The organism is Sphaerisporangium rhizosphaerae (assembly GCF_042665155.1).
Lineage (GTDB): Bacteria > Actinomycetota > Actinomycetes > Streptosporangiales > Streptosporangiaceae > Sphaerisporangium > Sphaerisporangium rhizosphaerae.
Genome location: NZ_JBHTCG010000030.1, coordinates 1 through 114105, shown reverse-complemented (window position 1 = coordinate 114105; position 114105 = coordinate 1). Strand labels below are relative to the sequence as shown.

Sequence of the window (114105 nt, the reverse complement as noted above, 5' to 3'; positions counted from 1 at the left end):
GTGGTCGACATGTGGCCGCCGACACCCTCGATTACCGTCATGACCATCCCCCGAAGAAGTGAGCCCTCGCCCACAGATGACTTGCTTCCCAGCAAGATCACTTCCCACACCTAGAGGGATACCCCCGGCCGGTCGCGGTGGCGGTGGCATCGTCGGACACGTGGACCAAGTAGGTCGGCTTGGTCATGTTCCTCATGCTCCTTGGGTCAGTGCGGTGATGGCGGTCACGTCGTCGGCGGACAGTTCGATCCGGGCCGCGGCCAGGTTCTGGTCGAGGTGGGCCGGGGTGGTCGTGCCGGGGATCGGCAGGGTGACCGGCGAACGGTGCAGGTGCCAGGCCAGCGCGATCTGCTTGGGGGTGGCGTCGTGCCGGCGGGCGATCGACTCCAGTACCGCGCGCACGTGCTCCGGGTCGTCTCCCTGGTCGAACCGCATCGGGTGCCAGGGCGAGAAGACCGCGCCGCTCTGCTCGGCGGCGCGCAGCAGGTCCTCGCCGAGCCGGGCGCTGACGTTGTAGCGCGCCGTGATCGCGGCGATGGGGGTGATGGCCTGGGCGGCGTGGAACTGCTCCAGCGTCACGTTGGACAGTCCGATGTGGTGGATCACCCCCTCGTCGCGCAGGGCGGCGAGGGTGGCGATCTGGTCCTCGAACGGGGCGTCGGTGGCCGTGCCGCTGTGCAGGTAGTACAGGTCGATCCGCTCGACCCCGAGCCGGCGGGCGCTGAGGTGCGCGGCCTGGCGCAGGTAGGCCGGGTTGCCGACGGCGCCGAGCGTCGAGTAGTCGAAGCCGCCGCGCACGAACCCGCCCTTGGTGGCGATGACCAGGTTCTCGGGATAGGGGTGGAGCGCTTCGCGGATGAGAAGCTCGTTCGTGTGCGGGCCGTACACGTCCGCGGTGTCGATGAAGGTCACCCCGGCGTCGACGGCGTGGCGCAGCAGCGCGATGCCGCCCTCGCGGTCGGGGTACTCGCCCCACACCTGCTTCCCGGTCAGCTGCATCGCGCCGTAGCCGACGCGCCCGACTCGCAGGTCGCCGCCGATGGTGATCGTGTTCGCGGGCATGGAGTTCCTCGCTGCTCTAAGATTACTGATAGGTCAACTATCAAATTAACGGAAGCTGATTATCACTTCAAGAGGAGCCTCAACGTGGACCTGGCGGAGCTGCTCGAGCGGCGCCGGCCACGGCGCGCGGACGCACGCCGCAACTTCGACGCGCTGCTGGCCGCCGCCTCGGCGGCGTACACACAGGACGGTCCGGACGTCCCGATGGAGGAGATCGCCCGGCGGGCCAGCGTCGGCGTCGCGACGCTCTACCGGAACTTCCCCACCCGGGTCGACCTCATGGAGTGCGTCTACCTCAGGCTGGTCGACGAGCTGGTGCGCTTCGGCGAGTCGATCGACGAACCCGACCCGTGGGCCGCGCTGGTCGTCTGGCTGCGCCGGTTCGTCGAAGACCTGGCCACCAAGCAGGTGCTCAGCACCGTCCTCCCGCTGGAGTCGGTGGTGTACCTGTCGAGCAGGAAGGCGCTCTACGCCTTCGCCGAGCCGCTGTTCCAGCGCGCCCAGCGCGCGGGCAGCGTGCGCGCGGACGTCGACGCGGACGACGTGCTGCGCGTCGTCTTCGCCGTCACCGCGGGGGTGTACCGCGACGACGCCCAACGCGGTCGCGCCGTCGAGATGATCCTCGACGGCATCCGCTCCGCCCCGGCCGGTGAGGTGGGGAGGCGGCGGTAGCATCGGTGCCCATGTCGCAGGTGCCAAATGTGCTGGTCGTGCAGCACGGTGAGAACGGCGGCCCCGGCCGCTTCGGTGAGTGGCTGGCGGAGGCCGGCGTCGCGGTGCAGGTCGTCACCGCGTTCGACGGCTCCGCCGTCCCCGGGCGGCTCGCCCACGACGGGCTGATCGTCCTCGGCGGCGGCTACATGCCCGACGACGACGAGAAGGCGCCCTGGCTGCCCGCCACCCGCTCCCTGGTCGAGCAGGCCCTGCGCGGGTCGGTGCCGATGTTCGGCGTCTGCCTCGGCGGCCAGATGCTCGCCGCGGTGGCCGGGGGCAAGGTCCAGGCCGACGCGGGGGCGCCCGAGCACGGCAGCACCGCCGTCACCATCAGGCCCGAGGCCGCGGACGACCCGCTGTTCCACGGCCTGCCCGATGTCGTGCCCGCGATCGAGCACCACGTCGACGCGATCACCGGCCTGCCGCCGGGCGCCGTATGGCTGGCCGAGACCGCCAGATGCCCCTACCAGGCGTTCCGGGTGGGCCCGCGCGCCTGGGGCGTGCAGTTCCACCCCGAGGTCACCCCCCGGCGCATCCGCCAGTGGAACGGCGAGGAGCTGCGAGACCAAGGGTTCGACCGGGAGGAGCTGTACGCGGCGGCCGTCGCCGACGAGCCGGCCTCCGCCGCGGCCTGGCACGCGGTGGCGCGGCGCTTCGCCTCCATCGTGCGCGACCGGCATCGGGGTACCGCCCGGCCCCGGGCGTCCGCCGTCGCGCCTCGGGGAGAAGATCACGGGTAAATGCTTTGCGGCGGTGGGAGGGCCCGGATACGTTCTGCGAACCGCGCATAATCACTCATGGGCCGACCTGAACCCCTCTCGTACGCCCTTCCCACGACGGAGACCCCGTGTCGATTCGCATCACCCCGCTGGCCGACCCCGAACGCGGCCCCTCCGGCCGCCGCCTGGTCTGGCTCGCCTCCGATGACGCCCAGAACCCGGTGGGTTCGGCCTTCCTGCGGCTGTTCGCCCGGCCGGAGGTGCGGCACCTCACCGAGCTGGAGATCAACGTCCACCCCGCCGAGCGGCGGGCCGGCGTCGGCCGCCTGCTGCTGGAGGCGGCCGTCGGCGCGGCCCGGGAGAACCTGCGCCGCCGGGTCAGCGCCGACGTCCCCGAGGGTGCGCCCGGCGAGGGCTTCCTGGCCGCGCACGGCTTCCGCCCCGTCCTGACGCTCACGTTCGCGCGGCTGCCGCTGGAGCGGGCCGACCCGGCGGCCCTGGCCGCGGCGGTCGAGAAGCCGCACCCCGGATACCGTCTGGTGTCCTGGGACGGCGCCGTCCCCGGCGAGCTGCTGGACACCTTCACCGCCTCGCGCCGGGCGATGGCCGACATGCCGATGGGTGAGGCCGACTTCGGGGTGGACGTCTGGGACGCCGACCGGGTGCTGTCCGCGGCGCGGGCCATCGAGGAGCGGGGCGAACTGCTGCACACCGTCGCCGCCGTGCGGGAGTCCGACGGCTCCGTCGTCGGGTTCACCGAGCTGGTGGTCCCCGGGGACGGCAAGGGGGACGCCCAGCACTACGGCACCGGGGTGCTGCCCGAGCACCGGGGCCGCGGGCTGGCCCGCTGGATGAAGACCGAGGCGATCCGCGCCGCGCGCGAGCGCCACCCCGGCCTCGCCGGCCTGCTCACCGACACCGCCGACGGCAACGCCCCCATGAGGGCCGTCAACGACGCCCTCGGGTACGCGCCCACCCACCGCACCGTCAAATACCAGCTCGACCTCTGACCGGCCGGGCCGGAGGTCTCATCTCAGCGTGGAGGAGACGACCCGCGGACGGCCCGCGCCGAGGAAGAAGATGCCCGGGAAGCCCTTGGTCTCGAAGCCGGCGCTGCGGTTGCGGCGGAAGATCGACCGCTCGATGCGCAGCGTCCCGGTCCGGTCGTTGCTGACGAAGAAGACGGCCCCGCCGCCCTCCCGCGCGGTGTTGTCGCTGACGATCGAGCCCGCGACGCGCACGGTGAACCGGTTGCCGTCGGCGTAGATCGCACCGCCGCTGCCGCCGCCCGGGGTGCCGCCCCGCGCCGGGTTGGCGCCCCGCCCGATCGCCTGGTTGTGGGTGAACACGCTGTTCAGCACCTCCCACGACACTCCGATGCCGCTCAGCGCCCCGCCGTTGGAGCACACCCCGCCCTGCCCGGCGGCCCCGCCGAAGGTGCTGTTCACGATGTACACCGGCAGGTCGCGCCACTGGTCCAGCGTCCGGATCGCGGCGCCGCCGACGTCCGGCCCGGTGGGATCGCAGCGGTTGCGCACGAAGGTGGAGTTCACGGCCTTGAACCGGCCGCCCCGCACGAACACGGCGCCTCCGCCGCCGCCCTCGGCCCGCTCCCCGGTGGCGTTCCCGTCGGCGAACCGGATGTTCTGCACGGTGAGCTGCGGCCACTGCTGGTCGTCGCAGTGCGGCGTCGTCCACACCTGCGCCTTGTCGCAGGTGTTCATGTACAGGATCCGCCGCGCTCCGCCACCGCTCAGTGTCACCTTTCCGCCGCCGTCCAGCACCACGCGCCTGCTGGTGTTGCGCACCTTCGCCGTGGCCCGCATCACGATCGTGACGGCCTTCGGCCCGCAGGCGAACCGGATCAGCCCTCCCTTGGCCACCGCCGCCACCACCGCGGCCGACGTGCAACTCGCGGGCGTCCCGTTCCCCACCACCCGGTCGGGACGCGAGGTGTCGATCGCCCTCCCGTCCGCGGGCACCACGGCCCGGCCCGCGGGGTTGCCCGGCCCGGCGGCCCCCTGGGCGCTTCCCGGGACGGCCAGAACCGCTCCGGCCATGACGACGCTGACAGCAATGTGGCTGACATGGCTCATTCGCACGCCCGCGATGCTACTTGCGGCACTTCGCCACATCACTCCCTTTCGCGTATTTCTTCACCAGGCGCTCTGCCTGTCCGACCGTCCCGGACCTCTGATGGGAGATCGCTCATCTCGGCCATGGCCCGCCGTCGTTCGCCATGGGGCGCCTCGGCATCGGCGCGGAGGGGAAGCGCAGGTCATCGGGCCCGGGACGGTCGGTACGCTGCGGAGGTGACCCTGATCGGACGCCGCGGCGAGCCCGGTGAGGCGTACCGGCGCTGGCTGGAGGTGGCGCTGCCGGGCGCCGCCGTCACCGTCCTGCCGGGGCGGCGGCCACTTCCCGCACCTGGCCCGGCCGGCCGAGCTGGCCGCGATCCTGGCGCGACCGGCCGGGTCCCTCGTACATCCGCCCGCCTGACCCGGTCGCGCGCACCTGGGCCGCTGGCGCGACCGCCGGGTGCCTGGTGCGTCCGCCCGCCTGACCCGGTCGTGCGCCCCGGGCGGGGTCAGCGCCAGGTGTCGTCGCGGGTGGCGGTGCCGCTCGCCGGGGTGGTGAAGGAGCGGTTCGGATCGCTCTCCCAGGTGACCGAGCCGTCGGGGTTCTTCTTGATGTACTTGTACTGGACGGCCGTGCCCGCCGGCAGGGCCACCGTGGCGCGCCAGACCGGGTAGGACGCCGACGACAGCGCCACCGCGTTCGCGGGGTTCCACGCGCCCAGCTCGGCGAGGTCGCCCACCACGAAGACGTTCTGCCCCCAGGCGGTGGTCACGTTCGCGTTGAACGACGTCGCGACGGTCGCCGGCGGCGTGGTGGTGGCCCCGGTCCGGATGGTGACCGCGCTCTTGGCGGGGACGGTGACGACGGCCGTGCCGCCGGAGCCGACGGTCACCGAGCCGCCGCCGGTCAGGTTGGCGTAGGCGCCGGCGGGCAGGCCGGTGGCGAAGGCGCCCGAGTAGGACGAGGAACCGTTGTTGATCGCGACCCAGCCCTTGGCGCCGCGGCTGAAGGCGATCACGTTGGCGGACGGGGCGCTCCAGTTGGCCACCGAGGTGCCCCGGACGGCGTTGCGGAAGGCGACCATGCCGTTGACGGCGCCGTCGCGGTGCAGGCACGTCCACCCGCTGGAGCAGTTCGCCGCGGTCACGTAGCCGTTGCCGTCCGAGGGCGGGGAGGCGTCGTTGTCGCCGAAGGTGAACCCGTCGTAGATCTGCGGCGCGCCGTGCGTCCAGGCGAGCTGGAAGATGGTGGCCAGGGTGTAGGCGGCGCCGCTCTTGTAGGTGAGGGTGGAGCCGTTGCGCTCGGTGTCGTGGTTGGCGACGAAGGTGACGGCCTTGTCGCCGGGCTGCATGCCGCCCCACGTAGCGCCGAAGGTCTGCAGTTCGGAGATGTTCCCCTCGAACTTCTGCTTGAGGTAGCGCCCGTACTGGAAGTCCAGCACGTCGCCGAGGCCGGTGTACTGGCCGGGCTGGACGGCCTCGCCGGCGCCGTAGATGACCTCCTGGACGATGTACGGCGAGCCGGTGACCTGCCCGTAGATGGCGGCCAGGTCGGTGGGGCTCATGTGCTTGACCGCGTCCACGCGGAAGCCGTCCACGCCGAGGCCGGCCAGGTCGTTGAGGTAGGCGGCGATGCGGGAGCGCACGTAGCCGGCGCCGGTGTCCAGGTCGGCCAGGCCGGACAGCTCGCACTGCTGCACGTTGCGCGCGCTGCCGGCGTAGTCGCCGTCGTGGATGGTGCCGTCGGAGTTGCCGCAGGCGCCCGGGTAGTAGTGGAAGTCGGCCGAGGAGTAGGTGCCCGGATAGTTGTACTTGGAGAAGGTCCTCCCGCCGTAGGAGGCCGAGCCCTGGCCGGTCATGTGGTTGATGACGGCGTCGGCGTAGACCTTGACCCCGGCCGCGTGGCAGGCCTGCACCATCGCCGAGAACTGGGCGCGGCTGCCGAGCCTGCCGGTCAGGTCGTAGGCGGCCGGCTGGTACAGCTCCCACCACGAGTGGGCGCCCGCCCGCTTGAGGGAGTCCTGCGGCGGCGACACCTGCACCGCTCCGTACCCGGCGGGGCCGAGCACGTTGGTGCACTCGGCGGAGACCGAGGGCCAGTTCCAGGCGAACAGGTTGGCGGTGACGTCCTTGGCGCCGGAGGGGGCCGCCTGCGCGGGGCCGCCGGTCAGCGGGACGACGGCCGAGGCCGTCAGCAGGGTCAGGACGGCGGACAGGGCGAGGGAACCGAGCCCGGCGCGGCGGGGGCGAGGAGCGCGGACGGAGCGGGCGGGGGCGGGGGGATCGCACGATCTCACGTGGGGCCTCCAGGGTGGGAGGGTTCACGACCGGACGAAGACCGCGACCGTGCGGGCCGGGACGGTCAGGGTGCCGGTCGAGGGGTCGAAGGCCGACCGCCTGACGACGGGGTCGTCCGAGGCGGCCTGGACGGGGTGCAGGGCGACCCGCGCGCCCTTCAGCGCGGGCACGGTCTGCGCCTGGGTGTCCGGCGTCGCGTTGAACACCACCGTGACCGACTTCCAGCGCGGGTCGGCGCCGGAGGAGTCCAGGTGCATGGTGACCACGCCCGGCGTCTCGCCGGCGCCGCTCACCGGGAAGGACAGCCGCCGCTGCACCTCGGCGAGCGAGCCGAGCGAGAACGCGGGGGAGGAGGAGCGGATCTTCAGCAGCTCGCCGAACCGCGCCCGCGCCGCGTCGATCGCCGCGCAGCCGGGCCGCAGCGCCGGGTCGGCCAGCAGCGGCCGGGCGTAGGGCCACTTGGACTCGTTGTCGGCCTTCGGCGGCAGGCCGGCGCCGAAGCCGTTGCCCGCCGAGCAGTCCCACAGCAGCCGGTTGAACCAGTCGCCGGAGTCGTAGGAGTTGCGGTCGAGCGACTTGGAGCGCAGCCGCTCGCTGCCGGCGTGCACGAAGGCCGTGCCCTGCGACAGCACCGCCGAGGCGAGCGCCACCGCCTGCATGCGCACCCGGTCGTCCATCGAGGTCGACTGCGGGAGCTTGTAGGCGAGCGCGTCGAACAGCGTCTCGTTGTCGTGGGCGTCGACGTAGCTCACCGCCTCGCCGGGCGCGGCGGTGTACCCGGCGGGCGAGCCGTTGTAGTCGACCTGGGCGCCGGTGACCTGCGCCCCGGTGGAGGCGGTGAACCGGTAGTCGCGCAGGTTGCCCGACAGCCCGACCTTGATCAGGTCCTGGTAGTGCAGGAGGCGGGCCCGCTGCTGCCCGGTGTCGCCGTTGGCCGGCGACCCGTTCGGCGCCCCGGCCAGCCCGGAGCCGAAGCCCTGGACGCGCGGGTCGGCGTCGAACGGCCCGCCGCCGCGCACGGCGTCGCGCAGCCGGTCGTTGAACGTGCCGACGCCCGTGCCGGCCATGTTCGCCTGGGTGGCCTGGACGAACCGCGCGTCGTTGGCGACCTCCCCGAAGTTCCATCCCTCGCCGTACAGGATGACCGACCTGCCGTCCACGCCGTCGCGGGCGAGCGTCAGCCTGTCCAGCGCCGCCCGCACGGCCAGGATGTTCGCCTTCGGATGGTGGCCCATCAGGTCGAACCGGAAGCCGTCGACCTTGTACTGCCTGGCCCAGGTGACGACGGAGTCGACGACCAGCTTGTCCATCATGGCGTGCTCGGGCGCGGTGTTCGCGCAGCAGGTGGAGGTGGCCACCGTGCCGTCCGGGAGCAGCCGGTGGTAGTAGCCGGGCACGACGCGGTCCAGCACCGACCTCGGGTCCTGGCCGGCGGCGAAAGTGTGGTTGTAGACGACGTCCATGACGACCCGCAACCCGGCCCCGTTCAGCCCGGCGACCATGGAACGGAACTCCTCGACGCGGCGCGGCCCGTCCGGGTCGGTCGAGTAGGAGCCTTCGGGCACCGTGTAGTGGACCGGGTCGTATCCCCAGTTGAAGGAGTCGGTGGCGGCGGTCTTCGCCACGCACTCCTGCTGCCCCTCGGAGTCGGCGGGCATCGCGGCCAGGTCGCATTCGGGCTCGGTGCGGTCGGCCCGGCGTTCGGGGACGCTGCCGATGTCGAACGCGGGCAGCAGGTGCACGTGCGTGAGCCCGTCCGCGGCGAGCGCGCGCAACTCCTTCATGCCCGCCGAGTCGCGGGCGAACGCGGCGAAGGTCCCCCTCTCCGGCGCCGGGACGGTGGCGTCGGAGGCGGAGAAGTCGCGCACGTGCAGCTCGTAGATGGACGCCCTCTCCTGGGGCACGGCCTTCGGCTTGCGCAGCGTCGTCCAGCCGCCGGGCCGCAGCGCGCGGTCGGACAGGTCCACGAGCTGGCTGCGCGCCGAGTCGGCCGCGAGCGACACGCTGTAGGGGTCGGTCACCTCGTTGGTGACCACCGTGCCGGCCGCCGGGGCGTACACGGTCACCAGGAAGGTGTAGTAGAGCCCCTTCCAGGTGGGCAGGCCGCGCACCGACCAGACCCCGGTGGCGTCGTCGCGGCGCATCGGGTGGACGGTGCGCCCGCCGCCGGACGGGCCCTGGTAGAGCGCCAGCTCGACCTTGCGCGCGGTGGGCGCCCACACCGACACCGACGGCGAGGCCGAGGCCGCGTTCAGCTGGGACGCCGACGACGCCGAGGACGCCGAGGACGCCGAGGACGCCGAGGACGCCGAGGACGCCGAGGACGCCGAGGAGGCCGAGGAGGCCGAGGACGGCCACACCGGCCCGAGCTGGGCGGACGCCGCCGCGGCGTACAGGTCGTCCAGCACGCCGGGGATCTGCACGCCGGTCGCCGTGCGCAGCACCCCGGCCGCGTCGCGTTCGACGGCGACGACCTGTCCGCGCAGTGCCTGCCCGACCAGGTGGGCGTCGCGGGGGTCGACCTTCAGCGCCGCGTAGGAGGCCAGGTGCGGCCACTTCGCCTTCTGCGCGTCGGTGAGTGCGTCCCCGCCGGACAGGCGGATCAGCCGCAGGTCGCCGGTCAGGTCGCCCTTGTCGTAGGCGATGTCGCCCTCGGCGGAGAACGCCAGCGAGTAGTGCGAGGCGGTGGACGGCGTGAGGTTCCAGGCGATGGTGTCGCGGTCGATCCAGTGCGCCGCGGCCTTGGACAGGTCGGCGTCCGCGCCCCGGGCCGGCGGCTGCGGCAGCAGGTGGCCCTCGACGGCGGCCAGCCGCCACACCTCGTGGCCGGTGGCGCTCAGGTCGAGCGACTGGTCGGACGGCAGGTCCTTGTCGTCGCCCTTGTGGATGATGTAGCTCAGGCTCGTCGCCCCCTCGGCCAGCGGCACGCGGTAGTACACGCCGAAGTCGTCCTCGCCCGCCGGCGGGAGCGGGGCCGCCCACTCCGTCGGCTGGGCGGCCCCGTTCCACACGTGGAGTCCCCAGCCGTCGTAGTTCCCGTCCGCGCGCCGGTAATGCAGGATCGCCACGTTCTCCGCGGCGGCGCGCGTCGGGTGGAGGGTGGCCTCGCCGGAGTTCACGTACGCCTCGGGCCGCGCCGCCGGGACGAACGACTGGTCGGGGCCGGGGTCCTTGGCGTCGCCGTTGTGCACGATGAAGTTCAGCGGGACCGACGGGTCCTTCAGCGGGACCTTCCAGTACGCGCCGTAGGAGTCGGCGCCGTCCGGCGCGCGGGGGCTCGCCCAGTCGGTGCCCACCCCGTCGGCGACCGCGTCGCCCCACAGGTGCAGCCCCCAGCCGTCGTACCGTCCGTCGGGGCGGTGGTAGTGCACGGTCGCGTACCCCTGGGCGGCGGCACGGGAGGAGGAGACCTCTGGTCTGCCCTCGGTCAGCCACACCTCGCCCGTCTTGCGCGGGTCGACGGCACGGTCGCCGCCGTCCTTCTCATCGCCCTTGTGGGTGATGAGGCCGACGCTCGCCGCGCCGGGCTTCAGCCTGATCCAGGCGAAGCGGCCGAAGGAGTCCTCGCCGGTCAGCGCCAGCGGCGTCCCCCACTCGGTGGGCTGTTCCACATCGCCCCACACGTGCAGTCCCCAGCCGTCGTAGTCCGCGCGCCGGTAGTGGACGACGAGCCAGTCGCGGGTGAGCGTCCCGGGCTCCTCCGGGGTGGGCGGCGCCGCCACGGTGGCGGTCGCGGAGGCGGCGGCGAACCGGCCGGCCGAGTCCTTCACCACCGCCTTGTAGGCGACCTTCGTGCCCGCGGCCAGCCCGGTGAGGTCGTGGAACACCCGGAACGTGCGGCCCGCGCCGGACACGGTGGGGGCGTCGTCGGTGCCGAGCACCTTCCAGGGGCCCGCGCCGGCCCGGGCGGCGAAGGTCACCTGGTCGAACCCGTCGCCCGGCACGGTCGCCGTCACCGGGACGCGCCCGTCGGCCGCCGTGCCGCCGATCTCGGAGCCCGGCAGCGTGATCGACACGGCGGGCCCGGTGGCCGGGGCGGCGAGCCTGCCGGAGGCGCGGTAGACCACCGCGGAAAGGGCGGGGACGGTGACCCGGAGCGCGCGGTCGGCGCCGGTGGCCGCCGTCGCGGGGCCCTCGCCGTACACGCGGGTGAAGCCCATGCCCGCCGAGTAGGTCGGCACGGCGGCCGAGGCGGGCGTCTCGGCGTTGTTCACCGCGACGACGTACTCGACCTGCTCCTTGGCGCCGATGCGGCTGAAGGCGTACAGGCCGCCGGTGGCAAGGCGCTCGACCTGCGCGCCGTCGGCCAGCGCGGGGTGGGCGTCCCGCAGCTTCGCCAGCGCCGCGATCCCCTGGTACAGCGGATGGGTGGGGACGAAGTTGTCCTGCGCGTGCGTCGCGGTCGTGCCGATCAGGTCGTCGGTCAGGTAGCTCGGCGTCCTCGAGGCGAACATGGACTGCCGTGCGTCCTTGTCGCCGCCCTTGCCGGTGAAGCCCTGCTCGTCGCCGTAGTACACCACCGGCTGGCCCCGCGTCAGGTACATCAGCTCGTGGGCGAGCAGGTCGCGCCGCAGCAGTTCGCCGTCGGTCGTGCCCGGGGCATCCTGGGCGACGAACCGGCCGATGCGTCCCATGTCGTGGTTGCCGAGGAAGGTCGGCAGCGAGGCGGCGTCGCGGTCGGCGGCCGTGTGGTAGTCGTCGCCCGCGTAGAGGCGGGCCAGCCGGGAGGCGTCCGCCGTGCCGCCACTGTAGGACCGCGTGGCCTCCTGGAACGGGAAGTCCAGCGTCGCGTCCATGCCGCCCTGCGTCGAGTAACGGCTGGTCACCGCCGGGTCGCCGGAGTACACCTCGCCGAACATGAAGAAGCGGTCCTGGCCGCGCTTCGCGGCGTACTCGTGCAGGGCGGGGGAGAACCGCTGCCAGAACTCCATGTTGACGTGCTTGGCAGTGTCGATGCGGAAACCGTCGATGCCGGTCTCGCGGACCCACGTCCGGTAGATGTCGGTCATGCCCTTGACGACCTCGGGACGCTCGGTCCACAGGTCGTCCAGGCCGGAGAAGTCGCCGTACTCGTCGGTCTCGCCGCCGCTGAACGTCGAGTCGCCCCGGTTGTGGTACATCGTCGGGTCGTTCAGCCAGGCCGGGGTCTTCACGCCCTTGGCCGCGACCGGCGTGTAGGGGAAGGAGCCGGCGTCGACCTTGGGGAAGGCGGTCCCGCCCGCGTAGTCGCGGTCGTCGAAGGGCCGGCCGGAGGTGTCGACGTAGGGATAGGCGGCCTTGAAGCGGTAGGCAGAGGTCTTCTCCTTGTGGTCGACGACATCGGCCGTGTGGTTGGTGATGATGTCGAAGAACACCTTCATGCCGCGTTCGTGGGCCTCGCGGACGAGCCGCTTCATCTGGGCGTTGGTGCCCAGGTGCGGGTCGATCGAGGTGAAGTCGGTGATCCAGTAGCCGTGGTACCCGGCCGAGGCGTCGGCGCCCGTGCCCTGCACGGGGCGGTTCTTGAACGCCGGGGTCAGCCAGATCGCGGTGCTGCCCAGGCCCTTGATGTAGTCGAGCTTGCCGAGCAGCCCGGCCAGGTCACCGCCCTGGTAGAAGCCCTTGTCGGCCGGGTCGAACCCGGTGGCGAGCCGGTCGCCGGTCAGACCGCCCCTGTCGTTGCCCGGGTCGCCGTTGGCGAACCGGTCGGTCATCACGAAGTAGAACCGCTCGCGCGTCAGCCGGGTGCGCGGCGCGTCGCGCGCGAGGTCCTTGTCCGAGGGCTCCGCCGTCCGGCTGAGCGGCGACACCAGCGCCTTCTGGGCGGCCGGAACGCCGGGCGAACCCGCTGACGCCACGGAGGCCGCGGAGGCCGGGGGGACGGCGGCCAGGGGTGCCGTGCAGAGGAGCGCTGTGAGGACCGCGGCCACCGGTAAGCGGGCCGGCCCGCGGACGGGCGACCTTCTCGCGGGCCGTGGGGGGAGTGGCCGGACCACAAGGGCCTCCGCGTGTCGTATTTCAGGGTTGTTGCCCGGAAGTTACTCAGTCGCTCAGATCTATGCAATGCCTTTCAGAAATTTCCTGAAAATTGCTAACTCGCCGGGCATGAGTGGCCTCGGCGATGACAGGGGGTGTCCCGAGGTGGCGCTCCCAGGCCGTCCTGGTCAGGCGGCGGGCGGGACGCGGACCGGGATCTCGCCGCCCAGCCGGGCGCCGGAGGCCAGCTCGAGATCGTCGCCGCTCCAGAAACGTCCTGGGTCGTACCAGTTGAGGCGGCGACCAGCCGGGAGCAGACCCATGTCCTGGTACGTCGCCGCGACCACCTCCGCGCAGTAGGCGGTCTCCAGCGCCGCCTCCCGGACGCGACGGACGGCCGGCAGCCGCCCGCGCAGCCAGCGGCCCGCCAGCCGCGCGGTCGAAGGGAACGGCGTGCCGTCCAGGCGCGCGATGGTGCGCAGCAGGGCGTCCTCCATGTCCCGCGTGACCGGGCGGTCGAGCTGGCGCAGCCACGCGCGCTGCCCGTACCTCGTCGCCCACACCGTGACGGCGTCGCGCAGGTCGTGGAGCTGGACGCCGCGCTGGTTCGTGCCCGACCACAGGTCGGGCAGCGACCGCCCGAGCTCGGCGTGCCACATCAGCGGCGGCAGATCTTCGATGACCACGGACATGCCGACGTGGTTCACCGGGCTGTTGGTCGTCACCTGGATGGCCCGGTCAGGCGCCGACCGGCCGCGGAACAGCCAGACGTCGCCGGTGCGGGTCAGGTCGAGCGCCTCGTCGAGGCCGATGCTCACGCCGGACATTCCACTCCTCTTCCCAGTAGCCTGAGGACATGCGTTGGTGGAAGATACTGGGCCTGGCCGCCTTCGCGGGCGTCGCCGCCTCCGGAGCCGTCATCGTCCGCGCCGAGCGCCGCCGCCGCGCCTACACCCCCGAAGAGATCCGCGACCGCCTCCGCACCCGCCTCGCCGAGGCGTCCGCCGCCGAGTCCGGCCGCACCTCCTGACCGGCTCCCGGCGGGCGACCGCGTCCGCCGGGAGCCGTGGGCAGGTTGTCCGGGGATGGGGCTCGGGTTACCGTGCTTGAGGTCCGTAATCCGAATCGCGCTCAGGAGGCGAGCCGGTGAGTGCGGCCGACGAGCGGCGCGAGGATTCCCCGGACTCGCCGGCCGCCGGGGTGACCAACGAGGTGAGCGGCATCGTCTCCGGCCCCGTGGTGCAGGCGGGCGCGATCCACGGCGATGTGCGCATCACCGTGGAGACGCGGGAGCGCCCGCCGCCTCCCGCCCAGCTGGCACCGCCGCCGGCCGTGTTCGACGGCAGGGACGACGAACTGGCCCGTCTCGACCGGTACCTCGCCGAACGGTTCCCCGCCGAGGCGTCCGGCCAGGCGAGGACGCGTCCAGCGGGGGCGGCGGCGCCGAACGTCCTGGTGATCCACGGAGTGGGCGGGGTGGGCAAGAGCGCGCTGGCGCTGGCGTGGTCGCAGCGGGTGCGCGACCGGTTCGCGGACGGTCAGCTCTACGCGGAGCTGCGCGGACCCGTCCCGGGGGCGGCCGCGCACCCTGGTGAGGTCCTCGAACGGTTCCTGCGCGCGCTCGACGTCGCCGCGCCGCATCTTCCGCCCGCCCTGGACGAACGCGTCGCCCTTTACCGGTCGGTCACCGCGGGACGGCGACTGCTGGTCATGCTGGACGACGCGCTTTCCGCGGCTCAGGTGCGCGCGATCCTCCCCGCCTCGGCGGAGAGCCTGGTCGTGGTGACCACCCGGCACCGGCTGTCCGGGCTCGTGGTCGAAGGCGCGCGGTTCGTCGAGCTCAGCCCGCTCAGCGAACAGGAGGCCCTCGGCCTGCTCACCCGGATGCTCGGCCCGGAGCGCACCGGAGCCGAGCCCGTCGCCGCCCTCGACCTGGTCACTTTGTGCGGCCGGCTGCCGATCGCCGTCTGCGCCTGCGCCGCCCGGCTCGCTCTGCGCCCACTGTGGACCATCGAGCGGGTCGTGCGCGAACTCGCCGACGCCCGCCATCGGCTCTCCGCGCTCGGCGCCGACCGCGACCTGTCACCCCAGGCCGCCTTCGACGTCTCCTATGAGGCGCTGGAGTCCGACCAGGCGCGGCTGTACCGCATGCTCGGCCTGCATCCCGGCCCCGCCTTCGGGACGGGCGCCGCCGCGGCGGCCGGGGATATCGACGAGGGCCGGGCGTTCCGGATCCTCGACGAACTGGCCGGGGCGGGCCTCGTCGAACCGCAGGAACAGGACCGTTTCCGGTTTCACGATCTGGTGCACGTGCACGCCCACGACAAGGCGCTGGGCGTCGAACCGGCCCAGGAGTGCCGGGCCGCCTTCGTCCGGGTGGCCACCTGGTACCTGGAAAGCGCTGTCGCGGCGGATCTGGTCGTCGTACCCGGTCGCTGGCACCTTGGACCGGTGTACGAGACCGCCGGCGCCGCGGCGCCGGCGTTCGAGGGGCCGGCACGCGCGCTGGACTGGCTGGAGAACGAACTGCCCAACCTGCGCGCCGTGCTCGCGCGGGCACGCGGCGAGGGTCTGAACGAGATCGCCTGGCAGCTCACCGAGGCGATGTGGGGGCTGTTCCTCAGCAGGAAGCACTACGACGCGTGGGTGGACACGCACGAGGTGGGCTTGGCCGCCGCACGGGCCTGCGCCGACCCGCTCGCCGAATCACGGATGCTGCTGGCCACGGCCACGGCTCACCTCAACCTGCAGAACTTCCCGCGCGCCGCTGAGCACTGCCTGCGCGCCGTGGAGCTGGAACGCTCCGCCGGCCATCCGATCGGGGAGGCGTCGGCGCTGAGCAGCCTCGGTGTCGCCTACCTCGGCATGCGTCTCCCCGACCGGGCGATGGAGCGCTTCAGGAGGGCCCTGGCCATCCACGAGGAGCTCGGCCGCCCGCGAGGGGTGGCGCTGATGACCCGCCGGATTGGCGAGGCGTATCGCGACCTCGGGCGGCATGACGACGCGGTCGCGTACCTGGAGCGGGCGCACGAGTCGTTCCGGCGGCTCGCCGACCCCTACAACCAGGCCCGCACGCTGACCGGCCTGGGCCAGACACACCTGCTCGCCGGACGGCCCCGGGAGGCGGTGCGTCCGCTCACCGAGGCCCTCGCCATCGCCGGGGAGATCGGCGCACGGTTCGAGCAGGCGAACATCCGTCTGCCGCTGGCCGAGGCGCTGGCCGGCGTCGGGGACCGTCCCGGCGCGCTCGGCCACCTCGCACGGGCCGTCGAGATCTTCACAGAACTCGGCGCACCTCAAGGCGAACAGGCTCGCCGTCGCTTGGATTCGCTGGCCGCGGAGCCCCCTCGGTGACCGTGACCGGGACGGCGCGCAGATCGGCCAGACGCCCTCCGTGCACCGTCCAGGCGTGGGCGGCCGATGCGACGGCCCAGGGTGAGGGGTGGCGGAAGGCGACGATCTGACCGTCGCGGGTGCCGACGAGACACCTGCCCTGACCGGCGTCGTGCGCGGCGACGAGACATCCCGGGTGATCGGCCAGCACGGTCCGCAGCGCCGTGGCAGCCGTCGCCAGCAGCGCGGCGGGCGTCCTGCCGGTCGGCCTGTCAGGCGTCAGGATGATCACATCGGCGAAGGGAAGCCATCGCGGTTCATCGGTCGTGGCGCTGTGGTGCTCGTCCATCCGGATCGCCGGGGGCCGGTCGCGACCGTTCCGCTCGATGATGCGCACGTGGACGAGGTTCACCGGACCGGCGGCCCGGGTGGCAGGGGGCCGGGCAGCGGCCGGGCGGCCACGGGCGGGCCCGATGGTTCGGGCAGGCGCATCAACCGGTACATCGTCCGGCGCAAGACGCCGGCCGCACCGCCTGGCACGGAGGTCAGGGCGGCCCGCAGTTCCGGCGCGCGGGTGAGCGGCCATCCGGCCCTGGCCGCCTCCAGTTGCGGGACGAGCGGTTCGTCCACGCGCAGCCGGGGCGCGACCCCGGCCAGGCGGGCGAACTGGGAGCCCGGGAGCACGTCACCAGAGTCGTGCGGCGTGAGCAGGACCGGCACGCCGAGCGCCGCGCCGTAGCAGGCGGGGGACCCCCTGTCGGCCAGCATCACGTCCGCCGCGACCAGCGCGGCGCGCCAGCCCTCCTCGGGCGGCAGCAGCACGACCCCCCTGCGCTCGCAGTCGGCGAACCAGGCGGTCACCTGCCGCGCTCCGTGGGTGGTCCACACGGCCGGGTGGAGGACGAGCGCCACGCGGTACTCGCCGGGCGGCAGTTCCCTGGAAAGGCGGGCGGGGAGGCCGGGGTACCTCGAGAGCAGCGATCCCGCTCCGTAGTGGGAGGACACCACCAGAACCTTCTGGCCGGGCCCCGCGCCGAGCGCGTTGCGGTAAGCGGTGCGAAGATGCCGGCTCGCGAGCATGCGGTCGAAGCAGGGGTCCCCGGCCACGACGGCGGCGGGCAGCGCCTCCGGGCACTGACCCGCCAGCAGGGCGCGCTGGTCCTCGTGGCCGAGCATGATCGCCGACGGCACCACCCGCCCGTGCATGGTGAGAGCCTGGAAGCCGAGCCCCGTGATCGCCCGGGACGCGAGCGGTCCGTGGCCGTCGCGGCGGGTGACGTAGGAGTTCGGCCCGGCGCCGTGGAAGAGCGTCATGACAGGGGAGCGCAGGCGGTCCAGCATGCCCTGACCGGCCGCGACGGCGAGGTCGAAGCGGGTCTCGAGAGCTTGGGCGAAAGGCATCTCCAGCGCGCCGGTCGTCCGCAGGAAATCGTGCGCCCCGGCGGCGAAGCGCGAGGACGGCGGCACGGTGTAGACGACCTGGATCCGGTGGTCCTCCTCGATCAACGGGGCCACGTCCCTCAGACGGGTGGCCGCGGCGAGGTGGTGCACCACCATGACCACCGTCCGTTCGACACCGTGTACGTCCGCCTTCGTCGCGCCCAGAGAGAAGAGACCCCTGAGCGGTGGCCCGTATGTCATGTCCGTCTCCCGCATGTGTCCGCCGGCTCGGGATGAGCCCGGCGTGGCGAGCATGCGGGAGGGGGGTGGACGTCCACCTTGCACCGGACTGGATGATTCCCTTGCCGAGGGAGGACGCAGTCGCTTGACGCGTGCGCGTCCCGCGGCCGGCGTGGGTCACGCGGCTCGCCTAGATGGTGTCGGGCATGCGAGCGCACGCCTTCGCCCCCTAGATCATGAATATGTTCTTTCCGGCGTTATACGTGGTCATGCCGATGCCGCTCGTCGCGGGCTTCGCCGTGATGTTGTGAGTCGTCCCTGTCGCGGAAGAGGCGTGGGCGACGCCGGCCGAGTACCCGAAGTGCATTGTCGCGGCGAGGAAGATACCGACTGCCAGTTTGGTCAAAGTTTCAGCACTCCTTACAAGTGGTTTTTTTGATGCCTCGTAATGCTTGTCAGGGTACGTCCTGAACTGCCACGAGGATCTTACCCGCGTGTCTGACCTTTCGCGGCAAATCTAGATCACGACCCCGTATCGGGCCGGTCTGGACATCTGGCCCTGTAGGGCCGATATCAGCACCTATCGCGCATGGCCTTACTCGGTGGTACAAGTCTTTCAGGGGAATGCCAGAAGACGTGAGATCCATTCACCATTGCTGGCCGGATATATGGGGGTATGTGGGGAAAAGGGGTGGCAGTGGATATACGGATGCTCGGGCCCGGGGTGGGGATCACACTCCGGGCCCGGGGGAAAGAGCATTCGCTCGGTCCGCCGAAGGAGCAGCTCGTGCTGGCGAACCTGCTGCTCGTACCCGGCCGGTCCCTGGCCATGGACGTCATCGCCGACCATGTGTGGGGTGAGCGGCCACCGGCCAAGGCGAGGGAGAACCTCGCCAGCTACGTCTCTCGCACCCGCCGCCGCCTGCGTGACGCGGTGGGCGAACGGATCCGCATCGAGGCCCGCGGCTCCACCTACACCCTGGAGATCGATCCCGAGACGATCGATCTGTACCGCTTCCGCGCCCTATACCGCCAAGCGGTCGCGGTCGCCGGCAGCGGAGACGCCGGGCACGCGGTCCGCCTGTTCAAACAGGCAGAAGTGCTGTGGCAGGGAGAGGCGCTGGCGGGGTTGCCGGGCGCGTGGGCCATGAGCATGAGAGAGGTCCTGACCCGGGAGGGGGCCTCCGCCCGCCGAGAACGCCTCGATCTGGAACTGCGGCTGGGACGCCACACGGAGGTGGTCGGCGAACTGCGCCACCTGCTGGTCGCCCAGCCAGCGGACGAGACCCTCGCCGCCCAGCTCATGACCGCCCTTTACCGTGGTGACCGGCGCGCCGAGGCTCTGGAGACCTACCGGCGCGTCCGTCGCCACCTCGTCGACACCCTCGCCACCGAGCCAGGGCCGCGCCTGTCCGAACTCCACCAGCGGATCCTGCGCGGTGATGCCGAGCTCGCCGTGACCCCGATCTACCGCCGCGGAGAGGCCGTCCCCCAGCCGGACACGCTGCCGTCGGACATGCCGCACTTCACCGGGCGTCAGCGGGAGATCGAGGCCGTGCGCGCCATGCGCGCGCGATCGGGCGGCCTGGTGGTCGCCATCCAGGGAATGCCGGGGGCCGGCAAGTCCGCGCTTGCGGTGCATCTCGCGCACGAGCTGGCCCCCCGGTACCCGGACGCGAGCCTGCGGCTCGACCTTCGGGCCCACGACCCGGTCCAGCCGCCCTTGGACACCCCGGCGGCGCTGTTCACGTTGCTCCGCATGCTCGGCATCCCGGCCTCCCGCATTCCTCGCTCTTCGGCGGAGCGCTCCGCCATGTGGCAGGCCGAGCTGGCCTACCGTCGGGCGGTGGTGATCCTCGACGACGCGTCCGGACCGGATCAGGTGCGCCCCCTCCTCGGCGGGTCACCGGCATCCCTGGTGCTGATCACGAGCCGCGCCGGCTTCGACGGAACGGATGGAGTGAGGTGCGTTCCTCTTGGCGTGCTGTCATCGGAGGAGGCCACCGAACTGGCCACGCGGCTCTGCGGCGGCCACGTCGAGCGGGCGGCCGTCCGCGAGGTGGTCCGGCTGTCCGGAGGACTGCCGCTGGCGATCACCCTGCGCGCGGGACGCGTGGGCGCAGGGAGCTCCGGCGTCGCGGTCGGCCGCGCGGAGAACGGTGGCCCACCGGAAAGCGGTGGCCCGTCCCTGTACAGCCCGCCTCTGTCCGGCTCGTCTCTGTCCGGGCCATCCCTGCGCGGGCCGGACCGGCGACCGGCGACCTGGCACGTCGCCGCCGAGGTTCACGAAGAGCTCGGCCAAGCCTTTGAACTGTCCTACCGGAACCTCGCCGAGGACCAGAAGCAGGCCTTCCGGCGTCTCGCCCTGTCCCCGTGCCGCGACATCACCGACGAGATGGCGGGCGCGCTCTGCGGCACCACGGCCGCCGGCGCGGGGCCGCTGATCGAGGCCCTCGCCCGGCATCACCTGCTCCAGCAGACGGCGCCCGGCCGTCACCGCTTCCATGACGTGGTCCGGTCCTACGCCCACCACCTCGCCCGGCGAGAAGACCCGGAGAGCGACCGCCGGCGCTCGATCGCCCGCCTTCTCCAGCACTACCAGGAGGCGGCCGAGAGCGCGGTCCGTGCCCTGCGCCTGTCCGACGGCGGAGCCGACGGTGAGGTCCGGGACGGTGGCACGCGGGCGGACGTGGCCGGCGTCCGGCGATGGCTCGCCGACGAGTGGAGCACCGTCCTCCAACTCGCCCAGTACGCCGCCGCGCACGAATGGAAGGCGCTCTGCGCGCGACTGACGCGGGTCATGGCCGATTACCTCGACACCGAGGGGCACTGGGAGGACGCGGCCGCCGGGCACCTCACGGCCCTGCACGCCTGCCGGGAACTGGGCGACCTCAGAGGCATCGCCCAAGCGGCACGCGACCTCGGATTCGTCCGCTTCAGGACAGGACGGCACGAAGACGCCCTCCAGCATACCCAGGAGGCGCTCAGTCTGTACCGCTCCCTTGACGACCGGCGGGCCGAGGCCCGATGCCTGGACCAGATCGGCGTCGTCCACTGGGCCTCGGCCCATTACCGGGAGGCGCTGGCCCACTGCGAGGAGGCGCGGGCCATCTACCGGTCGGTGCGAGACATGAAGGGAGAGGCCGACGCCCTCGGGCACAGCGGCATCGTGTACTGGCATCTCGGCCGCTACCGGGACTCGCTGGACCTGCTCGCCCGTGCCCTGGCGGCCTACCGTTGCATCGGAGATCTGCGCGGTGAGGCCAAGACGCTGAACAACATGGGCGATGTGCACAAGCACCGGGGTTACCACCGGGACGCGGTGCGTCTGTACGAAGAGTCGTCGGACATCTTCGAAAAGATCGCCGGGCGGCAGAATCACGCCATATTGCACAGCAACCGCGGTGACGTGCATCAATACAAGGGCCGGCACGTCGCCGCGCTGGAATGTTATCGATCGGCCATGGCCACATTTCAGGAGACCGGCGACCGGAGAAACCAGGCCGACATTCTCAACGGCATCGGGACCACGTACCTGCTCATGGGCTGCGCGGAGGAATCCCTCGTCCACTTCGAGAAGGCGAAGGGGCTGGCCGAGGAGATCGCCGACTCCTACCAGGCGGTGCGCGCGCTGGTGGGCATCGGCGACGTCCACGGTTCCGCCCGGCGTCATGTGTCGGCCCTGGACACCTACCGCCAGGCCATCGTGATCGCCAGGACGATCGGCGACCTCTACCAGGAGGCGCAGATCCACAAGCGCATGGCCGACGCCTTCTGCTACCTCGACGGGCCGGGAGCCGCGCGGATCAACTGGCGTCAGGCGTACTCCCTGCTGAAGGAACTCGGCCTGCCGGAGGCCGAGGACGTCGGCATCCGCCTTCAGGCGCTGGGTGGCGTCGCCTTGTGAGCGCGGCCCTCGCGCTGCTCTGCCGTCACCTCGCCGGGAACGGCGGGCGGGGGCGCCGGGGCGCCGATGGTGACGGGGCCGGTGAAGGTGTCGGCTTGCAGGACGGGGCCGTGCACCGTGCCGCTGACGCTGTTGCGCACCCGGCCCGCGCCGGAGTCCGGCTTCGGGGGCGGTGACGTCCCTTCCTGGGCAGGGGCCTCCGCGGGGGCGCGCCGGGCGAGGACGACTCCGTAGGCCGACAGGGCGAGCCCGGCGACCCCGGTGAACGCGCCGAGCACGCTGGCGTACTTGTCGGCGTCGTCCAGACCGGCCATGGGAAGCGCCACCCCGAGCGCCACCATGACCAGACCGGTCGCGATCACTGCCAGGCGGGTGAATATCCGAGCCCGCGAACGCCTCATCCGGTGATTCTCACCTCTCGGATAGGCCCGCGTATAGGGGCGGGAGAAACGACCTGAACCCGAGGGTACGGGGACGGCCGCGGGGTGAAGTATTTCGCCTCTGACGCAATGGACCGAAAAAGTCGATCTGTGCATTCGGGGCGGACTGATTTACGATTGCGGGGCATCTGGAGCCGAGGCGACGTGGGGCTGGCCATGGATGTGCCCGCCGGGGCATACGGGAGCAACGTACCGGTCGAGATGACCACTTTCGTGGGGCGGCGCCGTGAGGTGGCCGCGATCGCGCGCATGCTGGGGGAGTCGCGGCTGGTCACGCTCACAGGCGTGGGCGGGGTCGGCAAGACGCGGCTGGCGACGCGGGTCGCGCGCGAGGTGGCGGGCCGCTTCCCCGGCGGCGCGTGGTTCGTGGAGCTGTCCTCGCTGCGGGCCCCCGAGATGGTCGGCGACGCCATCCGCGCGGCGCTGCGCGTGGGCGCCCGGCCCGGCGACACGGCGGTCGCCGTTCTCGGCGAGTTCCTGGCGGGGCGGCGCACGCTGCTCGTCCTGGACACCTGCGAGCACCTGACGGACGCCTGCGCCGCGACCGTGCGCGCGATTCTGGCCGCCGCGCCCGGAGTCCGGGTCCTTGCCACCAGCCGGCGCGTGCTCGGCGTCCTCGGCGAGGCCCGTTTCGAGGTCGAACCGCTGCCGGTGGAGGGCGAGCCCCCCGGCCCGGGCGAGGACGGCGAAGACACGGCGCCGTCCGGCCCGACCGGGGCCGGCGGCGTGCGGGACGGCGGGTCCGGTCAGGACGGGGACGCGGGGCGGGGCGGCGGTTCGTCCGATGGCGCGGACGCCGTGGCCACGGACGCGGACGGCGAGGGCGACCCGAGTGGGGCCGCGGCGTCGTCCGGGAACGGGTCGAGCGGGGGCGCGGCGTCGTCCGGGGGCGGGCAGAGGGGGGCGGTGGCGTTGTTCACCGACCGGGCCGCCTCGCTGGTGCCCGGGTTCGCGGCCACCCCGGAGGTGGCGCGGCTGTGCCGGCGGCTGGACGGCATCCCGCTGGCGATCGAGCTGGCCGCCGTGCGGCTGCGGTCACTGTCGTTCGAGCAGGTCGCGGCCGGTGCGGGCGACCGTTTCGCCCTGCTGTCGGACACCCGCCGTCCCGGCCCGACGCGTCACCGGACGCTGCGCACGGCGATCGGCTGGAGCCACGAACTGTGCGAGCCGCTGGAGCGCCTGCTGTGGGCCCGGCTGTCGGTGTTCCCGGCCGACTTCGACCTCGCGGCCGCGCAGGAGGTGTGCGCGGACGCCGAGGACGAGGTCGGCGCCGGCCTGGGCCGCGAGCACGTCGAGGACGTGCTGCTCGCCCTGGTGGACGCGTCGGTGGTGTCGCGCGTCGACGCCGGCGCGGCCGTCCGCTTCCGCATGCTCGACACCATCCGCGAGTACGGCGCCGTGTGGCTGCGCGAGCTGGGGCAGACGGCCGGGGTCCGGCGCCGCCACCGCGACCACTACCTCGACCTGGCCCGGCGGTTCGACGCCGAGTGGTTCGGCGCCGAGCAGGTGTCCTGGTACACCCGGATGCGCCGCGAGCTGCCCAACCTGCGGGAGGCGCTCGGCTTCTGCCTGGCCGAGCCCGCCGAGCACACCGCCGGCCTCGACCTCGCGGGACGGCTGACCTACCTGTGGCTGGCCTGCGGCTTGGTCGAGGAGGGCCGTGGCCACCTGCGGCGGGCGCTGGAGCTGGTCCAGCCCTCGGGGCGGGCGCTGTCGCGCGCGCTGTGGGCGTGCGCGTGGCTCGCCGACCTGCAGGGCGACCTGGACGAGGCCAATGACCTGGCCACCGAGTGCATGGCGCAGGCGTTCTCCCACGACGACCTGGCCGCGGCGGGCTGGGGCATCCTCTGCTGCGCCAACACCGGCCTGCGCTGGGGGTACGTCACAGAGGCACTGTCGATGTACGAGCGGGCGCGTGGGACCCACGAGCAGGGCGGCGACCGCGGGGCCGGCCTGGCGATGGCGCTCACCGGGCAGGCGTACGCGCTCATGCGGCTCGGCAGGCTGGACCGGGCCCTCGGCTGCCTGCGCCTGCAGGCGTCCTTGTGCGATTCCCGGGGCGACATCTGGGTGCGCTCGTCGGGGGAGTGGGTCCGCGGTCTCATCGAGGCCGAACGCGGTGACTACGCGGCGGCCGACCGGTACGCGCGCGCGTCGCTGCGCCACAAATGGCTGGTCCACGACAGTCACGGCATGGCGATGGTGCTGGCGAGCCTGGCCCGCACGGCCGCCGGCCTCGGCGACATGGACCGCGCGGCGCGGCTGCTCGGCAGCGGCGAACTGGTCGAGCGCAGCTACGGGCTGCGGCTGTGCCTGCCGCGCGCCGACGGCCTGCGTGAGCAGGCGGAGTCGCGGGCCAGGGCCGTTCTCGGCGACCGCGGCTTCGACACGGCGTTCGCCCATGGCCGCGAGCTGGACCTGGACAGCGCCCTGGCCTACGCGCTCGCCGACGCCTCCACCGGCACCCGCACCTGACCGCGTCCGGAACCGTTTCTTGATCGTGATCGAGGTGACCGCCTCGGGAAGGGCGCTCGCGCCGCGGCTCGCTCCCGATCTTCGGGCAGGCGGTCACGCGGCTGCTGGACGGGTTCTCCGAAAAGAAGTCGCGGCAGCTTACGGGCGTGCTTCGCCGCATGCTGGACAACCTTGAGGAGGGCCGCGAAAATCCGGTTAAGTAGGGCTTCGCGAATGTGTTGACATTAATGCCACAAATGACATTATTCAGCCATGCGTGACGAAGCCGAGCGGCTGCTGCTGATCCAGGATGACTTCGAGCGCTTCCGCGCCGCCACCCGGATGCTGGTGGACCTGGACGATCTGATCCTGGAGATCTCGCGCATCCGCAACGAGAGCGCCTCCCGGATGCAGATCATCTCGGTCACCCCGCCCGCCCGATCCGATGACGCCCTGCCGGACGACGCGCGCGCGGTGCTCGAATGCATCCGCAGGACCGGCGCCCAGCGGTTCCGGCGGCGCGACATCTTCCGCCGCCTCGCCCGCCGGTTCAAGCGCGTCGCGGCCATGGTGCCCGCGCTGGACCTGCTGGAGGCGGCCGGCTACATCCGCAAGATCGAGCCCACCGTCACCGCCGGCCAGCCCGGCCGGCGCCGCTCCCCCGAGTACGAGGTGCGCCTCTAGGACGACCGCGAAGGCGCACCGGTCGCCCGCCGTACGACGGCGCCGGATCCACCGTCCACCATCCCGCCGCCTCGGCGCCGGGGGAAAAATCCATCCACGCGGGAAGAGTGACGCATCCGCCCGGAGAAGGTGGGCCCCTCCGGTCGACGGCGTGCCTCGCGGAGGGTCTTTTCTGGCGGGGAGTGCGATGCTCCTGGCTGGAGAAGGTGGGTTTTCCGCTCGAGGGCGACTGTGGAGGTGTACCGGTCGCCCGCCGTACGGCGGCGCCGGATCCACCGTCCACCATCCCGCCGCCCCGGCGCCGAAGGAAAGTCCACCCAAGCGGGAAGAGCGACGCACCCGGCCGGCCGAAGTGGGCTCTTCCGGCTGACGGCGTGCCCTGCGGGGGGAGGTCTTTCCCGGCGGGGCGTGTGACGGACCCGGCCGGAGAAGGTGGGGCTCCTCCGGTCGACGGCGTGCCCTGCGGGGGAGGGTTTTCCTGGCGGGGGTGTGACGCTCGTGGCTGGGGAAGGTGGGTTTTTCCAGGCTGACGGCGTGCCGTCCGGGGGAAGGTCCACCCAGGGCTGAAGGGCGATGCGCTCGGGCTGGGGGGTGTCCTTCGGGTTCTGTCTGGACACGGGGTGCGCCCTGCGGCTTGGCGTGCGTCGCTGGAGGCCGGGTGGGGCTGGTCAGGTTGGGGGAGGGGGGATGGGGGAGGCCGAGTCGGGAGGCGGCAGGTCGTCGGCCTGCTGAAGCACGCCCGCGACCGTGGACGCGTCGTCCCCCTGACCTGCCCCGCTCACGCTCGTGAGGACGTCGTCCGCCTGACCTGGGCCGATGGCGTCCATGGGGACCGCGCCGCCGAGGTGCGGGCCGGTGGCGCCCGCCAGGCCGAGGGGATCAAGAGGCTCCATCGCTCCGGCCCCAGAGGGGGAGACGCGGAGCATGGCGTCGTCAACGCTCTCGTAGGTGTCGAACGCCGCGCGCAGCCCGGTGATGGTCAGCACCCGGAGCAGAGTGCCCTGGACACCGCTGAGCATGAAGCCCTGCCCGGCCGCCTGGCTGTGGTGCAGGGCGGCGATGAGCTCGCTCAACCCCACCGAGTCACAGAACGTGACCGCGGCGACATCGAGGATGACGGCCGTCACTCCAGGCATGCTCCAGGCACGGCCGAGTTCGTCGCGCAGGATGACCGCGGAACGGTAGTCGAGCTCACCTTGCGCCTCGACGACGATCGCGCTGTTGCCAACCCTGGAGAACACGACCAATCCTGCTTGCGGATCGGCACCAAACTGCATGATCACTCCCTCGGCCTGCAGGTTTCAGGGCAGGCGTGGATACCTTCCTACCAGGTTCGGACGACCGCCACCGCCACGCGACCGCACGGATGTGGACGCCCAGAGGCCCGGTTCGGCCTACACGTGGGGTGGAGCAGGGGCTGCGCGTCCTCGATCCGCGAGGCCGAAGACGGGAAAAAGAGCGCCGCCGATTCCGCCCGCCCCCGCCCGCCCCCCGCCCGCACGCCCGCGCGGCCCCCCGCGCCGCGCGAGGGCGCTGTCGTCCCAGTGGTGGTCACCGGTGTCCGGGGATCGCCGGGACCGCCGTGCCGGGGTCATGCACGGCCAGGGACGGCCGTGCTGGGGGCGTCTGCGGCAGGGATGGCCGTGCTGGGATCATGTGCGGGCGGGGACGGCCGTGCCGGGGTCATGGGTGGGCAGGGACGATCATGGTGATTCCGGCCGGGCCGGTGGCCATGGTGGCCATGGTGGCCAGGGCCTCGGGGGTCTCCTCCAGGGTGATCGTGCGGGTGACGAGCGCGTCGGGGCTGAGCCGGCCGTCGGCGATCATCGCCAGCATGGGCGGGTAGGCGTGCGCGGCCATGCCGTGGCTGCCGAGGATCGACAACTCAAGCCCGATCACGCGGTCCATCGGGACGGCCGGGTGCCCGGCGGCCCGCGGGAGCAGGCCGACCTGGACGTGCCGTCCCCGGCGCCGCAGGCTCTCCACGGCCGCGGCGAGGGTCGCGGAGCTGCCCAGGGCGTCGATCGTCAGGTGCGCGCCGCCACCGGTGATCTCGCGTACCTGGGCGGACCCGTCCTGCCCCTCGGCGGGCGTGGGCGGGACGAGGACGGTGTGCGCGGCGCCGAAGCGGGTGGCCAGTTCCAGGGCGGCGGGAGAGACGTCGACGGCGACCACGCGGGCCCCGGCCGCGGCGGCGATCATCACGGCCGACAGCCCGACGCCCCCGCAGCCGTACACCGCCACCGACTCGCCCGGCGCGGCCCGCCCCTGCGCGACGACGGCGCGGAAGGCGGTGGCGAAGCGGCAGCCGAGGCTCGCGGCGGTCGGATAGGACATGGAGTCGGGCAGGCGGACGAGGTTGACGTCGGCGTCGCCGATGGCGACGTAGCCGGCGAAGGACCCCCAGTGGGTGAACCCGGGCTGCGTCTGGTTCTCGCAGACCTGGTGGTCTCCGGCCGCGCAGGCGGTGCAGCGCCCGCACGCGCAGACGAACGGGGTGGTGACCCGGTCGCCGGGACGCCACGCTCGTACGTCGTGGCCGACCGCCTCGACCACCCCGGCCAACTCGTGCCCCGGCACATGCGGAAATTTCTGGATATCGGGGTCGTGGCCCATCCATCCGTGCCAGTCGCTCCGGCACAGTCCGGTCGCCTCGACCCGGATCACCGCCCCCGCGGGCCCCGGCGCCGGATCGGCCACCTCCCGCACCTCGGGCCGCTCGCCGAACCCGTCATACTGCACCGCGCGCACCGGCCGGCCTCCTTCGCTCACCGCCCGGGCGACTCCGAAATCCGGTCGGGACACCCCACGGCCGACATCCCGGGCATGACCGATTCTGCCCTGCCGGCCCGGCCGGGACCTTCTGCCAGTCGGGTGGATCTTCCGCGTATATCCGAGGAAATGCCGCCTAAGCCCGCGATAGTGTCGGCCCGGCCGTCGTGGGCGTCGCCACGGGCCGGTGGACAGACCGCGCGGAGGCCGCCTGTGGACGTGGGGATCACGATCGTCATCGCCGTCACCGTGCTGGTGATGATCGGCGCGTTCGCCGTGGCGGCGCGGCGGCTGCTGAACCTGCGGTTCGGAGTGGTCCGCGGCCTGCTCGCCGGCGCGCTGGCGTTCCTGCTGGCCGGCCCGATCATGCAGGCGCTGGCGGGGTCGGTCTCCCCGCAGGACTCCAGCCTCACCCCGCTGTGGTTCCTGATTCTGGCCGTGGCGTGCGCGCTGCTCGCGGCGATGGTCTTCCTCGCGGTGGCCGAGGCTCTCGTGCCCGCGGGGTCGCTGCCCGGTCCGGTCGAGCTGGCGCGGTCGCTGCGCGGCAGGGCCGCCAGATCGCGCCGGTACTTCGCCATCGTCCGTATCCTGGCCCGCCACGGGCTCGGTCCGTACCTGCGCGGACGCCGCCCCGACGACGGGGCCGGAGGGCGGGCGCGGGTGGCGCGGTCCCTGCGCCTGGCTCTGGACGAGGCCGGCGTCACGTTCGTCAAGCTCGGCCAGATCATGTCCACCCGCCCCGACCTGCTGCCCGCCGAGTTCATCGACGAGCTGGCGCTGCTGCGCGACCGGGCGGCGCCCGCGCCGTGGGAGCAGGTCGAGCGCGTGCTGGCCGAGGAGCTGCCCGGCCCGGTGGAGGAGGTGTTCGCCGAGTTCGAACGGCGGCCCCTCGCCTCGGCGTCCATCGCCCAGGTGTACGCGGCGCGGCTGCGCTCGGGTGACAGGGTGGTGGTGAAGGTGCGGCGCCCCGGCATCACCGAGGTGGTCGAACGCGACCTGGACATCGTCGCGCGGCTGGCCCTCACCCTTTCCGCGCGCACGCGGTGGGGGCGCGCGATCGGCGTCCGCGACCTCGCGCGGGGGTTCGCCGAAGCGCTGCGCGAGGAGCTGGACTTCCGCGTGGAGGCCGCCAACATGGCCGCCGTCGCCGCGACCTCCCGCGACGCGGAGGTGCACGTCCCGGCCCCGCACCTGCCGCTGTCCGGCCGGCGGGTCCTGGTGATGGAGCGCCTGGACGGCACGCCGCTCGACACCGCCGCCCCGGCGTCGCGGCCCGGCGACGCCGCTGACGCTGACGCCTGGGGGACGGCGGGCGCGGAGGCCGCAGGTGGCGCGGGGCACGACGGTGCGGCCACCGGCACGGCGCCGGACGCGGGCGCGCTGGCGCGCACGCTGCTCGGGACCCTGCTGCGGCAGATCATGGTGGACGGGGTCTTCCACGCCGATCCGCACCCCGGCAACATCCTGCTGCTCGCCGACGGGCGCCTCGGCCTGCTGGACTTCGGCTCGGTGGGGCGGCTGGACGGCTCGCTGCGCGCCTCGCTCCAGCGACTGCTGCTGGCGATGGACCGCGGCGACCCGCTCGGGGTGGCCGACGCGCTGCTGGAGGTCGTGCCGCGGCCCGACGAGATCGACGAGGCCCGGCTGGAGCGCGAGCTCGGCCGGTTCATGGCCCGCCACATGAACGGCGCGGGCGCCACGGCCGGCGCCCGGATGTTCACCGACCTGTTCGGCATCGTCTCCGGGCACGGCCTGTCCGTCCCGCCCGAGGTGGCGGCGGTGTTCCGTACCCTCGCCACCGTCGAGGGGACGCTCACCGCGCTCGCGCCCGGCTTCGACCTGGTGGCCGAGGCGCGCGCGTTCGGCGCCCGCCACTTCGCCGAGTCGCGCGACCCGGCGACCATCCGCCGGGCCGTCACCGACGAGGCCACCGCCCTGCTGCCCATGCTGCGCCGCCTGCCGCGCCGCCTCGAGCGCATCGCCGGCGCGGCGGAGAACGGCCGCCTGTCGGTGAACGTGCGGCTCTTCGCCGACGAACGCGACCGCACGCACGTCACGGGCATGCTGCACCAGGTGCTGCTGACCGTGCTGGCCGCCACCGCCGGGATCATGGCGGTGCTCCTGCTCGGCGTCGACGGCGGGCCCAAGGTGACCGCCCAGGTGGGCCTCTACCAGTTGTTCGCCTACAACCTGCTGGTGGTCGCCTCGATCCTGGCGCTGCGCGTGCTGGTCGTCATCTTCCGCCGCGACCTGTGACCGGCGCCGGGGGATGCGCCCGGGCAAGCACATGATCAAGTCCGGCTTACCCGGACCGCCTCGGGGCAGGGAGCCCGGTGGAGGGTCCGGCGAGGCCGGCCCCTGAGGTCTCCGGCGGCCGACGGACAGGGGAGCCATGACGACGAGCGGGCCGGCCCGCGCGGCCGGCGGCAGGCGGCGCCTCACCCTGCCGGGCGTGGTGCTGGGCGTGGGCCTGGGCGGCTTCGTCGACGGCATCCTGCTGCACCAGGTCCTCCAGTGGCACCACATGCTCAGCAGCACCGACACCGACAACATCGGGATCCGGTACTACTCGCCGCAGACCGTCCCCGGACTGCGGATGAACACGCTGTGGGACGGACTGTTCCACGTGTTCACCTGGGTCGCCGTGCTCGCGGGCCTCGGGTTGCTGTACTCGCGGGTCACCCGCTCGCGCGGCAGGGTGTGGAGGTCGCGCGAGCTGTGGGGCTGGGGACTGGTCGGGTGGGGACTGTTCAACCTGGTCGAGGGCATCGTCGACCACCACGTCCTCGGCATCCACCACGTGCGCGCCGGCCCGTACCAGACCTGGTGGGACCTGTGGTTCCTCGCCCTCGGCGCCGTCCTGATGGCTGGGGGGTGGCTTCTCGCCCGCGGCGCGACCACGGTGGACCTGTGCCGGGAACCGGCCGGCCAGGGGGAGAGGGCATGAGCCTCGTCCGGCTCCGGATCCGCCGTGGGCCGGCGGGCCCGGACGCGGGGGCGTGAGGGTGTCCCCGCACGACATGCACGGTCACGGCGCCGGGGCGCACGGGGGTGTGGTGGCGCTGCTGCCGGTGATGGTGGCCGTCCTGGCGGCCGGGTGCTACGCCCTGGCCGCCGCGCGGCGGCGCCGGGAGGCCCGGGGCTGGAGCCATCGCCGGACGGCCGCCTTCCTCGCCGGGACCGTCCTGCAGGCCGTCGCGTTTCTGCCGCCGGTGGCCACGCTCGCCGCGCACGACCTGCGCGGTCACATGATCCAGCACCTTCTCGCCGGCATGCTGGCGCCGCTCGGGCTGGTCCTCGGCGCCCCGGTGACGCTCGTCCTGCGCTCGGCGGGGCCCCGCGGCCGGCGGGCGGTGGCCGCCGTGCTGAGGAGCCGGTACCTGCACGCGGTGGCCGGCCCGTGGACGGCGGCGGCGATCAACCTGGGCGGCCTGGCCACCCTGTACGCCACCCCGCTGTACCGGGCGGCGAGCGGCAGCCCCGCGCTGCACGTGCTGGTGCACGCGCACGTGGTGGCGGCCGGCTGCCTGTTCGCCTGGGTGATCGCCGGGCCGGACCCGGCTCCGCGCCGTCCGCCGGTGCCGCGAAGGCTGGTCGTCCTCGGCGTTGCGATCGCCGCGCACGCCGCGCTCTCGCAGCTCATGTACGCCGGGCTGCTGCCCGGTCTGGACGCGCCCGCCGCCGAGCGGCAGGGCGCGGCCGAGATCATGTACTACGGCGGCGACATCGCCGAACTGCTGCTCGCCCTGGCGATGCTGACCACCTGGCGCCCATCCCGCCGCTCCCGCGCGGCTCCCGCCTACGCCCCGGCCGCCCACTGAGGCCACCGGTCAGGCCAGGGCCTCCGCCCCGGCCTCGTCATCCTCGGTCAGCGGGTCGGGCAGCCGCCAGCCGGCCGTCAGCTGGGGCAGCAGCACGTGGGTGCAGAACAGCGCGTACAGCCACAGGAACACCGTCGGAGCCGGCAGGCGGAGGAAATGGTCGGCGTCGCCGTCCATCTGGAGGGCCAGGAACACGGTCATCCCGAGCAGGCAGGCCGTGACGCGATGGGCGGCCGCGTGGGCGAGCCGCCGTTCGGTGAGCTGGCGTTCGTCCAGCTTGCGCCCCGCCACGCCGATCGCGCCCCCGGAGGCCACGTACAGGACGCAGAACACCCACCCGCCGATCACCAGGCACAGGGCCGCGAGGGCGAAGGTCGTCCACATCGCCGGGTCGCCCGGCCCGAGGAACCAGCAGACGACCGCGCTGACGTACAGCAGCCCGAGCGCGGCGGCGCCGAGCAGGACGGTGAGCCGCCGGTTCCTGCGGGTGCCGTACCAGACGAGCGGCACGCCGCGCCGGGCGGCCTCGAAGCGCTCTTGTTCGGTTCGCTTCATCACTTCACCACCTCACTGCCCAGCCGGGGGAACGGCGTGAGCGAGAAGACGATCTCCACCGGTACGTCGAAGTACTCCGCGATGCGCAGCGCCAGGTGAAGGCTGGGGCTGTACTCGCCCCGCTCCAGGTAGCCGATGGTCTGGTAGTGGACACCGAGCGCGGCGGCCAGATCTTTGCGCGAGACGCCGCGCTCCGCGCGCAGCATGGAGATGCGGTTGTAGACGTCTTCACCGGACATCGCGGCGCTCTCCTCGCGCTGCGGCCTTCCGGGGCGGCGCCTGGAGCCCGCGTGGACGACCCGTTTCGCGTGGGTCCACGACTGCAGTACTCATGGCATGGAATGTAGTACATCTACTACATCTCGTCTAGACAGTGTGATCGATCGTCGAGGATCTACGTGATCTATGCACGGCGTCACGGGTGTTCTGGTGGGTTGGCCGGGCATGCAGGGAGACATGGCGACTACCGCGCTCCTTGTGATCGACATGCTCAGCCCCTACGCGCACGAGGACGTCGAACTGCTGGAGGCGAGCGCCGAGCGGGTGGTGCCGCCGCTGGCCGGGCTGGTGCGGCGGGCCCATGGGCGCGAGGACGTCGAACTGGTCTACGTCAACGACAACCACGGGGACTTCACCGCCTCCCGGGAGGAGATCGAGGACCGCGCCCGCAAGGGCAGGCGGCCCGACCTGGTCGAGCCGCTGCTGCCCCCGCACGACTGCGCGTTCCTCCCCAAGGTGCGGCACAGCGCCTTCTTCGGCACGTCCCTTGAGTACCTGCTGCACCACCAGGGGGTGGAGAAGGTCATCCTGACCGGGCAGGTCACCGAGCAGTGCATCCTGTACACCGCGCTGGACGCCTACGTGCGCCACTACGCGATCGAGATCCCCCGCGACTGCGTCGCCGACATCCACGGCGATCTCGCCGACGCGGCCGTGCGGATGATGGAGCGCAACATGCGGGCCGAGATCACCGGCGCCGGCGCCTGCCTGGGCGGGTGAGCGCCCTCGCCGGAGCGCGTCGTCGGGGAACCCGCCCGCCCGCCGGAAGCCGTTCGACCCGCGGATCTTCGCACGGCGGACATTTGACCCGGCAAGGGGCTTAGTTTGCCGTGACGCGGATAGGGGTGGACGACCGACCGCCAACGGAGGGAGCCGTCGTCATGACGGACGTGTCGAGCAAGGGTCCCCAGCCGGGTGACGAGCGCCCGGTGCTGACCAACCGGCAAGGCCACCCGGTCTACGACAACCAGAACCAGCGGACGGTGGGCGCGCGCGGACCGGCCACGCTGGAGAACTACCAGTTCCTGGAGAAGATCAGCCACTTCGACCGGGAACGCATCCCCGAGCGCGTCGTCCACGCGCGCGGCATCACGACCTACGGCTACTTCGAGGCCACCGGCTACCTGGGAGAGGAGCCCATCAGCCGGTACACCCGCGCCGTCCCGTTCAGCGAGCCGGGCAAGCGCACGGACGTCGCCGTGCGGTTCTCCACCGTGATCGGCGGCAGGGACTCCTCGGAGTCGGCCCGCGACCCGCGCGGCTTCGCGGTGAAGTTCTACACAGAAGACGGCAACTGGGATCTGGTGGGCAACAACCTGGCCGTCTTCTTCATCAGAGACGCGATCAAGTTCCCCGACGTGATCCACGCCCTCAAACCGGACCCGGTGACGTTCCGGCAGGAGCCCAGGCGCATCTTCGACTTCATGTCGCAGACGCCCGAAAGCATGCACATGCTGGTCAACCTGTTCAGCCCGCGCGGCATCCCCGCCGACTACCGGCACATGCAGGGATTCGGCGTGAACACCTACAAGTGGGTGAACGCGCGCGGCGAGACCCATCTGGTCAAGTACCACTGGATGCCCAAGCAGGGCGTCAGGAGCATGACGGCGGCGGACGCGGCGGTCGTCCAGAGCCGCGACCTCGGTCACGCCACCAAGGACCTGCAGGACGCCATCGACCGCGGCGACCACCCCGAGTGGGAGCTGCTGGTGCAGATCATGAGCGACGACGAGCACCCTGAACTGGACTTCGACCCGCTGGACGACACCAAGGTGTGGCCGGAGGACCGGTTCCCCGCGCTGCCGGTCGGGCGGATGGTGCTCAACAGCAACGTCGCCAACTTCTTCGCCGAGAACGAGCAGATCTCCTTCGGCACCGGAGTGCTGGTCGACGGGCTGGACTTCTCCGACGACAAGATGCTGATCGGCCGGACCTTCTCCTACAGCGACACCCAGCGGTACAGGGTGGGGCCGAACTACCTGCAGCTCCCGGTGAACCAGGCGAAGAACGCCCAGGTGCGCACCAACCAGCGCGACGGCCTCATGACCTACCACGTCGACGGCCAGGGCGAGAACCCGCACGTCAACTACGAGCCCTCGATCACCGGCGGGCTCCGTGAGGCGGAGTACCCCTCGCACGACGAGCAGGGCCCGGTCATCAGCGGACGGGTGACCCGCAAGCGCATCCCGCGGACCAACGACTACACGCAGGCGGGGCAGCGCTACCTGCTCCTGGAGCAGTGGGAGCGCGATGACCTGGTGCTGAACCTCACCACCATGCTGTCCCAGTGCGACCGGGCCGTCCAGGAGCGGATGGTCTGGCACCTGCTCCTGGTCGAGGACGACCTCGGCCTGCGGGTCGGCTCCGGCCTCGGCATCGGGCCCGAGGACGTCGCGCACCTGGAGCCGCTGGTGAGCCAGGACCTCACCGACGAGGACCACGAGCGGCTGTCCAACCTGGGCAAGAACGGCCCCCGGGACGTCACCGGCCTGAAGATGACCCACTGCGTCCCCGACGAGCGGTTCATCCCCTAGCCGGCGCCCCGGCGGGGACTCAGCGGACGGGCAGGTGGCGGGCCAGGAAGTCCATGGCCAGCCGCCAGCTCGCCTCCGCCGCCTCGGGGTGGTGGAACATCGGCGCCTCGAAGTTGTGGAAGGCGTGGCCCGCGTCCTCCTGCACGTGCACCTCCAGGTGGTCGCGCCCCGCCGCCGCCCGCTCGACCTCGGCCACCTTGTCCCGTGGGATGTAGGGGTCCTTGCCGCCGTAGTGGAACTGGACGGGGGCCTCGATGCGGTCGATCAGGTGCAGGGTGTCGTGGACCGAGGATCCGTAGAACGACACGACGGCCGCGGGACGGGTGCGCGCCGCCAGCGTGTACGCCAGCGACCCGCCGAGACAGAAACCGAGGAGCCCGGCGCCGCCGGCGACCTCCGGCAGGCCGGACAGCACGCCGAGCGCCGCCTCGGCGTCGTCCACGCCGGTCTGGAAGTCGAACCGGCCGACGAGCTGGAGCGAGCCGGCCAGCCCCTCCTGGTCGTGCTCGGCTTCCCAGTTGCGCTGCAGCCGCCAGAACAGGTCGGGCGCGCCCACCACGTATCCGCGCCCGGCCAGGTCCTCGGCGACCTTGCGGATGTAGGAGCCGACGCCGAAGATCTCCTGGATCAGCAGCAGGCCGGGCCCGCGGCCCGCCTCCGGCACCCAGACGTCCATGTCGAACCGGCCGTCGGCGACGGTGACGGTCTCGCGGCGCTCGCGCATGCTTCCTCCCGGCACTGGTGGAGATCTCCTCCCCGACCTTAGTGACCCCGGCCCTGGGGCGTCCGGCCTGTGCGGGTTTGCCGCGCGGGCGCCTGGGCAGCCGCCGGAGCACAGGCAGGGCGGGAAGAAGGCGCGCACGACGCGCCGGTGTGGAGATGGTGCGGGAGATGACCTACCACGACATCCAGCGTCGGGACCTCCAGCGGTCCGGGGACGCGGAGACGGCGCCCGAGGGCCCCCTGCAACTGTCGGGACGTTCGTGGTGGGAGGTGCTCAAGCGCACCGTCAAGGAGTTCCAGCAGGACAAGGTCACCGACTGGGCCGCCGCGCTCACCTACTACGCCGTGCTGTCGCTGTTCCCCGCGCTGCTGGCCGCGGTGTCGCTGCTCGGGCTGTTCGGCAGGCCCGCGATCCAGCCGCTGGTCGACAACCTCGGAGCCGTCGCCCCCGGGCCCGCCCGCGACATCCTCGGCCAGGTGCTCAACGCGCTCCAGGGCAGCCCGCGCGCCGCCGGCGTGACCACCGCCATCGGCATCGCGGTCGCGCTGTGGTCGGCCTCGGGGTACGTCGGGGCGTTCATGCGGGCGGCGAACGTGATGTACGAGATGCCGGAGGGGCGGCCCATCTGGAAGACGCTGCCGCTGCGGGTGGGCATCACCGCGGTCCTCGTCGTCCTCATGGCCGCCGGCGCCGTGGCGGTGGTGTTCACCGGCGGGCTCGCCGACCAGGCCGGCAAGGTGCTCGGCGTCGGCGACACCGGGCTCGCCGTGTGGGGCATCGCCAAGTGGCCGGTGCTGGTCGTGGCGGTGATGGGCGTCCTGGCCCTGCTGTACTGGGTGGCGCCCAACGTCGAGCAGCCCGGTTTCCGCTGGGTGACGCCCGGCAGCGTGCTGGCCGTGGTCCTGTGGATCCTCGCCTCGCTGGTCTTCGGGTTCTACGTGGCGAACTTCTCCTCCTACAGCAAGACCTACGCGGCGCTGGCCGGGGTCATCGTCTTCCTGGTCTGGCTGTGGATCACCAACATCGCCGTGCTGCTGGGGGTGGAGTTCGACGCCGAGCTGGCCCGGGGACGCGCCATCGCCTCCGGCCACCCCGCCGACCGGGAGCCGTACGTGGAGCCCCGCGACACCAGGAAGATGGACGCCGAGGAGCAGGCCGGAATGCCGGGGGAGATCGGCGCCGAGCCCCGGGAGGCCCGGCCCGGGAGCGAGGCCGAGAGCCAGGGCCCGCGGCAGGGCGAACGCCGGCCGGAGGACGGCCGGCCCGAAGCGGACGGCGGGACGGCCGGAGATGGCGGGACGGAGGGGAACGGCCGGGCCCCGCGCGGCGGACGGTAGCGTTCGGGTATGACCGCCCTCTCCCGGCAGTGGCGGGTCCGGCGCGAGTACACCCTTCTCAAGGGAGCCGCCGCGGCCGCCTTCGCCGTCATCGCATTCGCCGTGTCGGGGGACACGCGCGGCATGCTGCTGTGCGCGGCCGCCGCCGTGCTGCTGGCCGGGTTCGCCCTGCGGGACGTGCTGGCCCCGGTGCGGCTGGCCGCCGACGAGGGGGGCCTCACCGTGGTGACCGGGATGGCGCGGCGCGAGCGGGTGCCCTGGCCGCTGGTCGAGCACATCCGGGTGGCCGCCAACGCCCGGTACGGACTGCGCTGGGACATGCTGGAGATCGAGACCGCCGACGGGCTGCACCTTTTCTCCGCGCACGAGCTCGGCACCTCCTGCGTCGAGGCGGCCGAGGAGCTGTTCCGGCTGCGACCGGCCTGACCGCACCGGCCGACCGCATCGACCGGCTGACCGCACCGGCTGACCGCATCGACCGGGACCGCATCGACCGGCCCGACCGCACCGAGCGACCCTGCCGCGCCGGCGTGCTCGGCGGCATCTTTCATCCCCGGCCGCCCGCCCGGTCGCGGGCCGAGGGTGAAAGCGCTCTCTCACCCGCGTCGTCCCGGTCCGCGGACGCGGTACGCGAACGCCTGCTCAGCCCCGTGTTCGCCGGGTGGCGGGCCGCCCGCAGGGTCGTACCGGGCGCCCCATGGGGCTCGGAGAGCGCTCTATCATCCCTTGACTCGGCGCTGTCACATGGTCAGTATCCGAACAGTGCGGCTGCGGGGGGAGCCGCGGACGATCCGCGCAGTCCAAACGAGAACGGATGCTCCATGACCAGACCTCCTGTCCGATCAAGAGCCCGCCGGGGCGCCACGGCGCTGGTGGCGGGCCTCGCGCTCCTCGCGGGCGGCGCCGTGGGCACGCCCACCGCGGGCGCCGACAGCGCGAAGGGCCACAGGCAACCGGTGGTCGGCAAGCCCGCCATGGACGAGCACGGCTGCGCCCGCATCGAGAAGAGCCTCCCCAAGCTGTCCGACTGGCCCAAGGTCGACAGCCGGGTCAAGAAGAACCCGGCCGACGAGCGGCGCATCGCCAAGATCGTCTCGGGTATGACCGTCGCCGAGAAGGTCGGCCAGATGACCCAGCCGGAGATCAACGCGATCACCCCGGCCGAGGTCACGCAGTACTCCATCGGCACGATCCTCAACGGCGGCGGCTCCTGGCCCGGCCGCGACAAGCACGCGCCGCAGAAGGCGTGGCTCGACGTCGCCGACGCCTTCTGGCAGGCGTCCCTCGCCACCAGGACCAAGATCCCCGTCATCTGGGGCATCGACGCCGTCCACGGCAACAGCAACGTGTACGGCGCGACGCTCTTCCCGCACAACATCGCGCTCGGAGCCGCGCACGACCCGTGCCTGGTCCGCGACATCGGCGCGGCGACGGCGAAGCAGGTCCGCGCCACCGGCCAGGACTGGGCGTTCGCCCCGACGCTCGCCGTCGTGCGCGACGACCGGTGGGGCCGCACCTACGAGGGCTTCTCCGAGGACCCGCGCATCACCCGGGCCTACGGCTACGAGGCGGTCCGCGGCCTGCAGGGCATGCACCCCCGCGGCGTCGATGACAAGGGCGTGATCGCCACCGCCAAGCACTACATCGGCGACGGCGGCACGATCAAGGGCACCGACCAGGGGGTGAACCCCTCGTCCGAGGCCGAGATGATCAATCTCCACGGCCAGGGCTACTACGGCGCGCTCGCGGCGGGCGCACAGACCGTCATGGCGTCGTTCAACAGCTGGACCAACGCCGACCTCGGCATCGACGAGGGCAAGATGCACGGCAGCAAGCACGCCCTCACCGACATCCTCAAGGGCAAGATGGGCTTCGACGGCCTGGTCGTCGGCGACTGGAACGCCCACGGGCAGGTCACCGGCTGCACCAACTCAAGCTGCGCGCGAGCGATCAACGCCGGCATCGACGTCATCATGGTGCCCAACGACTGGAAGGCGTTCATCGCCAACACCATCGCCCAGGTGCAGAGCGGCGAGATCCCGATGGCGCGCATCGACGACGCGGTCACCCGCATCCTGCGCGTGAAGCTGCGCGCCGGGGTGTTCACCGCGCCCAAGCCCTCGGCGCGCGCCTTCGCCGGCTCGGCCGACGCCCTCCAGGCCAAGGCGCTGGCGCGCAAGGCCGTCCGCGAGTCGCAGGTGCTGCTCAAGAACAACGGCAGGGTGCTGCCGCTGTCCCCCAGGTCCAAGGTGCTGGTCGTCGGCAAGAGCGCCGACAGCCTGCAGAACCAGACCGGTGGCTGGAGCCTCAGCTGGCAGGGCACCGGCAACACCAACGCCGACTTCCCCAACGGCACGAGCATCCTCGCCGGCCTGCGCGAGGCGCTCGGCGCCGCCGACGTCACCTTCAGCGAGACGGCCGACGGCGTCGACCCCTCGCAGTACGACGCGGTCGTCGCGGTGATCGGCGAGACCCCGTACGCCGAGGGCGTCGGCGACCTCGGGCGCCGCTCGCTGCAGGCCGCCGCGCTCTACCCCGGCGACCTGGCCGTCCTGGACAAGGTCCACGGCAAGGGCGCCCCGGTCGTCACCGTGTACCTCTCCGGCCGCCCGCTGCAGGTCAACAAGGAGCTCAACCGCTCCGAGGCGTTCGTCGCGGCCTGGCTGCCCGGCACCGAGGGCGGCGGCGTCGCCGACCTGCTGGTACGCGGCCCGCGCACGGGCCAGGGCTACACCGGCAAGCTGTCCTACTCCTGGCCCAAGGGCGCCTGCCAGTCCCCGCTCAACGCCGGCGACCAGGACTACGACCCGCTCTTCCCGATCGGCTACGGCCTGCGCTACGGGCAGACCGGCTCGGTGGGGACCCTCGACGAGACCGCGCAGACCGGCGCGTGCGGCTCGACCGGCGGCGGAGGCACCGCCACCGAGGACCTGGAGGTGTTCAACCGCACCGACGTCGCCCCGTACAAGAGCTTCATCGGCTCGGCGGAGAACTGGGGCGGCACCGAGATCGGCGTGGACGGCGAGGCCGCCCACACCGAGATCAACGTCGTGCCCGCCGACGTGAACGTCCAGCAGGACGGCCTCAAGGCCACCTGGACCGGCGGCCCCGCGCAGCTCTACATGCAGAACCCGGCCGGCGGCACCGACCTGCGCGGGTACCTCAACGCCGACGCCGCCCTGGAGTTCGACACCATCGTCCACCAGCCGCCGGCCGGCCGGACGGTGATCAGCTCGCACTGCGTGTACCCGTGCCTGGCCGAGGTGGTGGCGACCTCGCTGTTCCAGAACCTGCCGGTGGGGAGCAAGGCCACCGTCAAGATCCCGGTGTCGTGCTTCTCGCCGAACCTGGACTTCGAGAACGTCAACACGCCGTTCCTGGTCTACACCGAGGCCGCCTTCTCGGTGTCCTTCGCCAACGTCCGCTGGGTGCCGGGCGCCGGCAAGGACCCCGACGCCCGCAAATGCTCGGATCTGACCTGAGGCCGGCCCCGCGCGGGGCCGCCATCGGGCCGTGAACGGCCGCGAGGGCCGCGGGAGCACCTTTCCCGCGGCCCTCGCGCGTTCCGTCCTCGGAGGTCAGCCGGAGCCGGTGGCGGCGAAGGGGATGGCGGCGAAGGGGATGGCGGCGGCGGTCTCGTCGGTGGCGGCGGGGTGGCGCCACAGGCCGCGCTCGCGCAGGATCGGCAGGACGCCCTCGCCGAACCAGTACGCCTCCTCGACGTGCGGGTGGCCGGACATGACGAACTCGGTGATGCCCAGGCGGTGGTACTCCTCGATGCGGTCGGCCACCTCGGTGTGGCTGCCGACCAGGGCCGTTCCCGCGCCGCCGCGAACCAGGCCGACGCCCGCCCACAGGTTGGGGTAGATCTCCAGCTCGTCCCGCCTGCCGCCGTGCAGGGCGAGCATGCGCTTCTGCCCCTCGGACTCGCTGCGCGCCAGGCCCGCCTGCACCTTCTCGACGGTGGCAGGGTCGATGCCGTCCAGCAGCCTGCGGGCCTGCGCCCAGGCCTGCTCGCCGGTGTCCCGGGTGATGACGTGCAGCCTGATGCCGTGCTTGAGCGTGCGCCCCTCGGCCGCGGCCAGCCCGTTCACCCAGGCGATCTTCTCCGCGACGGCCGACGGCGGCTCGCCCCAGGTGAGGTAGGCGTCCACGTGCCGGGCCGCCACCCGCCCCGCGGCGGGGGAGGAGCCGCCGAAGTAGACCTCGGGCACCGGGTCGGGCAGCCGGTCCAGGCGCGCGCCCTCCACGCGCAGGTGCTCGCCGGTGAAGTCGACGCTCTCGCCCCGCCACAGCGACCTGACGATGTGCAGGAACTCGTCGGTCCGCGCGTAGCGGGCGTCCTTGTCCAGGAAGTCGCCGTACGCGCGCTGCTCGTGGCTCTCGCCGCCGGTCACCACGTTGAGCAGCAGCCGTCCCTGGGAGTGCCGCTGGAAGGTGGCGGTCATCTGCGCGGCCAGGGTGGGGGAGACGAAGCCGGGCCGGAAGGCGACCAGGAACTTCAGGCGCTCGGTGGTGGCGGCCAGCATGGCCGTGGTCAGCCACGCGTCCTCGCACCAGGCGCCGGTGGGCGTGAGCGCCCCGACGAAGCCGAGCTGCTCGGCCGCCTGCACGATCTGCCGGAGGTAGGCCAGCGTGGCGGGCCGGGCGCCGCCGGCCGAGCCGGCGGGCAGGCCGTGACCGCCGCCCACCACGTCCCGGCTGTCGCCGTAGGTGGGCAGGAACCAGTGGAACGTCAAGGTCATCGCGTCTTCCCCTCGATATGGCACGGTCAACCGTAATCCCTATATTGCAGGTAGGCAATACCGGTCGTGGAAGACACGAATGCCCCCGGGGCGATGGTGCCCCGGGAGCATTCGCGGGTCGGCCGCGGGTCGGTCTCGGTTCGGTCGTGGACCGGCCGCGCGGGTCGTTCTCAGGTCAGTTGCGGACGATGGTGAAGGTCGAGGTCGTGTTCCTGATGTCCACGGCGTTGTCCCGCAGCACCAGGTTGTTGAACGTCGCCGAGCCGACCGCCGGGCCCTGGCCCGGTTCGGGCAGCTCGTTCGCCCAGACGCCGAACCCGGACTTGGCGTCGAACGCGTCGCCGCTCTTACGGGCGCCGGAGATCGTGACGTTGGTCAGGATGGTGTCCTTGATCGGGTTCACCGGCTGGCCGCCGATGTACTGCGTCTGGAACATGATCCCGCTGTAGGTCGGGTCCACGATGTCCACGTCGCTGATGCGGATGCCCTGGAACACCTTCGAGGCCGAGAAGAGCCAGATGGCCGGGAAGGTCTGCTGGCCCCAGAAGTGGCCGCCCGCGCGGACGATCGAGATGTTCTGGAACTGGGTGGGCGGGTCGGCGCCGAACCCGTTCATCGCGTAGCCGAAGTCCAGCGAGCTGATCGTGATGCCCGAGTACACCAGCGTGTCGGCGATGTAGATGTTGCGGAAGGTGTTGGCGTACCCGCCGTAGACGGCCACGCCGGCGGCGCGCCACGGCGTCAGGGCGGTCAGGTTCTCGTAGAGGTTGTTCTTCTCGTCGGCCCCGCCGGCGTCGATGGCCGAGAACAGCGCGAAGCTGTCGTCACCGGTCGTGCGGGCCTCGATGTTGGTGACGTGGTTGTCGGTGCTGCCGTTGGTCATGTTGACGCCGTCGGCCCACAGGTCGCGGATCCGCGAGTTCTTGATCGTGATCCGGTCGGTGTTCTGGCCCCAGTACAGGCAGACCGTGTGCTCGTTCCACACGTTGTCGATCGTCATGTCGGCGACGTTGGCCCAGTTGAACACCTTGCCCGGGCCGTCGATGCGGTTGGTGTAGTTGCCGAAGTAGGCGAACCCGGAGAAGGAGGAGCCGTTCGCCGAGGAGGAGGCGTCGAAGCCGACGTCGGTGTTCTCCTGGTTCTGCGGCGCGCGGAACTGGGTGTACCAGGGCCCGGCGCCGACCACCTTGATCGCCTTGCCGTACACGTTGAACTTCGAGGCGGTGTCGTAGGTGCCCGGCGGCAGGTAGACGCCCACCAGCGTGCCGGTGGTGTCCATCCGCGCCTTGTCCAGGGCGTTCTGCACGTCCTGGTGGGTGAAGCCCGCCGGCACCGCGTACCTGGCGGTGTCGGGGTTGGCGATCGGCGACACCTGCTCCAGGTTGATGAAGTCGATCGCGTACGTCGTGCCGTTCGCCGGGTCCTTCTGCAGCCTGATCTTGCTGCCGGCCGGGACGGTCTGCCCGAGCATGACGCCGGCCTCGTCGTAGATGTGCCGCGGCGGGCCCGCGCCCGGCGAGTTCGACGGGCTCGCCTCGGCGCCGTACACCCAGGTGTACCGCGAGGTCAGGTTGATCGGCTTGAGGAAGGCGCCGTTGACGTAGATGTTCAGCGTCGAGTCGATGCCGCCGCCCCCGGAGGAGTCGGGGATGGAGAAGCGGGTGACCAGGGTGTTGGTGCTCGCCTTGGTGGTGAACTCGACGTAGCTGCCGTTGCCGTTCAGCGTCACGGCCCTGCGGCCGGACGCCTCGCCCGCGACGGTGCCGATGTCCCTGCTCGGCCCGACGACCTGCGCGCCGCCGCCGGCCATCGCGTCCTCGGCCTCGTACATGTCGTAGGGCATGTTGGCGCCGCGGCCGACGAAGAACGACTGGCTGGTGGTGTTGTTGGCCTGCTTGACCGGCAGCTCGTTGGCGTCGGCGGCCAGCACCGTCCTGACGGTGTACTTGCCGTTGGCCGCCGTCCAGGTGCCCAGGTTGACCGGCGCCGTGGTGGCGCCGGCCGCGATCGCGCCGCTGGAGGAGCCGGTCAGCGTCCGCACGACCGTCCCGCCGTCGTTGGTGACGGTCAGCGTGATGCCGTGCGCGCCGGACGCGGAGGCCACGGTGCCCTGGTTCTTGATCGCCACGGTGAAGGTGACGGTGTTGCCCGCCGCCGGGTTGCTCGGCGTCCAGCTTGCCACGGGCACCAGGTCGGAGCTGTCGACCGGCCGGACCGTGAGCGAGGTGGGGCTGGTGTAGGAGTTGTTGGCCTCGTTCAGCTCCACGACGCCGTTGGACTCGTCCACCTTGGCGGTGACGGGGTAGGTGCCCGCGTCGCGCGGCCCGATGTTGGCCGAGACGGTGGTGGAGGCCCCGGCGGCCAGCGCGCCGACCGACGCGGTGCCGACCTTGGTGCTCCCCAGGTAGAGGTTGACGTTCGTCGCGCCCGAAGCCGCCGTGCCGCCGTTGCGCACGGTCGCCGACAGCGTGACGGCGTCGGTCTCCACCGGCGAGGCGGGGGAGGAGGTGATGCCGGTGACGGTCAGGTCGGGGTTCGGGGCGGCGGTGCCGATGACCTGGAACTCGGCCACCTGCCCGGCCGGCGCGCCGGAGTTGGCGGTGAACCGGAGCTGGACGTCGGCCACCGTGGCGGACACCGGGATCGTCACCGTGTTGCCCGACGCCGGGTTGAAGGTGTAGGTCGCGGCCGAGGCCAGGCCGGTGAAGGTCGTGGAGTTCTGGTCGCGGCCGAGCACCTGGATGGTCTGCGTGCGGGTGCCCCACGCGCTGTCGGGGTTCAGCTTCAGCACGACCTGGTTGACGCTCGCGTTCGCGCCGAGCTGCACCGTCAGCGTGTTGGGGTAGCTGCCGCCCGCGCCCTCCCAATACGTCGTGAGGTCGCCGTCGTTGGCGTTGGTGGCCACGAAGGTGTGCACGAACGACGACGCGGTGATCGGCTTGCCGCTCGCCAGGTTGGATCCGCCGCCGCCGCTGCCCGTGCGGGTGACGGTGTTGCTGACCGCCGACTCATGGCCCGCGGCGTCCTTGGCGGTGACCTGGTAGGACACGGTCGCGGTGTCGGGCTGGGAGTCGGTGTAGGTCAGCACGCCGCCCGCCACCGTGCCGCGCACGGCGTTGTTGGCGTAGATGGTGTAGCCGGTGACGCCCACGTCGTCGGTGGAGGCGTTCCAGGTCAGCTTGATCTGCCCGGAGGCCGGCTGGGTGTAGGCCAGGTTGGACGGGGCGCTCGGCGCCTGGGTGTCACCGGTGACCGGCCCGTACACCTCGAACTCCGACAGCTGGCCCGCCGGCCACCCGGTGTTGCCGGTGATGGTCAGCCGCACGTACCGGGTGGTGGTCGTGGCGAAGTCGATGGTCACCGTGTTGGCGCCGGTGAAGGTGTAGCCGGCCGAGCCCACGATGGTGGAGAAGCTCGACCCGGTCGTGCTGCCCTGGACGGTCAGGGTCTGGGTGCGCGCGCCCCAGCCCGAGGTGGGGAGCTTCAGGACGACGCCGTTGACGCTCCTGCTGGATCCGAGGTCCACCTGGATCCACTGCGGGAAGGCGTTGTTGGCGCTCTCCCAGTAGGTGCCCTGGTTGCCGTCGTTGACGTTGCCGGCCGTGTAGATGTCGGTGAAGCTGCTCGCGGTGACGGTCCTGCCCGTGGCGAGGTTCGGCCCGGACACCGCGGACGCCGGCAGGACCGGGCCCGCCAGGACGAGCAGGCCGGCCGCGAGCAGCGCCGCGACCAGCCGTAATACCGGGGGGTGCTTCTTTCTCATCGCGTTCTCTATCTCTCGTCTGGGACGACGGATCGCGGCGGCGCCGTGGCGCCGGCAGTGGTCGCCGGGGGGTGGTGATCTCGAGCCAGAGGCAGAGGCAGGGGGCGGGGAAGAGCCCGCGCGGGCTCCGCGCCGGGGGCGCCGGCAGGGAGGATGACGCCGCGCCGGGAGCGCGGGAGGGGATAGGGGCTGCGCTGGATCGGGGATTGGGGCCGCGCTGGTGACGCCGGCGGTGACCGGCAGCGCGATGCCGAGACCGACATCACCGGGGGCCTCCCTTATGGGAGCCGGGCGGACGCACGGACGCGTTGCGGTCCAGCCGGAAGTTGCAGGCTGTGGAACGAAAGCGAGCAGTGATTTGCAAGATTCTTGCAGTGCGTTGGCCAAAGGTTACATACGTGCTACAGCCGAGTCAACGGCCTGTAAGCAACAGACCGGACATGTCCCTTCCGATGGGTGAGAACTCGGCGTAACACTGGAAGACGTGTCTCCCGCGTCACTCCCCGCCCGGGTGGCCGTCCTGCGCGGCAGAGACGCCGAGCAGGACGCGGTCCGGCGGCTGCTGGACCGAGCCCGCGACGGCTCGGGCGGCGCCATGCTCTTCGCCGGCGGGCCCGGCATGGGCAAGACGGCCCTGCTCGACCACGCCGCCGAGCAGGCGCGCGGCTTCCTGGTCCTGCGCACCCGTGGCGCCGAGAGCGAGCACGGCCTGCCCCACGCCGCCCTCCACCGCCTCCTGCGCCCCCTCGGAGACCCCGGCCCCCATCTCCCCGAACCGCAGGCCGCCCTCCTGCGCGCCACCCTTCACCTCCCGCCGGCCTCCCGGCCCCTCCCGGCCACGGGTCCGCGTGCTCCAGGCGCCACCGCCTCGGACGGGCCCACCCCGGCGGCAGCGGCAGGGGGCCGGCCTTCGGCGGCACGCCGGCGGGCCCGGACCGCCGCCGCCCCGTTCCGCCCGGTGGCCCCCACGCAGGAGGCGGGGGACGCGCTCGGGCCGGCGGTGGCGGTGCTGGAGTGGCTGGCGTCCCTGGCCGCCCGCGGGCCCGTCCTGGTCTGCGTCGACGACCTGCACCACCTCGACGCGGCCAGCCACGACCTGCTGCTGTTCGCCGCCCGCCGCCTGGCCGCCGAGCCGGTCGCCTTCCTGTTCACCGCCGACCGGCCGCCGGACCACGGGGCGGCGCTGGATGACGAGGTGCCCGTGCGGGTGCTGGGCCCGCTCGACCCGGCCGCCGCCAGGCAGATGCTCGACGACCTCGCCCCGGCCGGGCTCGGCGAGGACCTGCGCGCGTCGCTCGAACGGCTCGCCCACGGCGTCCCCCTCGCCCTGGCCGAACTGACCGGATCTCTCACGCCGGGCCGGCTCGCCGGCACGCACGCGCCTCCTGTCTCCGTCCCGCCGGGCGGCCGGCTCTGGCGCGCCCACACCCGCCGACTCGCGGCGCTGCCCGAGGCCACCCGGGCGCTGCTCCTGCTGGTCGCCGCCGACCCCGACCTCGACATCCCCACCCTGGTCCGCGCCGCCGCACCACGCCACGGCGGGGGCGTCTCGCCCGGGCACGTGCTGGACCTGCTCGAACCGGCCGAGGTCGCCGGCGTCCTCACCGCCGAGGGCGACCGGTACGCCTTCGCCGAGCCCGTGATGGGTCCGGTCGTCTACGCCGCCGCCTCCCCGGCCGCCCGGCGCGCGGCGCACCGCCTGCTCGCCGGCGTGCTCCACCACGACCACCAGCGCCTGCGGCGGGCCTGGCACCGCGCCGCCGCCCTCGACGGCTCGGTGGACGAGCTGGCCGCCGAGCTCGCCGAGGCGGCGCAGGCCGCCGGCCCGCACGCCGGTCACCCCGAGCCCTATCTCGCCCTCGAACGCGCCGCGGAGCTGACCGAGCGCGGCGAGGTCAAGGCCGCCCGGCTCGCGGCGGCCGCCCACCACGCGTCCATCTCGGGCCACCCGCAACGGGCCAGGGCGCTGCTCGCCCGGCTGTCGCCGCTCACCGTCCCCGCGGAGATGCGCGGCCAGGCCGAGCTGCTGCGCGGCAACCTGGAGCTGCTCGGCGGCGAGACCGGCAGCGCGCACGACAGGTTCCTGGCCGCCGCCGGGTGGCTGCTCGACCGCGACCGCTCCCTCGGCGTCCGCGCCCTGGTCCGCGCCGCCGAGGCCGGCTACTTCGCCGGCGACCATCAGCGCTTCCTCGCCATCGCCCGGCGCGCGGCCGTCCTGCGCCGTCCCGACGAGCGCCCGGCCACCCGGCTGATGTTCGAGTTCCTCGAAGGCATGGCGGCCACCCTGCGCGGGCGGCACGCCGAGGCCGCCGAGCCGCTGCGCCGCGTCCTGCTCCTGGCGCCCCATGTCCACAGCACCGCCATGCTGGTCTGGGCCGGAACGGCCGGCCTGCTGCTCGGCGACGACGCCAACGCGCTCGCCCTGGCCACCCGGGCCGTCGAGAGCGCGCGCGGACGGGGAGGCGCCTCGGCGCTGCCGCAACTGCTGTCGGCCGTCATCAACGCCGAACTCTGGCTCGGCCGCTACGGATCGGTCACCCGCCACGCCATCGAAGGGCTGCGGCTCGCCCAGGAGACCGGCCAGCACAACACCGCGGGCCAGCATCTTGCGTGGCTCGCGCTCGCCGCGGCCGTCCAGGGCGACAAGGAGACCTGCCGCACCCGGGCCGCGGCCGCCCTGGAGGTGGCCGACGCCCACGGGCTCGGCGTGGCGGCGGCGCTCGGCAACTGGGCCCTCGCCCACCTCGACCTGTCCCGCGGCCGGGCCGCCGACGCCGCGGGCCGGCTGCGCGCCGAGCTCCGCAACGGCCACGTGGTCGTCCGGGTGATGGCCACCCCCACCTTCATCGAGGCCGCGGCGCGCACCGGCGAACGGCAGGACGCCATGGCCGCGCTGGACGTGCTCGACCGCTGGGCGGGCAGCACGCGCAACCCCGACCGGCTCGCGCTCGCGGCGCGATGCCACGCGTTGCTCGCCGAGCCGGGCGCGTCGGAAGAGCTGTTCCGCCACGCTCTCGACCTGCACCACCGCGGGTCGTGCGAGTTCGAGACGGCCAGGACGGAGCTGCTGTTCGGTGGCGCGCTGCGCCGCGACCGGCGTCCCGGGGCGGCGCGGGAGCACCTCCACAGCGCGCTCGACGCCTTCGAACGGTTCGGCGCCCGGCTGTGGGCGGCCCAGGCCCGCGCCGAACTGCGCGCCGCCGGGCAGGCCGTCCCGCCCCCGTCCACGCCGGCGGCCAGGCCGTTCTCCCACCTGCCGGAGGGCGAGCGCCAGGCGGACCGCCAGGCCCAGATCGGCCGGCTCACGGCGCAGCAGGAGCAGATCGCGCGGATGGTCGCGGAGGGCGCCACCAACCGCGAGGTGGCGGCACGCCTGGTCATCAGCCCCCGCACCGTCGACCACCACCTGCGGAACATCTTCGCCCAACTCGGCATCCGCTCCCGCGTGGACCTGGCCCGCCTCCTGTCCTGACCGCCACGTCCGAAACCGGCTTCCGTCCGCGGGACCGCGCCCGCCCGCTGTCCTGGCCGGCACGCCCTGCTGGGCGTCCGTTCCGTGTGGGGCGGCCGTCTCGCTCGCTCGGTCGCGCGGGCGGACCGGCCAGGAAGGCCGGTGATTTCGCCGATGCGTGGCTGACCGGGGGATCTCACAATTGCGGCAGTCAGTAGTCAGCAGGAGTATCCCCCCGCTGACCTGCGGTGTCCCCCGTCCGAACCGTGCCGGCCGGCCCCCCGGCCGCGTGGCCTCGGGCTGCCGCAGGGTCGCCGGGCCCGCTCCCGCTGGTCCCCCCACCGACAGGGAGCACACGAACGTGCAGCCACGCGAGATCCTCTCCCTCACCTCCCTCCCCGCCGCTGCCCCCGTCCGAGACCAGGCCCCCGACCCCTGGCCCGCCACCGCCCGGCGGCGGTTCGGGGCGCGGCTCATCACCAAGGTGTGCCTGGCCCTGGCCCTGACCGGCGGCACCCTCGCCGCGGCCCCCGGCGCGCACGCGGCGGCCGGCCCCTACGAGCGCGGCCCGGCGCCCACCAACGCGAGCATCGAGGCGGCCCGCGGGCCGTTCGCGACCGCCCAGACCTCGGTGTCCTCGCTGAGCGTCAGCGGGTTCGGCGGCGGCACCATCTACTATCCGACCGACACCAGCCAGGGGACCTTCGGCGCCATCGCCATCTCCCCGGGGTACACCGCCACCTGGTCGACCCTCAGCTGGCTCGGACCCCGGCTCGCCTCGCAGGGGTTCGTCGTGTTCGGCATCGAGACCAACACCCTGTACGACCAGCCCGACAGCCGGGGCAGGCAGCTGCTCGCCGCGCTGGACTACCTGGTCAGGAACAGCAGCAGCACGGTGCGGGCCCGCATCGACACCACGCGCCTCGCCGTGGCCGGGCACTCCATGGGCGGCGGCGGCACCCTGGAGGCCGCGAACGCGCGCCCGTCGCTGCAGGCCGCCATCCCCATCGCCCCGTGGAACCTCGACAAGAGCTGGTCGGGCGTGCGCGTCCCCACGATGATCATCGGTGGCCAGGCGGACGCCATCGCGCCGGTGGCCACGCACTCCCAGCCGTTCTACACGAGCATCCCCTCCTCGACCGAGAAGGCGTACATGGAGCTCACGGGCGCCTCGCACTTCTTCCCGCAGACGTCCAACACCACGATGGCCAAGTACATGATCTCGTGGATGAAGCGCTTCATCGACGACGACACCCGCTATGACCAGTTCCTCTGCCCGGCGCCGCGCAGCATCGCGATCTCGGAGTACCGCGACACCTGCCCGCTCACCTAGCCGCGGGTCCCGGCGCCCGTCCCGCGGGACGGCGCGCCGCACCCGCACCGATGGCGGCCGCCGGCGCGGCCGCCATCGGCATGGGCGCTCACCGGCCGCCGACATGGACCGCGGGCGTCCGGCCGGCCCACGGCATGGCCTCCTCCAACTGCGACGCGACGCGGACCAGCAGGTCCTCCCGGCCGTACGGGGCGACGATCTGCACCCCGATGGGCAGCCCGTCCTCGCTCCACCCCAGCGGCAGGCTGATCGCCGGCTCCCCGGTGAGGTTGAACAGCGCCGTGAACGGACCGTAGTCGAACAGCGACTCCAGCCACGTGGCCACCGTGTGCCCGGGGTCGTCGTACCGCAGCGTCCCGTGCGGCGCGGGCGGGCGCGCCAGCGTGGGCGTGACGAGCAGGTCGTACTCGCCGAAGAAGGCCCCGACCGTCCTGCCCGCCCGGTTCTGCGCGTCGAAGGCGCCCAGCAGCCGGTAGGCGCTCAGTTCCCCGGCCTCGGCGAACGCCCGCCGCGTGACCGCCTCCACCTTGGCGGGGTCCGGCGCCCTGAGGGCGGTGAGCAGCGGCGCGGCGACGGCGACGATCGCGAACGGCACCATGGCGCTCATCATGGTCTCCGCGCCGACCTCCGGGCCGGCCTCGCCGACCACGTGGCCGAGCTTCTCCAGCGCCAGACCCGTCTGGACGGCCGCCGCCGCCACCTCCGGGTCCGCCGCCACGTCCGGCCACCCCCGCGTCGCCACCGCCACCCGCAACCGGCCCGGGTCCGCCCCGACCTCCTCGGCGTAGGGGCGCGCGGGCGGCGGGGCGGTGTACTTGTCGCCCGGCGCCGGGCCCTGGATCGCGTCCAGGTAGTGGGCGGTGTCGCGCACCGTGCGGCTCAGCCCCGACTCGATGGAGATGCCGAACAGCGGCTCGCCCACGTCCGGCCCGCACGGCACCCGTCCCCGGCTCGGCTTCAGCCCGACCAGCCCGCAGCACGAGGCGGGGATGCGGATGGAACCGGCGCCGTCGCTCCCATGGGCGAGGGGCACGGCTCCGGCCGCCACCAGGGCGGCCGAGCCCCCGCTGGACCCGCCGACGCCCCGGGCGAGGTCCCACGGGTTGCGCGTCGGCCCGTACAGCACCGACTCGGTGGAGAAGCTGATCATCATCTCCGGCACCGTCGTCAGGCCCAGCGTGACCAGGCCCGCCGAGCGCAGGCGCCGCATCAGGTCGGTGTCGTGCCCGGCCACGGCCCGGACGGCCCGGCTGCCGCAGAAGAACGGCGTCCCCTCGGCCATCGGGCCGTTGTCCTTGATCAGGAACGGCACCCCGGCGAGCGCCCCGCCGGGGTCGTGGTCCAGCGCCGGGGTGAACGGCGGCAGCGCCAGCCCGTTCAGCTCGGCGTCCGCCGCCTCCAGGGCCCGCCGCGCGACCTCCTCCACCTCGCCGGCGGAGATCTCACCCGCCGCGATCAGCCCGCGCAACCCGACGGCGTCGTATCCCGCGTACTCACGAAGCTCCACTTCGTCCCCCTCGTCGCACACCGTTCCGCCGCGGCCCGGCCATCTCCGCTCCGGCGTCATGACCAGCGTGGACTCCTCGCCCCTCCGGGTCATCAGCGCTACCACTGACCGCCCCACTGAGGCCGAGCACCCACCCACCGCGAACCCGGCGAAACCCCAAGCCCCCGGCTCGGGCTGTTCTCCCGTTTCCCATGCGGAGGTCCGTGGGGTCCGAACGGTGGCTGTCAGACTGGTCCGGTGGATGCCGGACCGCGCGCCTGGAGCGCCTTCGCCGGGCGCGATCGTGAGGTAGCCGTGCTGTGCGAGGCCGCCGCGGCCGCTCGCGAGGGCGGTGGAGGGGTGATCCTGGTCTCGGGTCCGCCCGGCGTGGGCAAGTCCCGTCTGGTGGAGGAGGCCCTGGCCGGCGCACCCGGTGCCGTCTGGGCCCGCTGTCCGGACGAGCCGGGCGTCCCCCCACTGTGGCCGTGGACGCGCCTGCTGCACCGTCTCGCCCCCCATCCGTTCTCCGCCCCGGCCACCGAAGCGGGCCTGGTCGCGGTCGGGGCGGGCGGGGATGTCGCGGAGGCGGGCGCCGCGCGGTTCCGGCGGCTCGTCTCGCTCGCCGACGCGCTGCTCGCGGCGGCCGAGGACGCCAAGGGCCTCGTCGTCGTCCTGGAGGACGTCCACGACGCCGACGAGGCGTCTTTGGCCCTGCTCCGCCACGTCGCGTCGGAGACCCCGGGATCCCGGCTGCTGGTCGTGGCGACGCACCGCGATCCGGTTCCTGGACGCGACGGCGCCCTCATCGCGACCCTCGCCGGCGTCGCCCGCGGCCGGGCCGTACGCGCCCTGGCCCTCACCCCGCTGACCGTCGAGGACGTGGCGCGGGTGCTCGCGGGCATCCCCGGGGGCGCCGCGCTCGCGCCGGCGGTGCACGAGCGCACCGGGGGCCTCCCCTTACTGGTCGCCGCGATGGCGGCGGCCCTCGGACGCACACCTCGCCCCGCCGGCGGGGCCCCGCACAAGGGCGATATGAGCGCTGACGGGCTGGTGCCGCCTGCGGATCTGCGGCAGCTCGTTCTGGGGATGCTCGACGGGCTCGGCCCGGAGGTGCGGGAGACGGCCGGAGCCGCGGCGGTCCTCGGGCGGGACATCGACGCGCGTCTGCTGGCGGAGGTCCGCGATCTGCCGCACGCCGTGGTGTCCGCCCACCTGGACGCGCTCGCTACCGCCGGCGTGCTCACGACCGGCGGTACGCCGACGTCCGCCACGTGGCCGCCCGCGTACCGGTTCGCCCACGCCCTGGTGCGCGACGGCGTGGCCGCCGCGGCGGCGCCGGAGGCCGCCGGCCTGCACCGGCGCGCGGCCACCGCGCTGGTGCGCCGGGCCGGCGACGATCCCGCCCTGGCCGCGCGTGTCGCCGCCCACTGGCAGCGCGCGGGCGACGACCCCGAGACCCTGCGCGCGGCGTTGCGGTGGACGCGCGCCGCCGCCGCGTACGCGCTGCGCTCCTCCGCGCCGCAGGACGCGGCCCGGCTCAGCCGTCAGGCCCTCGGACTGCTCGGCCGCCTGGGCGCCGATCACGCGCGGCGGGCGGAGATCCTGACCGAGTTGGCCACCGCCGAGTGCTACGCCGGGTTCGTCGGTCAGAGCGCGGAGCACTGCCGCGCGGCCGCCGACGCCGCTGACGCCGCGCGACGTCCGGACCTGCTCGCGTCCGCCGCCCTCGTGCTCAGCGGGGCGGGGGACCGGGCCGTCGTGGTGGGCATGGCCGCCCTCTGCGACCGCGCCCTGGCGGCCCTGGACATCCCAGCGCACCGGCCGGGGGAAGCCATCCCGGCGGACCGGCAGGACCGAGCCGCCGCGGGGGAGTGGGCCGGCGAGGGTGTCGCGGGGGCTGGAGCGGAGGCGGTCGCCGTCGTGCGGTCGCGGCTGATGGCGCGTAAGGCGTCGTGGGAGGTGGAGGCCGACCGGTGGGAGGAGGCCGCGCGGACCTCGGCCGAGGCGCTGCGCCTCGCCGAGGGCTGCGGCGACCCCGCGGCCCTGCTCGACGCGGCACGCGCCCGCGCGGGGATCCTCGACCGGCCCGGCGACGCCGCCGAACGCCGGCGGCTGGGCGAGCTGGCCGTCGACGTCGGCCTGCGTGTGGGCCGGCCGATGTCGGCGGTCCGCGGGTACATCTGGCGGCTGGACGCCGATTACCAGATCGGCGACCTCGCCGCGGTGGACGACGGCGTCGCGCGGCTGGGCGAGCTGGCGGCGGCGACGCGGCTGCCGGTGGCCCGGTGGTACCACCTGCGGGTGGCGGCGGCGCGCGCCGCGCTGGCCGGGCGCTGGGACGAGGCGCGCGCCCGGTCTTCGGAGGCGGGGGCGGTGGCGGCCGGTACGGGGGACTCGCTGGCGTGCGTGGTGACCGACGTCTTCGCCGCGTTGGTGGCGCTCGTACGGGGCGACCCGAGCGAGGTGCCGGACGGCGACCCCGAGGCGTTCGCGGCGCCGATCCCGGTGGTCGAGGCCGCCCACGCGCTGCGCCTGCACCTGACCGGGGCGCGCGAGGAGGCGCTCGCCGGGTACGAACGGCTGCGGCTGCTGCTGCGCGGCCCTCTGCCGGGGGTTCACGGGATGGGCGTGCTCCAGCATGTGACCGAGCTGGTCGAGGTGTTCGACGACGCCGAGGCGGCGCAGTGGGCGTACGAGCACTGGCTGCCGTGGTCGCGGGCCGCGGGCGTGCCCGGGGGAGCCGACAGCTTCTGCGGCGGGGCGTCCGCGCGGGCCGCCGGGCGCATGGCGGCCGTCATGGGCCGGCTGGACGACGCCGAGCGGGCCCTTCGCGTGGCGGCGGAGGTCAACGTGCGGCTGGGCGCCCGGCCCTGGCTCGTCCACTCCTGGCTCGCCCTGGCGGACGTGCTGCTGCGCCGAGGGGCTCCCGGGGATCACGACGAGGCGGCGACTCTGGCCGCGCGGGCCGCGGCCGAGGCGCGGCGGTTGGACCTTCCCGGTCCGCTCGCCCGGGCCGACCGGCTGCTCGCCGAGGCGCGGGCCCGGCGCCGTGCGGGCGACCCGCTCACCGCCCGGGAACGCGAGGTGGCGGACCTGGTCGCGCGGGCGCTGTCCAACCGGCGGATCGCCGAACGGCTGACCGTGAGCGAGCGCACGGTCGAGAGCCACGTGCGCAACATCCTCGCCAAGCTCGGCCTGACCAACCGCACCGAGCTGATCGCCCACCTCCTCACCGCCCGCCGTCACCCGGCCCCGTGAACGCGGCCCTCGCCCGTCGTCGTCCCGCCGTCCTCGCCTCCGCATACGGGACCAGCACCCGAACCTCGCCACGCCTTCCTCGCCTTTCGCCTCCGGATACGAGACCAGCACCCGAACCTGGCCACGCCGTCGCATTCGAAATACCGGTCCGGTGCCCTCACCGTCGCTCGCCGTTGCTTTCGGGTAACGGGCGCCTCGCACCGGCATGGCGCTGCCGCATCATGTGGAGAGCTGGACCGGTGAACGGAAGCGGGGAGTCCGGCCGTTCCCCGCGCCGGGCGAGAACACTCCCGCGGTGGCTGGCGGCGTCCCAACATGAGGTGAGACATGAGCGGCGAAGCGATCGTGCTCCTGCGGCGGCTGGTCGCGGCCCTCGCCGGTGGCGTCCTGGCCTTCGTCCTGGCCTCCAATCTGCTGCCGGCCGGCGCGGGGGCGCCGACCCTCGCCGTGCTGGTCGCCGGGGTGCTGTTGGTGGTCCAGTTCCTGGTGGGCTTCGACCGCCGGCTCGACGAGATCAGGCGGGAGCAGCAGGAGCGGCAGGCGAAGACGCTCGCACTGGTCGAGCAGCAGTTCTCCCGCATCAGCCAGGCGACGGAGCTGTTCACCTTGGTCGAGCGGTCCGTGCTGCGGGCCGAGAGCGTGGAGCGGCTGGTCAGGAACGCCGCGAGCGTCGACGACGAGATGCCCCACCTGGCCCGGGAGCTCGCGCGGCAGGAGCTGGACCGCACCTCCGCCTTCCTGAAGGGCCTCGGCGAGGGCCACGTCACCCACGAGGGCGAGGACCAGGACTGGCTGCTGGCCTTGGCCGTGAACGCCAGGAGGAGCCTGGACGCCGTCAGCCTGGGTGACAGCGACCGAGCGCTCCGGGAGTTCGAGGAAGGACCGTGGAGCACCGACCTCGGCATGCGTTATCTGACGGTCCAGCAGGATCTCGCGCAGCGGGGCGCCCGGGTCCGCAGGATCTTCGTCGTCGACTCGGAGCAGCTCTTGGAGTCCGGGCTGTCCCAGCACATCCACCGGCTCCGGCATGCGATGGGGATCGACGCGCGGGTCCTGGCGCGCGACGATCTGCTGACCTCCGTCACCCCGGTGGACTTCGTCGTCTTCGACGAGATGGTGTCCTACGAGACGACTCCGGCGTCCTCGCCGGGTGAGTCCGGACGGCGCGTTTCCGTCAGCACCCGCCTGGTCCTGGAGCCGCCCCAGGTGGCCGAACGCGTGCGGCGGTTCGAGGAGCTGTGGCGGCGTGCGGCCGTCCCGCCGGAGGGCGTCGAGCGCGCGCCCCACAGGGGCCTGCCCTCCGGCGGGCCCGGTGCCGGCGGGCAGCCGGAGAAGCCGTCCGACGCGCGCGCGGTGGAAGACCGCCTGCGGACGGCCGTCAGGCGCCACCTCGACCGCCGGACCAAGGCGGCGGCCCCGCCGGGGACCTCTCCCGAGACCACGCCCGAAACCACGCCCGGGACTCCGCTCGAAGGGACGGCTGGTGCGCCGTCCGAGGGCGCGGCCGGATCGCCTCTTGAGGGGAGGGCCGGAAGGACGCGCACTCCGAACGGGACGGACGCCGCATCGTGGATGTCCCGAGCCTCCGCGGAGGCGGCCGGACGGCTGCGGCGCGCCGTTCCCGTGTACATCTACCTCACCGAGGAGGCCGGACACGAGCGCGTGCAGGAGGCGGTCGAGCAGGTCATGGCCGCGGCCGGTCTGGAGGTCACCGAACGTCTCGAACCTCACAGAGGGTCGTGGCTGCGGGGGATGGTCGGCAGGACCAGGGAACGCCTCACCACCGATGAGATGCTGGAGCGGTTCGCCCGGCTGGAGCAGGCGGCGCAGCTGCAAGTGCTCGGCAGGCCCCAGGCCGAGGTGGACGCCGCCCAGGGGGCCGCGGTGGCGCAGCTCATCACCGCGCTCGACAAGACCAAGGACGCGATCGTCCAGATCGGCTCCATCCTGCTGATCAAGGTCGACTGGGTGGTGTCGGTCCGCAACCTCACGCCGCAGGAGCTGCGGCTGCTCGACGGGCGGCCGGAGCTGTTCCGCGACCCTGCGGGAGTGCTCGCCGCGCTCCGTGGCGTCCCGGACGGAAAGCCGGCGATCCCGCCGGGCGACACCGGCGAGCTGATCCTCCCGCCCGGCGCCTGAGGCGGCGCCTCTGGTCACGCGGGGGCCGTCCAACCGAGGGCGGAGGGTGCCGTCAGGTGGAGGTGGGAGTTCGATGAGCAGGGCGTGCGGGACCTCCCGGCCTCTGTCGTCGTCGAGCCCGCCTTGGTGTGGTCGGCGGAACCGGATGCTCTCCGGGGCGATGTCGGTGGGGTCCCCAGCGGAGCCGGTAGAGACGCGGCGCCGGGTCCGGCGAGGCCGCCCTGTCGCGTTGACGCCCCGGGTCAGAGCTCCTCGGGGTCCAGGCCGAGGGCGGAGCGGCCGCCGTCGATGGGGACGATCGCGCCGTTGACGAAGCTCGCGTCGTCCGACAGCAGGTAGGCGACCGCCGCGGCGACCTCCTCGGGTCGTCCGACCCGGCCCAGCGGGTGGAGCCGGCGCATCTGGTCCTCGACGCGCCCGGCGGCCTCCGGCTCCCGGTCGCGCAGGAGCTCCTCGTACCGCGCGGTGGTGATCGAGCCGAGGGCGACCGCGTTGACGCGCACTCCCGAGGGGCCGTAGTCGACGGCCAGCGCGCGGGTGAGCCCTTCGACGGCGGCCTTGGCGGTGGCGTACGGGAGCGCGCCGCGCACGGCCCGCTGTGCCTGGTGCGATGACACGTTGACGATCGCGCCGCCGCGTCCGGCCGCGAGGAAGCGGCGGATCGCCGTGGCGCTGCCCGCGACGGCGGGGCCGAGGTTCAGGTCGACGAGGCCGACGATCTCGTGCGCCGGGACCTCGTGCAGGGAGGCGTCGCGGAACACCGCGGCGTTGTTGACCCAGCCGGCGAGCGTGCCGGCGGCCTGCGCCAGGTCGGCGGCCCGCTCGGTGACGGACTCGTCGGCGGCGTCGCCGGTCACGGCGGCCACCCGCGGCCCGGCCGGATGCCCGTGCGTCCACGCCACCGCCGCGGGGTCGCGCTCGATGACGACGACCCGGCCGTCCCGTTCGAGCAGCCGCTCGGCGATCGCCCGGCCGATGCCCTGACCGCCGCCGGTCACCACGTACGAAAGCCCCATGACCACCCCCTCGACTGATCACAAAGTACCCAAAAGCGCACCGCACGCGTGCGGCCCGCCGGGCGCGGCGGTCGCACGGGGCGGCAGAACCACCTGAACCAGCAGGTCTTCGCATCCCGGCCGCCTGCGCCTCGCGCCGTCGCGGGTACCGTTGGGCTGCCCGCAGCCCAGGGCGCGCCAGTCCCGTCCGTGAACCCGGTGAGGAGACAGATGACGACCGACCAGGCCACGTTCGCCGTCCGGGCCGTGCCTTACGACGATCCCGGCGCCGAGGAGCTGCGTACGGCGATGGAAGCCGAGATGGGGCTGCGGTACGCCGACCGGCTCGCCGACCCCGGCCACCTGCCCCCGGGCATGAAGGTGCGGGCCGAGACGGTTCTGTACACCGGGGTCGCCTTCGACGGGGGTGCGCCCGTGGGCCATGTCACCCTTCGGCGCCTGGGTGAGGAGGTCGAGCTCAAGCGCATGTACGTCGCGCCGTCCCATCGCGGCTCGGGGGTGGCGCGGGCCCTGCTGGCGGCGGCGGAGGAGGCCGCCCGCGCGCTCGGGGCCCCGCGGATCATCCTGCAGACCGGCGACCGCCAGCCCGACGCGGTGCGGGTGTACGAGCGCGAGGGCTACACCCGGGTGCCGATCTTCCCGCCCTACGAGTCGCTCGACTACTCGCTCTGCTTCGAGAAGGCGCTCGCGCCCTGAACGCCCGCTGACGACGCGGCCGCCCGCTGACGACGCGGCCGTCCGGTGGCGGATCTCGCCGGTCCGGCGGCCGGTCGGCTGCTCGGCGGCGGTGCGCGGACTCGGCTGAGTGGCGCAATCTCCCCGTTATCCCCATTTCCCTACCGGATTGCTAGGTTGATCCCGTCGGAGCTGGCGAACAGCCGGGGAGGCGGATGTGGAACGGGTGACGGCGGAGCCCACCGCGCGGCGCCGCCGGGCCGATCGGGCCCGGCAGGTCGCCGACCTGCTGCGCAGGCAGATCGTGCACGGCCACTTCCCGGCGGGGCAGCTCCCCCTGGAGGCCGCGCTGGCGCGCGAGTTCGGCGCCTCGCGCAACACCGTGCGCGAGGCGCTGCACCTGCTGCGCGAGGAAGGGCTGGTCGAGCGGTGCCCGGGAGTGGGCACCACGGTGGCGGGGGAGAAGTACCCCCACGGCCTGCACCGGCTGCTCGGCCTGGCGGAGACCCTGCACGAGCACGGCGAGGTGACCAACCAGGTCAGGACCATGACCCTGATCGAGCCGCCGGCCATGGTCGGCCACCGCCTCGGCGTGCCGCCGGGCGAGCGGGTCATCTACCTCGAACGGCTCCGCCGGCTCAACGGCGTGCCCCTCTCGCTCGACCTGACCTACCTCGTCCGCGAGGTCGGCGAGCCGCTGTTCGACGCCGACCTGGAGCACAACGACATCTTCGTGCTGCTCGAACGCATCGCGGGCCAGCCTCTCGGCATGGCCGAGCTGACCCTGGAGGCGGTCAACGCCGACGCCCACACCGCCGCCGCCCTGGACGCGCCGCGCGGCGCCGCGCTGCTCATGGTCGAGCGGCTCACCCACCTGGCCGACGGCCGGCCGGTCGACCTGGAGTTCATCCGCTTCAGAGGCGACCGGCTGACCATGCGCGGCCATCTCGACCGCACACCCCCCGCCCCCGGCGGCGGCCCGGCCGGCACAGCGCCGCCCGCGCGCCGCGACCACGACGCCACCACGGAGGAACGACCATGGCCCTGATCGAACAGCGGGTCGAGGTGCCCGTGACCATCGACGAGTCGCTGTGCATCGACGGCTGCACGCTGTGCGTCGAGGCGTGCCCGCTCGACTCCCTCGCCATCAGCGACGAGACCGGCAAGGCGTACATGCACGTCGACGAGTGCTGGTACTGCGGCCCGTGCGCCGCCCGGTGCCCGGTCGACGCCGTCACCATCAACATCCCCTACCTGCTGCGATGAAGGAGGCCGCCATGCGCGCAGCCCTGGCGTCGATCGCCGTCCTGCTCGCCGCGACCGGCTGCTCGGTCGCCGGCGCGGCGGGCGGCGGGGAGAAGACGACGCTGGTCGTCGGCTACCAGTCCAAGACCATCAACACGGTGACCGCCGGAACCCTGCTGCGGTCCCTCGGCTACCTGGAGAAGCGGCTCGGCCCGGGGTACACGGTCGAGTGGCAGGACTACGACGCCGGCGCGCCCATCACGGCGAAGATGGTCGCCGGGAAGATCGACATCGGGTCCATGGGCGACTACCCGCTGCTGATCAACGCGGCCCGCACCCAGGGCATCCCGGCGGCCCGCACGCGGCTGGTGTCCATCACCGGGTACAACCTGCGCGGCGGGCTCAACATGGTCGTCGTCCCGCCCGGCTCCACGGCCAGGACGCTCGCCGACCTCAAGGGCGCCACCATCTCCGCCAGCGCCGGCTCCGCCGGGCACGGCACGCTCGTCCAGGCGCTGGAGAAGGCCGGCCTCGACCCGGCCCGCGACGTGCGCGTCGTCAACCACCAGCCCGCGGTGGGCGCCTCGCAGCTGGAGTCCGGGGGAGTGCAGGCGTACGCGCAGTTCGTCGCCTGGCCCGGCCTGCTGGTCTTCCAGCACAAGGCCCGGCTGCTGTACGACGGCTCGGCGCTGGACGTGCCGACCTTCCACGGCGTGGTGCTGCGCCAGGCGTACGCCAAGGAGCACCCCGGCGTCGTGGACGCCTTCCTCAAGGCCCAGATCGACGCGACCCGCTACCTGCACGAGCACCCGCTGGAGGCCGCCGAGTCCGTCGCCACGGCCACCGGGCTGCCCGCCGAGGTCGTCTACCTCTATAACGGCCCCGGCGGCATCGCGACCTTCGACCCCACGCTCAAGCCGCCGCTCCAGGCCGCCCACGAGCACGACGTGCCGTTCCTCAAGCGCATCGGCGACGGCTTCCCCGGAGTCGACGTCCGCGCGTTCGTCGACGACTCCTACCTGCGCAAGGCCTACGGCCCCTCCTACGACGCCGACCTGGCCTCGACGGTCAACCCCGCGCGGATCACCGGGACCGACCCGGTGTGCGGCAAGGCGGCCGGCGACCCGGCGACCGCCTCGGAGCTGTGGCTCGCCGGCGCGACGACGACGCGGCCGGCCGCCACGCCCACCTGCCTGCTGCGCCAGATCGCCGCCGCCGGCGCGCCCGTGCGCGCCGCCTACGTCCCCGACACCGTCACCGGCACCCGGTGGTTCGCCGACGGCTCGGTCTGGCTGCGCGACCCCGCGGCGGCGCCCGACGCCAGGTTCCTGCCCTTCACCACGCAGGACGGCGCCGACGCCTACCGCCGGCGGCACCCGAAGACGCGGCCGCTCTCCTACGAGGAGGCGCTGCGGGCGGTCAAGGCGGGCGGCGAGGCGCGGTGACCGCGCCGGCCCGGACCTCCCCACCGCGGGCGGCCGCCGCTCCCACGCCCGCGCCGCGCGGGGCCCGGTGGGGCTGGGCCGCCAAGGCGGCCTCACTGCTGGCCGCCGCCGGGGTGTGGCAGGCGCTCACGGTCACCGACGCGCGCCTGTGGCTGCGGTTCGACCGGCTGCCGACGCTCGGCGACATCGCCGCCGAGGCCGCCCGCCGCCTGGCGGACCCGGTCTACTACCTGGACCTGCTGCAGAGCCTGCTGCGCATCCTCACCGGGTTCGGGCTGGCCTCGGTCGCGGGCGTGGCCGTCGGCGTCGCCGTCGCCCGCTCGCGACGCACCCGCCACGTGGTGCTGCCGCTGCTGGAGGCGGTGCGCCCGATCCCGGCGATCGCGCTGGTCCCGGTCGCCATCCTGCTGTTCCCCACCGACGAGCAGGGCATCGTGTTCATCACCTTCGTCGCCGCCTTCTTCCCGGTCATGGTGAGCACCCGGCACGCCGTGCGGGCGCTGCCCACCCTGTGGGAGGACGCCGTCCGTACCCTCGGCGGCGGGCGGCGGCACGTTCTGTGGAACGTCGTGCTGCCGGGCATTCTGCCCGGCGTGTTCGGCGGGCTGTCGGTCGGCATGGGGGTGGCGTGGATCTGCGTCATCTCCGCCGAGATGATCTCCGGCGAGTTCGGCGTCGGGTACCGCACCTGGCAGTCGTACACGCTGGTCGACTACCCGGCGGTCATCGTCGGGATGGCCACCATCGGCCTGCTCGGCTGGTCCACCTCGGCCGCCGTCGAGCTCGCCGGGCGCAGGGCGACCCGCTGGCTGCCCCGGGCCGAGGGGCGGGAGTCGTGACGGCGCGCCGACGGCGGACCCGCCTGGAGAGGAGCACCACGTGACGACGCTCGCACGACCGGCGCGCACCGGCGAGGCGCGGCCGGGCCTCGGGTTCACGCTGGACGGGCTGTCGCTCGGCTACGGCCGCGGCCCGGTGCTGCACGAGGTCGGCCTGGACATCGTCCCCGGCGAGGTCCTGGTCGTCGTCGGGGCCTCGGGTTCGGGCAAGTCCACGCTGCTGCGCGCGATGGCCGGGCTGCTCGCGCCGCACGGCGGCCGGATCCTCGCCGACGGGGTGCAGGTCGCGGCCACCTCCGCCGACCGGGCCATGGTCTTCCAGGATGACGGCCTGCTGCCGTGGCGCACCGTCCGGGCGAACGTCGAGCTGCCGCTGCGCATCCGCGGGACGCCCCGGCGCGAGCGCGCCGCGGCCGCCGGCGCGTGGATCGCCCGGGTCGGCCTGGCCGGCGCGGAGGACCGGCTGCCGCGCGAGCTGTCCGGCGGCATGCGGCAGCGGGTGCAGCTCGCCCGCGCCCTGGTCGGCGCGCCCCGCGCCGTGCTCATGGACGAGCCGTTCGGCGCGCTGGACGCCCAGACCCGCGCCCAGATGCAGCGCCTGCTGCTGGAGGTGCTGGCCGACACCCGGGCGACGGTGGTGTTCGTCACCCACGACGTGGACGAGGCGCTGCTGCTCGCCGACCGGGTGGTGGTGCTCGGCCGCCACGGCGTCCGCTCGGTGATCGAGATGCACGGACCGCGCGACCCCGCCGCCGACCGGAGCGAGACGCGCGCGAGGATCCTGGAGGAACTGTAGATGGACATCCCCTCGATCGAGGACCGCCTGAGCCTGGACTGCGACGTGCTGGTCGTCGGCGGCGGCACGGCCGGGACGATGGCCGCGATCACCGCGGCCGAGCAGGGAGCCCGCGTGCTGCTGCTGGAGAAGGCGCACGTGCGGCACAGCGGCGCGCTCGCCATGGGCATGGACGGGGTCAACAACGCCGTCATCCCCGGCAAGGCCACCCCCGAGGACTACGTCGCCGAGATCACCCGCGCCAATGACGGCGTCGTCGCGCAGAAGACCGTCTACCAGACCGCCACCCGCGGCTACGAGATGGTCCGGCGGCTGGAGCGGTACGGCGTGAAGTTCGAGAAGGACGAATACGGCGACTACGCCGTGCGCAGGGTGCACCGCTCGGGCAGCTACGTGCTGCCGATGCCCGAGGGCAAGGACGTCAAGAAGGTGCTGTACCGGGTGCTGCGCCGCCGCGACATCCGCGAGAGGGTGCGCATCGAGAACCGCGTCATGCCGGTCAGGGTGCTCACCGACGGCGGCAGGGCCGTGGGCGTCGCCGGGTTCGACACCAGGTCGGGCCGCTTCGTCACCGTCGCGGCCGGGGCGGTCATCCTGGCCACCGGCGCCTGCGGCCGCCTCGGCCTGCCGGCGAGCGGCTACCTCTACGGCACCTACGAGAACCCGACCAACGCCGGCGACGGGTACGCCATGGCCTACCACGCGGGCGCGGAGCTCAGCGGCATCGAGTGCTTCCAGATCAACCCGCTGATCAAGGACTACAACGGGCCCGCGTGCGCGTACGTGGCCAACCCCTTCGGCGGCTACCAGGTCAACAGCCGGGGGGAGCGGTTCGTCGACTCCGACTACTGGTCGGGCCAGATGATGTCCGAGGTCGCCGCCGAGATCTCCTCGGCGCGCGGGCCCATCTACCTGAAACTGACCCACCTGCCCGACGAGACCATCGGCGCGCTGGAGACCATCCTGCACTCCACCGAGCGCCCCACGCGCGGCACCTTCCACGCCGGGCGCGGCCACGACTACCGCACCCACGACGTGGAGATGCACATCTCCGAGATCGGCCTGTGCGGCGGCCACTCGGCGTCGGGGGTGTGGGTGGACGAGAACGGCGCCACCACGGTGCCCGGTCTGTACGCGGCCGGGGACCTGGCCTGCGTCCCGCACAACTACATGATCGGCGCGTTCGTCTTCGGCGACCTCGCCGGCGCGCACGCCGCCGCGCACCACGGCGGCGCCACGGCGGCGCTCCCGCAGGACCAGGTCGCCGCCGCGCACGAGCTGGTCTACCGCCCGCTGCGCCACCCTGGCGGGCCGCCGCAGCAGCAGGTGGAGTACAAGCTGCGCCGCTTCGTCAACGACTACGTCGCCCCGCCCAAGACCGCCGCCAAGCTGGAGATCGCGCTGGAGTCCTTCGAGCGGATGCGCGAGGAGATCGCCTCGATGGGCGCGCGCACCCCGCACGAGCTGATGCGCTGCGCGGAGGTGGACATCATCCGCGACTGCGCCGAGATGGCCGCCCGCGCCTCGCTCACTCGCACCGAGAGCCGCTGGGGGCTGTACCACGAGCGCGCCGACCTGCCGGAGCGCGACGACGGCCGCTGGCTGTTCCACCTCAACCTCCGCAGACGGCAGGACGGGGCGATGGAGTTCCTCAAGCGTCCCGTGGAGCCCTACCTGGTGCCGGTGCCGGAGTTCGCGCCCACGGGCGGCGAGCCGGTGCCGCTGGGCGCCCACGTCTCCACGGCGGTGCGGCGGGTCGAGTCCGTGCGCGCCGGACGGGCCGCCGTCGGCCGCTCGCCCCGCATCCTGGAGCTGCACCGGCTGGCCGAGGAGCAGCCCACCGCCGACCGGCTCGCCCCCTACCTCGCCGACCCCGACCCCAAGGTCAGGCGGGCCGCCATCGCCACGCTCACCGAGACCGTCCCGGACGGCGCGGGCGCGGCGCTGGTCGCCGCGCTCGGCGACGACCACGGCGCGGTGCGGCGCGCCGCCGCCACCGGCCTCAGGGAACTGGCCGAGGTGCTCCCCGCGACCCCCGAGTTCGGCGCGGCCCTGGCCGGGCGGCTCACCGGGGGTGACGCCGTGGTCAGGGCCACGGCGCTGGACATGCTGCGCGCGTTGCGGCTCGGCGACCGCGAGGTGTTCCGCGCCGGCATGGACGACCCGGACCGACGCGTGCGCATCGAGGCGATCCGCGGGCTGGTCTCCCTCGACGAGGCCGACCTGGTGGCCGCGGCCGCGGACGACCCGTCCAGGGAGGTCAGGGTATGGGCGGCCAGGGGCCTCGGGCTGGTCGGCAAGCCGTCCGCCGCGCTCGGCGCGCTGGCGGCCGACGCCGACCCGCTGGTCAGGGCGGCCGCGCTGGAGGCGTCCGGCGCCACCGGCGCGCCGCTGGTGGACCAGGCGCTGGGCGGGCTGGCCGACCCCGCCTGGCAGGTGCGCGTCGGGGCGGCCCGCTGCCTGGGCGCCGCCGGCGGCCAGACCGCCCAGGTTCCCCTGGTCCAGGCCCTCTCGGACGCCAACCTCGACGTGCGCAAGGCGGCCGTGCTCGCGCTGACCCGCTGGGCGGCGGACCCGCAGGTCGCCGCGGCGCTCTCGGAGGCCCTGGCCGACCCGGACGCCGACGTCCGCGCCTACGCCCGCCGCGCACTGGAGGCGACCCCCACCTGAGCGGCCGTCCTGGTGACCGGCCGCACGGGGATCATGAAGCGCTAGAGTCGCGAAGTCGTGAATATGTGACTTCTTCGGCTGGAGGGCGGAATGGCGGGATCGGCCCTGGAGCAGGTCGCGCCGGCCGACGGCGAACTGGCCGGGCGGCTGCGCAAGAGCATGGCCGCGGTGGAGGCCCGGCTGCGGGACGCCGCCGCCGACTCGCCCGATTCGCTCATCGTCCAGGCGGCCGGCTACCTGCTGGACGCGGGCGGCAAGCGCTGGCGTCCCCTGCTCGTGCTGCTGGGCGCCGAGTTCGGCGACCCGGAGACCGCCGAGGTGTCCGACGCCGCGGTGGCCGTCGAGCTCATCCACGCGGCCTCGCTCCACCACGACGACGTGATGGACGACGCGCCGCTGCGCCACGGCGTGCCGAGCGCGCAGGTCAGATGGAACAACAAGATCGCCATCCTGGTGGGCGACCACCTGTTCGCCCGCGGCGCGACCGTCAGCCTGGAGCTCGGCGAGGCCGCCAGGCGGGCGCAGGCCCACGCCTTCGAACGGCTGGTCAGGGGGCAGGTCAGGGAGGTGGCGGGCCCCCGGCGCGGCGAGGACCCCGTCGATCACCACCTGGAGGTGGTCCGCGACAAGTCGGCCTCGCTGATCGCCCTGGCCGTGCGGCTCGGCGGGATGTGCGCGGGCGCGGACGCGGCGGCGGTGCGCGCCCTCGGGGAGTACGGCGAGGCGCTGGGCGTGGCCTTCCAGCTTTCCGACGACATCATCGACATCGTCTCCGAGGCCGACCGCGCGGGAAAGGCCCCGGGCGCCGACCTGCGCGCCGGGGTCCCCACCCTCCCGGTCCTGCTCGCCCTGCGCGGGGCCGGGGACGGCGCGGCCGGGCGGCTGCGCGAGATCCTCGGCGCGGGCGCCGTCCCGGGCGCCGTCCCGGACGACGGCCCGCACGCCGAGGCGCTGCGCCTGCTGCGCGCCTCACCCGCGCTGGAACTGGCCCGCGCCGAGGTGGCGCGGTACGCGGGCGAGGCCAGGGCGGCCGCGCGGCGGCTGCCGGAACGCGCCGCCCGCGACGTCCTCGAATCCCTCTGCGACCTGGTGACCGGCCGCTCGGCGTAGGAGGACCGCCTCCCTGTCTGCGCGGTCCAGTTTGAGTGGTCGGGCTTGAGTGGTCGGGCTTGAGTGTCGGGCTTGAGCGGTCCGGCCGGAGCGGTCCGGCTTGAGGGCGGCCCCGGCTTGGGTGGCCTCGGCCGCGCGGCCCTGGTGACCGGCCGCCCGCCTGGGCGGGACGGCCACCAGGTGTGCGGGTCACAGGTCGAGGGCGGTCTTGACGTAGGAGCCGTCGATGTTGCCGGCGGCGTCGATGGTGCGCAGGTGCAGCGTCCAGGTGCCCGTCGAGCCGGCCGGTTTGATCCAGTAGAACGGCTGGGCGTAGGTGGCGTACTGGGTCCGGTCGCCGGGGTCGCTCGACTCGATGGCCCACTCGACGCGCTCGACCCCGGCCCCGCCCGCGTCGGTGCCGCCCGCGGTGATGCGCACCCGCCGCTTGCCCTCGAAGGTGTCGTAGGTGAGGTTGACGGTGGTGTCGGGCGGGGTCTCGTCGTCGGCCCCGCCGCCGGTGACGGTGGGCAGCGGGTTCTGCGCCGGGCAGATGTCGCAGGGCAGGACGGCGACCCTGGTGGCCGGCACCGTCACGCCCACGCCGGCGAAGGTGATGCGGTTGTTGGGGTCGGTCAGGATGGGCTCGTAGGCGATGGTCGAGGTGACGACGCCGTTGACCCAGGTCCGCAGCCGGATGTACACATACCCGTTGGCCGTGGTGGTGATCTCGCCGGCGGCCTTGCCCTGGGTGAGGAACGCCGAGATCTGCTTGTACGGCCCGGTGCCGGCGGCGTACGAGCTCCCCGGGATGTCCTCCATCTCGATCTCGGTCGAGGGGTCGGCGAAGCCGGTGCGGCGGCCCGCCGAATCGGTGAGCAGCAGGTTCACCGGGCCCCTGACCATCACCTCCGTGCCGGTCAGCCCGCCGGCGCCGGCGAGCTGCTGGGCGTCGTCGGCGGTGCGCAGCGCGGCCAGGCGCCCGGCCGTCGGGCCCTCGCCCTGGATGGCGTAGACGGCGCTGGCGATCACCTGCGACTTGTTGGGCAGGTCGGCGTGCCCGATGCCGGAGTACGGCTCCAGGACGACCGAGTCGCCGCGCAGTTCGGGGGTCATGCGCGCCGACCCGAGCGGGACGGTGCCGTCCCCGTGGTCGCTCCAGTTGACCAGCACGCCGGTGCCCGGGGCGCACGTGCGCCACCAGCCGAACTTCTCGTCGCAGTGCTCCTCGGCGAACTCGTCGAAGCTGACGACGGTGGTCACCCCGTCGCCGATCAGGCGGGTCAGGCCGACCCGCGCGTCGGCGGGCTTCCATTCGTCGGCCTGCTGGTGCCAGGCCCGTGCGCGGTCGATCAGCGTCAGGTTCTTGTCGCTGAGCAGGTTGCGCACCTGGTCGGGGGTGAGCGGCCCACCGGGGACGCGGTTGACCGGCGGCTCGACGACCCGGTGGTAGTTGTCGGAGGGCAGCAGCTCCAGGAAGCCGGGGAAGTTGCGGGTGATCTTCGCGGCCTCGTTGCGGTTCAGCAGGCACCGGCCGCCGACGAAGTCGATGACGCAGGGCGTCTTGTAGTGCAGGACGCCCAGCGCCTTGGCCGCGCCGAGGTAGGGCGTGGCGATGGTGGAGATGCGGTTGACCTTGCCGGCCGACCGGGCGTCCCTCATCGCCGCGTTGACGACCAGGCCGCCCTGCGAGTGGGCGATGATGTTCACCCGGTCCGACCCGGTGGCGTCCCTGATGCGCTCGATGCGGTCCAGGAGCTGGTTCTTGTTGACGGTGGCCGACTTGCGCCAGTCGACGGGGGACAGGAACAGGTTCTCGCCCGGCTGGGGCGCCTCGATGTCGCCCAGCACGTACCCGGCGTCCTTCAGCAGCGTGACGGTGTCCTGGTAGATGGACTTCAGCCCGAGGATCTTCATGATCACCTCGGAGCCGTACACGCCGTTGCCCTTGGCGTCGGTCAGGCCGTCGTCGTGCAGCATGATGTTGTCGAGGTGGGAGTCGGTCGGGTTCAGCAGCTTCGTGCCGCCCGGCCACCACTCGGTGCCCGACTCGTCCACGAGCTTGGTGCCCATGATGCCGGGCACGAAGATGACCGGCTTGGTGACCGGCTTGGCCCCCGTCCCGCACTCGGCGCCGGTGTCCTGGGTGTACGAAAGGCCGCGCAGCAGCACCGCCGAGTCGTAGACCGCGTCGTGCTGGTCGAACACCGACAGATAGATCTTGTGCGCGCCGCCGGTGACCGGGGTGCCGGCCTTCATCAGGGGAGTGGCGCCGTCGTAGGTCGTCCCGGACGCCGCCGCGGCGCTCATCGCCAGCAGGCCCGTCGTGTTGGTGGAGATGACGTTGCCCGAGGGGTCGAAGGCGAAGTTGTCCGGCGCCAGGATGGTCGAGTCGTCGGTCGTCCAGGTCGACCTGTCCAGCTCGGCCACGAACCCGTCGTTGTAGGCGCTGCGCACGAACTCGGGGAACTCCTCGCTGAAGAACTTCATCTCGAAGGTCAGGCAGCTCGCCCACGCGGGGACGTCCAGGTCGACCTGCAGGACGGTGACGTCGTAGGCGCTCTCGCCGCGCACCTTGCCGCCGCCGGAGTCGCGGCCGGAGGACAGGAAGTCGTTCGGCTCGGGCGCCAGCGTGGCGTCGCCGGTGGTCAGCAGGGCGCCCTCGCCGGACACGCCGCCGATGCCGTGGCCGACGCCGTTGGTGCCGGACGTGGGCGGCGTCGTGACGTATCTGGCCCCTTCGAGGCTGCCGTCGGCGACGAGCGCGCCGGCCAGCGCGGCCGCGGCGTCGGCGCCGGTGCCGACCGGCGTGACGCTGCCCGCCGCGACGTCCAGCGCGGTGGCGCCGTCCCGCTTCGCCGTGCGCCGCTTGGCGGCCTTGCGGGCTTTGGCCGCCCGGTCTCGGGTGGTCTTGGCGTCGGCGGGCGCGCCGACGGAGATCGTGTGCCGCTCCGGTGCGGGCGGCGACGGTGGAGCGGGATCGGCGAACGCGGGGATCGCCAGACCGGTGCACGCCACCACGGCGGCGAGCATGACGAACAACGACCTGCGACGCACCACGTGCCTCCAGGCGGAGTCAGGCCCGGGGGAACGGGCTGGTGAGGGGGTGTGGGCGCGGCGAGCCCGGCCGGCCACGACGAGGTTTCGGAACGGCGCCGATGATCAAAATTGGGCTCAACATATACATCGACCGATCACCGGTCAAGACCGAAAAGTCGCGATTGACGGACCGGTATCCGTGGCCTGATACTCCGGTTGATCAAGGTATTTCCTTATCTCCCCCTTATCGACCCCCCGCATCTCCGCCCGCCTCCGCATAGGGATCCCGCGCACGCCATCCGTGGCCGGCGCGCGCCCGCATGCCGGCGGACCCCCGTTGTCGATGGCGCACGGCTCACGTGTGGAGGCCTGTCATGCGTTCGGCGAGAAAGGCACGTCCCGCGGTCCGCGCCGCGGCGCGGGCGTCATGGATCGGCGCCGCCGCGGCGGCTCTCAGTACGGCGGTCACCTGGGCGGTGCTCGCACTGCTCACCACCGGCGCCGAAGGGCTGGTCGGCGGCTTCCTGTCCGGGAGCGCGAACGGCGTGACCACCACCGCGGCGGCCGCGACCGGCGGCCCGGTCGACTGGTGGTCGGCCACGCTGTCCACCGGCGGCCGGATCTGGCCGGTCCAGTTCCTGCTGCAGGGCTCCCCGCTGGTGCTGGTGGCGCTCGGGCCGCTGGCCGCCGGCGTGCTGGCGGGCGTGCTCACCCGCGGCCGTGCCCGGCTGCTGGCCGCCTCCGCCGGGTACGCGGCGGTCCTCACCGCGGTCGCCGCGCTCGTCGCCGCCCTCGCGCCCGGCGAGCTCGCCTTGGTGTCCACGCCCGCGCCGTACGCCTTCGGCCTGGGCCTCGCCTGGTGTCTCGCCACCGGCCTGGCCGGTCAGGCCCTGCGCGCGCTCGTCGCTCCGCGCCGGGTGAGGCTGCTGGCCGGGGCCGGCGCGGGCCTGCTGGCCGCCCAGCTCGCCCTGTCCGGGTCGGCCGCCGCCGCGCCCGCCGCCGAGCAGCCCGCCGCGCTGCCGCTCGGCATCGCCGCCGCGCCCCCCGAACCCGCCCCCGTCGGCTACTACCGCCCCGGCGTCTCCCAGGCGCTGGCTCGGGTGGGCCTGGAAACCGCGCGCCAGAAGGCGTCCCGCGACATGACCGCCGGCAGCGTCAACATGGCCAGGGAGCCGTGGCTCGGCGTCCCCACGATGGCGAGCCTGGACAGCCCGGTCGGCAAGGACGTCACGAGCTGGCTGCGGTCCAACGCCGCCCTGTTCGCCGTCAAGGACCCGGTGGCGCAGCTACGGCCGATGCCCGCCCGCGCCAAGGACCCGCTCGGCCAGCGGCACGACTGGTTCCAGCAGCAGATCGACGGCGTCCCGGTGTACGGGGCCAGGGTCGGCGTGCACCGCGACGCCAAGGGCACCACGGTGCGCGGGCTGACCAACGGCCTCATCCCCGACCTCGCCCCGGTCGCCACCCGGCCCACCCTCGGCGCGTACGCCGCCGTCGCCGCCGCCACCCGCGCCATGCCGGACGGCAGGACCGTCGAGCCGCCGGTGCTCTACCTGCTGCCCGGCGACCCCGACCCCGGGCGGCCGGTGCCGGTGACGCTCGTCTGGCGGGTGTGGCTCGCCGCGGCGGACGGCCGCTCGACGGTCTACTACGTGGACGCGCTCAGCACCGGCCGCGTCGTCACCTTCGAGCCGGGCCGGCTCGAGTTCAAGCAGCGCCGCGTATGGGACCTGCGCAACAGCGACGAGACCGACGACGACCCTGCCAGGGTCGAGGGCCAGGGCCCCGTCTCCGAGCCCGACGTCAACGCCATCTACGACCACAGCGGCAAGTTCTACGACTACATGATGTCCACCTTCGGCCGCGACAGCTGGGACGGCGAGGGCGCCCGCATGGACGCGGGCGCGCGGTACTCCTCCAGCGCCGACGGCACGCCCGAGAAGAACGCCTTCTTCATGCCGGAAAGCGGCATGACGGCCTTCGGGCAGGGCACGGCGACGCTGACCATCGTCTCCCACGAGTGGCAGCACGGCGTCACCTTCTCCACCGCCAACCTGTTCCAGCTCTTCCAGGGCGGCTCGCTGCACGAGAGCTTCTCCGACGTGTTCGCCGCCTTCACCGAGGCCAAGGTCACGGGCAGCACCTCGTGGAAGGCCGGAGAGGGCAGCTCGCTCGGCGTCATCCGCGACCTGGCCAACCCGCACAACATCACCTATGGCGGCATACCGCACCCCGCGCACTACAGCGAGTACTGGCTGGGCTGCGCCGACAGCGGCTGGGTGCACTTCAACAGCCTGATCCCGAGCCACGCCTGGTACATCCTGGCCACCCGCATCGGCGTCACCAAGGCCGCGGAGATCGCCTACCGCGACCTGACCGTCTATCTCGGCCCGCGGTCCCGGTTCACCGAGACCCGCGTCGGCGCCATCCAAGCGGCCTACGACCTGTACGGCAAGAACTCGCCGGAGAGCCAGGAGACCTGGCGGGCGTTCGGCGCGGTGGGCATCGACGGCGTCTACGAGTCGCCCCGCCAGGTGTGCATGTGCTTCGCCGACGAGTCGCTGACCGGCGTCGGCCTGAAGGGCATGGACCCGGGCGGCTCGACGACCGACGCCACCGTGGCCGCGCTGCTGCGCACCCGCGACCTGTTCGAGAACGCCGAGTCCGGCTCGGTCCTGCACTACGCCCACCTGTACGCGCGCACCAACAGCCGGGCCATGGAACTGCTGACCGCCGACGACGGCCTGCGGCAGCGGACCGCCCACCTCATGCAGTCCATGGAGCCCGCCTTCCGCACCGTCGGCACCCGCGACGGCGACCGGGTGATCATCACCCAGACGCTGATCAACGAGATCAACGCCCTCGTCGACGCCTACATCCAGGCCGACATCGCCTCGGGGAACGGGGGCGAGCTGGCCGCGGTCCTGCGCGCCGACCGCTCCTTGGTGGACAGCCAGGCCCTGGTCGGCAAGACCGCCAACCAGGTGCTCGCCCAGCTCGACACGATCTTCGAATAGGAAGCCCATGCGCCGCCTGCTCACGGCCTTACTCGTCCCGGTCCTGCTGCTGGCCGCCGCTCCCGCCGCGGCGGCGGCCCCGGCCGCCGAGCCCTCGCCCGCGGCGGCGGCGACCTCGCCCGCCCGGCTCGACCGCGCGGTCGTGGAGAAGCTCGCCCGGAACACGCGCGCCGACGTCTTCGTCATGCTCAAGGAGAAGGCCGACCTGTCCGCCGCCCGCGCGCAGCGCACCCACGCGGCCAGGGCGGCGCAGGGCTACCGGGCGCTCACCGCGACGGCCGAGCGAAGCCAGAGCGGCCTGCGCGCGTTCCTGCACGGCGAGAAGGCGCTGTTCACCCCGTACTGGCTGGTCAACGCCGTGCTGGTGCGCGGCGCGAGCCGCGAGCTGGTCGACCGGCTCGCGGCACGGTCCGACGTGGCAAGGGTGCGCCCCGCCGGCTCGGTCACCATTCCCGAGCCCGACCGCACGGCCAAGGCCGTGGCGCGGGCGGCGGCGGGCGTCGAGTGGGGCGTCGACCAGATCGGCGCCCCGCGCGTCTGGTCGGATCTGGGCGCGAGGGGTCAGGGGGTCGTGGTCGCGACCATCGACTCCGGCGTCCAGTTCGACCACCCCGCCCTGGCCGCCCGCTACCGCGGACGCAAGGCCGACGGCACCTACGACCACAACTACAACTGGTACGACCCGACGCTCGTGTGCGGCGTCCCGTCGCTGAAGCCGTGCGACAACAACGGCCACGGCACCCACACGATGGGCACCATCGTGGGCGACGGCGGCATCGGCGTGGCGCCCGGCGCCACCTGGATCAGCGCCAAGGGCTGCGCCTCCTCCACCTGCTACGACGACGACCTGCTCGCCGCCGGCCAGTGGATGCTCGCCCCGACCGACCTCAACGGGGCCAACCCGCGCCCCGACCTGGCCCCGAACCTCGTGAGCAACTCGTGGGGCGGCTCCCCGGGCGACCCGTTCTACCAGGGCATCGTCGACGCCTGGGTCGACTCGGGCATCTTCCCGCTGTTCGCCGCGGGCAACGAGGGCCCCGCCTGCGGCACGGTCGGCTCGCCCGGCGGATACGACAACTCCTACGCCGTCGGCGCGTACGGCGCGGACCTGAAGATCGCCGACTTCTCCAGCCGCGGCGACGCCGAGACGCCGGGGATCAAGCCGAACATCAGCGCCCCCGGGGTCGCCGTGCGCTCCTCGATCCCCGGCGGAGGCTACGAGGTCCTCAGCGGCACCTCCATGGCCACGCCGCACGTGGCGGGCGCCGTCGCGCTGCTGTGGTCGGCCGCGCCCGCGCTGCGCGGCGACGTCGCCGCGACCCGGCGGCTGCTGGACGAGACCGCCGTGGACGTCGTGGACTACTCCTGCGGCGGCGCGAGCGACGACAACCGGGTGTGGGGGCAGGGCCGGCTGGACGTCTTCGCCGCGGCCGTCTTCGCCCCGCGCGGCCAGGCGGGCACCCTGACCGGCACCGTGCGCGACGCCGGCGGCGACCCCGTGCCGAACCCCACGGTGACCGTCGCCGCCTCCGGCGCCAAGCGGACCTTCACCGGCGCCGCCGACGGCGTCTACACCCTGTCGCTCCCGCCCGGCTCCTACACGGTCACCGCCACGGCGTTCGGCTTCGCCCCCGCCTCGGGCGCCGCGACCGTGCCGGCCACCGGCACCGCCGTCCGCGACCTCACGCTGTCCGCCGTCCGCCGGTACGACATCTACGGCGAGGTCCGCCAGACCGGCGGGGAGCCGCTGCCCGGCGCCGTGGTCTCCATCGAGAACACCCCCTACCCGCCGGTGACCACCGAGTCCGACGGCACCTTCGCCATGATCGGCGTCCCGGTCGGCACCTGGCGGATCAACGTCAAGGGAGCCCGCTGCGGCGGCTCCACCACCCTCACGGTGCAGGTCGACGGCGACGAGTTCGTGCCCATCGACACGCCGCTGCGCAAGGACTCCTACGGCAACAAGTGCGACGTGGTGCCGTCCCTCACCTGGGTGAACGGGACCACGCCGCTCGCGCTCACCGGCGACGACGCGGGAGCCGCCGTCACGCTGCCGTTCACCTTCCCGCTGTACGGCAAGCCCTACACCAAGGCCTGGGTCTCGACCAACGGGTTCATCAACTTCGCGCGCAACACCAACCTGGCGCAGAACGGCCCCATCCCCAGCCCGGGCCTGCCGAACGCCGCCGTCTACGCCTTCTGGGACGACCTGATGGTGGACGCCTCCGCGAGCGTGCTCACCGCGACACTCGGCACCGCGCCCAACCGCCGGTTCCTCGTCGAATGGCGCAACGTCACCCTGGTGGCCCAGCCGTCGGCGCGGCTCACCTTCTCCGCCGAACTGCACGAGAACGGCCAGGTGCTCTTCCAGTACAAGTCGCTGACGTCCGGGTTGATGCCACGGGGCGGCTCCGCCAGCGTCGGACTGGAGAACGGCACCGGCCTGCTCGGCTTCGACTACTCGGTGGACCAGCCCATCCTGCGCCCCGGCATGGGCATCCGCTTCTACGGGCTCGGCGTGGTGCAGGGTTTCGTCAAGGACCACCAGGGCGCCAGGCTCGCCGACGTCCCCGTCGAGCTGGTCGACCCGGTCGGCGGCGACGTCATCACCGACACGGTCTCGGACGCCTCCGGCCTCTACCGGCTGTATGTGCCGCAGGGCTCCTACATCGTCGTCATCTCCACCCCGGACTGGGAGTACTCCAGAAGCGAGATCACCGTCACGACCGAGGGACAGGTGATCGGCCTCGACATCACCGTGTACCCGATGGACAACACCGTCACCGGCCACGTGCGCGACGGCACGGGCGCGCCACTGGCCGGCGTCCTGGTCGGCGTGCAGGACTACCGGGTGCCGCCGGCGACGACCGACGCGCAGGGCGCCTACCGGCTGACCGGCGTCATGGGCGGCCCGCAGTTCATCCAGGTGTACCGGCAGGCCTGCGACATCGTCATCCAGAAACGCATCACGGTGGGCGGTGACCTCCAGGCCGACCTGACCGTCGGCATGCCGATCGAGCACTCCGGCTTCGCGTGCGCGCGCACCCCGAAGGCCTACCTCCCCGGCGTCGACCCGATCGGCGTGGACGACTACACCAGCGTCATGGTGCCGCTGCCGTTCGCCTTCCCGCTCTCGGGCAAGACCTACGCGGCCGTGGGCGTCGCCTCGCTCGGCACGCTGCTGTTCATCGATCCGCTGTCCACCAAGTGGTCCTGGGCCGCGCCGCTCAACGATGACCTGCACTACGACGAGCGGTCCTCGGTGCGCACGGCGACGCTGGGGCAGGGCGCCGACCAGCGCTTTGTCACCGAATGGCGTGACGTCGAGCTGAGGGGCACCGGCCTGCGCGTCACCTTCGAGGTGGTGCTGTACCCCGACGGACGGATGCTGTTCCAGTACGGCGACCTGCCCGACGACCCGCGCGTCCGCGTCGGCGACGGACGCACCCAGGTCGGCAACGTCTACGGCCCCGACCTGCTCCTCATCAGGGGACCGCTGGACCCGGCCGTCGCCTTCGCCATCCGCCCCGCACCCCAGCAGCCCTGACGTCCGGGGTCCCCCGGCCGCCACCGGACCGGGGGACCTCGGACCTCCTTGCTCCGGGCGGTCTCGATCTCGCGCGTGATGTGGCCGACGGGCTGCCGCTGACGCTTCGAACCGGTCCGTCAGCCGGGGCGGCGGAGGGTGCGGCGCACGGCCAGGCCGCCGAGGGCCGCCGACGCGAGCGCCAGAATCCCGCCCTCGGTCCACTGGAAGCGCCAGAACCTGGACGCCGGATGGTAGTACACGGCATACCGGTAGCCCTTGCCGAACAGACACCCCTGCCACGCCTCGGCGTTCTTGCTGCTGGGCCCCGCGTCCACCCGGCGCGGGCAGCCGCTGTCGGACGGCTCGGCGACCTCCCTCCCGGACGGCCGCACCCAGGCGGCGCTCACCAGCCGGGCGTCGGGATCGTCCAGCAGCACGGTGCCGGACAGCTCGGCACGCGCCGGCTCGGCGTAGTGGTCGCTCAATTGGAACAGCGTGAACATCGTCACCGCCACGCCGGCCACGACCAGCGCCATCGCGGGCAGCGTACGCCGGAACAGGGTGCCGGCCGCGGTGCCGAGCGCGAACGCGTACAGCCACCACGCCGCCGGCTCCACGCCCACCATGTTGAACACACCGATGTTGCCGAACGTGGAGTCGACCCCCGTCCTGAACACCGGCCGCCACAGGCTCACCATGAGCGACAGCAGCAGCCCGCCCGCCACGACCGCCCCGCCCAGGACCGACAGCTTGACCGCCAGCCACCGCCACACGGGCACGGACTGGGTCCAGGCCAGACGGTGGGTGCCGCGCTCGTACTCGCGGCCGAGCAGCGGCGCGCCCCAGAAGGCCCCGATCAGCGCGGGCAGCACCAGTGGCATCCAGCCGAACACCGAGTAGACCGCGTCGTAGCGTCGCCCGAGCGCCACCGCCAGGTCTCCGCACGCCACGGCGGGCCCCGGGCAGCCGGGCGGGGCGTGCTCGGCCACGTACCGGCCCGCCTCCACCGCCGAACCCAGAAGCAGCGCCCCCAGCAGCGCCAGGAAACCCGCCGTCACGAGGATCTGTGCCCGGTGCTGGCGCCACGTCACCCAGATCACACGCCCACCCCCGTCAGTCCCGGCAGCGCCGCCGACTCGGGGCTGCGCAGGTAGGCCATGACGAGCTCCTCCAGCCCCGGGCGCCGTGCCCGCCAGCGAGGATCGAGCGGGGGCGCGCCCCTGACCAGCATGCTGACCTGCCTGCCGGTACGGTTCGCGCCCACTACGCGCGTGCCCGCCGCCGACGCCCCGTCGGGCCCGGTGAGTACGAGATGCCCGTCGAGCAGTTCGTCGATGTCGCCACTGACCTGCAGCCGACCCTCGTTCAGCACGACCAGCCAGTCGCACGTGTCCTCCAGGTCGGAGACGACGTGGGAGGACAGCAGCACGGTCAGCTCCCGGCCGGACACCTCCGCCATGATCGAGCGCATCACGTCGTGGCGGGCGAGGGGGTCGAGGTTGGCCAGCGGTTCGTCCAGCACGAGCAGGTCGGGCCGGCAGGCCAGCGCCAGGGTGACCGCCACCTGCGCCTGCTGCCCGCCCGACAGCCCGCTCACCCTGCGGCCCAACGGGATGCCCAGCCCGGCGAGTCGGCCGGCAGCGGCGGCGGCGTCCCAGCGGGTGTTCATCCGGCGGCCGAAGGCGAGCATCTCGGCGACGGTGAAGCCGTCGTACAGCGGCTTGTCCTGCGCCACGAACGCCGCCTCGCCCGCCACGCGGACGCTTCCCAGCGCGGGCCGCAGCAGGCCGACGGCCGCGTGCATGAGCGTGGTCTTGCCCGCGCCGTTGGGCCCGACCAGCGCCGCCACGCGCCCGGTGGGCACGGACAGCGAGCAGTCGCGCAACACCCACGTACGGCGGTGGCGGACCCCCAGCCCGGTCACCTCCAGCGCCGGTCTCATGCCACGTCCTGCTTCGCGGTGTCGGCCAGGACCACGGCGAACAGCGCCCGCAGGTCCTCCTGGTCGAGCCCGGCCGCGCGGGCGTCGCGCACCCACTTCTGCAGACCGCGCCGCAGCCGCGTGTGCTCGGCGAGGGTCGCGCCCGCGATGCCCTGCCGGACGAACGTCCCCATCCCTGGCCGCCCCTCGACCAGCCCTTCGCGCTCCAGCTCCCGGTAGGCCTTGAGCACGGTGTTGGGATTGATGGCCAAGCTCTCGACCACCTCGCGGGCGGTCGGCAACTGGTCGCCGGGCCGCAGCGTACCCAGCCGGAGCGCCTGTTTGACCTGGTGAACGAGTTGCAGGTACGTCGAAACCCCCGAACCGCGATCCAGGTTGAACTCGATCACATGAAACACCCTTTCACTATTCGAATAGTGAAAGGGTGGTGGATACGGCCGCTCCTCGTCAACCCATGGTCGTCCGGCGACGCCGTGCTCGACGGAGGCGGCCTTCGGTCGCGACGTCATGTCAGGCAGGGCGCGGTCGCGCCGTTCCGACGTTCAGCACGGCGGCAAGGGGGCGCCGTTGACGCTCGGCCCGCCGCCGTGGCCGTGGCCGTGGCCGTCGTCGGTGCCGACGGCCAGGAGGCCGAAGGTGACCCGGTCGAACGGTTCGACGTGTCCTCCAAGGAAGGCGGGCGCGGGACCCGGCACGCCTGAGCTGTAACTTTCACGGCTCGGCGCGACATACACACAGTTCGAATGCTCGCGGGCCCGCCTCTGCTTGACCTTCCGCCGAGGGCGGAACCACACTCCGCTGGAGTGTCACTCCCGCGCGACCATCTGAGCGGTCCGCATCCCCGTCGCACACGCGTGCCGGTCCACGCGAGGAAATGTTAACGCTAACAATCTAACCGAAGTAGATCACGGTCGAAAAAGTGATCGATAACACGATCAAGGTCCAGCCCGCTGGGCGACGCCGGAGACCGGCGCCGACCGGGGCCAACGGGACCGAGAAGGCGCTGATCGGCGCCTACAGCACAAAGGAGAAGACATGACGCAGGATCAGAACGAGCCCATGAGCGGTGAGCGGAAGGCGCTGAGCCGGAGGAGCGTCCTGACGACGATCGGGGCCGTGCCGGTCATCGCGGCCGCGGCGTCGGTCGTGGGGGCCACGGAGGCCGCGGCCGCCACGGCGGTCATCAATCCGGCGGCGCAGCGGCAGACGATCCGGGGTTTCGGTGGCATGGCCCACGCGGCGTGGATCGGTGACCTGACGGCCGCCCAGCGGGACACGGCGTTCGGCAACGGCGATGGCAAGCTGGGGTTCTCGGTGCTGCGGATCCCCGTCAACGAGAACCAGTCGGACTGGAGCCGTGACCTGGCGACGGCGAAGCGCGCGGTGGAGCTCGGGGCGACGGTCTTCGCCTCGCCGTGGAACCCGCCGGCCAGTATGACCGAGACCTTCACCCGCGGCAGCCAGACCAACGCCAAGCGCCTGAAGTCCGGTTCGTACGCCGCCTACGCCAAGCACCTGAACGACTTCACCACCTACATGCGCAACAACGGGGTGAACCTGTACGCCATCTCGGTGCAGAACGAGCCCGACTACGCGCAGGACTGGACGTGGTGGACCAGCGCCGAAATCGTGCGCTTCCTGCGGGAGAACGCCGGCTCGATCGGCACCAGGGTCATCGCGCCCGAGTCCTTCCAGTACATCAAGAGCATGTCGGACCCGATCCTCAACGACGCCACGGCTCTCGCCAACGTGGACATCATCGGCGCCCACCTCTACGGCACCTCCTACTCCAACTTCCCCTACCCCCTGTTCAAGCAGAAGGGCGCCGGCAAAGAACTCTGGATGACCGAGGTCTACTACCCCAACAGCACCGATTCGGGGGACCTGTGGCCCCAGGCGCTGGATGTGGGGGAGCACATCCACCACGCCATGGTGGACGCCGAGTTCCAGACCTACGTCTGGTGGACCATCCGGCGCAGCTACGGCCCCATGCGCGAAGACGGCCAGATCAGCAAGCGCGGCGCCATGATGGCGCAGTTCGCCAGGTTCGTCCGCCCCGGATACGTGCGGATCGACGCGACCGCCAACCCGGCCTCCAACGTCTACGTCTCGGCCTACCGCAACGGCGACACGGTCGTCATCGTCGCCCTCAACAAGAACACCTCCGCGGTGAGCCAGCAGTTCACCCTGTCCAACACCACCGCATCCAGCAGCGTCTCCTCCTGGGTGAGCGACGCGAACAGGAACCTCGCCTCCCAGGCGGCGACCAGCATGTCCAACGGCTCCCTCACCGTCACCCTCCCCGCCCGCAGCATGACCACCTTCGTGACCAGCATCGCCGGCGGCGGCCCCTCACCCACCCCCACCCCGACGCCCACGCCCACCGTCACCCCGACTCCGACGCCCACCCCGACGCCCACCGGCGGCGGCACCGGACCCCGGGTCGCCTACACCATGAACAGCTGGAACAACGGCTTCACCGCCAGTATCAGCATCACCAACACCACGGCCTCGACGATCAACGGCTGGACCCTGGTCTTCACCCTGCCCTCCGGCCAGGCCATCACCTCAGGCTGGAACGCCACCTACTCGCCCACAAGCGGCCAGGTCAGCGCCCGCAACGTCGACTTCAACGGCACCCTCGCCCCCGGCGCCACCGTCGAGATCGGCTTCCAGGCCACCCACACCGGAAACACCGCCGAACCCACCGCCTTCACCCTCAACGGCGTCCCCTGCACCGTGGTCTGACCGGCGGGTGAACCCATGCCCCGACGCCCGACCGGCGAAGGGACGGGTGCGGCCCCTCAGACGAGGGAGGGGCCGCACAAGCCGGCAAGGTGCATCACCTCGTGCTCATCTTCTGAACGCACGGGTGGAACCTCCTCGATATGCGACGGCTGCTCGTGGCACGTGCATTCGCGCTCCGCGCGTTCTCATGACGCGTGCCCATATCCCGTCGCTCTTTCTGCCGCCATCGACAACGGTGACTTCGGCCGGTGAACGACCTGTCGACGATGACCGAGCCGTTTCCCCTGTTCGGCCTGCCTCAGGTGACCTGGGCGCGATCACACCGTGACCGGCGATCTGTTTGATCGCGGGATGAAAAGGCTCCGCGGCCAATTCGGTGGGTATCGGTCTGCCATTAACAATGCCCGTTGGATTTCCTGACCGCATTTAATGGTTCCGGTGCGCGCTGATCCGGGTTTTCCGGTCGCGGCCGTTGAAAGGTGTTCCCGGCGGCGAGCGCGTGTGCCACTTTGTGTCCGGTCTTCTTGGAGAGCGCTCCCCGTATGTTCCGGACACGGGCGCCGCGGTCCGGCTACGGCGGCGGCTCGTCGCTCACGACATCCGCGAGTTCCGCGACCTCTTGTCCATCCGCTTCGGCCGAGCGTCGCGGGGCGCCGGTGGCGGCTCGTGCGGCCGGTCGCCGAGGCCGCGACCGGGAAGGTGCGCCGAGCGTCGCCGGGCGCCGCGAATCACCTCTTTCTGCGACCGTCGAGGACGGTTATGGGTGATTTATCCCGTAATACGGTAAAAGGTGCGAACAGAGAGCGGCTCCTCTGTGCACCCCCGACTTCTTCGGCCCGCTCTCCCCGGCTCTCGACGGGAGCCCGGCCGGCGGCGGGACCGGCGGCGGCGTTCCGGACGCCGTGCACCGTGACGGCTCCGCGACCGGCCGCCAGGGACCCGCTACGGTGCTGCTCGCCCGCGTGGCGGCCGGTGTCCACACCCCCGGGGTGAACCCCCTCCGCAGGTCGCCTTTCGCGAGGACACCGGTCAGGCCCGGACCGGCCGGTCGCCGCAGGAGACCGCCACCTGCGGAAATCTGGCGATCGGCGCTCTCCGCCACGTTCGGCGCCTCGGCATGGCCCACGCCCGACGGCACTGCCGCAACGACCCTCGCCGCTTGCCCGCTCTGTTCCACCTCTGAACGCAAATCGCCCGTTATGAGACATATTTGCAACATGCCGGGGCCGTGGAAATAGGGGGGCCGTTAGGGGTCGCGAAGTGATCTATCAACATATACTGCCGTCATGTTGTCCGGTTCGTCGACAATTGGCGATGTCATCAATACGTATAGTCACGAGTCCCCCGTCGCCCCGAGGATCGTCCTCCGCTGCTGACTCCGCCCTGACAGACGGCATCATGTTATCTGACTGATTCCTGACAGGGTGGCTGACAGTGGATCTGTGATACTCCGGGGAATATCGCACTCTATGCCTTTCCTTCAGCATGACATGCTGTGAGGATGAGGATTGCGGGGGCACGCACGTGCGGGGAAGAGACGGCAAGGAATCGGGGCGTATGACCTGGGCGCGCAATGTGTCGCACCCTCGGCGAGGCACGGGCGGAACGTGTTGGCGGGGATCGAGGCTTGCCCCACACCGTCGTGACACAACCGGGTGGGGGCGGCGCGCCGACGAGGGGACCGTGGCGTCGGCGGCATGCCTCATAGCCGAGACCAAGCTCGCGGCGGCCGGTCGGAGTCGCCGCCGGAACGGCGGAAAACCCGCGACGGCCCGCCATGCATCCTCCGCGACGGCCATGCCGCGCACAAGCGTCCCGATGTGTGAACCAGGGCGCCCGACGTCGGAACCGGGGCGGCCGAACACTTTCGCGCCGCCCGCGTGTCACCCTGCCCCGCAGACCCTTCTCTCGGACGAAGGACGCCGAGGGGACCGCTGAAATCCGCTGGAAAGAGAAAGTAACTGATCGAGACGACGCCTAGGGTGGCCGGCTGGAGGCATGGGCCATGCAGCTCATCGAACGTGCAGAGGCGCTGGCGAACTTCCGCAGCCTTGTAGGCAAGGCGTTGGGCGGGACCGGCGGAGCCATGTTGATAACCGGTTCCGGCGCCACGGGTAAGAGTGCGTTACTGCAGGCCTGCGCCAACGAGGCCGGCGCGGCCGGGTTCCTCCTGATGAAAAGCGCCGGATCGCGGGCGGAACGGATGTTCCCCTTGGGGACTCTCGGACAGTTGTTCCGCTCCGCCGAGCTGCCTCAGGAGCTCGCCGACGAGGTGGAGCAGACGCTGGTCCCGGAACTGATCAACGGGATCACCGGGGTACCCCACCCGGTGGCGCTCGGGCAGAACCTCACGCATGTCGCGGCGCGGCTGTGCGGGGTCCTCGCGGTGCTCGCCAAACGACAGCCGATCCTGTTGTCCGTCGACGACGTGCACAACGCGGACGGCCCGAGCCTGCAGGCCCTGCTCTACATCCAGCGGCGCATGGCGAACGCTCCGCTGCTGGTGGCCGTGACCTCGCTGTCGCAGCGCCGCTCGGCGGACTCCCTGTTCAGCGCCGAGCTCACCCGGCAACCCAATTGCGTACAAGCGCGAATCGCCGGGCTGTCGCCGATGGGGGTGGAGGAACTTCTCCGGGACACGCTGGGCACCGAGCCCGCCGCCCGGCTGGCCCCCGAGTACCACCGGCTGAGCGGTGGCAACCCCCTCCTCCTGCACGCCATGGTGCAGGACTACTGGGACGTGACGCAGGCCGGCTGGTCGCCGGAGGGCTCTCAGCCGGGCGTCGGCCGCCATCTGAACCAGGCGGTCCTGTCCTGCTTGCACCGATGGGATCCGCGGATCCTGGACGCGGCCCGCGGCGTCGCCCTGCTCGGGCGCTCGGCCAGTACCGGTTCGGTGTCGCAACTGCTCGGCGTGAAGCCCGCCTATGTGCTCCCCGCGCTGGAGGCGCTGGACGGGGCGGGGCTGCTGCGGGGATGCCAGTTCCGGCATCCGACGATGCGCAAGGCCATCCTCCGGGATCTGAGCCCGGACCGTCAGTCCGTCATGCACATGCGGGCGGCGCGGATCATGTACCAGCTCGGCGCCGAGCCGGGGGACATCGCCGACCACCTGCTGGCCTCCAGTCCGGCCACTCCGGCCGAAGGGGAGCCGTGGATGGTGGCGGTGCTGCGCGAGGCCGCCCAGGCGGCGCTCGTGCATGACGACCAGGACCGGGCGATCAGTTGTCTGGAGCTGGCCCGGCTCATCTGTGACGACGAGGCGACGAGGGCCGCGATGCTGACCGAGCTGGCCCGGGTGAACTGGTGTCATCGGCCCGCCGCGGCGCTGCGCTTCCTGGCCCCGCTGGAGGACGCGTTCGGGCGCGGGCAGCTCGCCGCCGCGGACGTGCGCGCCCTCAGCAGGTATCTGCTGTGGCACGGCCGGACCCGCCGCGCGGCCGGGGTCTACGACTGGACGGCGCCCTCGTACGGCACCCCGTCCCGGGGGCACTCCCGGCTCTCCTTCACCCGGGAGTGGGTGCGGTTGATCTTCCCCACCATCTTCGCCGGGGGCGAGGCGGACGGGCCGACGGGGGAGGACGGCACGGACGGCCGGGAATTCTCGCTGAGCAACCTGCTGCTGGGCAAGGTCGAGGAGGACATCGTCGGCGCCGCCCAGGAGTTGCTGGAAAGCTGCAACCTGGCCGAGGAGGAGCTGGAGGCGGTCTTCGGCGCGCTGTTCACCCTGGCTCACACGGGGCGTTACCAGGAGGCGGTGCGGTGGTGTGAGTCACTCGGCGCCGAGGGGGCGGCGCGCGGGTTCCCGCGGTGGACGGCCGCCATCGCCGGGATCCGGTCGTGGCTGGCCGTGCAGCACGGTGAGCTGGGCGAGGCCCGGCGGTACGCGCGGCAGGCTTTGAGCGGGATGTCGCGGACGGGCTGGGGGGTGATCCTCGGGTTGCCGCTGATGGTGCTGCTGCGGGCCACCGTCGCCATGGGAGATCCGGACGAGGCGGCGGAGATCATCAAGCAGGGGGTTCCCGGCGACATGCCGCGGACCACGCTGTGGCCGCTCTACCTGCAGGCCAGAGGGGACTACTACCTCGCCACTAATCGCACGCGGGCGGCGTTGAGCGACTTCCACGAGTGCGGTGAGCTACTGCGCGAGTGGGATCTCGACATTCCCGCGCTCGTGGACTGGCGTTGCGCGATCGCCCGGACGTACCTGCAGATAGGCGCGGTCGAGGAGGCGCGGCAGAAGATCACCGAGCAGTTGTCCATCCCTGGCGGCACCCACCCGCGGGTGCACGGACGGGCGTTGCGGCTGCTGGCGTCGGTCACCGAGCTGCGGCAGCGGCCGGCGAGGCTGCAGGAGGCGATGTCGCTGCTGCAGCGGTCCGGCGACCTGCTGGAGCTCGGCTGGGCGTACGCGGACCTCAGCGACGCCTATCAGGAGCTCGGCGACATCACCCGGGCCCGGTTGATGGCCCGGCGGGCCAAGCAGATCGCCAAGGCGTGCGAGGCCGGTCCGCTGTCCGCGCGGATGCAGCCGCGCGAGGAGGACAGCGGCGAAGACCTGGGAGAGGCGGCGGCGCTCAGCGACGCCGAGCGGCGCGTCGCCGCGCTGGCCGCGTACGGCTACACCAACAGGGAGATCAGCGATCGCCTGTTCATCACGGTCAGCACGGTGGAGCAGCACCTCACCCGGGTGTATCGCAAGCTCAACGTGAAGCGGCGCGCGGACCTGCCGACCGAGCTGTCGCTGGGCGTACGGGACGCGTCGAAGCAGACCTATCCCGTGTGACGCGTCGCGGCGCGTGCCGGCCGAGGCGGACGACACGGGGAACCGAGCGCTGATCAGGCGCTCATCCAGTACCTCGAGGAGTGGTCGGCGTCGCTCAGCAGCGTGTCGAACGCGAGCGGCCGCAGTTCCGGAAGAAGGGTGACCAGCAGGGTGATCTTTCTGACCATGGCCGGGGAGTAGTCACGCACCGGAGTGATCTCCGCCTCGGCCAGGTCCCAGGGGCCGAGCAGTTCTTCCGCGCGCTGCGCGGCCAGCACCGGATCGAGCCCGTTCCAGAGGATGACCGAGGTCAGCAGGTCGCGGCCGGTCCAGTGGTCCGGGATATCCGAGTTGTCGACGAGGGTGAACGGCGCGGTGACGGACGATAGTGGCTTGTGGAACACAGAAGTCCCCCGAATCAGCTCAACTGTTGTTCGCCGAAGATGCGGTGCCGAGTGCCTCGTGTACCGGGCGCGGATGACTCCCGCGCCGATGGATCGGGGGCTGGCGGAGGAGCACGCGCAGCCCGTCGGTCAGGTCGGTCACGGACACCAGATCGGGGCTGATCAGCCATTGCGCCATCAGCCCTTGGAGCAGGGTGAGGTAGAGCCGGCCCACCGCGCGTGCGGACTCGTCGTCGAGCGACACGTCCGTGCCGAGCAGCTTGGCCAGCCCCTCCGGGGCGGCGGCCGACGCGAGCGCGAGGCTGAGCTTCTCCCGCAGGTCCGGCGCGTGCTCGGCGCAGGTGAGCGCCTCGAAGCTGGCGGCCAGCAGCGGACGGTTCTCCTTGAAGCTGTCGACGATCTGTATCCAGGTCTTCTCGAAGCTCTCCAAAGGGTCGGCCGCGTCGGTGGACACGGTGATCTGCCACAGGTCGGTCCACTCTTGGGTCATCTCGATGAGGGCCTCGCGGAGCAGTGCCTCCTTGGAGCCGAAGTGGTAGCCGATGGAGGCGAGGTTGGCCCCTGAGGCGGCGCTGATGTGCCGGGCGGTGGTGTGCGCGTAACCACGCTCCACGATGCACCGCTTCGCGCCCTCAAGGAGCTGCTCTCGATGTCCCATGACGGCGATCCTAGCATCTATCCATACGTCCGTCCTAGACGCTTGTATAATTCCGGGCATGGCGCAGATGACCCCCCCCACCGCGGGACCTCGCGAGTGGCTCGGCCTCGCTGTCCTCACTCTTCCTGTGATCCTTCTGTCCAACTCGATCACCATCCTGTTCCTCGCCGTCCCCTGGATCACCGAAGGGCTCCGGCCCGGCGGTGCCGAACTGCTGTGGATCATGGACATCTACACGTTCGTGCTGGCCGGGCTGCTGATGCCGATGGGCGCATTGGGCGACCGCATCGGCCGGCGGCGGGTGCTCCTGGGCGGCGCGGTGGTCTTCGGCGTCGGCTCGGCCGCCGCGGCGTACGCCACCTCGCCCGAACTGCTGATCGCCGCGCGGGTGCTCCTGGGCATCGGCGCCGCCACGCTCATGCCGTCCACGCTGGCGCTCATCCGCACGCTGTTCCAGGATCCCGGGCAACGGAAGATGGCGGTGGGCGTCTGGACCGCCGGCTCGTCGGGAGGCGTGGTGCTGGGGCCGCCGCTGGGCGGTTTCCTGCTGGAGCACTTCTGGTGGGGCTCGGTCTTCCTGATCAACGTGCCGTTCATGCTGCTGCTGCTGGTCGCCGGGCGGATGCTGCTGCCAGAGTCCCAGGACCCCCGCAAGGGCCGCTTCGACCTGCTCGGTGCGCTGCTGTCGCTGGCCGCGGTGCTGCCACTGATCTACGGACTGAAGCAACTGACCCTGGAGGGGCCGTCGATCGGGTCGGTCGTCGCGCTCATCGCGGGCGCCGGCTTCGGCCTGGCGTTCGTGCGCCAGCAGCGGCGGCTGGCCGAGCCGCTGATCGACATCAGCCTCTTCCGGCGGCCGGTCTTCGCGACCGCGGTGGGCGGCTACGCGCTGGTCATGTTCGCTCTCACCGGCGGCACCTATCTCGCCTCGCCGTACTTGCAGCAGGTGCTGATGCTGAGCCCGCTGCCCGCGGCGCTGTGGCAGATGCCCGCCGGGGCGGGAGTGATCGTCGCCGCGGTGGTCGCCGGCTCCCTCGCGCAGCGGGTCCGGCCCGGTCCGATCTTCGCCGCCGGCCCCCTTCTCATGGCCGTCGGCCTGCTGGTCATGTCGCAGGTCCGGGTGGACTCCGGGCTGGCGGTGCTGGTGCCGGGGATGATCCTGGTGGGCGCGGGCACCGGCATCGTGGCCACGGTGGCGGTGGACATCGTGCTCGGCAGCGTGCCGCCGGAGCGGTCCGCGCGGGCCTCCGCGCTGTCGGAGACCAGTCTGGAGCTCGGGACCGCGATGGGCATCGCGCTCATGGGTCTGGTCAGCACCGTCGTCTACAGCCGGACCCTGCTGGACACGATGCCGCAGGGGGTGCCGCAGGCGCAGACCGCGGCGGCGTCCGAGACCCTTTCGGCGGCGCTCGCGATCGCCGCCGACCTGCCCGGCGAACTGGGCGCCCGGCTCGCCGCGGCGGCGCGTGCCGCGTTCACCCTGGGCATGCAGGTGCCGCTCTACGTGTCCGCGGCGCTCATGATGGCGCTGGCCGTCATCGCGCTGTTCGCGCTGCGCCGCGCCGGCGTCAAGCCCGCGGAGACCGCGGAGACCGCGGAGCCTGAGGTGCCGGGGGTGCCTGAGGCGCACTGAGGCGCACTGAGGCGCACTGAGGCCGGTGAGGCGGTGAGGTGCACTCAGGTGCAGGTGCGCGGGCTCCTCCGCCGGCCGCCCCGGCCCCTTTCCCCACGTGGTTCATCGGGCGGGGAGAGGTCCATTAGGGGTTGAGCCAGGTTGATCTAGGGGGAACGTCCGCCTCTACCGTGGCGAGCGTCGATCCGATCGCCGGCTAGGTGGAGGCACCATGCCCGAAGGCGCCAACCCGGCAGCCGATTACGAGTTGGGACTGCGTCTGCTCAACGCCCGCGCCATGCAGCGCGTGCTGGGCAGCCTGGGCGACCCTTACGCCATGGTCCTGCGCGGCGCCGACGATCCCTACCCTCTCTACACCGAGATCCGTGAGCGCGGCCCGATCTACCACAGCGGGACCGGAAGCTGGGTGACCGCCGACCCGGAGGTGATCACCGAGGTCCTGGCGGACCCGCGGTGGCGGATGTCGGGCCCGGACGGCTCGCCGGCCGCCGAGCAGCCGCTGCCCTTCTACGGGTACGGCACGCCGGGCGCCGAGGCCGACGAGCACCTGCGGCTGCGCGCCCACTGGGAGCCTCTGGTGGACCCGGAGGCGCTGGCCGCCCATCGCAAGACCGTCGAGCGGGAGTGCCTGGCCCGCCTCGACCGGGTCACCGGCGGCGATCTCATGGCCGACTACGCCTGGCCGGTGGCGACCGCCGCCACCGGCGCGCTGCTCGGGGTTCCCGCCGCCGCGCTGCCACGGTACGCGGAGTGCTGCGCGGGCGCCGCGGTGCTGCCGGACACCCTGCTCGCCGCCCAGCCGCTGGCCCTGGTCCGCCGGACAGAGGAGGCCGTGGCCGGGCTCGACGAGCTGTTCGGCGGGGCACCCGGGGCTCCGGACGGGACGGAAACGGCCGACCGGGCCGTGCGGGTGCTGCTGTCCACCGCCGCCGCCCCGGCCACCGCGCACCTGGTGGGCAACGCGGTCCACGCGCTGCTGGCCGAGCCCGGGTGGTGGCAGGCGCTGTGCCGGGATCCGGACCTGGCGCCGGCGGCCGTGGCGGAGACACTGCGGTACGACCCGCCGGTGCAGGTGGAGATCCGGGTGGCCGCGGCCCCCGTCGCACCGGCCGGGACGGATCTGGCGGCGGGCAGCCACCTGGTGATGATCACCGCGGCCGTGGGCCGGGACGGGGCCCGGCACCCGGAGCCGGACGACTTCCGTCTTGATCGGCAGGCCGAGCCGGAGCCGCTCGCCTTCGCCGGCGGGCTCCACCACCTCCCGGTCGCCCCGTTGGCGCGTGCGCAGGCCGAGGTGGCGCTGCGGATTCTCGCCGAGGCGCGGCCGAACCTGCGGCCGTCCGGCGCGCCGGTGTACCGGCGCCGCGCTCCCGTGGTGCGCGGCCCCGTCGAGCTGCCCGTGCTCGGGCTTGGAGAGACCTGATGCGTGTCCTGCTGACCTCGTTCGCCCTCGCCTCGCACTACAACTGCCTGGTGCCGCTCGGCTGGGCGCTGGCCGCCGCCGGACACGAGGTCCGGGTGGCCAGCCAGCCCTCGCTGACCGACGCGATCACCGCCTCGGGGCTGACCGCGGTCCCCGTTGGCACCGATCCGGAGCTGGAGGAGGTGCGGGAGCGGCCGGCCGCGGCCATGGGCCCGCCCCAGGTGCACGAGGACCGCGACGAGCCGGTCACCTGGGAGCAGGCTCTGGACTTCGACATGGTCATCGCGCCGCTGCTGCTGGCCGCCATCAACAACACGGCGATGGTGGACGAGCTGGTCGACTTCGCCCGGCGATGGCGCCCGGACCTGGTGATCTGGGAGCCGTTCACGCTGGCCGGCGCGGTCGCCGCGGAGGCGAGCGGGGCGGTGCACGCCCGGGCGTTGTGGGGCCTCGACGTGCTGGGCAGCGCTCGCCGCACCTTCCTGGACCTGCGTGCCCGTCAGCCGCGGGCGCACTGGGAGGACCCGGTGGGCGAGTGGCTGACGCTGACCCTGGCGCGGTACGGCCGCCCGTTCACCGAGGAGGTGACCACGGGACGGCTCACGATCGACACCACGATGCCGCAGAGCCTGCGGCTGCCGGTCGGGGTGCCGGTGGTGGGCATGCGGACGCTGCCGTACAACGGCCGCTCGGTGATGCCGGACTGGCTGGCCGAGCCTCCCCGCCGCCCCCGCGTCTGCTTCACCCTGGGCGGGACCGGCGGCGACTTCCTGCACGACTGGACGTTGGGCCCCGCCGAGCTGGTGAGGGCGGCGGCCGAGCTGGACGTGGAGGTGGTGGCCACGCTCGACGCCGAGCAGCGCGCCCGCCTCGGACAGGTGCCGGACAACGTGCGCATCGTCGACTTCGTGCCGATGAACCTGCTGATGCCGACCTGCGCGGCGGTGGTGCACCACGGCGGCGCCGGCACGTTGAGCGCCGCGCTGCTCAACGGGGTGCCCCAGCTGATGATCGCGAACACCTGGGACACCCCGGTGAAGGCCAAGCGGCTGGCCGACTACGGCGCCGGGGCCTACATCCCGCCGCCGAAGCTCGACGCACGCGGCTTCCGGGACGCGGTGGCGGCGCTGGTGCACGAGCCCGGCCCGCGGGCCGCCGCCGACCGGCTGCGCCGCGAGATGCTCACCGAGCCCACCCCGGCCGAGCTCGTCCCCCGGCTGGAACGCCTGGTCGCGACGGATCGTGCGGGCGGGTCAGGCGATGACGCGGGCGAGATACGGGACCTCGGCGTGGCCGAGCGCGTCCTGCGGTGACCGGGTTGGCCGAGATGAGCCGACGGCCGACGGCGAAGGGCACCGTGCCGTTCGGGGAGTACCGCACCTGGTACCGGGTGAGCGGTGACCTGTCCGGCGGGCGCGTGCCACTGGTGGTGCTGCACGGCGGGCCCGGCAGCACGCACGACTACCTGCTGCCGATGTGCGCGCTGAGCGAGACCGGCCTGCCGGTGATCCATTACGACCAGTTGGGCAACGGCGGCTCCACGCACCTGCCGGACAAGGGCGCGGACTTCTGGACCGTGCGGCTGTTCCTCGACGAGCTGGACAACCTGCTCGAGCGGCTCGGCGTGGCCGACGGCTACCTGCTCTTCGGCCATTCCTGGGGCGGCATGCTGGGAGCCACGCACGCCGCGACCCGCCCGCGCGGCCTGCGCGGGCTGGTCATCGCGAACTCGCCGGCCTCGATGCCCACCTGGCGGGCGGAGATGGTACGGCTGCGCGCCACGCTCCCGCGCGAGGTGCAGGAGACGCTGGCCCGGCACGAGGCCGCGGGCACCACCGACAGCCGCGCCTACTTCGATGCCATGCGCGTCTTCTTCGACCGGTACGTGTGCCTGGTGAACCCGTGGCCGCCGGACTACCGGGCGTCCTTCATGGAGATGCACAACAACCCGACCGTCTACTACACGATGAACGGGCCGACCGAGTTCCACGTCGTCGGCACGCTGCGCGACTGGTCGGTCGAGGACCTGCTGCCGTCCATCGAGGTGCCGACCCTGGTCATCTCCGGGCGCCACGACGAGGCGACCCCGGAGTGCGTCCGCCCGTTCGACGACCTCATCCCGGACTCCCGCTGGGAGATCCTCGAGAACTCCAGCCACCTCCCGCACCTGGAGGAACCCGACCGGTTCCGGGAAGTGCTGCTGGCCTACCTCGCCACTGTTGACGGGACCCATCCGGGGGCCCGCGCAAGCGACGCCGCGACAGGGAGTTGACGTGACCCGTACACTGCCCGACCCGAACCCGAGCCCGCGCAAGGGCCGCCCGCGCGCCCTGGTGACCGGAGTGGCATCCGACTCGCACACCTGGAACCTGGTCTACCTGCAACTGGTCTGCGAGGAGGAGGGGCTGGAGGTGGTGAACCTCGGCCCGTGCGTCCCGGACGATCTGCTGGTCACCGAGTGCGTGGACCAGCGCCCCGACCTCGTGGTGATCAGCACCGTCAACGGGCACGGGTACAGGGAGGGCCTGCGGGTCGTGCCCAAGCTGCGCGCCCGGCCGGAGCTGGCCGACGTCCCGATCGTGATCGGCGGCCGCCTCGGGGTGACCGGGCGGCGGGAGGAAGGCCTCGCCGGCGAGCTCGCCGCGGCCGGGTGTGACCGGGTCTTCGATCGCGGTCCGGAGGACCTCGAGGAGTTCAGGACGCTGGCCGCCGCGGTGGCCTGGTCGGCGGACGACGCCGCGGCGCGGGCGCCGCTCCAGTTAGGCTGAGCGCGCGATGGCCGCGGGATTCGGCGATTTCGTGGCCGACACCGCCGCGAGCGGCGAGCTGGTGGTGCAGCCCCGGATGGGGTTCGGCGACGTGGCGACCATGCGCGCCGGGCTGTTCGCCACGAAACGCGCCCGGGCGGCCACCGCCGGGACGATCACCGTGGACAGCTACACCCGGGTGGGCGACCTGCACTCGGCGGCCGCGGCGCTGGTCTCCGGCGCCGCGCTCAACGGGTACCCCTTGGTCAGCCATGGCCTCGCGACCAACCAGGAGTTGCTGCGCGGGGTGCGGGACGCCACCTTCCCGGTGCAGGTGCGGCACGGTTCGGCCAACCCCGGGAGGATCTTCGAGGCGTTGCTGGACGTCGGCCTGGACGCCACCGAGGGCGGCCCGGTCTCCTACTGCCTGCCCTACAGCCGGATCCCGCTGAACCAGGCGGTCGACCACTGGGCCCGCGGCTGCGAGCTGCTGGCCACCCGTGGGCGGGCGGCGGGGCGGGAACCGCACCTGGAGACCTTCGGCGGCTGCCTGCTGGGCCAGCTCTGCCCGCCCGGCCAGCTCGTCGCGATCAGCGTCCTGGAGGGGCTGTTCTTCCAGGCCCACGGTCTGCGGGACATCTCGCTGAGCTACGCCCAGCAGACCAGCCTGGAGCAGGACATCGAGGCGGTGCTCGCGTTGCGCGCGCTGGCGGAGGAGTTCCTCGCCGGCGTGCGCCGGCACGTGGTCGTCTACGCGTACATGGGGGTCTACCCCGAGACTCCGCGTGGCGCCGCGTCGCTGCTGACCGCCGCCGCCGAGCTGGCCGTGCGCACCGGAGCGGAGCGGCTCATCGTCAAGACCGAGGCGGAGTCCCAGCGCATCCCCACGATCGAGGAGAACGTGGCCGCGCTGGAGCTGGCCGGCACGGTGGCGCGCGCGGCGCGGCCCGCCGTGCCGCCGCCGAGCCGTACCGACTCGCAGGTGTACGCCGAGGCGCGGCGGCTGGTCGAGGCCACGCTGGAGCTGCACCCGGACGTGGGCCGGGCGCTGTTGCGCGCGTTCAAGCTGGGTTACCTGGACATCCCCTACTGCGTGCACCCGGACAACCGGGGCGCGGCGCGCAGCCACATCGACGGCGACGGGGCGCTGCGCTGGGCGGACGTCGGCGCGCTGCCGCTGGATGGGCTGGTGGCGCGGCGCCGCTCCCGCCCGGTGGGCTCGGCCGAACTGCTGGACGCGCTCCACTACGTCCAGCGCAGGCACGACGGCCATGAGTGAGCGCCGGCGCATTGGAGCACACGATCGCCGGGATGGGCGCGGATGGTGGGGCCGGTCGGACCACGATGAGGGGTACTAGGGGTGGGTCTGTCCGGGCGGCCGCGGTTAGCGTGCCCTGGTGGATAACGCATTGAGCCACGAGATCGCGATGGTTTTTCCAGGGATGGGGCCGACCGGATGCGCCGACATCGAGCGGCTCGCCACCGAGGTGCCGCTGGCGTGGCGGCTGTTCGCCGAGGCCGACGAGGCGCTCGGCTACCCGGTGCTGGACCGGTTCCGCCGCGCGGACGGCGACTACTCCGAGTACGCCCAGGTGGCCTTCCTGGTCACCTGCCTGGCTCTGGCCGAATGGGCCGAGCGTGAGGCGCTGCCCGCCCGCCCGGGGCTGTGCACCGGGCCGAGCTTCGGGGGCAAGGTGGCCGCCGCCTACGTGGGCTCGCTGGGCTTCGCCGACGCGGTGTGGGTGACCGCCCGGCTGGCCCGGTGCGTGGCGGACTACTTCAGCCGGGAACACCGGAGCCTGGTCACCCACTCGTTCGTCCGGGTGGATCCGGCGGTGGCAGAGGAGCTGCTGGGCGAGCTGACCGCGCGGGGCCGCGTCGCGGACGTGGCCTGCCGCGTGGACAGGGACTTCTTCATGGTCACGCTCTCGGCGGACGATCTGCCGAAGCTGGAGAAGGCGATCCGCGCCGCGGGCGGGCTGTCGCTGTACACGATGCGGCCGCCGATGCACTCCCCGTCCTTCGCCCGGCTGCGGGAACGCGCGGAGAAGGAGGTTCTGGACGAGCTGGAGTTCGCCGAGCCGCGGGTGCCGGTGGTCTCCGACCACGACGGGTCGCTGCTGACCACCGGGCAGCAGGTGCGGAACCTGCTCCTGGACGGCTTCGTCCGGCAGATGCACTGGCCGGGGACGGTCGAGGCGTTGCGCGCCCAGGGAGTGCGCACGGTCTGCGTGGCCGGGCCGGACGCCCTGTTCGGCCGGGTGCCGGCCACCACACGGAACTTCGAGGTGGTGCCGGTCGGCCCGAAGCGGCCGCTCCTCGCCGCAGGGGCTCGCGATGCCGAGCCCCGCTCGTCGCGCGGCGGAGAAGCCGGTGCGGAGCGTGGCTCGGCGGCGGGGTGACCCGGCGGACTCAGAGGGTCGGACGGGCCGCGCTGAGCGCCGCCCACAAGGCCCCCGGAGTGGTGAAGGTGTCCAGGACGAGCGCCTCCTCGTCGAACTGTACGGAGTAGTCGGCTTCCAGTGCGCTCAACAGTTCCACCGCGCCCATGGAATCCAGACCGAATTCCCGGAGGTCGGTGTCCGCGGTGAGCACATCGCCGGAAGACAGCAAGGGAAGGCGGGGCCGCAGCAGCGCCTCAAACTGTTTGTCCCACATGCCTTTGATTATGCCTATAACTCGCGCTGGGGGAAAGAAATGGGCGGAGATATTCACCGGAACCTCCACGGGCGATTTCTGGGCGGACTGGCCGCCGCGCCGCGCGGTGCGGCGCTTCGCCTCGGCGACCGCACGGTCACCTTCGAGGAGTTGCACGAGCTCGCCCTCACCTGGGCCGGGTCACTGCTCCACAGCGGCGTCACGGGCCCGATAGGGGTACTCGCGGAGAAGGGGACCACGGCCTACGCCGGGGTGCTCGCGGCGCTGTACGCCGGGGCGACGGTGGTGCCGCTGCACGTCGGCTTCCCGCCCGACCGGACGGCGCGGATGGCCGAGGCGGCCGGCGTCACCGCCGTGATCGCCGACGCGCGCGGCGCCGCCCTGCTGCCCGAGCTGCGGGAACGCGGTTACCGAGGGGCCGCGTTGCTGCCCCAGGGGGGCGGCGAAGGGGGGATTCCCGTGGCGGCCGCGCACGCGCCGGCCGAACCGCTCGCGGTGCCGCCCGAGGCCCGCGCCTACATCCTGTTCACCTCCGGCTCGACCGGGCGGCCCAAGGGCGTGGTGCTCACCCACGGCAACCTGCACCACTACTTCGGCGTGCTGGACGGACGCTACGACTTCGGCCCCGGCGACGCCTTCTCGCAGACCTTCGACCTGACCTTCGACTGCGCCATCTTCGACCTGTTCTGCGCCTGGGGCGCGGGGGCCGCGGCGGTGCCGGTGCCCCCGCGCGGCCACGCCGACCTGCCCGCCTTCCTGGAGCGTCACCGGGTGACGGTGTGGTTCTCCACGCCCAGCGGCATCAGCCTGGCCCGCCGGCTCGGCGCCCTGCGGCCGGACACGCTGCCGGGCCTGCGGTGGAGCTTCTTCGCCGGAGAGGCGCTGCGCTGCCAGGACGTCGAGGACTGGACCCGCGCGGCGCCGTTCTCCACGGTGGAGAACCTGTACGGGCCGACCGAGCTGACCGTGACCATCACGGGTCACCGCTGGTCGCCGGAACGATCCGCGAAGGTCGCGGCCAACGGCGTCGTGCCGATCGGCGCCGTGCACCCCGGACACCGCATCCTGCTCGCCACCGAGGACGGCCGGCCGACCGAGGAGGCGGAGGGGGAGCTGTGCGTCACCGGGCCGCAGCTCACCCCCGGGTACCTGGATCCGCAGGACGGCGCGGGCCGCTTCCTGGAGCACGAGGGGCACACCTGGTACCGCACCGGCGACCGGGTGCGGCGGCTCCCCGGGGACGAGCTGTGCTACCTGGGCCGGCGGGACGCCCAGGTGCAGGTGCAGGGCTGGCGGGTGGAGCCGGCGGAGATCGAGCACGCGCTGCTGGCCGCCGGAGACGGGGTGGCCGAGGCGGCCGCGGTAGGGGTCGACGGCGCGGCCGGCGTGGAGCTGGTGGTGTTCTACACCGGCGAGGCGCGTCCGCCGGTCGAGCTGGCCAACCGGCTGCGCCGCACGCTGCCGCACGGCATGGTGCCCAAGCGATATCACCACCTCGACGAACTTCCCCTCAACGCCAACCGCAAGGTGGACAGAAAGGCGCTCACCGCGCGCGCCGGCGAACTGATACGGGCCGACAACAATTGGTCTTAGGGGGTGCTAGGGGTTAGTCGGACTCCGAACGTTTCGTAGTTTGGTGGCGGCGCCGAATGGGTGGAACCATCAAGCCCGGCGAGCGAACGCTTCTACTATTCCTGAACCATCAAGCCTGGCGAGCTCAACGCTCCTATTAATCCTAGGTTGGTAATGGACAACGAAGAGAAGCTTGTCAATTACCTGAAAAGAGCGACGGCGGATCTGCGGGAGTCCCGGCGGCGGTTGCGCGTCGCCGAGGATCGGCTGCGCGATCTGGGCGTCGGCCCGGACGGCGGGGCGCCGATCGCGATCGTCGGCATGGCCTGCCGGTACCCCGGAGGGGTGACCGCGCCCGAGGACCTGTGGCGGTTGGTCACCGACGAGGTGGACGCGGTCACGCCCATGCCCGCCGACCGCGGCTGGGACATCGACGCGATCTACGACCCGGAGCGCGGCAAACCAGGCAAGACCTATGCCCGCGAGGGCGGCTTCCTGCGCGATGTGGCCGACTTCGAGCCGGAGTTCTTCGGCATCGGCCCCAACGAGGCCACCGCCATGGACCCGCAGCAGCGGCTGCTGCTGGAGACCACCTGGGAGGCGGTGGAGCGCGCGGGGATCGACCCGACGGCGCTGCGCGGCAGCCGTACCGGGGTGTTCGTCGGAGTGATGTACGGCGACTACGGCTCGCGGAGCGACCGGATCCCCCGCGGCGTGCAGGGATTCATCGCGCACGGCAGCCACCGCAGCGTGGCGTCCGGGCGCATCTCCTACCTGTACGGCTTCGAGGGGCCCGCGGTCACCGTGGACACCGCGTGTTCGTCGTCGCTGGTGGCGCTGCACCTGGCGGCGCAGGCGCTGCGCGGCGGCGAGTGCGAGCTGGCGCTGGCCGGCGGCGCCACCGTGCTGTCCACCACGGAGCTGTTCGTCGACTCCGGCCGGCAGGGCGTGCTCTCCCCGGACGGCCGCTGCAAGTCGTTCGCCGCGGCCGCGGACGGGGTCGGCTGGGGAGAAGGGGTCGGCCTGCTGCTGCTTGAACGGCTCTCCGACGCCCAGCGGCACGGGCACCCCGTGCTGGCCGTCATCCGCGGCTCCGCCGTGAACCAGGACGGCGCCAGCAGCGGCCTGACCGCGCCGAACGGTCCGTCCCAGGAGCGGGTGATCGCCGCCGCGCTGGCCGCGGCGGGGCTGTCGCGGTCGGACGTCGACGTCGTGGAGGGGCACGGATCCGGGACCGGGCTGGGCGACCCGATCGAGGCGCAGGCGCTGTTGGCCTCCTATGGCCAGGACCGCCGATCACCGCTGTGGCTGGGGTCGGTGAAGTCGAACATCGGCCACGCCCAGGCGGCGTCCGGCGCCGCCGGGGTCATCAAGATGGTGCTGGCGATGCGGCACGGCACGCTCCCGAAGACGCTGCACGTGGATGCGCCGAGCGGGGAGGTGGACTGGTCCGCCGGCGCCGTGGAACTGCTGACCGAGTCCCGGCCATGGACGCGGGACGGCCACCCGCGCCGCGCCGGTGTCTCCGCGTTCGGGGTCAGCGGCACCAACGCCCACGTCATCCTGGAGGAGGCGCCGGACGAGGCCGTCCCGGCGGAGTCCTCATCCCCTGACCGCACGGCCGCGCCTCCCGCGCAGTCCCCGGTGATGCCGGTGGTGGTGTCGGCCAAGTCCGAGGCGGCGTTGCGCGCGCAGGCCGATCGGCTGGCCGGTTTCCTCGCCGAGGGCGCCGACGCCGAGATGGCGGACGTGGCGTCTGCGTTGACCCGGCGGGCGGCGCTGGCGCATCGGGCCGCGCTGGTGGCCGGTGACCGGGACGGCCTGCTCGCCGGGCTGCGCGGCCTGGCCGCGGGCGAGCCGCCGCCGGATGTGGCCGTCGAGGCGGCCCGTACCGGGCGGCTGGGCCTGGTGTTCTCCGGACAGGGCGCGCAACGGCTCGGCATGGGCCGCGGCTTGTACGCGCGTTTCGGGGTCTTCGCCCGGGCCTTCGACGAGGCGGCCGACCTCCTGACGGCCGAGCTGGCCGGCGTGTCCGGCGGGTCGCCCGGACTCGGCCTGCGCGAGGTCCTGGCGCCCACATCCCAGGCCGACGAGACGGCCGCCGCCCTGAACCAGACGGTGTTCGCCCAGGCCGGGTTGTTCGCGGTGGAGACGGCGTTGTTCCGGCTGCTGGAGTCGTTCGGTGTTCGGCCCGATTTTGTGGCGGGGCATTCGCTGGGGGAGATCTCTGCGGCGCATGTGGCCGGTGTTCTGGATTTGGCGGATGCGTGCCGGTTGGTGGCTGCTCGTGGCCGGTTGATGCAGGGGTTGCCGTCCGGTGGTGCGATGGCGGCGATCGGCTGCGGTGAGGATGTCCTTGCCCCGGTCCTGGACGATTACGGCCAGGTGGCCGTGGCCGCGGTCAACGGGCCGGGTTCGGTGGTGGTCTCCGGCGCTGCCGATCAGGTGGATCAGGTGGTGGAGTGGGCGCGTAAGAACGGGCACCGGACTCGGCCGTTGCGGGTGTCGCATGCGTTTCATTCGCCGTTGATGGAGCCGATGCTGGCCGAGTTCGAGCGGGTGGTGGCCGGGTTGACGCTGCGTCGCCCGGAGTTGCCGCTGGTGTCCAACCTGTCGGGTGACCTGGCCGGCGAGGAGGTCACCGAGCCCGGGTACTGGGTCGAGCACGTCCGCCGGCCGGTCCGCTTCGCCGACGGCGTGCAGGCCATGCGGCGACGCGGGGTCACCCGCTTCCTGGAGGTCGGCCCGGACGCACAGCTCGCCCCCATGGTCGAGGAGATCCTCGCCGACGGCGGCCACACGAGCCCGGCGGTGCCGCTGCTGCGCCGCGACCGCGACGAGGTGGCGCACTTCGGCGCCGCACTCGGCGCGGCCTGGGCCGGCGGCGTGACCGTGGACTGGGCCGCCTGGTTCGCCGACCGCGAGACCCCGCCCCGTCCCGTCGGCCTGCCCACCTACCCGTTCCAGCGGCGCCGGTTCTGGCTGGAGGCGCACCGGGCGGGGGACGTGTCGGCGGCCGGTCAGGCGCCTGTCGAGCACCCGCTGCTCGCCGCCGCGGTGACCCACCCGGACGGCGCCGTCACCCTCACCGGGCAGCTGTCCCCGCGTACCCAGCCCTGGCTGGCCGACCACACGATGAACGGCACCGTGATCTTTCCCGGGACCGGCTTCGTGGAGCTGGCGATCCGCGCCGGCGACGAGGTGGACTGCGGTCGGCTGGACGAGCTCGTCCTTACGACCCCGCTGGTCATCCCCGCCGCGGGGACCGGGGAAGGCGACGCGGGCGGCATGGCCGTCCAGGTCGCCGTGGGGGCGCCGGACGACCGGGGCCGCCGCGCCGTGGAGATCCACTCGACGGCCGGGGAAGGCTGGATCCGGCACGCCCAGGGCACTCTGGCGCCCGCCACGGCCGACGGCGCCGGCCTCACCGCGTGGCCGCCCCCGGACGCGAAACCCGTGGACGTCGACGGGTTCGACGACCGGCTGGCCGAGCGCGGCTACGAGTACGGCCCGGCGTTCCGCGCGCTGCGCGCCGCCTGGCGACGCGGCGAGGAGTTCTACGCCGAGGTCGCGCTGCCGGAGGGCGTGGATTCCACCGGATACGGCGCGCACCCCGCGCTGCTGGACGCCGCGCTGCGGGTGGGCCTGCTGCCCGAAGTGGACGCGGAGACGACCGGGGACCGACCGGCCGACGAGGCCGGGCACGAGCACGGGCGGCCGGTGGTTCCGTTCGCCTGGCGCGGGGTCGAGCTGCACGCCACCGGCGCCGCCGCGGCACGGGTACGGTTGCGCCCCGACGACACCGCCGGAGCGGGAGCCGTACGGCTGGACCTGGCCGACGCGACGGGCCGGCCTCTGGCCACGGTGACATCGCTCGAGTCCCGCCCGCTCGCCGCCGACCTCCCGGGCGGCGGGGCGGCGACGCGCCCGCTCTACGCGGTGGAGTGGCGGCCGCTGGCCGCGCAGGACGACGCCGCGCCGGACGACGGCGCGGCGGACGACGGCGCGGCGCAGGGGCCGGCCGCGCGGGACGCCATCGTGGCGGCCGAGGTGCACGTGGCCGCCTGGGATGACAGCGCCACCCTGGACGACACCGCGGCCGGGGATGACTCCGCGGCCGCATCCCCGCCGGAGCGGGTACGGCACGGCGTGGTGGCCACGTTGGAGCGCGTGCGGCGCTGGCTGGCCGCCGAGCCCTCCGCCGAGGACACCCTTGTGATCGCTACCCGAGGCGCGGTCGCGATCGGCGGCGCGGCGCCGGACGTGGCGCAGGCGGCGGTCTGGGGGCTGGCCCGGGCCGCCAGGGAGGAGAGCCAGGGACGGATCATCCTGGTCGATTTGGACCCCGAGCTGGACCCGGACCGCGCTGTGATCGACGAGGCCGCCGCGGCCGCGTTGCGCGCCGGAGAGCCCGAGGCCGCCGTTCGCGCCGGCCGGCTCTGGGTGCCCCGGCTGACCCGCCTCGACGCCGGGAACCCCGCCGGCGGAGCGGCGCCGGACGCCGGTCGTCCCGGCGCACGAACCGAGGATCACGCCGGTGTGGCATGGCCGGCCGAGGGCACCACGCTGATCACCGGAGGGACCGGCGGCCTGGGCGCCCTGCTGGCCCGGCACCTGGTCACCGAGCACGGGGTGCGGCACCTGCTGCTGACCGGTCGCCGCGGCCTCGACGCGCCTGGCGCGGCCGAGCTGCGCGAGGAGCTGACCGGGCTGGGCGCCGAGGTGACGGTGGCCGCCTGCGACGTGGCCGACCGCGCCGCGCTCGCCGCCCTGCTGGACGAGGTCCCGCTCCAGCGTCCCCTCGCCGCCGTGGTGCACGCGGCCGGAGTGCTGGCCGACGGCACCATCCCGGCGCTCGACGAGGAGCGGGTGACGGCGGTGCTGCGGCCCAAGGTGGACGGCGCGTGGCACCTGCACGAGCTGACCCGCGACCGCGACCTGCGGGCGTTCGTGCTGTTCTCTTCGACGACCGGGCTGATGGACGCCGCCGGACAGGGCAACTACGCGGCGGCCAACGCCGCGCTGGACGCGCTCGCCGTACGGCGGGCCGTCGCCGGGCTCCCGGCGATGTCGGTGGCCTGGGGGGCGTGGGAGACCGAACGCGGCATGGCCGGCCGGCTGGACGGCCGTCAGACCGCCCGTCTGGCCGCCTCCGGAATGCGACCGCTCACCGCCGCGGAGGGGCTGGACCTGTTCGACGCGGCGCTGGCCGCGGGGCACTCCGCGCCAGTGGCCTGCCGGCTGGATCTCGCCGCGCTGCGCGGCCGGGACACCGAGCCGCCCGCGGTGCTGCGCGCGCTGGCCGGCCGCCGGTCGGCCCGTGCCGCCGCGGCCGGCCCGGGCTCGCTCACCGACCGGCTGGACCGACTGGCCCCGGCGGAGCGGCGGGAGCTGCTGCTGGGCGTGGTCCGCGCGGAGGCCGCCGGCGTGCTGGGGTACGGCGCGGCCGACTCGGTGCCGGTGGACCGGGCCTTCCAGGAGCTGGGCTTCGACTCGCTGTCCGGAGTGGAACTGCGGAACCGGCTGGGCCGGCGGGTCGGCGTGGCGCTTCCGGCGACGCTGGTCTTCGACCACCCGACGGTGACCGCGCTGGCGGCCTTCCTGGCGGACCGGTCCGGAGCGAAGCCCGAGCCGGCGCCCGCGGCCCGGACGGCGCCCGCCACCGAGGCCGAGCCCATCGCGATCGTGGGCCTCGCCTGCCGGTACCCGGGCGGCGTGGACTCCCCGGAGGACCTCTGGCGGCTGGTGACCGAGGGCGGGGACGCGGTGGGCGAGTTCCCCGCCGACCGCGGCTGGGACCTCGGGTCGCTGTTCCACCCGGAGCCCGGGCACGAGGGGACCTCGTACGCGAGGCAGGCCGCCTTCCTCTACGGCGCCGCCGACTTCGACCCGGACTTCTTCGGGATCAGTCCGCGTGAGGCGGCGGAGATGGATCCGCAGGAGCGGCAGTTCCTGGAGGTGTCCTGGGACGCGCTGGAGCGGGCCGGGATCGACCCGACGTCGCTGCGGGAGACCAGCGCCGGGGTGTTCGCCGGGGTGATGTACCACGACTACGTGCCCGCCGGCGCCGGTGGCGCCACGGTCTCCGGGCGCGTCTCCTACACCCTTGGTCTGCGCGGCCCCGCGCTCTCCGTGGACACCGCCTGTTCGTCGTCGTTGGTGGCGTTGCATTTGGCGGCGCAGGCGCTGCGGAGCGGGGAGTGTGATCTGGCGCTGGCCGGAGGCGTGACGGTGATGGCCACCCCGGGGGCGTTCGTGGAGTTTTCGCGGCAGCGGGGTCTGGCCGCCGACGGCCGGTGCAAAGCGTTCGCCGAGGCGGCTGATGGGGTCGGTTGGGGCGAGGGTGTCGGGGTGCTGGTGGTGGAGCGGTTGTCGGACGCCCATCGTCGTGGGCACCAGGTGCTGGCGGTGCTGCGCGGCTCGGCGGTGAACCAGGACGGTGCGTCCAATGGGTTGACGGCGCCGAATGGTCCTTCGCAGGAGCGGGTGATCGCTCAGGCGCTGGCGTCGGCGGGTATCGGTGCGGCGCAGGTGGACGTGGTGGAAGGACATGGCACCGGTACGGCGTTGGGTGATCCGATCGAAGCCCAGGCGTTGCTGGCGGCTTATGGTCAGGGTCGGCGGTCGCCGTTGTGGCTGGGGTCGGTGAAGTCCAATCTCGGGCATACCCAGGCGGCGGCCGGGGTGGCCGGTGTGATCAAGATGATCCTGGCCATGCGGCACGGACTGTTGCCCAAGACGTTGCACGTGGACGCGCCCTCCTCGAAGGTGGACTGGTCCGGTGGGGCGGTGGAGCTGCTGACCGAACCTCGGCCCTGGCCCAAGGACGCGGATCGGCCGCGCCGGGCGGGGGTGTCCTCGTTCGGCATCTCCGGCACCAACGCGCACGTGATCCTCGAAGAACCGCCCGTCGAGGAGCCGTCGGACGTCCCCGCCGGCACGGTCGTGCCGTCGGCGGAGATCGTGGCCGGTGAGGACACCGCCGCGCTTCCGGTGCTCCCGATGCTGGTGTCGGCCAAGAGCGAGGGAGCACTGCGGGCACAGGCCGGCCGGCTGGCCGGGTTCATGACCGAGCACGACGAGGCCGAGCTGCTGGATGTGGCCGCGGAACTGACCCTGAGGGCCGGCCTGCCGCGGCGCGCGGCCGTATTGGGCGAGACCCGGGATGCCGCGGTGGCCGGCCTGCGCGCGCTGGCCGCCGGCGAACAGGCCGCCGAGCTCGTCCGAGGTCTCGTGCACGACGGCGCCGACCAGCCGGTGTTCGTCTTCCCCGGGCAGGGCGGTCAGTGGCCCGGCATGGCGATCGAGCTGCTGGACTCCTCGCCCGCGTTCGCCGCGGCCCTGGAGCGCTGCGCCGCGGAGATCGAGGCGCTGGTGGACTGGCGGGTGCGCGAGGCGCTGCGCGACGCCCGGATGCTCGACCGGGTCGACGTGGTCCAGCCGGTTCTCTGGGCGGTCATGGTGGCGCTGGCGGAGACCTGGCGCGCGGCCGGGGTCGAGCCGGCCGCGGTGGTCGGCCACTCGCAGGGAGAGATCGCCGCCGCCTGTGTGGCCGGGGCGCTGACACTGGCCGACGGGGCGCGGGTCGTGGTGACCCGCGCTCGCGCGGTCGCCGAGCGCCTGTCCGGCCGAAGCAGCGGCATGATGTCGGTGGCGCTGCCCGCCGAACGGATGACCGAGGTGCTCGCCGGGTACGGCGACGCGGTGTCGGTGGCCGTGGTGAACGGGCCAGGCTCGGTGGTGCTGGCCGGCGACGCCGCGGCGCTGGACGCGCTGGAGGCCCGGCTGCGGGCGGACGGCACCCGCGTCAAGCGGCTGGCCGTGGACTACGCCTCGCACGGCACGCAGGTGGAAGTGCTGCGCGAACCGCTGCTGCGCGAACTCGCTGCGCTGCGCCCGCGGACAGCCCGGGTGCCCTTCTACTCCACCGTGACCGCGGCCGAGGTGGACACCGCCGGGCTCGACGCCGAGTACTGGTACACGAACCTGCGGCGGACCGTGCGGTTCGCGGAGACCACCCGGGCGCTGCTGGCCCGGGGCCGTCGGCTGTTCCTGGAGATGAGCCCCCATCCGATGCTCACTCCGGCGATCGAGGAGACCGCCGCCGCGGACGGCGTGGACGTGGCCGCGCTGGGCACGCTGCGCCGCGACGAGGGCGGCCGGTTCACCACGGCGCTGGCCGAGGCGTGGCTGCGCGGAGTGCCGGTGGACTGGCCGAAGGTCCTGCCGATCGCGCGGCGGCGCGTGGAACTGCCCGCCTACCCCTTCCAGCACGACAGGTACTGGAAGCCCGCCACCCCGGGTGGAACGGCCGGCCTGAGCGCCGCCGGCCTGGACTCCGCCGACCATCCGCTGCTCGCCGCGGTGCTGGACGCGCCGGACGGTGACGGGCTGGTCTTCTTCGGCCGGCTGTCCATCGCGGGTCAGCCGTGGCTCGCCGACCACCGGGTCGCCGGCCGGATCGTGGTGCCCGGCGCCGCGCTGGTGGAGATGGCGTTGCACGCCGCCGACAGGGCCGGCTGCGACATGCTGGAAGAGCTGATCCTGGAACGCCCCCTGGTGCTGCCCGACGACGGCGCGACCCGGGTGCGCGTGGTGGTCGGCGCCGCCGAGGACGGACACCGGCAGATCACCGTGTCCGCCGCGCCGGTGTCGGCGGACACGGCCGGCGCCGCACCGACCCCCGCGTGGACCAGGCACGCCATCGGCACCCTGGCGATGGCCACCGACGCGGAGCCGCCCGCCCCGCAGCCGCCCGGCGCGGCCTGGCCGCCGGCGGACGCGCGGCAGATGGACGTCGGGGAACTGTACGAGACCATGGCCGCCGGCGGGTACGGCTACGGGCCGGCGTTCCGCGGGCTGCGCTGTGCCTGGCGCCGCGGCGACGAGATCTTCGCCGAGGTCGCTCTGGCCGAGCCGGTCGCCGGCGAGGCGGACCGGTTCGGGATCCACCCGGCGTTGCTGGACGCCGCGCTGCACACCGCGGGACTCCTCGACGGCGATGCCTCCGGCGCGCCCCGGCTGCCGTTCACCTGGCGCGGCGTCCGGCTGCGCTCCACGGGCGCCACCGCGGCACGGGTACGGCTGCGCGGCGTCGTCGACCGGCCCGGTGCCGACGGGCTCGACCATGGACGGAACGGATCGGGCCCGGGGACGACGGACCGCTTCACCATCGAGCTGGCCGACCCCGGAGGGATCCCGATGGCCTCGGTGGAGGCCCTGGTGGTGCGCCCGGTGACCGATGGCGAGCTGGCTCACGCGGCGGCGGCGAACGTTCTGCCACCGCGGCTCACCTGGACGCCGCTGCCCCCGGTGTCCCCGCCGACGGTCCCGGCCCCGATGGCCCAGCCGCTCGCCAACGGTGCCGGGTCGGCCAACGGTGCCGGGTCGGCCAACGGCGCCGGGTCGGCCAACGGCGCGGGATCGACTAACGGTGCGGGGTCGGCCAATGGTGCGGGATCTGCCAACGGTGCGGCCACGGCGCACCTCGCCGCCTCGCACGGGCAGGAGTCCGCCGGGGCCGCGATCCCGGGCCTCGAGGTGTTCCACGTGCCCCGCGACGGTGGCGAGGACCCGGCCGCCGCCGCTCACGCGGCCACCGGGGCCACCCTGGCCGCGCTGCGCGGATGGCTGTCCGGCGACCGTCCGGACGGCGCCCGGCTGGCCGTGGTTGTGCGGCGCGCGGCGGCGGTCCTCCCAGGAGAGGACGCCGATCCGGCACACGCGGCGGCCGCCGGCCTGGTGCGTGCCGCGCAGGCGGAACATCCCGACTGGTTCGTCCTGCTCGACACCGATGAGCAGGACCCGCCGTGGGCGGCGGTGCGGGCGGCGATCGAAGCGGGCGAACCGGAGCTGGCCCTGCGCGCCGGCACGGTTCACGCGCCGCGGCTGGCGCGGGACGCCGACGCGCTCGTCCCCCCTGCCGGGCCGTGGCGGCTGGCCACCACCGGCAAGGGCACGCTGTCCAACCTCGCGCTGCTACCGGCGCCTGAGGCGACCCGCCCGCTGGCGCCCACCGAGGTACGGCTGGCGCCCCGCGTCGCGGGGATCAACTTCCACGATCTGGTGGTCGCCCTCGACATGATCACCGAGGAGGACGACGGCCTGATCGGCGAGGCCGCCGGGGTGGTGCTGGAGGTCGGTTCCGCCGTCACCGACCTGCGGCCGGGCGACCGGGTGACCGGCCTGGTCGACGGCGGCGCCGGCACCGTGGCCATCACCGACCGGCGGCTGCTCGTCCCGATCACCGACGACTGGTCGTTCGCCGCGGCCGCGGTGCTGCCGATCGTCAACCTCACCGCCTACTACGGCCTGGTCGACCTGGCCGGCGTGGGCCCGGGGGATCGGGTGCTGGTGCACGCGGGCGCGGGCGGAGTCGGCATCGCCGCGATCCAGCTCGCCCGGCACCTGGGCGCGGAGGTCTACGCGACCGCGTCGCCCGCCAAGTGGCCCGTGCTGCGCGCGCTCGGCCTGGACGAGGCCCACCTCGCCTCCTCCAGAGACCTCGGCTTCCGGGAGAAGTTCCTGGCCGCCACCGGCGGCGCGGGGATGGACGTGGTGCTCAACTCGCTGGCCAGGGAGTTCGTCGACGCCTCGCTGGAGCTGCTGCCCCGCGGCGGCCACTTCCTGGAGATGGGCAAGACCGACATCCGGCGGGCGGAAGAGGTGGCCGACACCCATCCGGGGGTCGTCTACCGCGCCTACGACATGGTGGCCCAGTCGCGCACCGAGCACCCGGCGGGCACCCCGGAGCGTGTCCAGGAGATCCTCGCCGAGGTGCTGCGGCTGTACCGACACGACGTGCTGCGACCGGCCCCCGTCACCATCTGGGACGCCCGGCGCGCCAAGGACGCCTTCCGGCACCTCCAGCAGGCACGCCATGTCGGCAAGCTCGCGCTGACCGTGCCACGGGAGCTCGACCCGGACGGCACCGTCCTGATCACCGGCGGCACCGGCGTCCTCGCCGGGCACGTCGCCCGCCACCTGGTGACCCGGCACGGCGCGCGGCACCTGCTGCTGGTCACCCGCCGCGGCGCCGACGCACCCGGCGCCGCCGAGCTCCGCGACGAGCTGGCCGAGCTGGGCGCCTCGACGCGGGTCGAGTCCTGCGACGTGGCCGACCGGGACGCCCTCGCCGCGCTGCTCGACGGCATCCCGGCGGCGCATCCGCTGACCGGGGTGGTGCACGCGGCCGGCGTCCTCGACGACGCCACGATCGCCTCGCTCACCCCCGACCGGCTCACCGCCGTGCTGCGTCCCAAGGCCGACAGCGCCTGGCACCTCCACGACCTCACCCGAAGGCACGACCTGGCCCTGTTCGTCATGTTCTCCTCGGCCGCCGGGCTGCTCGGCTCGCCGGGGCAGGGCAACTATGCCGCCGGGAACGCCTTCCTGGACGCGCTCGCCCAGCATCGGCGCCATCTCGGCCTGCCCGGGCACTCGCTGGCCTGGGGGCTGTGGGCGGAACGCAGCGCGATGACCGCCCACGTGGGCATCGGTGAGTCGGCGCGGCTGGCCGCGACCGGGCTGCGCGAACTCGACACCGAGACCGGACTGCGCCGCTTCGACGCCGCCATCTCCGGGGACGCCCCGGTGGTGCTCGCCGCGGACCTGGACGCGGACGCGCTGTCCGGCCACCCGGTGCCGCCGATGCTGCGTGGCCTGGTGGCCGCGCCGGCGCGGCGGCGGGCCGCGGCCGACACGCCCGCGACCGAGGAGTCGCTGACCGAGAGGCTGACGGGGCTGCTCCCGGCCGAACAGCGCCGCATCCTCCTCGACCTGGTCCGCTCGCACGTGGCCGCGGTGCTCGGGCACGCCGGCGTCGACGCGATCGCGGCGGAGCGGGCCTTCGCCGAGCTGGGCTTCGACTCGCTGACCGCGGTGGAACTGCGGAACCGGCTGGCCGACGCCGCCGGGGTGCGATTGCCGGCCACGCTGGTCTTCGACCACCCCAACCCGGAGGCACTGGTGCAGTACCTCCTCGAGGAACTCGACCCGGAGCACGCCGACCCGGCGCGCGCCGTACTCGACGAACTCGAACGGCTGGAGGCCACGATGGCCGAGCCGCTCGCCGAGACTCCGCCCGGGCAGGCCGATGTGGAGGCGGTGGCGGCCCGTCTGGAGGCGCTGGCACGCCGCTGGCGGGAGGCGCACCACCGTGCCGACGGCAACGGAGCTTCACGCGACCGGCCGCGGGATCTCGCCGCGGCGACCGACGAGGAACTGTTCGCGGTGCTGGACAGCGAACTGGGCGGCCCGGACGGGACGCCCTGAACGGGGGAGATGACTCATGTCTGGCGACGACCGGCTGCGTGACTACCTGCGCAGGGCCACCGCGGATCTCCAGGAAACCCGGCGGCAGCTCCGCGATGTGACGGAGCGAGCCCGGGAACCGATAGCGATCGTCGGCATGGCCTGCCGTTACCCGGGCGGGGTGACCACCCCGGAGGAGCTGTGGACCCTGGTGGCCGCGGAGCGGGAAGGCATCTCCGGCTTCCCCACCGACCGGGGCTGGGATCTGGACGCGCTCTACGATCCGGAGCTGATCCGCCCCGGAACCAGCTACGTGAACCGCGGCGGGTTCCTGGAAGGCTCCGGCCGGTTCGACGCCGACTTCTTCGGGATGAGCCCGCGCGAGGCGACCGCCACCGACCCGCAGCAACGGCTCATCCTGGAGACCTCCTGGGAGGCACTGGAGCACGCCGGCGTCGACCCGTCCGGCCTGCGGCGCAGCCGCACCGGGGTCTATGTCGGGGTGATGGCCCCGGACTACGCGATCGGCTACGGCCGGGATGTGCCCGAGGCCGAGGGCCTGCTCAGCACCGGATCGCACGGCAGTGTGGTGTCCGGGCGGGTGGCGTACGCGTTCGGCCTGGAGGGGCCGGCGGTGTCGGTGGACACGGCGTGCTCGTCGTCGCTGGTGGCGTTGCACCTGGCGGCGCAGGCGCTGCGTACGGGGGAGTGTGACCTGGCGCTGGTCGGTGGGGTCACGGTGATGGCCACGCCGGAGACGTTCACCGAGTTCGCCCGGCAGCGGGGGCTGGCCCCGGACGCACGGGTGAAGGCGTTCGCCGACGCCGCGGACGGCACCGCCTGGGGCGAGGGCGTCGGCGTGCTGGTGGTGGAGCGGCTGTCGGAGGCGCGTCGTCGTGGGCATCGGGTGCTGGCGGTGTTGCGTGGTTCGGCGGTGAACCAGGACGGCGCCTCCAACGGGTTGACGGCGCCGAATGGTCCCTCCCAGGAGCGGGTGATCCTGCAGGCGCTGGCGGCCGCCGGGTTGATGGCCGCGGATGTGGATGTGGTCGAAGCGCACGGTACGGGGACGGCGCTGGGCGATCCGATCGAGGCGCAGGCGTTGCTGGCCGCCTATGGCCGGGGTCGGCGGTCGCCGTTGTGGCTGGGGTCGGTGAAGTCCAACCTTGGGCATACCCAGGCGGCGGCCGGGGTGGCCGGTGTGATCAAGATGGTCCTGGCGATGCGGCACGGGTTGTTGCCCAGGACGTTGCACGTGGACGCGCCCTCATCGAAGGTGGACTGGTCCGGTGGGGCGGTGGAGCTGCTGACCGAGGCCCGGCGGTGGCCGCGGGTCGAGGGCCGGCCGCGCCGGGCGGGGGTGTCGTCGTTCGGCTTCAGCGGCACCAACGCGCACGTGATCCTGGAAGAGCCGCCCGTCGAGGAGCCGTCGGCCCTCGGCACCGCCGCGCCTGCCGTCGAAGGATCGTTGGCCGGGGAGAGGTCGCCCGTTCCGGCTGGAACGGAAGGCACAGCCGCGCCGGCGCCGTCGGTGCCTGTGGTGCCTGTGGTGGTGTCGGCCAAGAGCGAGGCGGCGCTGCGGGCGCAGGCCGGTCGGCTGGCCGGGTTCATGGCCGAGCACGACGAGGCCGATGTGCTCGATGTGGCCGTCGGGTTGACCCGAAGGGCCGGCCTGGAGCATCGAGTGGTGGTGCCGGTCGCGACGGCGGACCGCGAGGGTCTGCTGGCCCGGCTGCGGGCGCTGGCGGCCGGGGAGTTGGAGCCGTCCTCGGTGGTGGGTCGGGTGCGGTCGGGCCGGGTGGCGGTGGTGTTCTCCGGTCAGGGTGCTCAGCGGCTTGGGATGGGCCGGGAGTTGTATGCGGCCTTCCCGGTGTTCGCCCGCGCTTTCGATGAGGCCTGCGCGCTGCTGGAGGCCGAGCTCACCGCCGCCGACGGTGCCGGCGTGGTGAGCGGCCTGGCCGGTGGCGTGAGCCTGCGGGAGATCATCCTCGGCCAGGGCGGCCACACCGGTCAGACCGGTCAGACCGGTACTGGGTCTGGTTCTGAGCCTGCTGGTGGGGTGCTGGATCAGACGGTGTTCGCTCAGGCCGGGTTGTTCGTGGTGGAGACGGCGTTGTTCCGGCTGTTGGAGTCGTTCGGGGTGCGGCCCGACTATGTGGCCGGGCATTCGCTGGGGGAGATCACCGCGGCGCATGTGGCCGGGGTGTTGGAGTTGGCGGACGCGTGCCGGTTGGTGGCTGCTCGTGGCCGGTTGATGCAGGGGTTGCCGTCCGGTGGTGCGATGGCGGCGATCGGCTGCGGTGAAGAGCAGATCGTCTCGGTCCTGGCCGGCCACGGCCGGGTGGCCGTGGCGGCGATCAACGCACCCGGCTCGGTGGTGGTCTCCGGCGCCGGCGATCAGGTGGAACAGGTCGTGGAATGGGCGCGGAACCAGGGGTATCGCACCCGGCGGTTGCGGGTGTCGCATGCGTTCCATTCGCCGTTGATGGAGCCGATGCTGGAGGAGTTCGCCGCGGTGGCGGCGTCGCTTGTGTTCCATTCGCCGACTGTGGCGCTGGTGTCGGGGGTGAGTGGCCAGCCGGCCGGGTCGCAGATCACCGAGCCCGGCTACTGGGTGGAGCATGTGCACCGCCCGGTGCGGTTCGCCGATGTGGTCACCACGCTGCGCGGGCAGGGGGTCGGCTGCTTCATCGAGGCGGGCCCGGACGCCCAGCTGGCGCCCATGATCGAGCAGACCCTCGCCCACCACGACAACGCCGGTGACCGGCACCTCGACGAATCCGGTGGCGGGGACGGCGACCATGCCGAGGTCCGCGGTGCTGATGGCGGGCGCGGGATCGGCTACGACGGCGGTGAGCCCGCGGTGGTGGCGTTGCTGCGCCGCGACCGGGACGAGACCGCTCAACTGGTCGCCGGACTGGGCCAGGCATGGACCTGTGGCACCGGCGTGGACTGGACCGCCTGGCCGTCCTGGACCACCGGAACCGGAACGACCGGACCGGCCGGGGCCCGTATTGGTGACCTGGATCTGCCCACCTACCCCTTCCAGCGGCGGCATTACTGGCTGTTCCCCCCGGGCCGCCCGCAATCGGGTGGAGCCGCCGTCACCGACCGTCCTTCCGTGTTCGAAGTGGCGTGGCGGCAGTTGGAGCCGGCGTCGGCCCCCCTCGGTGCGGTGGCCACCGGCGACATGCTCGTCATCGATCCCACAGACGTTGCTGACGGAGCCCAGGGCGTTGGTGATGTGGTCGAGCGAGTACGGACCGCTCTGCGTACGGTCCTGGCCGCCTTGCACGGCTGGTTGGCCGAGGCGGACGCGCGGCCGGCAGTGGTGGTGACTCGGGGTGCGGTGGTCGTGGCCGATGGGGAGGTTCCGGATCCGGCGCAGGCTGCGGTGTGGGGGCTGGTGCGGGCCGCTCAGTCGGAGGAGCCGGGCCGGATCACGTTGGTCGATCTGGAGCCGGGTGAGGGTTCGCTGGAAGGCGTGCGGGCCGCTCTCGGTTCTGATGGGGCGTCGGCGAGTGCCGTGCCGGCCGCCGTCGATGGTGGTGAGGACGGCTTCGCGGGTGGTGTGCGTGCTGCACTGGCTTGTGGTGAGCCGGAGGTGGCGGTGCGCGGCGGCGGGTTGTGGGTGCCGCGGTTGTCGCATGTGGACTCTGTCGACCCGGAGGGTGGAGTCTCATCGCCCGGCGAGGTCGGCCGGGTGGATGGTGAGGATGCCGGTGAAAAGCCGGTGGCGGCCTGGCCGGTTGATGGGACGACGTTGGTCACTGGTGGTACCGGTGGGTTGGGTGCGTTGGTGGCGCGGCATTTGGTGGTCGTGCATGGGGTGCGGCATCTGTTGCTGGTCTCGCGGCGGGGTCTGGATGCTCCTGGGGCGGTCGAGTTGCGTGATGAGCTGACCGAGTTGGGTGCCGAGGTCACCGTCGCCGCGTGTGATGTGGCTGATCGGGACGCCATCAGCGCGCTGCTGGGTGGGATAGGTGAGGTGTGGCCGTTGTGTGCGGTGGTGCATGCGGCGGGGGTGGTGGATGACGGGGTGGTGTCGTCGTTGTCTGCTGGTCGGGTGGAGGCGGTGCTGCGGCCGAAGGTGGATGCGGCGTGGTATTTGGATGAGTTGACGCGTGGTGGGGGTCTGGCGCGGTTTGTGGTGTTTTCTTCGCTGGCCGGGGTGGTGGATGGGGCCGGGCAGGGGAATTATGCGGCGGCCAATGCGGCGGTGGATGCGTTGGTTGTGGGTCGGGTGGCGGCTGGTTTGCCGGGGGTGTCGCTGGCGTGGGGGCCGTGGGTGGAGGAACGGGGGATGGCGGGTCGGATCGGTGTGCGTGATGAGGCGCGGATGCGGTCTGCCGGGCTGGTGGGGTTGACCGCGGGTCAGGGGTTGGCTCTGCTGGATGCGGCTGTGGTGGCGGGGCGGCCGTTGGTGGTGCCGGCTCGGTTCGATGCGGCGGCGTTGGGCCGGCGTGGGGCGGGTCTGCCGGC

Annotated in this window: 68 protein-coding genes; 42 read left to right on the top strand and 26 right to left on the bottom strand. The window is 73.0% G+C overall.

Features of this window, described 5'->3' with window-relative positions; translation table 11 throughout:
* Positions 1 to 192: 192 nt before the first annotated feature.
* Complete coding sequence (locus tag ACFQSB_RS31725) at positions 193 to 1062, bottom strand: aldo/keto reductase (protein WP_380830534.1); 870 nt, start codon at positions 1060 to 1062, stop codon at positions 193 to 195.
* 84 nt (positions 1063 to 1146) lie between these two features.
* On the opposite strand from ACFQSB_RS31725, the gene ACFQSB_RS31720 reads away from it, so the two are divergent.
* From ACFQSB_RS31720 to ACFQSB_RS31710, 3 genes are all read left to right on the top strand, one after another.
* The gene (locus ACFQSB_RS31720) at positions 1147 to 1734 is read left to right on the top strand and encodes a TetR/AcrR family transcriptional regulator (RefSeq protein ID WP_380830533.1); all 588 of its coding nucleotides are present in this window, start codon (positions 1147 to 1149) and stop codon (positions 1732 to 1734) included.
* Positions 1735 to 1745: 11 nt separating this feature from the next.
* On the top strand, positions 1746 to 2516 hold the full coding sequence (locus ACFQSB_RS31715; protein WP_380830532.1) for a type 1 glutamine amidotransferase: 771 nt from the start codon (positions 1746 to 1748) through the stop codon (positions 2514 to 2516).
* Positions 2517 to 2623: 107 nt separating this feature from the next.
* Positions 2624 to 3505, top strand: a complete 882-nt coding sequence (locus ACFQSB_RS31710; RefSeq protein WP_380830531.1) for a GNAT family N-acetyltransferase — start codon at positions 2624 to 2626, stop codon at positions 3503 to 3505.
* A gap of 18 nt (positions 3506 to 3523) precedes the next feature.
* On the opposite strand, the gene ACFQSB_RS31705 is transcribed toward ACFQSB_RS31710, so the two are convergent.
* The 4 genes from ACFQSB_RS31705 to ACFQSB_RS31690 all read right to left on the bottom strand — a co-directional run bounded on the left by ACFQSB_RS31705 (position 3524) and on the right by ACFQSB_RS31690 (position 13653).
* Positions 3524 to 4597, bottom strand: a complete 1074-nt coding sequence (locus ACFQSB_RS31705) for a hypothetical protein (protein ID WP_380830530.1) — start codon at positions 4595 to 4597, stop codon at positions 3524 to 3526.
* Between the two features lie 485 nt (positions 4598 to 5082).
* Positions 5083 to 6870 carry a carbohydrate-binding module family 20 domain-containing protein gene (locus tag ACFQSB_RS31700; RefSeq protein WP_380830529.1) on the bottom strand — a complete coding sequence of 596 codons (1788 nt, stop codon included), beginning with the start codon at positions 6868 to 6870 and terminating at the stop codon, positions 5083 to 5085.
* 24 nt (positions 6871 to 6894) lie between these two features.
* Positions 6895 to 12708 (bottom strand): pullulanase-type alpha-1,6-glucosidase, encoded by a 5814-nt coding sequence (pulA, locus tag ACFQSB_RS31695; protein ID WP_380830528.1) that lies wholly within the window; start codon positions 12706 to 12708, stop codon positions 6895 to 6897.
* A gap of 306 nt (positions 12709 to 13014) precedes the next feature.
* Positions 13015 to 13653, bottom strand: coding sequence for a C40 family peptidase (locus ACFQSB_RS31690; protein WP_380830527.1), 639 nt, complete (start codon positions 13651 to 13653; stop codon positions 13015 to 13017).
* A gap of 29 nt (positions 13654 to 13682) precedes the next feature.
* On the opposite strand from ACFQSB_RS31690, the gene ACFQSB_RS31685 reads away from it, so the two are divergent.
* Both ACFQSB_RS31685 and ACFQSB_RS31680 read left to right on the top strand, forming a co-directional pair.
* Entirely contained in the window at positions 13683 to 13856 is a 174-nt protein-coding gene (locus ACFQSB_RS31685) for a hypothetical protein (RefSeq protein WP_380830526.1), read from the top strand.
* Between the two features lie 116 nt (positions 13857 to 13972).
* Positions 13973 to 16180, top strand: a complete 2208-nt coding sequence (locus ACFQSB_RS31680) for an ATP-binding protein (protein WP_380830525.1) — start codon at positions 13973 to 13975, stop codon at positions 16178 to 16180.
* Here ACFQSB_RS31680 and ACFQSB_RS31675 read toward each other — a convergent pair.
* The 3 genes from ACFQSB_RS31675 to ACFQSB_RS31665 all read right to left on the bottom strand — a co-directional run bounded on the left by ACFQSB_RS31675 (position 16104) and on the right by ACFQSB_RS31665 (position 18185).
* Entirely contained in the window at positions 16104 to 16556 is a 453-nt protein-coding gene (locus ACFQSB_RS31675; RefSeq protein WP_380830524.1) for a hypothetical protein, read from the bottom strand. The genes ACFQSB_RS31680 and ACFQSB_RS31675 overlap by 77 nt on opposite strands.
* Before the next feature lie 11 nt (positions 16557 to 16567).
* Positions 16568 to 17716 carry a hypothetical protein gene (locus ACFQSB_RS31670; RefSeq protein ID WP_380830523.1) on the bottom strand — a complete coding sequence of 383 codons (1149 nt, stop codon included), beginning with the start codon at positions 17714 to 17716 and terminating at the stop codon, positions 16568 to 16570.
* A gap of 292 nt (positions 17717 to 18008) precedes the next feature.
* Positions 18009 to 18185: a hypothetical protein gene (locus tag ACFQSB_RS31665; RefSeq protein ID WP_380830522.1), complete on the bottom strand. Its 177-nt coding sequence runs from the start codon at positions 18183 to 18185 to the stop codon at positions 18009 to 18011.
* Between the two features lie 381 nt (positions 18186 to 18566).
* Between ACFQSB_RS31665 and ACFQSB_RS31660 the strand changes: the two genes are divergently transcribed.
* Entirely contained in the window at positions 18567 to 21686 is a 3120-nt protein-coding gene (locus ACFQSB_RS31660; RefSeq protein ID WP_380830521.1) for an AfsR/SARP family transcriptional regulator, read from the top strand.
* On the opposite strand, the gene ACFQSB_RS31655 is transcribed toward ACFQSB_RS31660, so the two are convergent.
* Positions 21659 to 22087, bottom strand: a complete 429-nt coding sequence (locus ACFQSB_RS31655; protein ID WP_380830520.1) for a hypothetical protein — start codon at positions 22085 to 22087, stop codon at positions 21659 to 21661. The genes ACFQSB_RS31660 and ACFQSB_RS31655 overlap by 28 nt on opposite strands.
* A 240-nt stretch (positions 22088 to 22327) precedes the next feature.
* On the opposite strand from ACFQSB_RS31655, the gene ACFQSB_RS31650 reads away from it, so the two are divergent.
* Complete coding sequence (locus ACFQSB_RS31650) at positions 22328 to 24601, top strand: ATP-binding protein (RefSeq protein ID WP_380830519.1); 2274 nt, start codon at positions 22328 to 22330, stop codon at positions 24599 to 24601.
* Between the two features lie 252 nt (positions 24602 to 24853).
* Positions 24854 to 25264 carry a hypothetical protein gene (locus tag ACFQSB_RS31645; RefSeq protein WP_354834162.1) on the top strand — a complete coding sequence of 137 codons (411 nt, stop codon included), beginning with the start codon at positions 24854 to 24856 and terminating at the stop codon, positions 25262 to 25264.
* A gap of 668 nt (positions 25265 to 25932) precedes the next feature.
* Here ACFQSB_RS31645 and ACFQSB_RS31640 read toward each other — a convergent pair.
* Both ACFQSB_RS31640 and ACFQSB_RS31635 read right to left on the bottom strand, forming a co-directional pair.
* Positions 25933 to 26505 (bottom strand): STAS domain-containing protein, encoded by a 573-nt coding sequence (locus ACFQSB_RS31640; protein ID WP_380830518.1) that lies wholly within the window; start codon positions 26503 to 26505, stop codon positions 25933 to 25935.
* A gap of 442 nt (positions 26506 to 26947) precedes the next feature.
* Positions 26948 to 28015, bottom strand: a complete 1068-nt coding sequence (locus tag ACFQSB_RS31635) for a zinc-dependent alcohol dehydrogenase family protein (protein ID WP_380830517.1) — start codon at positions 28013 to 28015, stop codon at positions 26948 to 26950.
* Between the two features lie 234 nt (positions 28016 to 28249).
* Here ACFQSB_RS31635 and ACFQSB_RS31630 point away from each other — a divergent pair, with 234 nt between their 5' ends.
* From ACFQSB_RS31630 to ACFQSB_RS31620, 3 genes are all read left to right on the top strand, one after another.
* Positions 28250 to 30292: an ABC1 kinase family protein gene (locus ACFQSB_RS31630; protein ID WP_380830516.1), complete on the top strand. Its 2043-nt coding sequence runs from the start codon at positions 28250 to 28252 to the stop codon at positions 30290 to 30292.
* Positions 30293 to 30428: 136 nt separating this feature from the next.
* A complete protein-coding gene (locus ACFQSB_RS31625) occupies positions 30429 to 30983 on the top strand; it encodes a DUF2243 domain-containing protein (RefSeq protein ID WP_380830515.1) in 555 nt (184 codons plus the stop codon).
* 52 nt (positions 30984 to 31035) lie between these two features.
* Positions 31036 to 31857, top strand: coding sequence for a cytochrome c oxidase assembly protein (locus ACFQSB_RS31620; RefSeq protein ID WP_380830514.1), 822 nt, complete (start codon positions 31036 to 31038; stop codon positions 31855 to 31857).
* A gap of 9 nt (positions 31858 to 31866) precedes the next feature.
* On the opposite strand, the gene ACFQSB_RS31615 is transcribed toward ACFQSB_RS31620, so the two are convergent.
* Both ACFQSB_RS31615 and ACFQSB_RS31610 read right to left on the bottom strand, forming a co-directional pair.
* A complete protein-coding gene (locus ACFQSB_RS31615) occupies positions 31867 to 32412 on the bottom strand; it encodes a hypothetical protein (protein WP_380830513.1) in 546 nt (181 codons plus the stop codon).
* Positions 32412 to 32651 (bottom strand): helix-turn-helix transcriptional regulator, encoded by a 240-nt coding sequence (locus tag ACFQSB_RS31610; protein ID WP_354834142.1) that lies wholly within the window; start codon positions 32649 to 32651, stop codon positions 32412 to 32414. Before ACFQSB_RS31610 ends, ACFQSB_RS31615 begins: the two co-directional genes overlap by 1 nt.
* A 217-nt stretch (positions 32652 to 32868) precedes the next feature.
* Here ACFQSB_RS31610 and ACFQSB_RS31605 point away from each other — a divergent pair, with 217 nt between their 5' ends.
* Positions 32869 to 33411, top strand: a complete 543-nt coding sequence (locus ACFQSB_RS31605; RefSeq protein WP_380830512.1) for a cysteine hydrolase family protein — start codon at positions 32869 to 32871, stop codon at positions 33409 to 33411.
* A gap of 161 nt (positions 33412 to 33572) precedes the next feature.
* Positions 33573 to 35225, top strand: a complete 1653-nt coding sequence (locus tag ACFQSB_RS31600; protein ID WP_380830511.1) for a catalase — start codon at positions 33573 to 33575, stop codon at positions 35223 to 35225.
* A gap of 19 nt (positions 35226 to 35244) precedes the next feature.
* Here the strand turns inward: ACFQSB_RS31600 and ACFQSB_RS31595 are convergent, their stop codons facing one another.
* Complete coding sequence (locus tag ACFQSB_RS31595) at positions 35245 to 35949, bottom strand: dienelactone hydrolase family protein (RefSeq protein WP_380830510.1); 705 nt, start codon at positions 35947 to 35949, stop codon at positions 35245 to 35247.
* Between the two features lie 167 nt (positions 35950 to 36116).
* Between ACFQSB_RS31595 and ACFQSB_RS31590 the strand changes: the two genes are divergently transcribed.
* The 3 genes from ACFQSB_RS31590 (at position 36117) to ACFQSB_RS31580 (ending at position 40768) form a co-directional block, all read left to right on the top strand.
* The gene (locus ACFQSB_RS31590; protein ID WP_380830509.1) at positions 36117 to 37286 is read left to right on the top strand and encodes a YihY/virulence factor BrkB family protein; all 1170 of its coding nucleotides are present in this window, start codon (positions 36117 to 36119) and stop codon (positions 37284 to 37286) included.
* A gap of 9 nt (positions 37287 to 37295) precedes the next feature.
* The gene (locus ACFQSB_RS31585; protein ID WP_354834127.1) at positions 37296 to 37712 is read left to right on the top strand and encodes a PH domain-containing protein; all 417 of its coding nucleotides are present in this window, start codon (positions 37296 to 37298) and stop codon (positions 37710 to 37712) included.
* 395 nt (positions 37713 to 38107) lie between these two features.
* Positions 38108 to 40768 carry a glycoside hydrolase family 3 N-terminal domain-containing protein gene (locus ACFQSB_RS31580; protein ID WP_380830508.1) on the top strand — a complete coding sequence of 887 codons (2661 nt, stop codon included), beginning with the start codon at positions 38108 to 38110 and terminating at the stop codon, positions 40766 to 40768.
* 96 nt (positions 40769 to 40864) lie between these two features.
* On the opposite strand, the gene ACFQSB_RS31575 is transcribed toward ACFQSB_RS31580, so the two are convergent.
* A complete protein-coding gene (locus tag ACFQSB_RS31575; RefSeq protein ID WP_380830507.1) occupies positions 40865 to 42031 on the bottom strand; it encodes an LLM class flavin-dependent oxidoreductase in 1167 nt (388 codons plus the stop codon).
* 175 nt (positions 42032 to 42206) lie between these two features.
* Positions 42207 to 45794, bottom strand: a complete 3588-nt coding sequence (locus ACFQSB_RS31570) for a discoidin domain-containing protein (RefSeq protein ID WP_380830506.1) — start codon at positions 45792 to 45794, stop codon at positions 42207 to 42209.
* Positions 45795 to 46278: 484 nt separating this feature from the next.
* On the opposite strand from ACFQSB_RS31570, the gene ACFQSB_RS31565 reads away from it, so the two are divergent.
* Both ACFQSB_RS31565 and ACFQSB_RS31560 read left to right on the top strand, forming a co-directional pair.
* The gene (locus tag ACFQSB_RS31565) at positions 46279 to 49266 is read left to right on the top strand and encodes an AAA family ATPase (RefSeq protein WP_380830505.1); all 2988 of its coding nucleotides are present in this window, start codon (positions 46279 to 46281) and stop codon (positions 49264 to 49266) included.
* Between the two features lie 454 nt (positions 49267 to 49720).
* Positions 49721 to 50578, top strand: coding sequence for an alpha/beta hydrolase family protein (locus tag ACFQSB_RS31560; RefSeq protein WP_380830535.1), 858 nt, complete (start codon positions 49721 to 49723; stop codon positions 50576 to 50578).
* An 88-nt stretch (positions 50579 to 50666) separates the two neighbouring features.
* Here the strand turns inward: ACFQSB_RS31560 and ACFQSB_RS31555 are convergent, their stop codons facing one another.
* Positions 50667 to 52178 carry an amidase gene (locus tag ACFQSB_RS31555; RefSeq protein ID WP_380830504.1) on the bottom strand — a complete coding sequence of 504 codons (1512 nt, stop codon included), beginning with the start codon at positions 52176 to 52178 and terminating at the stop codon, positions 50667 to 50669.
* A gap of 144 nt (positions 52179 to 52322) precedes the next feature.
* On the opposite strand from ACFQSB_RS31555, the gene ACFQSB_RS31550 reads away from it, so the two are divergent.
* Both ACFQSB_RS31550 and ACFQSB_RS31545 read left to right on the top strand, forming a co-directional pair.
* On the top strand, positions 52323 to 55322 hold the full coding sequence (locus ACFQSB_RS31550) for an ATP-binding protein (RefSeq protein WP_380830503.1): 3000 nt from the start codon (positions 52323 to 52325) through the stop codon (positions 55320 to 55322).
* A 327-nt stretch (positions 55323 to 55649) separates the two neighbouring features.
* Positions 55650 to 57461: a DUF6879 family protein gene (locus ACFQSB_RS31545; RefSeq protein ID WP_380830502.1), complete on the top strand. Its 1812-nt coding sequence runs from the start codon at positions 55650 to 55652 to the stop codon at positions 57459 to 57461.
* Positions 57462 to 57703: 242 nt separating this feature from the next.
* Here ACFQSB_RS31545 and ACFQSB_RS31540 read toward each other — a convergent pair whose 3' ends face one another.
* Positions 57704 to 58477 carry an SDR family NAD(P)-dependent oxidoreductase gene (locus ACFQSB_RS31540; protein ID WP_380830501.1) on the bottom strand — a complete coding sequence of 258 codons (774 nt, stop codon included), beginning with the start codon at positions 58475 to 58477 and terminating at the stop codon, positions 57704 to 57706.
* A gap of 210 nt (positions 58478 to 58687) precedes the next feature.
* Between ACFQSB_RS31540 and ACFQSB_RS31535 the strand changes: the two genes are divergently transcribed.
* The 8 genes from ACFQSB_RS31535 (at position 58688) to ACFQSB_RS31500 (ending at position 67257) form a co-directional block, all read left to right on the top strand.
* On the top strand, positions 58688 to 59173 hold the full coding sequence (locus tag ACFQSB_RS31535) for a GNAT family N-acetyltransferase (RefSeq protein ID WP_380830500.1): 486 nt from the start codon (positions 58688 to 58690) through the stop codon (positions 59171 to 59173).
* Between the two features lie 196 nt (positions 59174 to 59369).
* Positions 59370 to 60200, top strand: a complete 831-nt coding sequence (locus ACFQSB_RS31530) for a GntR family transcriptional regulator (protein ID WP_380830499.1) — start codon at positions 59370 to 59372, stop codon at positions 60198 to 60200.
* Complete coding sequence (locus tag ACFQSB_RS31525) at positions 60191 to 60418, top strand: 4Fe-4S dicluster domain-containing protein (RefSeq protein ID WP_148440852.1); 228 nt, start codon at positions 60191 to 60193, stop codon at positions 60416 to 60418. Before ACFQSB_RS31530 ends, ACFQSB_RS31525 begins: the two co-directional genes overlap by 10 nt.
* Positions 60419 to 60429: 11 nt before the next feature.
* Positions 60430 to 61842 (top strand): ABC transporter substrate-binding protein, encoded by a 1413-nt coding sequence (locus tag ACFQSB_RS31520; protein ID WP_380830498.1) that lies wholly within the window; start codon positions 60430 to 60432, stop codon positions 61840 to 61842.
* Complete coding sequence (locus tag ACFQSB_RS31515) at positions 61839 to 62681, top strand: ABC transporter permease (protein ID WP_380830497.1); 843 nt, start codon at positions 61839 to 61841, stop codon at positions 62679 to 62681. Before ACFQSB_RS31520 ends, ACFQSB_RS31515 begins: the two co-directional genes overlap by 4 nt.
* A 40-nt stretch (positions 62682 to 62721) precedes the next feature.
* The gene (locus ACFQSB_RS31510; protein ID WP_380830496.1) at positions 62722 to 63477 is read left to right on the top strand and encodes an ABC transporter ATP-binding protein; all 756 of its coding nucleotides are present in this window, start codon (positions 62722 to 62724) and stop codon (positions 63475 to 63477) included.
* Positions 63478 to 66147, top strand: coding sequence for a fumarate reductase/succinate dehydrogenase flavoprotein subunit (locus ACFQSB_RS31505; protein ID WP_380830495.1), 2670 nt, complete (start codon positions 63478 to 63480; stop codon positions 66145 to 66147).
* A 90-nt stretch (positions 66148 to 66237) separates the two neighbouring features.
* Positions 66238 to 67257 (top strand): polyprenyl synthetase family protein, encoded by a 1020-nt coding sequence (locus tag ACFQSB_RS31500; protein ID WP_380830494.1) that lies wholly within the window; start codon positions 66238 to 66240, stop codon positions 67255 to 67257.
* Positions 67258 to 67446: 189 nt separating this feature from the next.
* Here the strand turns inward: ACFQSB_RS31500 and ACFQSB_RS31495 are convergent, their stop codons facing one another.
* The gene (locus ACFQSB_RS31495; protein ID WP_380830493.1) at positions 67447 to 70293 is read right to left on the bottom strand and encodes a choice-of-anchor L domain-containing protein; all 2847 of its coding nucleotides are present in this window, start codon (positions 70291 to 70293) and stop codon (positions 67447 to 67449) included.
* Between the two features lie 356 nt (positions 70294 to 70649).
* Between ACFQSB_RS31495 and ACFQSB_RS31490 the strand changes: the two genes are divergently transcribed.
* Positions 70650 to 73292, top strand: a complete 2643-nt coding sequence (locus ACFQSB_RS31490; protein ID WP_380830492.1) for a M4 family metallopeptidase — start codon at positions 70650 to 70652, stop codon at positions 73290 to 73292.
* 7 nt (positions 73293 to 73299) lie between these two features.
* Positions 73300 to 76839, top strand: a complete 3540-nt coding sequence (locus ACFQSB_RS31485) for a S8 family serine peptidase (RefSeq protein ID WP_380830490.1) — start codon at positions 73300 to 73302, stop codon at positions 76837 to 76839.
* Positions 76840 to 76958: 119 nt separating this feature from the next.
* On the opposite strand, the gene ACFQSB_RS31480 is transcribed toward ACFQSB_RS31485, so the two are convergent.
* From ACFQSB_RS31480 to ACFQSB_RS31465, 4 genes are all read right to left on the bottom strand, one after another.
* Positions 76959 to 77921 carry an ABC transporter permease gene (locus tag ACFQSB_RS31480; protein ID WP_380830489.1) on the bottom strand — a complete coding sequence of 321 codons (963 nt, stop codon included), beginning with the start codon at positions 77919 to 77921 and terminating at the stop codon, positions 76959 to 76961.
* On the bottom strand, positions 77918 to 78763 hold the full coding sequence (locus ACFQSB_RS31475; RefSeq protein WP_380830487.1) for an ABC transporter ATP-binding protein: 846 nt from the start codon (positions 78761 to 78763) through the stop codon (positions 77918 to 77920). Before ACFQSB_RS31475 ends, ACFQSB_RS31480 begins: the two co-directional genes overlap by 4 nt.
* Positions 78760 to 79152: a GntR family transcriptional regulator gene (locus tag ACFQSB_RS31470; RefSeq protein WP_354834060.1), complete on the bottom strand. Its 393-nt coding sequence runs from the start codon at positions 79150 to 79152 to the stop codon at positions 78760 to 78762. The genes ACFQSB_RS31475 and ACFQSB_RS31470 overlap by 4 nt, the downstream gene beginning before the upstream one ends.
* Before the next feature lie 153 nt (positions 79153 to 79305).
* Positions 79306 to 79458 carry a hypothetical protein gene (locus ACFQSB_RS31465; RefSeq protein ID WP_380830486.1) on the bottom strand — a complete coding sequence of 51 codons (153 nt, stop codon included), beginning with the start codon at positions 79456 to 79458 and terminating at the stop codon, positions 79306 to 79308.
* A 340-nt stretch (positions 79459 to 79798) separates the two neighbouring features.
* On the opposite strand from ACFQSB_RS31465, the gene ACFQSB_RS31460 reads away from it, so the two are divergent.
* Both ACFQSB_RS31460 and ACFQSB_RS31455 read left to right on the top strand, forming a co-directional pair.
* Positions 79799 to 81511 carry a cellulose binding domain-containing protein gene (locus ACFQSB_RS31460; RefSeq protein WP_380830485.1) on the top strand — a complete coding sequence of 571 codons (1713 nt, stop codon included), beginning with the start codon at positions 79799 to 79801 and terminating at the stop codon, positions 81509 to 81511.
* A gap of 2005 nt (positions 81512 to 83516) precedes the next feature.
* The gene (locus tag ACFQSB_RS31455) at positions 83517 to 86297 is read left to right on the top strand and encodes an ATP-binding protein (RefSeq protein ID WP_380830484.1); all 2781 of its coding nucleotides are present in this window, start codon (positions 83517 to 83519) and stop codon (positions 86295 to 86297) included.
* 53 nt (positions 86298 to 86350) lie between these two features.
* On the opposite strand, the gene ACFQSB_RS31450 is transcribed toward ACFQSB_RS31455, so the two are convergent.
* Together ACFQSB_RS31450 and ACFQSB_RS31445 are read right to left on the bottom strand one after the other, a co-directional pair.
* Positions 86351 to 86680, bottom strand: a complete 330-nt coding sequence (locus ACFQSB_RS31450) for a hypothetical protein (protein ID WP_354920260.1) — start codon at positions 86678 to 86680, stop codon at positions 86351 to 86353.
* Between the two features lie 19 nt (positions 86681 to 86699).
* Entirely contained in the window at positions 86700 to 87338 is a 639-nt protein-coding gene (locus tag ACFQSB_RS31445; RefSeq protein ID WP_354853588.1) for a TetR/AcrR family transcriptional regulator, read from the bottom strand.
* A 58-nt stretch (positions 87339 to 87396) separates the two neighbouring features.
* Between ACFQSB_RS31445 and ACFQSB_RS31440 the strand changes: the two genes are divergently transcribed.
* The 7 genes from ACFQSB_RS31440 (at position 87397) to ACFQSB_RS31410 (ending at position 95543) form a co-directional block, all read left to right on the top strand.
* Positions 87397 to 88971: an MFS transporter gene (locus tag ACFQSB_RS31440; protein WP_380830483.1), complete on the top strand. Its 1575-nt coding sequence runs from the start codon at positions 87397 to 87399 to the stop codon at positions 88969 to 88971.
* Positions 88972 to 89182: 211 nt separating this feature from the next.
* The gene (locus tag ACFQSB_RS31435) at positions 89183 to 90394 is read left to right on the top strand and encodes a cytochrome P450 family protein (protein ID WP_380830482.1); all 1212 of its coding nucleotides are present in this window, start codon (positions 89183 to 89185) and stop codon (positions 90392 to 90394) included.
* On the top strand, positions 90394 to 91707 hold the full coding sequence (locus ACFQSB_RS31430; RefSeq protein WP_380830481.1) for an activator-dependent family glycosyltransferase: 1314 nt from the start codon (positions 90394 to 90396) through the stop codon (positions 91705 to 91707). The genes ACFQSB_RS31435 and ACFQSB_RS31430 overlap by 1 nt, the downstream gene beginning before the upstream one ends.
* 14 nt (positions 91708 to 91721) lie before the next feature.
* Complete coding sequence (locus ACFQSB_RS31425) at positions 91722 to 92666, top strand: proline iminopeptidase-family hydrolase (protein ID WP_380830479.1); 945 nt, start codon at positions 91722 to 91724, stop codon at positions 92664 to 92666.
* A 1-nt stretch (position 92667) separates the two neighbouring features.
* A complete protein-coding gene (locus ACFQSB_RS31420; RefSeq protein WP_380830478.1) occupies positions 92668 to 93162 on the top strand; it encodes a cobalamin B12-binding domain-containing protein in 495 nt (164 codons plus the stop codon).
* 7 nt (positions 93163 to 93169) lie between these two features.
* A complete protein-coding gene (locus ACFQSB_RS31415; protein WP_380830477.1) occupies positions 93170 to 94420 on the top strand; it encodes a methylaspartate mutase in 1251 nt (416 codons plus the stop codon).
* 118 nt (positions 94421 to 94538) lie between these two features.
* Positions 94539 to 95543: an ACP S-malonyltransferase gene (locus ACFQSB_RS31410; RefSeq protein WP_380830476.1), complete on the top strand. Its 1005-nt coding sequence runs from the start codon at positions 94539 to 94541 to the stop codon at positions 95541 to 95543.
* A 10-nt stretch (positions 95544 to 95553) separates the two neighbouring features.
* Here ACFQSB_RS31410 and ACFQSB_RS31405 read toward each other — a convergent pair whose 3' ends face one another.
* Entirely contained in the window at positions 95554 to 95955 is a 402-nt protein-coding gene (locus ACFQSB_RS31405) for an acyl carrier protein (protein ID WP_380830475.1), read from the bottom strand.
* Here ACFQSB_RS31405 and ACFQSB_RS31400 point away from each other — a divergent pair.
* The 3 genes from ACFQSB_RS31400 to ACFQSB_RS31390 all read left to right on the top strand — a co-directional run.
* A complete protein-coding gene (locus ACFQSB_RS31400; protein ID WP_380830474.1) occupies positions 95950 to 97392 on the top strand; it encodes an AMP-binding protein in 1443 nt (480 codons plus the stop codon). The genes ACFQSB_RS31405 and ACFQSB_RS31400 overlap by 6 nt on opposite strands.
* Positions 97393 to 97545: 153 nt before the next feature.
* Positions 97546 to 109644 carry an SDR family NAD(P)-dependent oxidoreductase gene (locus tag ACFQSB_RS31395; RefSeq protein ID WP_380830473.1) on the top strand — a complete coding sequence of 4033 codons (12099 nt, stop codon included), beginning with the start codon at positions 97546 to 97548 and terminating at the stop codon, positions 109642 to 109644.
* 16 nt (positions 109645 to 109660) lie between these two features.
* A partial coding sequence (locus tag ACFQSB_RS31390; protein ID WP_380830472.1) for a type I polyketide synthase occupies positions 109661 to 114105 on the top strand: 4445 nt, incomplete at its 3' end.

What these genes read in the sequence shown, in the direction of transcription:
- ACFQSB_RS31525 (WP_148440852.1), top strand. Translation starts at nt 60,191, where the DNA reads ATGGCCCTGATCGAACAGCGGGTCGAGGTGCCCGTGACCATCGACGAG.
- ACFQSB_RS31615 (WP_380830513.1), bottom strand. Translation starts at nt 32,412, where the DNA reads ATGAAGCGAACCGAACAAGAGCGCTTCGAGGCCGCCCGGCGCGGCGTG.
- ACFQSB_RS31520 (WP_380830498.1), top strand. Translation starts at nt 60,430, where the DNA reads ATGCGCGCAGCCCTGGCGTCGATCGCCGTCCTGCTCGCCGCGACCGGC.
- ACFQSB_RS31435 (WP_380830482.1), top strand. Translation starts at nt 89,183, where the DNA reads ATGCCCGAAGGCGCCAACCCGGCAGCCGATTACGAGTTGGGACTGCGT.
- ACFQSB_RS31460 (WP_380830485.1), top strand. Translation starts at nt 79,799, where the DNA reads ATGACGCAGGATCAGAACGAGCCCATGAGCGGTGAGCGGAAGGCGCTG.
- ACFQSB_RS31540 (WP_380830501.1), bottom strand. Translation starts at nt 58,477, where the DNA reads ATGGGGCTTTCGTACGTGGTGACCGGCGGCGGTCAGGGCATCGGCCGG.
- ACFQSB_RS31600 (WP_380830511.1), top strand. Translation starts at nt 33,573, where the DNA reads ATGACGGACGTGTCGAGCAAGGGTCCCCAGCCGGGTGACGAGCGCCCG.
- ACFQSB_RS31580 (WP_380830508.1), top strand. Translation starts at nt 38,108, where the DNA reads ATGACCAGACCTCCTGTCCGATCAAGAGCCCGCCGGGGCGCCACGGCG.
- ACFQSB_RS31500 (WP_380830494.1), top strand. Translation starts at nt 66,238, where the DNA reads ATGGCGGGATCGGCCCTGGAGCAGGTCGCGCCGGCCGACGGCGAACTG.
- ACFQSB_RS31490 (WP_380830492.1), top strand. Translation starts at nt 70,650, where the DNA reads ATGCGTTCGGCGAGAAAGGCACGTCCCGCGGTCCGCGCCGCGGCGCGG.
- ACFQSB_RS31555 (WP_380830504.1), bottom strand. Translation starts at nt 52,178, where the DNA reads ATGACCCGGAGGGGCGAGGAGTCCACGCTGGTCATGACGCCGGAGCGG.
- ACFQSB_RS31545 (WP_380830502.1), top strand. Translation starts at nt 55,650, where the DNA reads ATGAGCGGCGAAGCGATCGTGCTCCTGCGGCGGCTGGTCGCGGCCCTC.
- ACFQSB_RS31690 (WP_380830527.1), bottom strand. Translation starts at nt 13,653, where the DNA reads ATGTCCGGCGTGAGCATCGGCCTCGACGAGGCGCTCGACCTGACCCGC.
- ACFQSB_RS31485 (WP_380830490.1), top strand. Translation starts at nt 73,300, where the DNA reads ATGCGCCGCCTGCTCACGGCCTTACTCGTCCCGGTCCTGCTGCTGGCC.
- ACFQSB_RS31415 (WP_380830477.1), top strand. Translation starts at nt 93,170, where the DNA reads ATGGCCGCGGGATTCGGCGATTTCGTGGCCGACACCGCCGCGAGCGGC.
- ACFQSB_RS31725 (WP_380830534.1), bottom strand. Translation starts at nt 1,062, where the DNA reads ATGCCCGCGAACACGATCACCATCGGCGGCGACCTGCGAGTCGGGCGC.
- ACFQSB_RS31605 (WP_380830512.1), top strand. Translation starts at nt 32,869, where the DNA reads ATGGCGACTACCGCGCTCCTTGTGATCGACATGCTCAGCCCCTACGCG.
- ACFQSB_RS31535 (WP_380830500.1), top strand. Translation starts at nt 58,688, where the DNA reads ATGACGACCGACCAGGCCACGTTCGCCGTCCGGGCCGTGCCTTACGAC.
- ACFQSB_RS31625 (WP_380830515.1), top strand. Translation starts at nt 30,429, where the DNA reads ATGACGACGAGCGGGCCGGCCCGCGCGGCCGGCGGCAGGCGGCGCCTC.
- ACFQSB_RS31670 (WP_380830523.1), bottom strand. Translation starts at nt 17,716, where the DNA reads ATGGTGGTGCACCACCTCGCCGCGGCCACCCGTCTGAGGGACGTGGCC.
- ACFQSB_RS31685 (WP_380830526.1), top strand. Translation starts at nt 13,683, where the DNA reads ATGCGTTGGTGGAAGATACTGGGCCTGGCCGCCTTCGCGGGCGTCGCC.
- ACFQSB_RS31575 (WP_380830507.1), bottom strand. Translation starts at nt 42,031, where the DNA reads ATGACCTTGACGTTCCACTGGTTCCTGCCCACCTACGGCGACAGCCGG.
- ACFQSB_RS31570 (WP_380830506.1), bottom strand. Translation starts at nt 45,794, where the DNA reads ATGAGAAAGAAGCACCCCCCGGTATTACGGCTGGTCGCGGCGCTGCTC.
- ACFQSB_RS31430 (WP_380830481.1), top strand. Translation starts at nt 90,394, where the DNA reads ATGCGTGTCCTGCTGACCTCGTTCGCCCTCGCCTCGCACTACAACTGC.
- ACFQSB_RS31445 (WP_354853588.1), bottom strand. Translation starts at nt 87,338, where the DNA reads ATGGGACATCGAGAGCAGCTCCTTGAGGGCGCGAAGCGGTGCATCGTG.
- ACFQSB_RS31475 (WP_380830487.1), bottom strand. Translation starts at nt 78,763, where the DNA reads ATGAGACCGGCGCTGGAGGTGACCGGGCTGGGGGTCCGCCACCGCCGT.
- ACFQSB_RS31440 (WP_380830483.1), top strand. Translation starts at nt 87,397, where the DNA reads ATGGCGCAGATGACCCCCCCCACCGCGGGACCTCGCGAGTGGCTCGGC.
- ACFQSB_RS31655 (WP_380830520.1), bottom strand. Translation starts at nt 22,087, where the DNA reads ATGAGGCGTTCGCGGGCTCGGATATTCACCCGCCTGGCAGTGATCGCG.
- ACFQSB_RS31590 (WP_380830509.1), top strand. Translation starts at nt 36,117, where the DNA reads ATGACCTACCACGACATCCAGCGTCGGGACCTCCAGCGGTCCGGGGAC.
- ACFQSB_RS31505 (WP_380830495.1), top strand. Translation starts at nt 63,478, where the DNA reads ATGGACATCCCCTCGATCGAGGACCGCCTGAGCCTGGACTGCGACGTG.
- ACFQSB_RS31395 (WP_380830473.1), top strand. Translation starts at nt 97,546, where the DNA reads ATGGACAACGAAGAGAAGCTTGTCAATTACCTGAAAAGAGCGACGGCG.
- ACFQSB_RS31650 (WP_380830519.1), top strand. Translation starts at nt 22,328, where the DNA reads ATGACCACTTTCGTGGGGCGGCGCCGTGAGGTGGCCGCGATCGCGCGC.
- ACFQSB_RS31645 (WP_354834162.1), top strand. Translation starts at nt 24,854, where the DNA reads ATGCGTGACGAAGCCGAGCGGCTGCTGCTGATCCAGGATGACTTCGAG.
- ACFQSB_RS31595 (WP_380830510.1), bottom strand. Translation starts at nt 35,949, where the DNA reads ATGCGCGAGCGCCGCGAGACCGTCACCGTCGCCGACGGCCGGTTCGAC.
- ACFQSB_RS31425 (WP_380830479.1), top strand. Translation starts at nt 91,722, where the DNA reads ATGAGCCGACGGCCGACGGCGAAGGGCACCGTGCCGTTCGGGGAGTAC.
- ACFQSB_RS31610 (WP_354834142.1), bottom strand. Translation starts at nt 32,651, where the DNA reads ATGTCCGGTGAAGACGTCTACAACCGCATCTCCATGCTGCGCGCGGAG.
- ACFQSB_RS31585 (WP_354834127.1), top strand. Translation starts at nt 37,296, where the DNA reads ATGACCGCCCTCTCCCGGCAGTGGCGGGTCCGGCGCGAGTACACCCTT.
- ACFQSB_RS31715 (WP_380830532.1), top strand. Translation starts at nt 1,746, where the DNA reads ATGTCGCAGGTGCCAAATGTGCTGGTCGTGCAGCACGGTGAGAACGGC.
- ACFQSB_RS31455 (WP_380830484.1), top strand. Translation starts at nt 83,517, where the DNA reads ATGCAGCTCATCGAACGTGCAGAGGCGCTGGCGAACTTCCGCAGCCTT.